Genomic DNA, 114,110 nt, shown 5'->3' with positions numbered 1-114,110 from the left:
TGCAACAGCGCCAACGAAAACTCCGGATCCTCCGTCGCAAACAACCGACCGGCGAAACCCGGAAACGACGGAAAACAGATCGACCCGAGGATGCCGCCGGCATTCATGTCCTTGACCCGCTCATCGACCTGCCAGCAGCCCGGCCGGATCTCATCCAGACCCTGCGGCTCCAAGCCGTACTCCTCCTTCGGCCGCCCGGCGACCGCATTGAGTGCGACGTTGGGGATCACCACATCGCGGAACTGCCAGGTGTCCGAGCCGTCAGGGTTGTGCACCAACCGCGGCGCCTCATCCAGATACTTCTTCGGCAGATGGTTCTTGAACATGTCCGGCGGCTCGACCACATGGTCATCCACGCTGATCAGGATCATGTCGTCTTTATTCATAAACTCGACTCCTCGTCCCCTGCCTGCGGGCGCGGGCCCACCGGACGTCGTTGGACCAGTGCTGTTCTCTAACTCAGGAAACTACCTTCTCGTACAGCGAGAATCAATGTCCGTAACCGGGCACATGCGCCGCAGGCAGCGCCGTTGCTCCCGGACGGGCACCTCGATGACCGGCGGTTCTGGTCGCTCGCATTGACCAATTGCCGAAAAGGTGGAAACCTATTGGCAAATAATGAGAACCTGATTCTCGCGAGTGAGAGGAGACGGCCCGTGCGGGTACCCCCGCTGCCGGCGGAGGAGTGGGACGACGCTGTCCATCACGCCCTGTCCGGCCTGCTGCCCCCTGAGCGCCGCAATCCCGAAGCCGCGGGCAACCTGCTGGCCACGCTCGTCCGGCACCCGAAGCTGACCCGGGCCTTCCTGCGTTTCAACAGCCACCTGCTGTACTCGTCGACGCTGCCGGCGCGCCTGCGTGAACTCGCGGTGCTGCGTGTCGCGCACGTGCACGGGTCCGAGTACGAGTGGAACCACCACGTCCGGATGGGCAAGGAATCCGGACTCACCGACGAGGTGATCGACGGTATCCAGCGCGGCGAGGCGTCCGACGGACTCGACCAAGCCGTGTTGCGCGCCGTCGACGAACTCCAAGACAAATCGGTGATCTCGGACTCGACGTGGGCGTCGCTCTCGGAGCATCTCGATGAGCGCCAGCGGATGGATCTCGTTTTCACGATCGGCTGCTATGGCGCACTTGCCATGGCCATCAACACCTTTGGCGTAGAACCCGACCAGGAGAGGTAGTTCAACAGTGGCATTCTTCCCGAAGCCGGCCGCCGGTAGCTGGACAGAGAACTGGCCGGAGCTCGGCACCGCGCCTGTCGACTACACCGATTCGATCGACCCGGAGCAGTGGAAGCTCGAGCAGCAGGCGATCTTCAGAAGGTGCTGGCTCAACGTCGGCCGCATCGAACGGCTCCCGAAGAAGGGCAGCTACTTCACCCGCGAGATGCCGTCGGCAGGGGTAGGAACGTCGGTGATCATCGTCAAGGACGGCGACAACGAGGTACGCGCCTTCTACAACATGTGCCGCCACCGCGGAAACAAGCTGGTGTGGAACGACTACCCGGGCGAGGAAGTGTCCGGTACGTGCCGCCAGTTCACCTGCAAGTATCACGCCTGGCGCTACTCCTTGAAGGGCGACCTGACCTTCGTCCAGCAGGAGGGCGAGTTCTTCGACTTGAACAAGGCCGACTACGGCCTGGTTCCGGTGCGCTGCGAAGTATGGGAAGGCTTCATCTTCATCAACTTCGACAACGATGCCGAACCGCTCGTCGACTATCTCGGCGACTTCGCGAAAGGCCTGGAGGGCTATCCCTTCCACGAAATGACCGAAACATATTCGTACCGAGCCGAAGTCAACTCGAACTGGAAGCTGTTCATCGACGCGTTCGTCGAGTTCTACCACGCACCGGTCCTGCACATGAAGCAGGCGGTCAAAGAGGAAGCCGACAAGCTGGCCAGCTATGGCTTCGAGGCCCTGCACTACGACATTAAGGGCCGGCATTCGATGATCTCGTCATGGGGCGGAATGAGCCCGCCAAAAGACGAGAACATGGTGAAGCCCATCGAACGGGTGCTGCACAGCGGGTTGTTCGGACCGTGGGACCGGCCGAAGATCAAAGGGATTCTGCCTGACGAGTTGCCGCCCGCGGTCAATCCGTCGCGCCATCACGCCTGGGGTCAGGACTCGTTCGAGTTCTTCCCGAACTTCACGCTGCTGCTGTGGGCGCCGGGCTGGTACCTGACTTACCACTATTGGCCCACCGACGTGGACAAGCACATCTTCGAGTGCACGCTGTACTTCGTCCCGGCGACGAACACCCGCGAGCGACTCGCACACGAACTGGCGGCGGTCACCTTCAAGGAGTACGCGTTCCAGGACGCGAACACTCTGGAGGCCACCCAGACGATGATCAATACCCGGGTGGTCAAGGAATTCCCGTTGTGCGATCAGGAGATCCTGCTGCGTCACCTGCACAAGACAGCGTGGGACTACGTGAACGCCTACAAGAAGGAGAAGGGTCTGACCAACGGCCAGAGCACCAATAAGGCGAGCGAGAAGGACGCGGTCAATGCCTAAGTTGCCCGAGGAGTTCGCCGACCTCGAACGGTTCACCGACTGGTGCCTGCCCACCGAGGAAGAGCGCTACCAGAAGCGGTTGTCCTCGACCATGGCCGAGATGCAGGAGTTCTACGACGCCGCGTTCCCGCGACTCGAGGCCGTGATGGAGTACTGCGACGCCAGGTTTCCGTTGGACGGCATGCCCGACGACGCCAAGGCGCTCATCCACATGATGCAGTCACTGGTGAATGTGTCGTTCCCGATCGAGGTGTGGAAACAGCCCCGCGTACTCGACAGTGGCGCAACATACATCACATGCATCAAGGAGCCGGTGGTCTGAGCGTGCACAACACCCCGCCGAAACTACGGTTTATGATGGAATTCGGCGGAAATTCGTCCACAACCGTAGTCTCGGCACGATCATGCTGACGCTGAAGGCGGCCGGTCTGTTCGACGTCGACGCCGGCGAGATCGTCCGGCCGGGGGTGGTTCGGGTCGACGGCGACCGGATAGTCGGCGTCGGAGGTGCCGCAGACGGTGACGTCGTCGATCTCGGCGATGCGATCCTGCTTCCCGGCCTGATGGACATGGAGGTCAACCTCCTGATGGGCGGGCGGGGCGAGAACCCCGGCCTGTCCCAGGTGCAGGACGATCCGCCGACCCGCATGCTGCGCGCGGTGGGCAATTCCAGGCGCACGCTGCGTGCGGGCTTCACCACCGTGCGCAACCTCGGATTGTTCGTCAAGACAGGCGGTTACCTGCTCGACGTCGCACTGAGTAAGGCAATCGACGCCGGCTGGATCGACGGGCCGCGGGTAATCCCTGCCGGTCATGCGATCACGCCGACCGGCGGGCATCTCGACCCGACGATGTTCGCGGCGTTCATGCCGGGCGCGCTCGAGTTGACGGTCGAAGAGGGCATCGCCAACGGCGTCGACGAGATCCGCAAGGCCGTGCGCTATCAGATCAAGCACGGCGCGCAGCTGATCAAGGTGTGCGTCTCGGGTGGGGTGATGTCGCTGACCGGTGAGGCTGGCGCACAACATTATTCGGACGAAGAACTGCGCGCCATCGTCGACGAGGCACACCGCCGTGGGCTCAAGGTTGCGGCGCACACACACGGTGCCGAGGCGGTCAAACATGCCATCGAGTGCGGCATCGACTGCATCGAGCACGGCTTCCTGATGGACGACGAAGCCATCAAGATGATGGTGGACAACGACCGGTTCCTGGTCACCACCCGACGGCTGGCCGAGGCCATGGACGTATCCAAGGCGCCAAAAGAGTTGCAGGACAAAGCCGCCGAGATGTTTCCCAAGGCGCGCACGTCGATCAAGACGGCCTATGAGGCGGGCGTGAAGATCGCCGTCGGCACCGACGCCCCCGCGATCCCGCACGGTCGCAACGCCGACGAACTGGTCACGCTGGTGGAGTGGGGCATGCCCGCCGACGCGGTGCTGCGCGCCGCCACGGCCGTCGCCGCGGATTTGATCGACAAGCCGGATCTGGGCCGTATCGCCGAGGGCTGCCTCGCCGACATCATCGCCGTGCCCGGCGATCCACTGGCGGATATCAGCGTTACACGGGATGTCAACTTTGTAATGAAGGGCGGTAAGGTCTTCAAACATGAGCAGTCGAATTGAGGATCTGGTCGAGATCCAGCAGACCCTCGCCAAGTACGCAGTGACGATCACGCAGGGGGATATCGACGGGCTGATTTCGGTGTTCACCCCAGACGGCACCTACAGTGCGTTCGGCTCCACCTACACGCTGGCCCGCTTCCCCGAACTGGTCGACGCTGCGCCCAAGGGGTTGTTCATGACAGGCACCGCGCTGATCAACCTCGATCCCGACAACCCGGACGCCGCCACCGGAACCCAACCGCTGTGCTTCATCGAACACTCCAAGCACGACATGCGCATCGGGTATTACAACGACACCTACGTCCGCACCGGAAACGGCTGGCGTCTGAAAACCCGTGCCATGACCTTCATTCGGCGCAGCGGCGACCACGACTCCGGCCGCCCGCACGCAATCGGCAGGCCGGAGCCTGATGTCGCCGCCGGTGCGGCTCCGGAGGCGGGATGACCGACCTCCCCGACCCCGCCGCATTCCGCACCGCGCTGCGAATGTGGCTCGACGAGAACGACCTCACTCCCCCGCCAGGTGATGACTCCCTCGATGCGCACCAGGCACAGCACCTCCGCGTGCTGAAAGCGTTGTACGACGCCGACTGGATGCGGTACGGCTGGCCGGAATCGGCAGGTGGTCTGGGCGGCCCCGACATCCTGCGCGCCATCGTCGGCGAGGAGATCGTCGGACGCGGAATCGACCATCCCGGGCCGTATTCGATGCTCGACGTGCTGACCCCGACGATGATCGACTACGCGCGAGAAGAACTGGCCGCCGAGATGGTGCCGCGGCTACTGTCCGGCGAGGAAACGTGGTGTCAAGGCTTCTCTGAACCAGGCGCCGGCAGCGATCTGGCGTCGCTGAGCACCCGCGCCGTCCACGACGGCGATCAGTGGATTGTCAACGGACAGAAGGTATGGACCAGCTTCGCCCAGTACGCGACCCGGTGCATCCTGCTGACCCGCACCGGTGACGCGGGCACCCCCAACCACGAGGCGCTCACCGCGTTCTTCGTCGATCTGGACAGTCCCGGCGTCACGGTGCGCCCATTGCGCACCATGCACGACGTCGACGAGTTCTGCGAGGTGTACTTCGACGATGTGGCGGTTCCCGCGAATCGGATGCTCGGCAACCCCGGCGACGGTTGGCGACTGGCCATGGATCTGCTGCCTTACGAACGCTCGACGTGCTTCTGGCAGCGCATCGCATACCTATACTCCCGGTTCGATGCGCTGATCGAGGAGGTGAAACGCCAAGGCCAGAGCGTGGATTCGGATCTGGGCGAGACGTATCTGGCGCTGCACACATTGCGCTGCCGGTCCAGGGCCACCCAGCACCGACTGGGCGACGGCCACAAGCTCGGTCCCGACACCTCGATCGACAAGGTGTTGCTGGCCAGCGCAGAGCAGCGACTCTTCGACACCGTGCGCGATCTGTTGCCCGGTGCCGTGGAACTCGACGAAACCCCATGGCGCACCGAATATCTGTACTCACGAGCGGCCACCATCTACGGCGGCACCGCCGAAGTGCAGCGCAACATCATCGCCCGCCGACTGCTGGATCTCGGGAAGGAGTAGGCGTGGCCTCCGGAATAGATCGCGAATCGCTCGACATGCTCGAGGACGGACTGCGCAAGACCATGCTCTCAGCGTCCGGCACCGACCTGGATGCCGCCCTGGCCGACATGGGCTGGGCTCAGATGCTGTCCGATATGCCGGACACCGCGATTCCGCTGGTGTTCCGGCTGCTCGGCGAAACCGGCTCGCACGCCTCGGTTGTCAACGACGTGCTGCTCGAGACCATCGGCGGTCTGCCCGGCGGGACACCGCCCATGCCGTACGCCGGCGGCGGTTGGGTGGTGTGGGAGCGGTCGAACAACGTCGACTCGACACTTGGCGGGCTGCCGCTACGACGTGTGCCTGACGGCGAATTGATGCGGATGGGCGAAGCTCGGCGGGCGCTGGGCTGGTGGCTGGTCGGCACGGCGAGGGCGATGCTGAGCCTGGCCCGCCAGCATGCGCTCGACCGGGTTCAGTTCGGCCGGCCGATCGCCTCGTTTCAGGCGGTCCGGCACAGGCTGGCCGAGACGTTGGTGGCCATCGAGGGCGCAGAAGCGACGCTGATCCTGCCGGGCACAGAAAGTCCCGACCTGAGCGCAATGCTGGCCAAGGCGGCCGCGGGTAAGGCCGCATTGACCGCTGCCCGACACTGCCAGCAGGTGCTCGGCGGCATCGGCTTCACTGCTGAGCATGACCTGCACCGGCACGTGAAGCGGGCGCTAGTGATCGACGGATTGCTCGGCAGCGCAAAGGAACTCACCCGTCGAGCCGGGGCCGGGCTGCGGGCGCGCGGTTCGGCACCAAGGCTGGCCGAGCTGTAACTCCTGAGCGCGGGTGACCGTGTCTGTGCGGCGACACGCCGGTAAGCGCGTACATTCTTGGGTCGCTCGGCGGGAGAGGCGGCCTATTTGATGTTGGCCTTCATCTCGTCGAGGTTCACCAACACCGGCCAACCGCCGACACTCAGCGCGTTGCCGTGGCCGGTCTGGTGAATGTCGAAAACCGATTGGATGGCCGCGTAGAACCCCTGCACATCGAGGGTCTGATTGACCGCGCGCTTGGCCTGGCGCAGCGCGAACGGCGGCATCTTGGCGATCTGCTCGGCCAACGCGCGGGTCTCCGAATCGAGCTCGGCCCGCGGCACCACCCGGTTGACCATCCCGGTGCTCAGCACCTCTTCGGCTGTCATTGCGCGGCCGGTGAACAAGATCTCCTTCGCCTTGCGCGGCCCCAATTCCCAAGTGTGCCCGTGATATTCGACGCCGCCGATGCCCATCAGCACCACCGGGTCGGAGAACTGCGCGTCGTCGGCAGCGATGATCAGGTCACACGGCCAACACAACAGCAGACCACCTGAGATGCACCGGCCCTGGACCGCGGCGATCGACGGTTTGGGGACGTTACGCCAACGCAGGGTGTACTCGAGATACCGCTTGGCTTCGTGCTGGATGATGAAGTCGAGCGTGATCTTGTCCGGCACCGGCCCGCCACCCCGCAGATCATGTCCTGCGGAGAAGTGCTTTCCGTTGGCGCGCAGGATGATCACCGCGACGTCGGGATCTTCTGCGGCGCGGGTCCAGGCGGCGTCCAGTTCGTCGAGCAGTTCCGGATTCTGCGCGTTGGCAGCCTCAGGCCGGTTCAGTGTGATGGTGCCGATGCGATCGGCGACCTCATAGTCGATGTACACGGTCGTTCCTCAATTTCGGGGCAAGCCCAGCCCTCGCTGGGCGATGATGTTTCGCTGGATTTCCGAAGTTCCTCCGGCGATGGTGCCGCCGAATGACCGGACGTAGCGCTCGAACCAGCCGCTGCGGTACAGGTCGAGATGGTGCGCGCTATACGGGCCCGACATGGCGGGATGCACCAGAGCGTCAGCGCCCGAGGCGCTCAACGCGTGTTCGGATGCTGTCTGTGAGGCTTCCGACCCGAACAGCTTGAGCACCGACAGTGCGGCGGGATCTTCGTCACCGCGCGCCGCGCGAGCCAATGCGATCGACCCCATCAATCGCAATGCCTGGTTGTCCATCACCAGGGTGGCGTAGTGGTCACGGTCGAGGGCAGTGCACGGCCGGCAGTCCTCAACCAACTCCTGCAGTCGGTCGGCGTAGCTCAGCCACAACATGTTTCGTTCGTGCCCCAGCGAGCCGCTGGCCACCCGCCAGCCCTCGTTCAGCGGTCCGACCAGATTCTCGGCGGGCACCCGCACGTCTTTGAAGAAGACCTCGTTGAAGTCCAGATCGTCGCGGTCGCACGCGGACGCGAACGGTCGACGGACCACACCGGGCAGGTCCGTCGGAATCATCAGTGCGCTGATCCCCTTGTGCTTGGCGGCATTCGGATCGGTGCGAATAAAAGTCAGCAGTACATCCGCGTCGTGCGCACCCGACGTCCACACCTTCTGTCCGTTGATGACGAAGTGGTCGCCGTCTCGCTCGGCCCGCGTCCGCAGCGACGCCAGATCGGAGCCCGCCCCGGGTTCGCTCATCCCCAGCGAGGCCGTCATCTCGGCGCGCAGGATGGGCACCGCCCACCGCTGTTGTTGTGCGGGCGTACCGAAGGAGATCAGCGACGCGGAGATGATGCCGACGCCCTGCGGGTTGAACGTCAGATACATGCGGCGACGTGCCAGTTCCTGTTGGTGCACGTACTGCTGCAACAACGAGGCGTTTCGGCCACCGAACTCGGGTGGGTAGCCGGGCAACAGCCAGCCGTGGTCGAACATCAACCGTTGCCAGCGCCGCGCCCATTGCGGCACGTGACTGCTCGATCGCGACCGCTCCAGCGCCTCGGCCTCTGCAGGAAGGTGCTCGTCCAGGAAGGCCACGAACTCCGCGCGGAAGGCCTCGACGTCAGCGTCGAAGGTCAATTGCACACGGCGCTCCTGGGAAGAAAAAAGCAAAGGCTACTGTTATCTCCAAAATGAGAATACTATTCTCATGATGAGAAAGTTACAATCTCTGGCACGTAAACCGCGAGGGGGTCGAGGACCGCGATGGCAAGGCGTTCTCCGGTACAGTCAGTGCATGTTCTCCCCAATCGGCCTGGATCCGAGTCGCCGGTGACCAGTCCCAGCGAAGAACCCGCCTGGAAGCAACGCGCGGTCGAGCGATCGATCAAGACGGCGAAGCTCAGGGCCGCACAGCGCGTTCAGCGGTTCCTCGACGCCGCCCAGGCGATCATCATCGAAAAGGGCAGCACCGACTTCACCGTCCAAGAGGTCGTCGACCGTTCGCGCCAGTCCCTGCGCAGCTTCTACCTGCAGTTTGACGGTAAGCACGAGCTGCTGCTCGCGCTGTTCGAGGACGCTCTGAGCCGCTCCGCCGATCAGATTCGGGCTGCCACATCGAGCCAGAAAGACCCCCTCGAACGCCTCAAAGTCGCCGTCCAGCTGCTGTTCGAGTCATCGCGACCCGACCCAACGGCAAAGCGGCCACTGTTCACCGACTTCGCGCCCCGGCTACTGGTCTCCCATCCGTCCGAGGTCAACATCGCGCACGCACCGCTGTTGGCGCTGCTCACCGAGCTGATGGAAGCGGCGGCCGAGGCCGGCCAATTGCGCCCGGGCATCAACCCCAAGCGGATGGCCGCGATGACGATGCAGACAGTGATGTTCGTCTCGCAGCACAGCGGCGAGCCCGAGGACGGCGCCGGCCACCCGATCACAGCGGACGAAGTCTGGGACTTCTGCTCCCACGGATTCGCCGCCAGCTAGCGCGAGAATTACATTCTCACAGTTGTAGAATCGGGCTTACACTGGCGTGCGTGTCCGATCTCTGGTCCGATCTGCTCGCGTGCCTTGATCTTGAGCCGATCACCGGTGACGACGGCGTCACCGAGTTCGAGGGCCGCAATCAGCGGCTGGAATACCATCGGATTTTCGGCGGGCAACTGCTCGCACAATTCATCCGGATCGCGTCGACGGTATGTCCGGACAAGGTCGTCAAGTCTCAGCACGCGGTGTTCGCTCGGGAAGGCGCCGCCGACGAACCCGTCCGCTATCAGGCCACCCGCCACCACGAGGGCCGCTCCTTCGCCACCATGACCATCACCTCCCGGCAGAGCCGCGGAGTCGTCGCGACATCGTCGGTCTGCATGCACGTCGTGGAGGACGGCCCGTCGCGCCAATCCGTCTCCGACGCACCCGAAGTCCTCGGCTCGGAGCATCAAATCGCGCTCGACCTCATCCCGTGGGAAAGCCGGACGACCGTCGATCTCGACGCCACAACGACCGGTCCGCCGGAGTTCGAGGTGTGGATGCGCACGCCCGCCGTTGACGCGGAACTTGCGCAGGCGCTTGCCGCCTACAGCACCGACCTCACGCTCATCGGCACTGCGCTGCGCCCGATGGCCGGGGTCGGCCAGCGCGGCAACGGAACGTCGTTCACCTCCGCGGTCACGTCCCACACCATCTGGTTTCATCGCCCCTTCCGCACGAATTCCTGGTTCCTGCTGCGGCAGCACAGCCCGGTGTTGGCGCACGGGCGCAGCTTCGGCCGAGGCGACATTCTGACCGCGGACGGCATACTGGTCGCCTCCTATGGCCAGGAAGCCCTACTGCGTTTCCCCGGCGAATAGGCGAAATCGTTGCGGCGCAGCACAATTCCTGCTCACCCTGCGGAGAAGCAGATTCTTCTAAGCGGAGAGCTTAAGTTGCGGAAAAGGAGTCTGTTATTGACACCCGCGGGGACGCGGTGCCAGAGTTGTGAGACAAATACAGTACATATGTCTTACGCCCCCGGAACGCAGCGAAAGGCAACACCGTGACGATCAGTGCGGAGAATTCCGACGTGCAGCACGCCGCCACAGCGGACGAGCTGTACTACGACCCGTACAGCGTCGACCTCAACATGAATCCGTATCCGGTGTTCGCCCGCATCCGCGAGCAAGCGCCGCTGTACTACAACGCCAAGCACGACTTCTATGCGTTGAGCCGATACGACGATGTCAACAAGGCCGTGATCGACCACGAAACGTTCATCTCCGGCCGCGGCGCGCTGCTCGAGATCATCAAGTCCGGAATGGAGATCCCGCCCGGCACACTGATTTTCGAGGATCCGCCGATCCACAACATCCATCGCAATCTGCTGTCGCGGATGTTCACGCCGCGCAAGGTGCTCGCCCTGGAACCGCAGATCCGCGAGTTCACCGCCCGCTGCCTTGACCCGTTGGTGGGCACCGGGCGCTTCGACTTCGTCAACGACCTCGGCGAGCAGATGCCGATGCGGGTGATCGGGATGTTGTTGGGCATTCCGGAAGAAGATCAGCGTCGAGTGACAGACCATGGCGAAGCGACGCTGCAGAGCAAGGAAGTCAATCTGCTGGCCACCGGCGAGGTGTTCGCCGAGTTCATCGACTACCGCACTGAGCACCCGTCCGACGACATCATGACCGACCTGCTCAACGTCGAATTCACCGACGAGACCGGCACCGTGCGACGGCTGCGCCGTGACGAACTGCTGATGTACCTGACGGTGATCGCGACTGCGGGGTCGGAAACCACGACTCGGCTGATCGGCTGGGCGGGCAAGACGTTGGCCGAGCACCCCGACCAACGTCGTGCCCTGGCGGAGAATCCCGATCTGATTCCCCAAGCGGTCGAAGAGATCCTGCGCTGGGAGCCGCCTGCTTTGCAGATTGCCCGCTACGTCACCCGGGACGTCGAGTACTACGGACAGACCGTGCCAGCAGGCTCCGCGATGCTGATGCTTGTCGGCGCCGCCAACCGCGACCACCGCCGCTTCCCGCCGAACGGCGACGTGTTCGACATCCATCGAGAGCAGCACGCGCACATGACATTCGGTGCGGGGACACACTTCTGCATGGGCAACGCACTGGCACGTCTCGAGGGCCGAATCGCACTCGAGGAAATCCTCAAGAGGTTCCCGAGCTGGGAGGTCGACTGGGCCAACGCTCGTCCGTCGCAGACGACTGCTGTCCGCGGCTGGGAATCCATGCCCACGTTCGTTTCCTGAAACCGTCAACAACAACCACCAAAAGGACGACAGACACATGGCAGGACGTGTAGAAGGCAAGGTCGCTTTCATCACCGGTGCGGCGCGCGGGCAGGGCCGCGCGCACGCGGTACGACTCGCGCAGGAGGGCGCCGACATCATCGCCGTCGACATCTGCAAGAAAATCGACACGGTCGACCTGATCGCGGCCTCCACTCCAGAAGACTTGGCTGAGACCGCCGACCTGGTCAAGGGTCACAACCGGCGCATCTACACCGCCGAAGTCGATGTGCGCGATTACGACGCGCTGAAGGCCGCCGTCGACACCGGCGTCGAACAACTGGGCCGCCTCGACATCATCGTGGCCAACGCCGGCATCGGCAACGGCGGCCAAACACTGGACAAGACCAGCGAAACCGACTGGACCGCCATGATCGACATCAATCTCGGCGGTGTATGGAAGACCGTCAAAGCCGGTGTCCCCCACATATTGGAGGGCGGCCGCGGCGGCTCGATCGTCCTGACCAGTTCGGTCGGCGGCCTGAAGGCGTACCCCCACACCGGCCACTATGTCGCCGCCAAACACGGTGTGGTCGGCCTGATGCGCACCTTCGCCGTCGAACTGGGCGCACAGAACATCCGCGTCAACTCCGTGCACCCGACCAATGTGAACACGCCGCTGTTCATGAATGAACCCACCATGAAGCTGTTCCGTCCGGACCTGGAGAACCCAGGCCCCGACGACATGAAGGTCGTCGGCCAGCTGATGCACACGCTTCCGATCGGCTGGGTCGAACCCGAAGACATCGCCAACGCCGTACTGTTCCTGGCCTCCGACGAAGCCCGCTACATCACCGGTGTCACCCTGCCCGTCGACGGCGGCAGCTGCCTGAAGTGACGACGGCCGAGTTGTCCATTACGCAGGGATGGGACGAGATCACTGCGGAATGGATGACGGCGGCGCTGGCGCAGCACTTTCCTGGCGGGGCCGGCGACGGTGTTCGCGAAGGCCGTGGACCCCGAGCACGCCGATCTGGTTGCGCTGACGAGCGGCCTGTATCACGAGCCGCGACTGTTCACGTCGAGAGTCGCTCTGCCGCTTGACCATCCGCAGGTGTACACGGCGATCATCGATGAGGACCACCGCGACTTCCTGATGATCATGGAAGATGTCGTCACTCGCGGGGCAGATCCGCGCGATTCGACGAGGCCGATGACCGTCGACCAGGTGGCCAGCGGCGTGCGCGGGCTCGCAAGGATGCACAGCGAGTTCTGGGGTGACCGCGTCACGCGGAATCCGGCCTTGGAATGGGTAGAGCCGTTTGTGGCGTTCGACGGTCTGCAGTACGCCCCGTTGCACATCGCTCACGAGCGACTGGGCGACACCGTGCCTACCGAAATCACCGCGCTCAACGGGACAGAACTCTTCGTCGACATCTGGGCGCGCTACATCAGCACGCTGACGACATCTCCTCAAACGCTTCTCCACGGCGATCCGCACATCGGCAGATCGCGTCACTGGATCTGGGCTACTTCCTGCAGGGCGCCTTGACCATCGAGGATCGTCGCGCCGGCGAGCGACAACTCCTCGAGGAGTACCGCGGCGCGCTCGAACTGCCCGCCGAGCAGATGCCAAGCGCCGACGAGGTGTGGTTGCGGTACCGCGCCTCAGTCGCACACGGCTTGGCGATCTGGATCGCGACGCTGTCGGGCGGCGACGCATGGCAACGACCGGACATCTGCCTGGCATTCGCGCAGCGATACTCGGCGGCGTTCGCCGACCTGGACACCCGCGCGGCCCTGGCTGCCATCGCTGGGTAACGCCCATTCGCCCGAAACCGCCCGAACGATCGTGGCTCCAGTGCTTCGATAGAGCATGGGGGTGGAACATGAAGCGACTCAACGGCATGGACGCCATGCTGCTGTACAGCGAGACGCCGAACCTGCACACGCACACGCTCAAGGTTGCGATCGTGCACGCCGCCGAGTTCGACGGTGAATTCACCTTCGACGTGTTCCGGCGCACCATCGCGCGGCGGCTGCACCTGCTCGACCCGCTGCGCTACCGGCTCGTCGACATCCCGTTGAAGCTGCACCATCCGATGTGGCTGGAGGACTGTCCCGTCGACCTCGACTACCACCTGCGGCGCGTTCAGGTCCCTGCGCCCGGCCGCCGACGCGAACTCGACCAAGTGATCGGCACCATCGCCAGTACCCCGCTGGACCGCCGTCGACCGCTCTGGGAATTCCACTTTGCCGAAGGCATGACCGACGACCGGTTCGCGCTCATCGGAAAGGTGCACCACACGCTTGCCGACGGCGTCGCATCAGCGAACCTGCTGGCGCGGCTGATGGATCTCGCTGGTTCGACTCAGGACGAGAACGACGACTTCCCCGTCTGCGATGCGCCCAATAACCGGCAGCTGCTCGCAGCAGCGCAACTCGATCACTTCCGCAACATCGCGGCGTTACCCGCGCTGCTGCGCGATACGGTGCAAGGGGCAGCGCGGGTCCGCCGAAGAGCACGCGAGCGCGATGACGATGGCGAGATGGCCAAGATGTTCAAGGCCCCGCCTACGTTCCTCAACCACATCGTCTCCCCCGCACGGACATTCGCAACGGCATCGCTGTCGTTGGCCGACGTCAAGGAGACCGCCAAACACCTCGGCGTCACCTTCAACGACGTCGTGTTGGCGATGGCAGCAGGCGGCCTGCGCGAGTTGCTGCTCCGCTATGACGGGCGGGCGGATCAGCCCATCCTCGCCTCCGTACCTGTCAGCACCGACCGCTCCCCTGACCGGATCACCGGCAATGAGATCAGCGGCCTGGCCGTGTCGCTGCCGGTGCACATCGACGATCCGCTGCAGCGGGTAAAGATGACCGCCCTCGCGGCGAGCAGGGCGAAGGAAGACAACGAGTTGTTGGGACCCCGTCTGCACGGTCGGTTGATGGAGTACCTGCCGCCGCCGCTGACTCCAGCCCTGTTCCGATGGCAGTCGAAACGCGCGTCGCGCAACAAGATCATGAACGTCGCGGTGTCCAACGTGCCGGGGCCGCGTCAGCGCGGGCACATCGGCGGCGCACCGGTGAGCGAAATCTATTCCGTCGGCGTGCTTTCCGCAGCCAGTGCATTCAACATGACGGTCTGGAGCTACGTCGACCAACTCGACATCGCGGTGTTGTCCGACGACCGCACCTTCAACGACACACACGAGGCGACGGACGCGATGATCCACGCGTTCGGCGAGATCCGCCGCGCGTGCGGACTGGCCGACGCGAGAACCGTCGACACCGCCATGGCCCCGGCGAAGGCCGGCGGCTAACCCAGTACCGGGAACCGGCGCTCGCGGGCGAGTTCGTCGAGCGCCTGCTGCATCACCGCGCGGACGTGCAAATCCACCTCGTCGAGGTCCGGTTCGTCACCGAACTCTGCGGTGATGTCGATGGGATCGAGTACCCGCGTGACGATCTTCGAGGGCAGCGGGAGGTTCGGCGGGAAGATCGCCGACAATCCGAACGGAAAGCCGAAGCTGATCGGCAAGATCTCCATGCGCGCCTTCGTCAGACCCAACCGGCGGGCAATGGAATCACCTCTGGCGAGGAACAATTGGGTCTCCTGCGCGCCGATCGAGACCATCGGCACGATCGGCACACCGGTTTGGATGGCGGTTCTGACATAGCCGGTGCGGCCGGCGAAGTCGATCACGTTCTCAGTGAATGTGGGCCGGTACGAGTCGTAATCCCCGCCGGGGAACACCAATACCAAGGCGCCGTCGCGCAAAGCCTTGGCCGCGTTTTCCCGACTGGCTTCGATGACTCCGGCACGGCGCAACCAGTCTCCGACGTTGGCGATGAACACGCCGTAATGCGCCAGCGTGTACACCGGCCGATCGAATCCGAACGCGTCGTAGAACGCCGGCGCGAAGATCAGCACGTCGGGCGTGAACATGCCGCCGGAGTGGTTCGAGACCAGCAGCGCGCCACCGGCCTTCGGGATCGATTCCAGACCGCGCACCTCGGCGCGGAAGTACCGCTTGACCAAAGGCCCCACTCGACTGGCGATCTGCCGAGTGAACGTCGGGTCCCACTTGGCGGTCTCTGGCTCGTCCACCCCGCTGCTGCTCATGCCTGACCTGTTCCCCAAGTCGTTCCCCCGGAATCTGAGTATGCTACTCTCGCGAAAAGAGAATACCATATCCGCAGCTAGGAGCACATTTGCCTGACACAGTGCTGGTCACGGGGGGGTTCGGACTCGTGGGCTCGGAAACCGTCAAGCGCCTGTCCGCCGACGGCCGCCGCGTGGTCGCCGCCGACCTCGATACGCCCGCGAATCGCAAAGCGGCCGCCAAGCTGCCCACCGGCGCCGAGGCCCGTTGGGCCGACCTGACGAACCCGCAGCAGGCGCAGCGCCTCGTCGCAGACGTCGCTCCGGCGGCGATCATCCATCTGGCGGCGATCATTCCGCCTGCGATCTACCGCAACCCGAAACTCGCGCGACGCGTCAACGTCGATGCGACCGCCACTCTTGTCCGCATCGCCGAAGCACAGCCGTCGCCGCCGCGATGGGTGCAGGCGTCGAGCAATGCGGTGTTCGGCGCGCGCAACCCCCATCGGTTCACCGCGCCACTGCGCGCGGATGAACCGATGACGGCGTCAGATCTCTACAGCGCGCACAAGATCGAGGCCGAGCGGATCGTCCGGTCATCGCGCCTCGACTGGGTCGTGCTCCGACTCGGTGGCGTGATGTCGGTCGACCCGTCTGCCATGCCGCTCGACGCCGACGCCGCCTACATCGAGAGCGCCCTGCCCGCCGACAACCACGTGCACATGGTCGACGTCCGCGATGTCGCGTTCGCGTTCGCCGCGGCGACCACCGCCGATGTCGTCGGCGAGATCCTCTTGATCGCCGGTGACGACTCGCACAAGATGCAGTACAGCGACGTCGGGTCGGCGCTGTCCGAAGCGCGCGGGATCAAAGGCGGTCTGCCCAAGGGTCGGCCGGGCAACCCCGACAACGACGACGACTGGTTCGTCACCGAGTGGATGGACACCACGCGCGCGCAGGAAGCGCTGGAGTTCCAGCATCATTCGTGGCCAGACATGCTCGCGGAGATGCGGGCAAACGCCGGATGGACGCGGTACGTGCTGCCGTTCTTCGCCCCCCTCATCCGGGCGGTCCTGCAGCGGCGCGGCGCCTACTGGAAGCAACCCGGGCAGTACGCCGACCCGTGGGGCGCGATCCGCCGCAAGTTGGGAGAGCCGGGCCCGGACAAGCCGTAGTGTTCGCGGCGTGGACAGTTTCGAAGGACGCGCAACAGTAATCACCGGCGGAGCGAACGGCATCGGCCTCGCCACGGCGCGAGAGTTCGCCCGTCGCGGCGCGCGGGTGATGATCGCCGACATCGACCGGGGCGCGCTGGACGGTGCGGTGTCGACGCTGCGCGCGGACGGTGTCGACGCCCACGGCGTCGTCTGCGACGTGCGCAAGCTCGACGACGTGACCAACCTCGCCGACGAGGCATTCCGCGTCTTCGGCGAAGTGCACGTGGTGTTCAACAACGCCGGCATCGCCTACGCGGGCCCGATCGCCGAAACCAGCCACGACGACTGGCGGTTCGTCATCGACGTCGACCTGTGGGGCCCGATCCATGGAGTCGAGGCGTTCCTGCCGCGACTGATCGCCCAAGGCGGCGACAGTCACATCGTGTTCACGTCATCGTTCGCGGGATTGATTCCCAATGTGGGGCTGGGACCGTACTGCGTGGCGAAGTACGGCGTCGTCGCGCTCGCCGAAACCCTGGCCCGCGAGGTCCGGCCGAACGGCATCGGGGTAACGGTGCTGTGCCCGATGATCGTGGAGACCAACCTGCTGGCCAACACCGAACGCGTTCGCAGTTCGGATTACGGTCCGGCCACGCCGTCGGCCGCGGAGTCGGTTCAGCAACTCGCCTCCGATCCCACCGACGACTCGGTGCTCGCCGTCGACGACGTGGCGCGGCTGACGGCCGACGCGGTCCTGGCCAACCGCCTCTACGTGCTACCGCACCGCGCGGCGCGGGACTCGATCCGGCGGCGTTTCGAGCGCATCGACCGCACGTTCGACGATCAGAACGCAGCAGGCTGGTCGCACTGACCTGATCCCAAGCGCTGCAACGTTTTAGGGCATGCAGCGCGTGGCTCCCGCGCGCGCGGCTGGACCGTCGCTTTACGTCGTTGAAACGATTTTCGTCGATTTCTGCGTTGTGAATGCTTGTATTCGACTTATAGCGGTGTTTAGATGCCATAAATCGACCTACGAAGGGACATCGCCCATGGCATCCGCCGCCGACCTGGCCACGACACTCGCGGCACAAGGAGTGCGATACGTGTTCGGCTTCTACGTCGATATCCATGGCGTCCCGAAGAGCAAATGTGTCCCCGTGACGTCGCTCGAGTCGATGGCTAACGGTTCGGAGCTCTACACAGTGGGTGCGCTGGAGGGCATGGGCGAGCTCGGGCCGCATGAAGACGAATGCCAGGGCTTCCCCGACCTCGACCGCCTGGTCGTGTTGCCGTGGGATCCGCAGATCGCGCTCGCCCCGGCCACGCTCAAGCTGGACAACGAGCTCTATTCGCAGGACTCCCGCAATGTGCTGCTCCAGCAGGTCGAGCGGGCAGCGGACATGGGCTTCGTCGCCAACGTCGGCATCGAACCGGAGTTCTACGTCATCCGGGAGACGGAAACCGGTTGGGAGCCACTGGTTCCCAGCGACCGGCTCAACGAGCCGACGCGCGGCTACGACCTCGAGGCGACCATCCTGGCGCGGGACTTTCTCGACCCGATGGCCCAGTACATGGCCGATCTGGAGTGGGGCCTGTACTCATTCGACCACGAGGGCGGCGACGGTCAGTACGAGTTTAACTTCAACTACGCCGACGCGCTGACGATGGCCGACAGGATGGTGATATTCCGCCTGATGGCCAAGCACTGCGCGCGCAAACTGGGCTGCATCGCCACCTTCATGCCGAAGCCCTTCCAAGACGATTTCGGATCGGCCGCGCACATCAACATCAGCCTTGCCGACGCCGCGTCGGGCCGCAACGTGTTCGCGGCGGGCGACGGCGGGGGCTATAGCGACCTAGCGCGGCAGTTCACCGCAGGCGTCCTCGCTCACGGCGAGGCCATCACCGCGGTCACCTGCCCGACCGTGAACTCCTACAAGAGGTTCACCAGCAAGGGCTTCATGGACGAAATCTCCTGGGCGCCAATCTATCGGGCGTGGGGGAACAACAACAGGACGCTGATGTGCCGGCTGCCGGTGAACCGGCACTGCCTCGAGGTCCGCACCGCTGATGCCGCGGTGAATTACTACCTGGGGATCGCGATGGCGCTCTCGGCGGGCCTCGACGGCATCGAGAACAAGCTCGATCCCGGTGAACCGCTGAACGTCGACACGTACAAGCTGGACCCGGCCGAGCTGCGGGATATGGCTCTGCCGAACACATTCGAGCGCGCGCTGGCGGCATTCGAATCGGACGACCTGGCGCAACGCACGTTCGGCAAGGACTTTCACCGAACGTTCTTCGACTACATGAGTCGCGAGTGTCACGAGTACCAGTCGGTGGTCACCGATTGGGAAACCCGCACCTACCTGCAGCGGATCTGACGGCGATGACGACAGAAACGATGCCGCTACCGTTGACCGAGAACGCCGAACTGCGGCGTAGGCAAGCGAATGCCACTGCGCTGGAACGCCTGTTGTCTGCCGAACCGGTGCTCGTCGACGTCGCCGCGGCCCGCGCCGTCGTTCCCGGGATGACCGATGCGACGATCCTGACGTCGGGAGCGCCGTTGGAGTGGCCGCAGTACACCGGCGGGCAGCGCCGGTCGATTCTGTTCGCCGCTGTGTACGAAGGACTCGCCGATTCGCTCGAGGCGGCCGAGAAAGGACTCGACAGCGGCCGCATCGTCGTGCGCAGCACCCAGCAGCATCACTGCATCGGATCCGTCGCGGGAATCTACACCGCCTCCATGCCCGTGCTGGTGGTCCGGGAAGACACCTACGGCGGCACTGCGTTCTGCAACCTCTACGAGGGCAAGAGCAGGCACCGCCTGAACTACGGTTCGTACAACGACGAGGTCCGGGACGGCCTGCGGTGGTTGGAGCACACCATGGCCCCGGTGCTGGCCGAAGCGCTGAAACTGCACGGGCCGCTTCCGTTGAAGCCGATCATGACGCGGGCGCTGCGCCTCGGTGACGAGCTGCACAGCCGTAACACCGCAGGCACAATGATTTTCGAGCGTGAACTGACATCGTCCTTCATCAAGATGGGCAACACGCGCAGTGCGACCGCGGTATCCGATGTACTCGACTTCTTCCGGGAGAACGACTACACGTTCCTGCGTATGGGGATGGCGGCGGCCAAGGCCATCGCGGACGCCGCGCACGGCGTGCCTGCCAGCACACTGCTCAGCGGAATGAACATCAACTGCCGCTCGTTCGCGATCCGCGTCAGCGGGTTGGGCGATCAATGGTTCACCGGTGCGCATCCGCGCCTCGACGGCAAGTTCTTCGACGGGTTCGGCCAGGACGACGTCGAATGGATCGGCGGCGAAAGCTGCTTCACTGAAGTGGCGGGACTTGGCGCGTTCGCGCAGGCCGCCGCGCCCGCGCTGCAGGCTTACCAGGGCGGCAGCTTCGAGAAGATGATGGCGAACAACCTTGCGCTCTACGACATCACGCTCGCCGAGCACCCGGACTTCGCGATACCTGCGCTGGGATTCCGCGGCACCCCGGTGGGCATCGACTTGATGGAGGTCCGGCGGCTAGGACGAACACCGATGATCGACGGTGGACTCGCGGGCCGCTCCGGCGGGCAGATCGGCGCGGGCCTGCTGATCCCGGACCTCGACTGCTTCGAGTCGGCGTTCACCGCCTACCGTGCTCAGTACGACACGGACGGTGTCCGATGACAGAGACCTCACCGAAGCCCAAGCTGGACTCGCCAACCCGCCAGAGCGCGCCCCGGCCGAAAGGCATGGGGCCGCTCGAACTGGCGTTCTTCGTGATCGCCGCCGCCGGCCCCCTGCTGGTCGTCGCCGGATACACACCTCTGTCGTTCAGCATCGGCGGAATCGGCGCGCCAGGTGCGCAACTCGTGGCCAGCTTGGTGCTGCTCTTCTTCGCCGTCGGGCTCACCAAGATGGCGCTGCGCATACCGAATGCCGGCGCGTTCTACGCCTACATCGGTCAAGCTTTCGGGAAGATGGCCGGTGGTGGGGCCGCGATCCTGGCGATGGTCTCCTACTCGACCATCGCCATCGGCGAGATCGCCGTCGTGGGCGCGTTCGCCGCAACACCGTTGGACAGGGTCACCGGCGCCGACATCCCTTGGTGGGCTTGGTCGTTGGCGTCACTGGCGATCGTGGCGTTCCTCGGCCACCGCCAGATCTCGATCAGCGCCAAGGTCCTCGGGGTGGCACTGATGACCGAGGCGGGTGTGCTGCTGATCCTCGGCATCTGCGTGTTGTTCAGGGGCGGCCCAGAAGGCATCGACTTCAGTTCGTTCGCGCCGTCGGCCATCTTCGCGGGCGGCGGCACGGGCGCCATGTTCGCCATCGTGTTCGGCGCGTTCATCGGATTCGAGTCGACGGCGATCTACGCCGAGGAGTCGCGGCAGCCCGAGAAGACGGTGCCCCGCGCTATCTACCTGGCGGTCGGATTCCTCGGCATCTTCTACACATTCATGGCGTGGATCATCTTCACGGCGTACGGCAAGACGCAGATCGTGGCCGCATCAACCGCCGATCCCGTCCGACTCGTCTTCACCGCCATGGAGAGCTACGTCGGACACCCAGCCGTCGTGGTCACCGAGATCTTGTTGGTTACCAGCGCATTCGCGTCAGCATTGGCATTTCACAACACCGCAATCCGCTATCTGCACACGCTGGGTCGTGAACGCCTGCTGCCCGAGTCCACCGCGCGCGTGCATCCGATCCACCGCTCGCCGCACCGTGCGAACGTCGTGCAGACGGTTTTCGCCTTGTTGGTGATCGGCGCATTCATCATCGCGGGCGCCAAGGACGCGTATCTCAACGTCTTCCTGCCCGTGGTCTCCGGCGGCGTACTCGCGGTGATCGTGTTGCAAACAATGTGTTCGGCCTCGATCCTGGTGTACTTCAACATCCGGCACACCGACCATGGGCTGTCGCGGTGGAGCACGTTGGTCGCTCCGCTGCTGAGCCTTGTGGGTCTTCTGATCGCCTCGTATCTGGTGGCCAAGAACTTCGCGCTGCTGTCCGGGCAGACCGGCTGGATCAACACCGTGCTGCTACTGAGCCTTCCCGCACTGATTCTCGTCGGCGTGCTGCGTACCTACTGGCTGCGCATCCACAATCCGGCGCAGTACGAGCAGCTGACGAAGACCAACGTCTACCAGATCGAGCAGCCCGCGACCGAATAGCGGACTACCACTCGAACGAGAACTTCTCGATCTTGAGGATCAGCGAGGTCTCCACCGCGGTGATGCCCTCCATCGCGCCGAGCACATCGGTGGTGAAGCTCAGCACGTGCGCCTGATCGGCGAAGAAGGCCTCGATGATGAGATCGAAACGGCCGGTTGAGTATCCGCAGTAGCGGACCTCGGGCAGCGCCGCGAGGTTTCGGCAGACGGTACGCAGACTGTGCAGTTCGGTGGAGATCCCGATGATCGCAGACAGGTTCAGTCCGGCCAGGCTCGGACTCGGTATCGCGACGACTTCGATGGCACCGGTGGACAACAGCCTTGCGATGCGTTTGCGGACGGTGGTCTCGGTGACGCCAATGGTTTTGGCGATGTCGACATTGCTGGCCCGTCCGTTTGCACACAGTAAGCGGATGATCTCACGGTCGGTTTCGTCGACAGTGGAAACCGAGACCTCGTCCGTGTCGGCGACCGCCGGATCCAGTGGGGACGTTCGACGGCGGGCCGGACGCTTTCCGCTTGCAGCCATGAGTCCATGATAGTTTGCCGCTTTTGCGTTCAGACGTTCGCGCCGCCCATTGCCGGCGCAGTGCCGATCACGCCCGCGGCGTCGAGATCGTCGATCTCCTGATCGCTTAGTCCCAGCTCCGACAGCACCTCTCGATTGTGCTGCCCGAGAAGTGGCGCGGGCCGCACATGGATCCGCTCCAACCCGCGCGTCGACCGGAACGGCAGCGTGCTGTGCGGTGTCGCCGCGTTCACCGGGTGCGCGACGTCCTCGAAGAAGCCGCGCGCGGCCAACTGCGGCAGCTCCGATTGCCGGTGCGGTTGCATGACCTTTGCGACCGGCACCCCGCGGCCCCACAGCGCCTCGACGATCTCGTCGCCGGTGCGAATGTCACACCATGCGTTCAGCTGCTCGTCGATCCGGTCGTGGTGTCGGCGCCTGCCGTCTGCCGTCGCCAGCGCGGGATCCGTCGCCCACTCCGGATCACCAAGCGCCGCAGACAATCCCGACCATTGGGCGGCGGTGGTGACCGCGACGGCGACCCAACAGTCCCGCCTGCCGAACTCGTCGATCTCGCTGGTGCGATAGAGATTCTGCGGCGCGGCCGTCGGCCCGCGGTTTCCGTCGCGCTGCAGTAGCGCGCCGTAGGCCGAGTGCTCGATCACCTGCTCGGCGGCGGCGTTGAGCGCGGCGTCCACCATCGCCGCCTCGATGTGCACGCCCTGACCGGTTCGGCGACGATGCTCGAGCGCGATCAGCATCGCGTTGAGCGCATGCACGCCCGCGTTGGGGTCGCCGACGGAATACGGTTCGTACGGGTTGTGGTCCGGATACCCGGTCAGCCAACTGATCCCGGACGCCGCCTCGATGACGTAGGCGAACGCCGAGTTGTCCCGCCACGGTCCGTCGAGGCCGAAGCCGGGCATCCGCAGCATGATCGCATCGGGCCGAACCGCCTGCACGGCAGCGAAATCCAGGCCCATCTGGTCGAGCACACGCGGGGTGAAGTTCTCGACGATGACGTCGCAGGTTTCGATCAGCCGCATCAGCAGTTCGCGGCCCGCGGCGCTCTGCAGGTCGAGCGTCAGCCCCTTCTTGTTGGTGTTGAGCCCGGAGAAGATCGGCGACTTCTCCCACCACTGGTCCTCGGTGACCGGGATGCCCGCGATCAACCGGGTGCCGTCCGGGCGCCGCGTCGACTCGACATGGATCACCTCGGCGCCCAGCATGGCGAGCATGTGGGTGCACGACGGCCCGGCCCAGAACGTCGTCATGTCGACAACGCGCAACCCCTCGAACGGCAACGCCGTAACGGACATTTGGGCGCGATTTCGGGCCTTTTTTCGACTCGTTTGTCCGTTTCGGCGGTACTGGTCGGTGTGCTCGCCGAGTCGCGGCGCCGGTTGTGGCGCTCGCAGCACGTCCGGCGTGGTGCGATACGGCGGCGCCGGTTGGGTGAATCCATCGCGCGGATTGCGCACGAAGGACTTGCGCTCGACGAAGTGGTCGAGGGATTCGACATTGGCGCCGTTGGCGACCGGCGCGTTGGGGATCCTGAACGCGGTCGCGAGATCGCGGATCTCGTCGACGGTCTTGCTCTCGACCCAGGCGTACAGTTCGTCGGCCTTCTCGTTGGCCTGTTCGGTGATCGACAGCGGCGACTCCTCGTCGATCCAGTCCTGATGGCCGGTCATCGCGCACAGATCGAACCACTGCTGCGCGGTCCCGCAGCCGATGTCGATCAGACCGTCCTTGGCCCGCGCAATACCGGGCACGGTGAGCCGGCGCGCGTCACGCCACGGCCTGCCGAGCATCTCGAAGTAGCTCACCGGATAATAGGTGAGGCCGAGGATCTGGGTCTCGAGCATCGACAGGTCGATCAATTCAGCGGCGCCACGCATCCTCGATGCTAACGTCGCGGCGCTGGCATACGCGCCCGCGAGGTACTCGCCGACCTGACCGCCGACGAAAACCGGTGCGCGGTCAGCCGATCCGCGCCCGAGCCCGACGATGCCGCCCGACCACGCCTGCAGGGTGAACTCGGTGGCGGGCCGGTCCGCCCACGGCCCGTCCAGACCGAACGGCGTGATGGACGTGACGGTCAGGTGCGGATGCGCGCGGCGGATTTCAGCGGGTGGCAACGCGTCAGCGACCGCCGAACCCCGCGACCACACCACCGCGTCAGCGTCGGCGAGCAACTCATTGACGAAGTCCAGGTCGGTGTCGACGTCCGCGACGACGCTGCGCTTCGAACAGGCCAGGAAGCTGAACAGTGCGCCACCGTCACCCGATCGAATGTCGGCGCCCGAGGCCGACCAACGGCGCAGCGGATCACCTTGGGGCGTCTCCACTTTGATGATCTCGGCGCCACCGTCGGCCAGCAGCTTGGTGCAGTACGCGCCAGCGATGCCGCTGGAGAGGTCGACGACGATGAAACCGTCGAGCGCCGTCACTAGCTCTTCTTCTTGCGGTTCGACTTACTCAACCGGAACTCGGGCGGGAACTTGCTGTCGTTGTCGTTGACGGCGTCGGCCAGTCCGCTGTCGATGGCGTCCATCATGTCGAGGTCTTCGGTGTCGTCGTTCGCGACACCGCTGCCCATCGACTCGAAGAACGCGGACAACAGACTGCCCATGTACTCGCCCTGGTGCTGCTTGTAGATCTCGAAGAACATCTTCTGCTGAAAGACGGTGTCAACGGGCCGGTTTCGCGCGCAGGCCCGCGCGTACTTGTCGACCTCCGCCTCGAGCTGATCCCGCGGTACCACCTTGTTGAGGAAATTGCAGTCATACATCTCGGCGGCCGTAAAGGGCCGTCCGGTGAACACCATCTCCTGGAACTTCCGCAGGCCCATCATCTGCACCCACGTCCACATCCGCGGGCCCCAGCCGTAATAGCGGAACGACGGATGACCGAAAAGAGCGTCCTCGGACGAGATCACCAGATCCGCGTCGGCGCACTGGTAGAAGTGCCAGCCGTAGCAGTAGCCCTTGGCTTCGACGATGCTGATCTTCTTGAGTTCCTGCAGCGGCCGGTTACCTGCCTGCACGTTCGCATACCAGGCGCTGATGGTTGCCCCGCTGCGGAACGTCCCCGCAGGCGGATAGCTGACCTCGCCGACGCCCTCGTCCTCCAGCCGTAGTTCGGCCAGCCGGAGATCCGTGTCGTCGTAGCCCTCCATGAATTCCGGCAGATCGGCGCCGCTGCCGAGGTTGTCTCCGACGCCTCGAATCACCACGACTTTGACGTCGTTGTCGACGGTCGCGGCGCGAAGCAGATCCGCGTACCGCAACCTAGCCATCGAGGTGGGCGCATTGAGGTACTCGGGACGGTTGAAGGTGATCGTGGCGATCTTGGTCTTCGGATCCTTCTCGTAGAGAATGATCTCTTCGGGCTTGGGACGACTTTTACTGTCTGCCATCAGAACTCCTTCAGCTGACTGCCGCGCTGGCGCGATCGCCCCACGACGGACTCGACGTCAACAGCTCCGGGCCGTCCGGCGCGATGAGCACTGCCTCGCGCCCGAACACCGCACCCAACCCGTCCTGCCACACGTAACCGGTGACCGACAGCACCATTCCTGGGTCCAGGATTTCCTGCGTCGCGGTGGCGCGCAGTGGCGGCACCACGACGGGTGGGTCGAATCCCAGCCCCAGGCCATGGGCGACCGGCATGGGCGGCAGCGGCTCACCGGCGTCCTCATACGCCTTGAGCAGGTCCACCGCGGGCCGACCGGGTTGGCATGCCGCCGCGAGCCTGTCCCACAAGGCATTCCACCGGTCGTACAGAGCCGACGGATCGACCTCGCCGACCGGCCACGTCCGACCCACCTCGCCGACATAGCCGTCGCGCAGGACGCCTGCCGAGAAGGCCACCAGATCGCCGCTTTGAATCCGCCCACCGGCGCGCCGCGACGTGATCCACACACCTTCCTGCGTGGCGGGCGTACTCACCCCGCCCGCGGCCTGTGCCTCCAGCAGAATTGCCGTCAAGTCCTTTGCGGTGGCGCCCACCGCAACCGCGCCGACCGCAGCGGCCAGGGATTCCTCGGCGATTTGCAACGCCCCGCGCAGCGCGATCACCTCTTCCGGCGTCTTGATCCGCCGTGCGGTGCGCATGGCCAGTTCACCGTCGACGAACTCGGCGTTCGGGAACGCCAGCGGAAGCAGCTTGGCGAATGACGGTGTGAGCGCGTCGGTTCCGACCCGACGCGCGGTCGAGGCGCCGGGGATTGCCTTGAGCACCTCGATCAAGGTCATCGGGTTCCACGCCAATCCGTAGAGGTTCTCGTGTGGGATGTCGTCAGGCATCCCCTCGTCCCATGTGCTGTTCAAGTGGATGTCTCTGCTCGAGCGCACGACCGTGCAGATCGGCCCGAATGGCCTGGTACCTGCGACCCACAACTGCGGCGCGCCGGAGAAGTACCGGACGTTGGCCTGCCTGCCGAGCACCAGCACATCGAGGTCGTGCGCTTCCATCTGGGCGAAGGCGCGTTCGCGCCGACCGATTCGCAATGCCCGTTCGTCGGGCACGATTTCAGTCGCCATAGGGGGCATACGGGTAGTTGGTCAACGGCACGTAGCCGTCCTCGGTGATCACCACAATCTCCTCGCTTCGATAGCCGCCGGTGCCGTCCTCCCAGACCACCGGCTCGAGCACCAGCACCATGCCGGCCGGGAAGACGAAGTTGTCGTCGAATTCCTCGCCGAGATCCGTTCCGATCATCGGCATTTCGGCCGCATTGGTGCCGATGCCGTGGCCCAGGTAGAAGTGCGGCAGCCACGGCTTCTGACCGCCGTTGGCGGCGATCGCGGCACGCGCCAGGTCGCCAGACGTCGCACCCGCCTTGGTCACCTTCAGCACCGCGTCGAGGATGCTGCGCCACTTCCGGAACTGGTCCTGCTGGCGTTCGGACGGTGTTTCGCCCACCAACCAGGTCCGGCCGAAGTCCGAGCAGAACCCCGTATAGGTGATGCTGACGTCCGTCCACAACACGTCACCCTTGACCAATTCGCGCTCCGTGGTCAGCAGCGGAAGCGCGAGGTCGCCGTGTGTGGTCCAGGTGCCCTCGGCCTTGGTGGCAGGCATGACCTGCCAGATCGGCTCCAGCATGCTCGCGGTGGCGCCGAGTTCGAACGCGCGCCGGACGAATTCCGCCGACAGGTCGATCTGGCGGACACCGGGGGCCAGGGCCTTCTGCACGTCGACGGCCGCCTCGTCGGTGATGCGGCACGCCCGGCGGATACACGAGATCTGATCGGCCGTCTTCACCAGTTTGGCCGCACCCACGACAGGTGCGGCGTCTACCGGTGGGCCGCCGGGGAACAACCGGTCCGCCGCTCGGCGCATCGCGCCGGTCAGTTCATCGACGCCGACCGTCGCCGCTGCCGGGATGAGCTCGGCCAGTACCCGGGCGAAATGCTCCACCCCCTCGTCGAATTCGAGGTACAGCGGCGGATACAGGTGATCGGACGGCACCTCAGTCTCCGATGCGTCACCACCCCGCTGCGGCATGAACAGGTGTGGATGCTCGTCGTCGGCCAGCACGATCGCGACGGGGCGTTCGACGTGGGACAGCCCCGCATCCAGCAGCGGCCAGCTTGCGCCGGTGGCATACACCACGCTGCCGTTGCCGAGCAGGATCAGCGCGTCGACCCCGTTGTCCGCCATTGCTGCCCGTAGCCGGGCGCCGCTTTCGCGGTACATCCGGTTGCGGTCGGGCGATTTCGGAATATCGAGCGCGGAGGTGACCGCGGTCAGGGATGCGGTCATCCGTCGAGTCCCAGGAACTTCTTGATGTTCGTGCTGACGATTTTGGCCGCATTCTGAGGGCCCACGGCGTCGACGACGGCCGCCAGCGACTTCTCCGAGTAGCCGAAGGTGCTTTCGTTGTGCGGATAGTCCGACGACCAGAACACGTTGTCGACACCGATCCGGTCGATCAACCGCAGACCGAGCGGGTCCACCATGAAAGACGCCGCCATGTGGTTGTCCCAGTAGTACTCGACACCGTGGGCGAGTTCGTGGTTGAACATGTGCCGGTACGAGGCCAGCATGTGCTCGGCGTCCTGCAACGCCGTTGGCACCCAGGCGATGCCGCCTTCGAACCAGCCGATCTTCAGGCTCGGATGGCGATCCAGGATGCCGGAGAACACGTACTTGGCGAACTGCTCGCGGAACGAGTCGACGTTGATCATCATGCCGACGACGACGCTGTTGTTCTCGCAGGGGGTCTTCGGCGGGGTCTCGCCGATGTGGTGGGTCACCGGCAGTCCCGCCGCCTCGATCTCATCCCAGACCGCATCCATCGACGTACCGCCGTAGTCGTAGACGTTGCCTTCGTCGTCCTTGCCGGGATTCAGCGGCAGCAGGAACGTCTTGAGCCCCAACGCCTTCAGCTCTTCGAGCGTGCTTCTGGTGCCCTTCGGGTCCCACCAGTTGATCAGCCCGACACCGTAGAAGTGGCCGTTCGACCGCTCCTGCAGGTCGGCCATGTACTCGTTGTAGATGCGGAACACGCGTTCGCGCAGCGCCTTGTCCGGGTAGTGGAACAGCGCCAGCACGGCGTTCGGGAACGCCAACTCCTTGTCGATGCCGTCCTCGGCGAGTTCCTGGATGCGCGCCTCGATGTTGTTGGATGCGGCGCCCGCGAGGTCGTCGTACTGCATCAGCACGCGGCCGAAGTCGCCACCGACCCACGACTTGCCCTTCATGCCGACCATGTACGCGCCGTCCTCGTACCAGATACGTGGCGCTTGACCCTTCAGGTCGTCGGGGAATCGTTCGAAGAAGATGTCGTCGGCCACCGAGATGTGGTTGTCGGCCGAGAAGATCTCGGTGCCTTCGGGGAGTCCGACGGACACCCCGGCCGCGTGTCCTCTGCGGTTCTTGGGTGCGCCCCAGCCCTCGGCGGGATAGAGGGTGGCTGTTTGAGTTGACATGGTCGACGCTCCAATCACCAGGTAACGGGAAGTTCGTAAACGCCGTACGCGAGGCGGTCGTGCTTGAACGGCACCTCGTCGGACGGGATGGCAAGACGCAGCGTCGGAATGCGCCGCAGCAGCGTGTGAAAGACGATCTGAAGCTCAGCGCGGGCGAGTTGCTGGCCGACACACTGATGGCGGCCGTAGCCGAAGCCCAACTGCTGGCCCGCGTCGCGGGTCAGGTCGAGCTTGTCCGGTTCGGGATAGGCGCTGGCATCCCAATTCGCCGGAGCGAGGTCCAAGATGATGCCCTCGCCGGCGCGAATGGTCTCACCACCGATCACGATGTCCTCGATGGCCACCCGGCGCTGCCCGTTCTGGATGATCGACAGGTAGCGCATCAGCTCTTCGACGGCGTTGGCGATGAACTTCGGATCGTTGGAATCACGAAGCAGCGCAGCCTGTTGCGGAATCTCCAGCAGCGCCAGCACCCCGATACCGATCATGTTGGCGGTGGTCTCGTGCCCGGCAATCAGCAGGCCGGTGCCCAGTTGCGCGGCTTCCTTGACGTCGATCTCGCCCGCGTTGACGCGGTCGGCCAGATCCGACACGGCGTCCTCCGACGGGTTTTCCATCTTCTTCTTGACCAGATCGATCAGGTAGCCGGCCAGGCTCATCGCGCCCTTCTGGCCGTCTTCCGCGGTGGCGTAGCGGGCCAGTCCGACGTTGGCGTGATGCTGGAAGAACTCGTGGTCTTCGTATGGCACGCCGAGCATTTCGCTGATCACCCGGGTAGGCACGGGCAGCGCCAGCTTGGCGACGATATCGGCGGGTTGCGGTCCGGCCAGGATGGCGTCGATGCACTCGTCGGTGACCTCCTGGATGGCGGGGCGCAGACCCTCGACGCGTTTGAAGGTGAACGGCTTGGACAGCATCCGCCGGAACCGGGTGTGCTCCTCGGCGTCGGAGGTGAACACCGAACGCGGCCGCTTGTACACCGTCGAGAGCATGTGCTCGTTCCAGTGCGGGAAACCCTCGCGGCGATCGTCGACACTGACCCGCGAGTCGGCGAACAACGCCCGCGCCACCTCGTGTCCGGTGACCAGCCACGGCGTGCTGCCGTCCCAGATGCGTACCCGCGACAGTGGCTTTTCCGCACCCATCTCGAGTACCTGCGGCGGCGGTGCGAACGGGCAGCGCGCGTCGCGGTCCATCGGGTATTCGGGGATGTCCAACTGGGTCAAGGTTTCCGACATGTCATTCCTCGATGTCGATGGCCATGGCGGGGCAGGCCGCCGCTGCCTTTCGGGCGTTCTCGGCCTGATCGCCAGGCGGGTTGGCGGACAAGAGGATCACGACGCCGTCGTCGTCACGCTGGTCGAACACTTCGCTCGCGTTCAGCACGCATTGGCCCGATGAGACGCACTTGTCCTGGTCGACAGTCACTTTCACGTCAGTCATGCTCCGTGACGGGTGCGCACCACAGTCCGACGATCGCGTCGATCAGGCCGGATCCGACGGCGTTCCAACTCATCCGGGGAACGTCGGCGCCTTCGGCGAAAGCGCGCTCGAAGTCGGCGCAGGTGTGCATCATCAGGTTGCGCGCCATGATGTTGCGCTCGGCGACCACGGCCATCGGCAGGTTCGGCAGACACCGGGTGATGCCATCGACGACCCGCGCCAGCGACGGCGAGGCAAGCGCGTCCTTGGTCACGATCTTGTGATACGCGGGGTCGGCCATCACCTGAGCGGCGAACCGTGCGTACCACGTCGGGTTGCCGAGTCGCGCCAGGTGTTCGGTGAACGACTGCACCAGACACGCGATCCAGTCGCGCAACTCCGTCGAGTCACCGGTCTCGGCGACCATCGAGTCGAGCAGTCCCTCGATCGACGCGCGGTGCTTCTGCTCGATGGCCCGCACCAGGTCGGTCTTCGTCCCGAAGTGGTAGCCGACCGCGGCGTTGTTTCCTTGTCCCGCCGCCTCGCTGACCTGCCGGTTCGATACTGCGTAGACGCCGTGCTCGGCGTACAGGCGCTCGGCGGCCTTCAGTATCGCTTCTTGGGTGGAGCTGGCCCGATCGGCGCGCACGGTCCTGGCAATGGTCACCTGCCTAGTCAATCCCGTAGCCCGCCTTAAGTCAAGCGACTGATTTAAACACGTCACTTGCGCCGGATCACCTTGCCCGCGACGGTGCCGCCGTCGATCGGCAATACCGTGCCGGTGACGTACCGCGACCGGTCCGTGGCGAAGTAGAGCGCGGCTTCGGCGACGTCTTCGGCGGTGCCCTCGCGTTTGAGTGGGCGGTCGGCGCGCATCTGGGCGCGGATTTTCTCTTCGAACTCCGCCAGCTTTTCGCGATCCTCCCCCGCCGCCGACTTGCGCACGATCGCGGTGCGGATGTTGCCTGGTGCGATGGCGTTGACCCGAATCTCGTAGTGCGCCAATTCGATTGCGGCCGACTTGGTGAACTGGATGACCGCCGCTTTCGATGCCCGGTAGGACATCACGCCGCCGCCTGCTTGGATGCCCCCGATCGAGGTGATGTTGATGATCGACCCGCCGCCGTGTTCCGACATGTGTCGTGCGGCGTCGCGGGTGCCCGCCATCACGGCGCCCACGTTGATCGCCATCACCTTGTGGAAGTCGGCGAGGTCGTCGTCTATGAAGCTTCGGTGCATGGTGCCCGAGATGCCGGCGTTGTTGACCATCACGTGCAGGCCGCCGTAACTCTCGACCGCCGTCGACACCAGCCTCCCGACCTGGTCGAAGTCGGCGACGTCGGCCTCGACGAACAAGGCGTTGTCGCCCAACTCAGCCGCCAGCGCTCTACCGCTGTCGACGTCGACGTCGCCGATGACGACCTTGGCGCCCTCCGCGGCGAACCGTCGCACCAGCCCTTCCCCGAGGCCCGACGCACCGCCGGTCACGACAGCGACCTCGCCCGCCAGTTCGTCGCCCATACCGCCGACTCCTTACGCCGAAATGCACGTTTTGTACGGAAAGGTCGAGTAGAAGGGTGCAAAAGGTGCATTTCGACACGACATGTTCAGCCCCATGACGCAGGCACCTTTCGTTGCACCTCGTTCAGGAAGTCCACCAGCACGTGGTTTACCACCGATGGTTGCTCAATCTGCGGGCAGTGACCGGCTTTTGGCACCACACAGGATCGGCCGCCGGGGATCTTGGCTGCGATCTCCGCCGCCCACCCCGGCGCAAGGAGTTTGTCGCACCCTCCTTCCACCGCCAGCGTGGGTACCGCGATGCGGTGGTACGGCCGGTCACTCGACGGCAGTGCAGGCGGCTCCAATCCTGGTCGCCGGAATCGCGCGGCCGCGAGCGCTTCCCATGCGCCCGGTGCGATGCTCGACTCGTAGCGCCGCCGGACGTAGGCGTCGTCGGCGGGGTAGGCGGGGTCGTAGAACAGCGCCTCGACGATGCGCCGCATCCCGGAAAGCGTTGCGTCGTAGTCGTAGAGCGCGGCGGAGTGCTCGTTGCGTTGGATCTCGCCGCCACCGCAGATCATCACCAGGGTGCGTGCGGGCAGCAGCGGGGTGTCCGAGGTGGCGTCGACGAACAGGTTCACCGCGCCCATCGAGTTGCCGACGAAATGTGCCGACTCGATGCCGACCGCATCGCAGAACCGCGCGATGTGCCTGATCCGCATGCCGCGGCCGTCATTGAAGTCGATCACCTTCGCCGAACCGCCGAAACCGAGCATGTCCAACGCGAACACACGGTGGTGTGCGGCGACTGCGGCGATGTTGCGTTCCCACCCGATCTCCGCGCTGACGCCGAACTCACCGCCGTGTAGCAGTACGACCGGATCGCCCTGTCCCGCTTCGAGATACGCGGTGACCAGTCCGTCGACAAGGATGGTCTTGCGGGAGTAGTCGGTCACGCCGTTTCCCAGGCGGCGCGAGCGAACGCCAGCAGTTGAGTGGCAAGCATGTCCAGTTGGCCCTGCACACCTGTGTCGGCGAGCCGACCGACGTCATCCCATATCTGGTCGGCCGAATTGATCGCGACGCCGAGCGGGGTGGGCCATGCGCGCAGGGCGTGGCCGATGCTGCGCAATTGACCGAGCGTTCCGACCGCCGCCTGCCATCCGTAAGCGCAACTGATACAACCCCACGGCGTGTTGTCCAGGTAGACCCGTGGGTCGTCGCGCAGATCCTCGATGTAGTCCAGCGCGTTCTTCACCAATCCGGACACCGCGCCGTGGTAGCCGGGTGAGCCGACGACGACCGCGTCGGCATCGCGCAATGCGCTGACCAATTCGAGCGCCTTCGGCGTGCGCTTCAGTTCATGCGGCGCGTACATCGGCAGGTCGAGGTCGGGTCCGGCGAAGAACGTCGTCCGCCCGCCCTGTCGTTCGACGGCCTCCAGGCAGTACCGCAGCGCGCGCTCGGTGGACGAGTTGGCCCGCAGCGTCCCGCCGAGACCGACGACCAGTGGCGCGCCGCCTGTGGTTGTGCTCGTAGTCATGTCCTACCTACTTGATTGCGATGGGGTTTACCGGGGAGCCGACGGCGCCGACGACGCGCAACGGGGGTGCGATCAGCTGGAATTCGTACACGCCGTCATTGGCGCAGTCGGCCACCAACTCGGTGAGGTTCCAGTACTCGCCGAGCATCAGGCCCATGTCGCGCAGACACAGCATGTGCATTGGCAGGAAGGTGCCCTCGACGCCGTTGCCCGGGTCGGGGTCCTCCACCATCAGGTTGTCGGCGGCGACCGCGGCCACCTGGTTGTCGTGCAGCCAGGACGCGCAGGTCCAGTGCAGACCCGACCCCGGTTCAGCGCCGTCGCCGGTGGCGCAGAACCGGGTCCACCAACCAGTGTGCACCACCACGATGTCGCCTTGGCCGACAGTCACCCCCTGCGCCTTGGCGATGTCGTCGAGTTCTGCTGGGGTGACCGGGTTTCCGGGTTCGAGGAACACGTCAGCGCCGCGGTGACGGACCGCGTCGAGCAGTACGCCACGCGAGATGATGCCTTTGCCGTCGACCTTGTCGATGCCGCAGTGGTAGGCCCCGAAGCTGGTCACCGAGTCCGCGGGGAAACCGTTGTAGAGCTTGTCCTCGTAGTAGACGTGAGACAGCGCATCCCACTGCGTGGCGGCCTGTAACGGCATCACGATCATGTCGTCGTTGAACCGGAACGGGTTGTCCACGAAGAACTCGCTGACTTGATGCGCCACCGAATTGCGCAGCCATTGTGGCCCGAATTCGGCCAGCGTGTTCGCGTCACCGCCGTCGACGGTCATCACGTGCGTGGGGTTTTGCCGGAACTGGAAGGCGCCCTGAGGGCCGCCCGAACCGAAGTCGCCGCCGAGCGAGACGACCTTGCCGCTCTTGACCAGCGCGGCCGCCTGCTGAACCTTCTCGGCGGTGATGAAGTTCAGCGTGCCGAGTTCGTCGGCGTCACCCCAACGGCCCCAGTTGCGGACGTCGTCTGCGACGCGGCGAAAGTCACTCAGGCTGGCCATGTTCTGCTCTTCGCTCGTCGGTCACGTCACCGAACACCCTTTCCGCCACCGAACCACCGTCCACCCAGATCACTTGACCACTGATGTAGCGCGCCGCATCGCTGTTGAGGAACACCAGCACACTGGCTTGTTCGTCCGGGCCTGCGACGCGACCGAGCGGCGTCTGGAAGGAGTCGAGAAACTCCTGCCCATACGCCGAGCGCAGTTGATCGAGGATCGGGGTATCGGTGACACCCGGGCCGGTGCAGTTGATCCGAATTCCTTTGGCGCCCAACGCAGCGACGTTGGCCATGCCGTAGAGGATCAGCGCCTCCTTCGACAGCCGATAGCCGCCGCCGTAGGCGACCGGCCCGGGATTGCACCGACACCACTCGATCCCGTCAGCCATGGACGCGGTGTCGAGCAAGCCGACCGTGTCGACGGCATTCTCGCGAAACGTGGAGGCCGCCAACGACGACACATTCGCGATCGCCGACCCCGGCGGCATTCTGGGCACCATCGCCTCGATGAAGTGCCGGGTGCCGAGGAAGTTGATGGTCACCACCCGCAGCGGGTCCTTGATCCCGGACGACACGCCCGCGATGTTGAACAGCGCGTTGACCGGTCCGTCGATGGCTTCCGCTGCCCTGTCGATGGCCGCCGCATCGCCGAGATCGACCTCGTGGAACTCCTTGAGCTGCAATGCGGGGCGTTTCACGTCCAGCCCGACGACCTCGGCGCCGAGTTCGGTGAGCTGACGCGCGACGTGCGCACCGATGCCCGACGCGCAGCCAGTGACGACGGCGCGCTTACCGTCGTAGCGCCAGAGTTCGTCGATGCTCACTTCTTGTCGGCCCTAGTCTTCACTGCTCCTCGCGTCCGCAGAAGGATTCCGACTCGTCCATCCTTCCCCCGACTTCAGCTTCGCCGCAGCGGCTTCGATGCCAGCATTCATCTCGTCCATCGCCAACGACACTTCGTTGGCGGTGTAGTTCTCACGGCCGGTGGGCAGTCCGCCGAATGCGTACGTCTCGTCGAACGCGGGCGCATTGGATGCCGGCCTGCGGGCCTCGGCCTTCTCCAGGATCGGCTCCATGCGCTTGGCCTTCTCGGCGGCCGACTTCTCGTGGCGCTCGATGAACTCGGGCAGCACCTCTTTGCCCATCAACTCGATCGACTCCATCGTCTCCTCGTGACGACGTGGGGTCAGCAGCAGAATCAGTTCGTCGACGCCGCTGTCCTCGTACCCGCGCAGGAATTCGCGTACGGTCGCCGGGCTGCCGATCGGGCCACGGTCCGGGCCGTAGACGATGCTCGGATCCTTTTCGATCTCTTCGAGGTGCCGCTGCCACACTCCGGTCCGGCCCGGGGTGTGCATGCCGGTCATGTAGTAGTGCATGATGCCGAACGCGAAGAAGCCGCCGCCCTTGCCGAGACGCTCGATGGCCTGCTCGTCGGTGGGGGCCACCATCATCGACAGGTCGCCGCCGATCGCGAGGATGTTCGGGTTCATCTGGGGCGTGACGGGCACCGCGCTCTCTTCGAACTCCTTGTAGTAGCCGTTCACCCGCTCGGCCAGCGGGCCGGGGCCGGTGTAGGCGAAACTCAGTGCGCCAAGGCCTTTCTGCGCGGCCATCGAGACCGACGCCGGTCGGGTGCACGCAACCCACACGGGCGGGTGCGGCTTCTGCAGCGGCTTGGGAACCACGTTGCGCGGCGGCATTTCGACGTGCTCGCCCTTGAAGCCGGTGAACGGTTCCTCGATCATGCAGCGGATCGAGACTTCCAGCGCCTCTTCCCACATCTTGCGCTTGTCGGCGGGGTCGATGCCGAAGCCGCCCAACTCGCCAACCGAGGAGGACTCACCGGTGCCGAACTCCACCCGGCCGTTGGAGAGCAGGTCGAGTGTCGACACGCGCTCGGCTACGCGGGCGGGATGGTTTACGGCGGGCGGGAGATGCATGATGCCGAAGCCGAGCCGAATGTCCTTGGTGCGCTGGCTCGCTGCAGCGAGGAAGATCTCGGGCGCGGTCGAGTGACAGTACTCTTCGAGGAAGTGGTGCTCGGTCAGCCACACTGTCGAGAAGCCCGCCTTGTCTGCGGCTTCCACCTCGTCGAGTCCGTCCTGGAAGAGCGTGTGCTCGTCGTCGGGCGCCCACGGCCGAGGCAGCGGAAACTCGTAGAACAAAGAAATCTTCACTTGCTTCCTCCTTGGAAGATCGAGCGGTCTTGATGATTGCTCTCGGTTGTGCTTGCGATGTGGTTGGCGGCCACGTAGCCGAATGTCATAGCAGGCCCGATGGTTGCGCCCGCCCCCGCGTAACTGCGTCCCATCACGGCCGCCGACGCGTTGCCCACCGCGTACAGGCCTTTGACGATGCTGTCGTCCTCGCGGAGCACCCGCGCGTATTCGTCGGTGCGCAGCCCGCCCGATGTGCCCAGGTCGCCGAGGATGATCTGAAACGCGTAATACGGCGGCTTGCCGAGCGGAAACAAGTTCGGATTCGGCAGCGTCGGGTCGCCGTAGTAGTTGTCGTAGGCGCTGTGGCCGCGGTTGAAGTCGTCGTCGTGGCCCTTGTGCGCCAACTGGTTGAACCGCTCGGCGGTGGCTCGCAGGTTGTCCGCGGGCACCCCGATCTTCGCCGCGAGTTCCTCGAAGCTGTTGGCTTCCTTGACCACACCGGATTCCAGCCACGCCTTCGGCACCTTCCACCCGGTGGGCACCGGTGCGAACGGAATCTTCGGGATCGGCAGGTGGCCTGCGACGACGTAGCGGTGGAACGACCGAATGTCGGTGATCAGCCAGCACGGGATGTGGGTGACCCCGGAGCGCTGACCGTCGATCATCGCGTGGGCGAAATCCATATAGGGCGCCGCCTCGTTGATGAACCGCTTCCCGTCGCCGTTGACGACGAACTGTGACGGCATCATGCGTTCGTTGAGCATGAACTGCAGACGGCCGTCCGGCCAGCAGATGGCGGGGAACCACCACGCCTCGTCGAGCAGATCGGTCGCGCCGCCCACCTTCTCCCCCGCCCGGATACCGTCGCCCGTTGCCGCGGGGTTTCCGAAGCTCCAGTCCTTTTCGAGCACCGGCAGGTGCTGGCGACGCCAGGTCATGTCGTGGTCGAATCCGCCGCTGGCCAGGATCACGCCGCGGCGCGCGCAGATGCGAAGCTGTCCGCCGTCCCGTTCGACCACCGCACCGATCACGCTGCCGTCGACATCGGTGATCAGTTCGGTCATCGGCGCGTTCAGCCACAGCGGAATGTCCTGCTGTTTGAGCGCCAGGCGCAGGCGGGCGGCCAACGACTGGCCGATGGCCGCCATCCGGTCACCGAACACCCGGGCCCGGAACATCCGCCAGATCAGTTTGACCAGTACCGCTTTGCCACGCCAGTTCTGCCGAACCTGATAGAACAGCCGAAGATCCTTGGGGGCGAACCAGATTCCCTTCGGCGCAAGAGCCAGCGGCCGCAGCAGATGCTGCTCCTGGTCGCCGAGCTTACGCAGGTCGATTGCGGGAACGTTGATGGTGCTGCCAAGTTCCGAGCCGCCAGGCAACTCGGGGTAATAGTCGGCGTAGCCCGGCTTCCAGACGAACTCGAACCACGGGCTGAGCTTCTCGAGGAACTCCATCATCGCCGGCGCGCTGTCGACGTACTGCCGCAACCGCGCGTCGCTGACCAAACCGCCGGTGATCCGCTTGAGATACTCGAAGACGCCGTCGGGGTCGGGGACGTAGCCCGCCTTGCGCTGGCTCGGGGCACCCGGCACCCAGATACCGCCACCGGACAGCGCCGTGGACCCGCCGAACTGCGGCGACTTCTCCACGACGAGGGTGTCCAGACCCGAGGCGTCGGCGGCGAGCGCGGCCGTCATGCCGCCCCCGCCGGACCCGACCACCAGGACGTCGACGGTGTGGTCAAACGCCTCAGACATCCAGCACCGCCGTTCGGATCGCGAACCCCGCGATCAATTCGGGTGCGGCCCGGTAGAAGCGGTCCTTCGTCGCGTACCGGCCGTGCGCGGTCAGCGCGCCGAATGCCGCCACCCAGGTGCGGATTTCGTGGGCCGAGTGGCCGGCCTCCTTCTCGATCCAGCTGTTCGACCACGCGTCGACGTCGGCGAGTCGGTTGGCGTCGAGCAACTCGAGGAATGCGTGATCCCAGTCCGGGTTGAGCGGCTGAAGTGGACCCTGCCCGTCGGCGAACTCGCGCGCGGCCTCCATCACCGCGACCTGACGGGCCTGCCGCTGCTCCGGTGTCATCGGCTGGCCGTACACGATCCGGTCAAGTGCCGCGGGCGGCGCGGTCGCCAGCGTAGGCACCGGCGGATCATGGGACAGCCCACCGGATCCGACGAGCAACACGCGCTTGCCGAGGGTGGCCACATACGTGCCGACGGCGGCACCCAGCGCACGCACCCTTCGCAGCGGCCCCAGCGGCGTCGCGACCGAGTTGATGAAGATCGGGATCACCGGCCGCGCGGCCGCGTCGCCGAACAGCTTCTGCAACGGCTGCACCGTGCCGTGGTCGACGTCCATGCTGGCCGAGATCGCCACGTCGACGCCGGATTCCAGTACAGCTTTGGCGCATTCGGTCGCGATGTCCTCCGGCACGTCGAGTGGGCCAGCGTATGTCCCGTAGTCGCCGACGCCTCGGGCCGCGGTGCCGATGCAGAACGGTGGCATCGTCCGGTAGAAGAACCCGTTGTAGTGGTCCGGGGAGAAGGTGACGACGAGTTCGGGGTCGTAGGCGGCGACGAAGTCACGCGCCCTGGCGAGCGCGGACTCGATGTCGTCAAGGAGATCCTGCGACGGTCCCGGAAGATTCAGCAGTGGGCTGTGCGACATACAGCAGAGGGCGAGTGGCACCGTTACCTCCTCCCGGGGTCAGACAGAGAACTTCGAACAGCGATTCGGACACGTCGGCAGCGCGTTGGGCGATGCACGCTGCCGCGATGCAGCGGTCGGGCCGAAGGAACAGCACGGAATCGGTGTAGGTGTCGAACCACGACTTCAGCGCACCGGTGCGGTCGCCGACGATCACCACGTCGGGGTCGTCGTGTCCTGTCCAGTGCAGCTGCGTCATCGGCCGTGCGGAAACAAATGTGGCTCCCAACGCTTTCCACCGGCCGAACACCTCGTCGCCGAGGAACGCGCGGGGATTGTTGCTCCAACACAGCACGGCGAACCCCGGGCCGAGCACGTCGTCGAGCAGGACGTTCTGCGCGTCGCGGGTGTCGACCCGCGGCTGGATGAACAACGTGCCCGTCGGCGACGTCTCCCCTCCCGTGTGGAACACCGCGCCCTCCTGGTAGCGCGGCATCGGCTTGAACCGCATCTCGAGGATGTACCGCTTGAGCGTGGGCACCACCGAAGCGGCGTGGATGACACGGTCACGCAGCGCGGCCACCCGCCGGTTCGTCGGCGAAATGACACGCCCCACAAGGGTGGACAGATCGATCATGGCGCGGGCGTGCTTGCGGCGTTCGACGTCATAGGTGTCGAGCAGCCCATCCCCGGCGTGCCCGTTGACCACCGCCGCCAGCTTCCAGCCCAAGTTGGCCGCATCGCGGATACCGCTGTTGTAGCCCTGACCCTGCCACACCGGCATCAGATGCGCGGCGTCGCCGGCCAGCATCAGCCTGCCCTTGCGGAACGCCCCAGCGATGCGGGAATGGTGGGTGTAGACCCGGTGCCGGATGATGTCGACACGCTCCGGATGGGGTACCAGTTGCGAGAGCATGCGCCTGACGAACGCTGGATCCTCGGCCATCTCGTCGGACTCGTCGGCGTGAATCATGAACTCGAAGCGCCGAATTCCGTGCGCGATCGAGATCGAGACGTACGGCCGCGCCGGGTCGGCACCCACTTCACTGTTGGGATGACCGAGCGGGTCATTGGCGCAGTCGATGACCAGCCAGCGCGTCGACGATGTGGTGCCGTCGAACGACACCCCCATCAGATGGCGTGTGACGCTTCGGCCGCCGTCGCACCCGACGACGTACCTTGCCCGCACGGGCTCACTGCCATCCGCGAATCCGACGGTCACGCCGCCGTCGTCTTCGGAGTTTTCCCTGCAGGACTCCAACCGCCTGTTCCACAACACCTCGACGTGGTCGAATCGGTCCAAGCCGGAGAGCAGTTCGGCGTCGACCATCGGCTGCACGAACCCGTTGCGCTTCGGCCATCCGAACCGCGCATCGGGTGGCGCCATCTCCGCGAGCAGTCGGCGGTTGGCGTCGAAGAACCGCAGGATCTGGTTGGGCACGGTGTGCGGCAGGATGCGGTCGACCAGACCGATCGACTGGAAGGTGCGAATGGCTTCGTCGTCGAGTCCGACGCCGCGGGGGTAGTCGATCAACGACGGCCGTTCGTCGATCACCAGGGTCTGAACACCCTGCAGCCCAAGGATGTTGGCCAGCGTCAGGCCGACCGGCCCGGCCCCGACGATGACGACGTCCGCCTGGTTACTCATCCTCAGCGCCCCAACAGGAAGTCGAGATGCAGTGCGTTGAATGTCTTGGGGTCCTCGTACTGGGGCCAGTGCCCACAGCCCGGCATGACCTCGAACCGGGCGCCCGGGATCATCGACGCGATGCGACGGCCTTCCTCGACGTCGGCCGTGGGGTCGTCACTGGTCCACACCACCAGGGTCGGTGCGGTAATCGAGCCGTACTCGGCGGGGCCCAGCAGATTTCGCGCCCGGATCTCCGGATCCTGCAGCGCCATGATGTCTTTCATCGCTGCGGCGAACCCCGGCTGCCGGTAGACGCGTTGCCTGCTCGCGACGATGTCGTCGTAACCCTTGGACTTGTCGGCCATCAGCCACTTGATCCGGGCCTGCACGGTCTCCCACGTCGGGTCCTCCGCGGCGGCCATCGACAACGTGATGATCCGCTTCATCACCTCGGGGTCCGCTTGTGAACCGCCCGCGGTATTGAGCACCAGTCGGTCGATCCGGTCCGGGTGGTCGACGGCGGCGCGCGCGGCGACCCAGCCGCCGAGTGACTCGCCGCTGATGTGCGCACGCTCGGCGCCGATCGCGTAGAGGAACGCCATCAAGTGGTCGACGTAGTGGTGCACCTCCAGCGGGTGGCCGGGCTTGTCGGTGTAGCCGTGGCCGAGCATGTCGATCGACCAGGTGGAGAAGTGCTCGGCGTGGGCCTCCAGATTGCGCACATACGCCTCGGCGTGCCCGCCCGACCCGTGCAAGAACACCAGTGCAGGGTTCGCCGGTTCACCGGCATGCAGGTAGCGGGTGCGGACTCCGCCCGCGTCGAGGAACCCCTGCGAGAACGGGACGCCCTGCAGGTCACTCCACACGCTCTCGTGCTCCGCCACTCGTCAGCCTCTCTTGACTTTGAGAATGTGATTCTCGTAATTTGTAAGCACTCTGCTCATTTATCGCACAATCATGTGCACTATAGTCAGAGCATCACTCTCGCGGACTGAATCTGTCAAGGAAGGGGCCGCCATGGTCTCCGAGGGCCAATCGCCCAACGGTGCGCCAGGCTCGCAGACCCTGGCCAGAGGGTTGGCCGCGCTGCAACTGGTCGCCACCGCGCGAACTGGTTTGACGGTTCAGCAGGTCGCCGACGACATCGGCGTGCACCGCACGATCGCGTACCGGTTGCTCAACACACTCGCGCAGTTCCGCATGGTGGCCAAGGGCGAAGACGGCCGGTACCGGTCCGGCACCGGACTGGCCGTGTTGGGGGCGTCGTTCGACAACAATGTGCGGCAGTTGAGCGTGCCGACACTGCGCAAACTGGCCGACGAACTCGGCACGACGGTGTCGCTACTGGTCGCCGAGGGTGATCAGCAGGTGGCTATCGCGGTGATCGTGCCGAGCAAGGTCTTTTATCAACTGTCGTTTCACGAGGGCAGTAGATATCCGCTGGAACGCGGCGCTGCGGGGATCGCGCTGCTCGCCAGCATGCCGCCGCGGCCGGGCGAACGGGATTTGGTTCCTCTTGCCCGTCAACAAGGTTGGGTGATCACCCACGGTGAGGTCGAGCCCAACACGTACGGGCTCGCGGTGCCGGTGCGGCGTAAGCCGCCTTCACCGCCGACGTGCATCAACCTGATCTCGCATCGTGAGGACGTCGTCATCGACGGTCGAGATGCGGTGCTCACGGCCGCCGACGAACTATCCGCAATTCTCAGTTGAAGGGGGCGTCGAACGTGAGCTCATGTACGAAATCTCGGAGATTTTTCAAGAACCAGCTCACGTTCGGCATGCGTAACGAAGGGAGTCCAATGTGAACGACTGGGACGCCGACTTCGACGTGGTCGTGCTGGGCAGCGGCGGCGCGGGATTGACGGCTGCGCTGACCGCGGCGAGCAGCGGGGTTTCGGTCGAGGTATTCGAGAAAGCGGCGACCGTTGGTGGTACGACGGCGGTTTCCGGTGGCATCGTGTGGATTCCGGCGCATTCGCGTTCGGCCGACGGTGAGTTGCCGGTCGAGGACGCGGTGGCGTATTTGCGTGCGCAGTCGCTCGGCTACATGGACGACGAGCTGATGCAGACGTTTGTCAGAACCGGCGCCGAGATGCTGGATTACGTTGAGACACACAGCGAGTTGCAGTTCGAGATCGCTGAAGGCTTCCCCGATTACAAGCCTGAGCTACCCGGCGGTCGGCCTGGCGGCGGTCGGTCGCTGAACGCCAAGCCGTTCAATCTGGCACGGTTGGGCGACTGGCGCGACCGGATCACGTCGTTCCCAGCCGACTTCAGCAACGTCGGTATCGACGCGGAGACCAGGGCCCGTATCCACGCGGCGGTCGACAGCGAGTCCGGTGACTATTGCGTGGCCGGCACGGCGCTGGTCGCCGGGCTGCTCAAGGGCCTGCTCGACGTCGGCGTGGCGCCGAAGACCAATGCCCGCGCCGTCGAGTTGTTCGCCGACGACGACGGCGGCGTCATGGGCGTGCGAATCCAGCGGGACGGCAAAGATATTCGCGTGCGGGCCCGCCGCGGCGTGGTGCTCGCCACCGGAGGGTTCGAGTGGGACAAGCAGCTGGTCGAGGCCTATCTGCGCGGTCCGATGCGTGGCGCGGTGTCACCGCCGAATAACACCGGCGACGGGTTGCGCATGGCGATGGCACACGGCGCCGACCTGGCGAACATGGGGGAAGCGTGGTGGGTGCCCATCGTGCAGTTGCCGGACGACACATTCCAGGGACATCCCCGCAGTCGCAGCGTGCGCCTGGAGCGGACCCGGCCGCGGAGCATCATCGTCAACCGGGCGGGCAAGCGGTTCCTCAACGAGGCGGGTGAATACAATTCGATGGCGGGCCCGTTCCAGTACCTCGACCCTCGCCACGGGTATGCCAACGACCCGGCGTGGATCGTCTTCGACTCACTGCATCTGAAGCGGTACGGCTTCCTCGGCGTGCTGCCCGGCGAGGAAGCTCCGGACTGGTTCTCACCGAGTGCCGATCTCGCCGAACTCGGCGCCAAGACCGGTATCGACCCCGACGGCCTCGCGCGCACGCTGGCGGCGTGGAACGACAACGCCGCGCACGAAACCGATCCCGACTTCGGCCGCGGCTCGAGTGCTTACGACGGCTATTGGGGCGACGACAAGGCCGCCACCCCGGCAGGCAAGACGCTGGGCCCCATCGACACGGCGCCCTACTATGCGGTGCCGGTGTCGATCGGCGCAATGGGCACCAAGGGTGGTCCGCGCACCGACCGCGACGGCAGGGTCCTACACGTGAACGGCTCGGCCATCCCGGGTCTGTTCGCCGCGGGCAATGCGATGGCAGGCGCTACCGGGAAGGCCTACGGCGGTGCCGGTGGAACGCTGGGCCCGGCAATGGTATTCGGCTACCGCGCGGGCCTGGCGGCGGCCACCAGGGTCTAGCCCACCACTGCCGAGCCGATGAAGTAGCTGCCCAACAGGCACACCGCCATCAGCACCACCCAGCCGTCGGTGAGGCGGCGCAACAACCCCGGGGCATGCCGCACTTCCATGAACTCCTGGAAGATGATGCGCACCTTCACCAAAGCGATGACTATCGCGCTGACCGTGACGACGGTGCTGGCCTTCAGCATCCCGTCGTCGTCGCTCGAGCGGTCCAACCACACGTAGGCCAGCGTCATCACGGTGAGCACCAGCCAGACGACGGCCAGCCTCTTGTTGAATGTTCCACTCACCGGTCACCTCACCACGTAGATCAACGCGAAGATCAACACCCACAGGAAATCGACCGTGTGCCAATAGGTTGCGCACGTCTCCACCAGCTGCTGCGAGCGCCGCGCAGGGCTCCACAACTGGTACACGGCGACACCCATCACGATGAAGCCGATCAGCAGATGGATGAGGTGGATCGACGTCAGGAAGAAGAAGTGCTCGAAGAACTCGTTCTCGGTGAACGTGTGTCCGAGCCGGATCTCCTGGGACCACTCGATCACCTTGGACACCAGGAATGCCACACCTAGACCGATAGTCAGAAACGCATCCCGCAAAGCACCGCGATACGCGCCCTCGCGAGACGCTTGGACACACCTTGCGATCGCCCAGGAACTCAGCAGCATCACAATGGTGTTGAAGATCCCGAAACGCAGGTCGAGCGCGGCTTGCGACTGCAGGTACAGGTCGCGATTCTGGATGCGACCGATGAGGTAAACCGAGAAGTATCCGGTGAACAGCAGCGATTCGAACAGGACGAACACCCACATGTCCGGCTGACCCGGCACGAACCGCCCCTGCTCGCGGTCGACCTGGTCCGTCGAAGAGTCTTCCCGGAGATTCGTCATTGCAGTGCTCCCACCGAATCCGCCTGACTGCGTTCCGCTTTGGCGGGTGGATCAGGCAACGGACCGGCGCCGAAGTCCTCACGTTCGATCATCTTGCGCAGCAGCACGATGAAGCACGCCGTGTAGGTGACGAACACCACCATGTTGATCCACCACGCGATCGCTCCGTTCCAGGCGAAGACACCGCGTTGGAAAATCCACGCCGGCGCGACGACGACCTCGGTCAGCGCGTTGCACAGCCCCAGGTAGCCGAACCATTTCGGAAACACCCCGTTCTTGTCGATCAGGATGGCGACCAGCCAGACCACCGAGCCGATCATGAACACGCCCATGGTGCCGCTGAACGACAGGAACGCGAAGTCGAACAGCCAGTGGATGAGTTCGGGGTCGCGATCAGGCCGCAGGGCGCCGACCGTCATCGCGATAGCCATCACCAGCATGCCGGGAATCGCGCTGAGCGAGTACATGATCAGGTACGAGTACCCGAACACCCTGCTGACCGACATGCGCCGCATCGAGTACGCCAGAAGCGCGTTCATCGGCGCACACATACCCGAGATGAGAAACACCACACCGAATCCGGCAAGAATTCCGTGGTGACGCGCATCAAACCACTGCACGACCATCGGGGTGCTCCAGGCTGGGCTCGGAGGTGGTTGAACGCGGGTGACAAGAAAGAACAGCACCCCGTAGAGCTGATAGAAGACCACCATCACCCACCACGCGAACCACAACTCCCGCTTGGGATGATGGCGGAAGTTCCACCACAAGCGGCTCAGCGGTGCATTCATGCGGCGACCGGTTCCTCGAGGTGTCGACGCAGAATCTGCTGTCCGAGAACGACTCCCATCACCACGATCCACGCGGCGATCGCGATGTTCTTCACCCAGAAGGACAGCAGGCCGTCCCACGCCAACGGCCCGGTGACGGCCAGTGCGGTGAATGCGGCAGGCGCCAGCGCGACCGCGATCAACACATTGAAGTGCGCCACCCACACCCTGAAAACAGGTTGCTCCTGGCGGTCCCAGTAAATGGCCAGCGCAAGCAGCAGGCACTGCGCGATCAAGTACGGAACCAATACGGTGAACGTCACCCATGCGAGGTCGTTGAGCAACTGAGTCAACTCCGGGGACCGCTCCGGCCGGAACGCGCCGAGGAGCCAGAACATGTTGGCGATCAAGAACAGACACGGCGGGCCGCCTGCGCAGGCGATCAAGCTGTAGGACAGGATCGGCGTGCGGTGCGCCATCCGCCGCACCTGCATCGCCAACAGGATGACTGTGGGGATCAGGCCGACGCCGAACCAATTGAACAAGATCATGCTGTACCGGATCCGCGCAGTTTCGTCGCGGTAGAACTCGGCCACCGCGTCCGCCGACAGCGTCGGGGACATCGGGTGCAGGAAGCCGGGAAACAGGAAGAACGCGGCTATCCAGATGATCGCGATCGCGGGCAACGTCCAGAACAGAAGCAACTCGCCGTCAGGGCGTCTCATCGTCGAACCTCTTCAGCTAGCTCGGTTGCCGATCGGCAACTTCGACGGTAGCCGATCGGCAACCGAGCGGTCAATTCTCGGCTACCCTCGTCGCTGTGACGTCGACACAGGAGAGCAGGTTCAGTGCCATCACGCGCACGGCAGCTCAAACCCGCGTGCTCGACGCGGCGCTGAAACTGATCTCCGAGTACGGCGTCAGCGGAACATCGCTGCAGATGATCGCCGACGAGATGGGCGTGACCAAGGCCGCCGTCTACCGGCAGTTCAAGACGAAGGAAGAGATCGTCATCGCGATCACCGAACGGGAGATGAGCAAGCTCGAAGACGCGGTCGAGGCCGCAGAAGCGCAGGGGCACCCCTTACGAGCGCGGGAAGTGTTGCTGGACAGGATGATCGAGCAGGCGATCGAACGTCGCGGCGAGTTCAGCGTTCCGCTGTTCGATCCGGTCATCATCCGACTGCAAGCCGAATACGAACCGTTCCAACGGTTCATCGAACGCCTCTACGCCGCGCTGCTGGGCACCGAGGCCGGAGTGGAGGCACGGCTGCATGCGGCGATGCTGTCCAGTGCGATCAGCGTGGCGGTGATGCACCCACTGCTCGCCGACGTCGACGGCGAGACGCTGCGTGCGCATTTGAAGGAGATGACGCGCCGGATGCTCAATCTGCCTGCTTCGGATTGATCAATTGTTCCGCGACGGTATACGGATCGTCGCTGCCCTCGGCCACGAGTTTCGCGAGCCGGTCCAGATCTGGATGAGTTCGCAACTGGGTCTGCGCCAACGACAAGATTTGCGCCCGCGCCCGCGCGATCCGCCGCTGGAGGCTGTCGGCCCGGTGATGTTCCTCGATGGCATCGACCAGTTCGGGCACGCCGTCACCTTGTGCGGCAATGAGTTTGAGGATCGGCGCCGTGGTCTCGGCGCGCAGGTCGCGGACCGTCTGGTCGGCGCCGTCCCTGTCGGCCTTGTTCACCACCACGATGTCGGCCACCTCGAGCAGCCCCGCCTTCGCGGCCTGAACCGCGTCGCCCGCGCCGGGATTCAAGATGACGACGGTCGGATCGGCAACGGCTGCGATCTCGATCTCCGACTGCCCGACCCCGACGGTCTCCAGCACGATCAAGTCGTAGGACAGTGCGGACAGTAGTCGTATCGCGGCGGGCACCGCCGCGGCAAGCCCGCCGAGGTGGCCGCGTGTGGCGACGGACCGGATGAGGACTCCGGAGTCGTTGATATGAGCGGCCATTCGGATGCGATCGCCCAGCAGCGCTCCCCCGCTGTACGGGGACGACGGGTCGACCGCGAGCACCGCCACCCGCATGTCGCGGCCGCGGTAGGCGCCAACCAACGCCCCAACTGTCGTTGACTTACCTGCGCCCGGGGGACCCGTCACGCCGACGATACGCGGCCGCGGCGTCGGCCCGAGCGCGTCGAGCACGTCGGCGCGGCGTTCGCCTTCGACCAGAGTGAGCAGCCGACCGGCCGCCCTAGCCGATCCGCCGCGCGCCGCCTCGATGAGCTCGTCGATGGTCATCGGTGTCAGTTTAAGGAGCCGGCACCTCGATGACTGTGGCCGAACCCATGCCGCCCCATGCCGTGCGCCGGTCGCGGCAACCGGACGGCCGAGCGAACAGCCGCTGCCGCCGGCGGTGATGGCCGCGTGGCGGGCCACGACACCTCCGCCATAGCTGCCCTCGCCGAGGGTCACATCGTCGATCGGCGCGCTGCCGACCTGGGACACCGCTGCACCGACGACGTGTTCTGTCAACCGATAGGCGTCGGTGACGGCGTCAAACATGGGTATCTCCGATCTGATGAGAATGCTATTCTCAGTTGCGAGAGTGCCAGTTGCAAGAAGGGGAACCACATGCAAATCGCAGGTAGCTCGGCGATCGTCGTCGGTGGGGCGGGTGGCCTGGGTGAGGCAACCGTGCGGCGCCTGCACGGCGCGGGGGCCAAGGTGGTGGTCGCCGACCTGGCCGACGACAAGGGCAGGGAGCTCGAGAGTGAGCTGGGCGTGCGTTATGTACGCACCGACGCCACCTCGGAGGAGTCGGTCAACGCGGCCATCGCGGAAGCGGCGGCGCTCGCGCCGCTGCGCATCTCCGTCGACACCCATGGCGGCCCGGCGGGCGGCGGGCGTCTGGTCGGCAAGGACGGTTCACCACTGAGCATGGAGGCCTTCGAGAAGACGATCACCTTCTACCTGACGGCGGTGTTCAACGTGATGCGGTTGACGGCCGCCGAGATCGCGAAGTCGGAGCCGCTGGAAGAAGGTGGCCGCGGGGTCATCGTCAACACCGCGTCGATCGCCGGTTATGAAGGTCAGATCGGTCAGCTCCCCTACTCCGCCGCAAAGGGCGGCGTTCTGGGTATGACGCTCGTCGCGGCACGTGACTTGTCCCCGTTGGGAATTCGCGTCGTCACCATCGCACCGGGAACCATCAATACGCCGGCCTACGGGAAGGCCGCCGACCAACTCGAGCAGTACTGGGCCCCGCAAATTCCGTTCCCCAAGCGCATGGGCCGGTCGACGGAGTACGCGCAATTGGCGCAGAGCATCATCGAAAACGACTATCTCAACGGCGAAATCATTCGTCTCGACGGGGCGCTGCGGTTCCCGCCGAAGTGAGCCTGGCGGGGAAGGTCGCGTTCATCGGCGGTGCCAGCCGCGGCATCGGCGCGACGATCGCCGAGGCACTGGCACGCGAGGGCGCCGCGGTGGCCGTCGCGGCCCGCTCCGAACGCGAAGGCAAGGTGCCCGGCACCATTCACACCGTGGCCGAGCGGATCACCTCTCGCGGCGGGAAAGCGTTGCCCGTGCAGTGCGACGTCACCAACGAGGCATCCGTCGAAGCCGCTGTCGCGCACACAGTTTTGGAGTTCGGCGGCATCGACGTGCTGGTCGCCAACGCGGGCGTGCTGTGGCTCGGCCCGATCGAGTCCACACCGCTGAAGCGTTGGCAGCTGTGTATGAACGTGAACCTGACCGGGGTGTTCCTGGTGACGCGGGCCGTGATCCCGCATGTAAAGGCGCGCGGCGGCGGGTCGCTGATTGCGATCACGACAACCGGAGTCGGCATGATCGAGCACGGCGCCAACGCCTACTGGGTGTCCAAGGCCGGCGTCGAGCGGTTGTATCTCGGTCTGGCCGCAGACCTTCGGCCCGACAACATCGCGGTGAACTGCCTGAGCCCGTCGCGCGTCGTGCTGACGGAGGGCTGGCAGGTAGGCAGCGGTGGCATGCAGATTCCGCCAGAGATGGTCGAGCCACCTGAGGCAATGGCGAATGCCGCTCTGCTGCTGGCGCAACAGGATTCCGGCGGCATAACCGGTACCGTTGCGCGGTCGGAGGAAGTCGTCGCATGAGAAGGGCGCACGAATGAATCAGGTGTCGGTGATCACCGGTGGCGCAGGCGGAATGGGCCTGGCCACGGCCAAGATAGTCGGCCGAACCCGCACGGTGATCCTTTGCGACGTCCGGCAGAACAAGCTCGACGATGCGGCCGCCACGCTTACCGGCCTTGGGATTTCGCCGATCATCGTCAACTGCGACGTCACCGACCGGCAGGCAGTGGGCCATCTGTTCGAGACCGCGTCCGGCATCGGCACGATCGCCTCGGTGATCCACACCGCGGGCGTGAGCCCCAGCATGGGCGACGCCGACTACATGATGCGGACCAACGCGGTCGGCACGGTGAATGTCAACGAGGCGTTCTTCGCGTCTGCCGGCGCGGGTGCTGCGATCGTCAACGTGGCGTCGATGGCGGCCCACATGCTGCCGGAGGAAATGATTCCGACAGGCAATTTTTCGCTGGCCCTGCGGGACGAGGCCGCCTTCATGGGCCAGATGATTTCGGCCTGCGGCGTCGTGCCCGAGGAGATGCGTTCGGGGATCGCCTACGCCGTGAGCAAGAGCTTCGTCCGGTGGTACAGCGCATCGCAGGCCGAACGGTTCAACGGCCGCAGCCTGCGCATCGTCTCGGTGTCGCCGGGGTCCATCGACACCGAGATGGGCAGGCTCGAGGAGCAGGCCGGCGCGGGTGCGATGATCGCCGACGCCGCGGTCCCACGGTGGGGCACCGCGGAGGAGATGGCCGAACTGCTGGCCTTCTGCGCCGGCGACAAAGCCGGCTATCTCACCGGCACCGACATCCTCAACGACGGCGGAGTCATCGCCTCGATGAAGGAGCGCGCCACGCGGAGCGCCGCCACCTAGGCGCGAGGAGAGGGCGCCTACTTGCCCTTCGCGATCAGGCCGTCGACGATCTTGTTGAAATCAGCCGTGCCGAACGACACATATTCCGAGAGGTTGGCGTAGTCCAGCGACGCCATCACCGACTTCTCCAACTGCAGATTCATCAGCCGCTTGGTGGCTTCCACCGCCTGCTGCGGCAACTCGAGCAACTTCTTGGCGCACGCGATCGCCTCGGCCAACGGATCCTCGACCACATGGTTGGCCAGCCCCAGCTCGACGGCCCGTTGTGCCTTGATCCGCACGCCGGTCAACGCGAATTCCTTGGCCTGCAGCAGGCTGATCTGCGAGCCCCACACCAGCGGGCCACCGTCAGCGGCCACCAGACCGATCTGCACATGCGGGTCGGCGAAGTGCGCGGTCTCGGCGATGTAGACGACGTCGGACAGCGCCGCCAGGCTGCAGCCGAGTCCGACGGCTGGGCCGTTCACCGCGGCGATCACCGGGATGCGGCACCGCACCATGCCGATGACGATGTCTCTGCCGTGTTTGATCGTCTTCTGACGCAACGCTTCGTCGTTGCGAAGCTCGTTGAGATAGTTGAAGTCGCCACCCGCTGAGAACGCCCGGCCCGCGCCGGTGATGACCGCCGCCCGCGCGTCGGCGTCCTCGTTGAGGGCGTCCCAGAGCTTAGCCAAACCGACGTGCAGAGCGTCGTTGACGGCGTTGAGCGCATCGGGTCGGTTCAGTGTGATGATGCGCAGTGCGCCGTCGGCAGTGACGTCGATTTCCTCTGGCATGTCATACATTCGGGGCTCTCCCTTCTTCGCGCGAGCGCTCATCACACTCCCAATCCGAGAATGCGCGATGCGATGATGTTCTTCTGGATCTGACTGGTGCCGCCCATCACGCTCTGTGCGCGGCTGTACATGTACGCGCCGAACAACTCCGGGTCGCTGGTGCCGACCGTCTTCAGTGCGGCGTGGCCGACGGACTGCTCAACCCACGTCATCAAGAGCTTGTCAAGTGAGCCCTGCGGGCCGTGCGTGATGCCGTCGAGTTGCTCGGACAGCCTCCTGCGCACATGCAACCGCAGCATCTCCGTCTGCACCCACGCCCAGGCCAATTCCTCCGGCGGGTTGCCGTCGACACGGGAGGCCAACTGCCGCACGAGTTTTCCGTAACGCGCCGAGAAGCCCAGCGTCGACGGCTCACGCTCGTGGCTGACCACGGTCATGGCCAGCTTCCAGCCCTCACCGGGTGCGCCCACCATGTTCTCGGCGGGCACCCGCGCACCGTCGAAGAGCACCTGCCCGAATTCGTTGGTCACACCGCTGATCATCTTCAGCGGCCGCTGCTCGACGCCCGGTTGGTGCATCGAGATGATGAACGCCGAGATGCCCCGGTGTTTGGGCGCGTCCTTGTCAGTGCGGGCCAGCAGCAGACACCAATGGGCCACATCCGAGTAACTGGTCCAGATCTTGTGCCCGTGGATGACGTACTCGTCACCCTCGCGGGTCGCAGCGGTGGTCAACGACGCCAGGTCCGACCCCGCCCCCGGCTCGCTGAAGCCCTGGCACCACCGCTCCGAACCGTTGATCATGCCGGGCAGGAACCTGTCCTGCAGTTCCTTGCTGCCGTGATGACCGAGGCCGACGACAAGGTAGCCCAGGCTCGGGCGGGCGGGTGCGCCGGCTTTCGCGATCTCTTCGTCGACGATCACGTCGTAGACCGGCGGCAAGTCCTGGCCGCCATATTCTTTCGGCCACGACGTGCCGAAGAACCCGGCCTCGTACAGCGAGCGATGCCAGTCGCCCTGCTTGGCCCAGTACTCGTCACCCGAGGTCGGAAACTTGCCCTTCTGGTCCGCCAGCCAGCCACGCAGCCTGTCGCGGAACGCTGCTTCGTCCGGCGAGTCACGAAAATCCAATGCTCAGCTCCTCCAGCTTCACCGGCCAGATTTCGGTGGCGGCCAGTACGCGGCGCAAATACACGTGCGCGAGGCATTCCCACGTGTTGCCGATGCCGCCGTGTACCTGGATCGACGTCTCGCATACGGTCAATGCCGCACGGGCGCAGTAGATCTTGGCCACCTTCGCGGCCTCGATCGACTCCGCAGCCGGCAGTTCGTCGACCGCCCACGCGGCGTGGCGCGACACGCTGACCGACCCCTCGATCAGCGCCAGGCTCTCGGCAAGCAAGTGGCCGACGGCCTGATACGACCCGATCGTTGCGCCGTACTGTTCGCGGACCTTGGCATAGTCGACTGCCAACGCGTGCACCCCGCGCGAGGCGCCCACCAACTCGGCGCAAGTGACCGCGAGCGCCAGCGCACGCCAACGCCCCACGTCGTCCTTGGACAACTCGCTCAGCCCGACAGGCGACTCCACCGCTCCGGCAAGGCTTCCCGTCAGATCGACGGTCGGCGGTGTCGCGGCCGGGACCGACGGCTGCACACCGAGCCGCTGCAGTTCGTCAGCGAGTACCGGTCCCACGAACGGCACGTCGACCAGGCCCCGCGCGAACTCCTCGGCGACGATGGCGACTTCCACCCCCGACGCGCCGTCAGACCGGAGCGTGCGAAACCCCGTCCCCGCGACGGCCTTCTCGAGTCTGGCGATCCGGTTCGAATCATCGAGGTCGGCAACTGATCCCGGGCCCAGATCGTCAGCCAGTTTGGCCGCCGCCTCCCGCAGCTGCTGCTGTTCAGCAGTCAGACGGACGTCCACAGCCGCTCCTTCAACACTCGACGCAACACCTTTCCCGATGGCAGGCGCGGAACCTCATCGACGAACACCACGCGGCTGGGCCGCTTGTAGGAGGCCAGCCGGTCGGCGACGAGGCCGATCAGCTGCTCCGCCTCGACCGGCCTGTGCGCCTTGACGGCGGCGACGATGGCCTCGCCGTTGACCGCATCGGGTATGCCGAACACCGCGCAGTCGTCGACCGCCTCGTGCCCGTGCAGCACCGCCTCGATCTCGGCGGGCGCCACCTGGAATCCCCGCACCTTGATCATCTCCTTGGCGCGATCGGTGATCCGCAGCCAGCCATCGGCGTCCAGGTAGCCGACGTCGCCGGTGCGGTACCAACCGTCCGAAAATGCCTGTGCCGTTGCCTCACTGGGCAGATAGCCGGCCATCACGGAATCCGAGCGCGCCTGTATCTCGCCGACCGCCCCTGGCGACAGTGGTGAACCGTCGTCGAGAGAAACGATCCGCACGCGCACCCCCGGAACCGGCCTGCCGACCGTGTCCAGGCGCGCGCCCTCGATCTGATTGCACGCGATGACCGGCAACTCGGTGGTGCCGTAGGCGGTCACCCAGTTGACCGCTGCCCTACTGGTTATCGCCTCTGCGATGCTCTGCGTCACGGGCGTCGCGCACCACATGATGTAGCGCAGCGACGACAGATCGTGACGTTCCAGCTCGGGATGCGCAGCGAGGGCCAAAGCGATTGGCGCTACTGCCATCTCGATGGTGATCCGGTCCTCTTCGATATGGCGCAGCATCAGATCGATGTCGAAGCGCCGGTGCAGTCGCAGCCACGTGCCGGTATCCAACGCCATCATGATGTTCAGCAGCCCGAGGATGTGGGACGGCGGCGTCATGATCTGGATGCGGTCGGCCGCGGTCAAGTGCAGCGCGTCGCGCCAGTGGCGCACCGCGACGGCGAAGGATCCGTGAGTGTGACGCACCGCCTTCGGCAGTCCGGTCGTCCCCGAGCTGAACACGAACAGCGCATCGCTCGAGGGGTTCGGCGCTTCGAAGGGGCGCTGCCCCGGTCCGATCGCCTCGTCGAGTGACAGCATCGGCATCGCCTCGGCCAGCACCGGATGGTCGCCCACCGCGTGCGAGGGCCCCGTCAACGTCAGCGCGTTGTCGACCTCGGTTCGCTTCCACGCCGGACTCAACAACACCGCCGCCGCCCCCAGCCGCCAGATCGCCCACATCGCGATCACGAACTCCGGTCGATTCGACGACATCAGCGCCACCCGGTCGCCCGCCCGCACACCGCGGTGTTCCAGCACGGTGGCCAGTCCGTTGGCGAGAGCGTTGAGTTCGCGCAGCGTGTACTGACGTTCCTCGAATGCGAGCGCGGTCGCCTCACTCACACGCTGTCCTTACCCGGGCCCAGTGGTACACGCTGAGAATAGCGTATCACTTATCGAGAATGGTATTCTCGGAATATCAGAACCCATATGCCAGGAGAGGCTGATGACGGCAGAACCGATGCCGCCCGCACCGCCCGATGCAGGCGGCCAGGTGACGATCGTCCTCGATCGCAAGAAGGTGTCGGTGCCCCGGGTGGCGAACGAGACACTTCTGGAAAGTGCCAGGCGCGCTGGACTGTCCCCGCCGTTCTCCTGTGAAGCCGGCAACTGTGGCACCTGCATGGGCAAGCTCACCGAGGGCAGCGCCACGATGCGCGTCAACGACGCCCTCGAGCAGGACGAGGTCGACGACGGGTACGTGCTGACCTGCCAGGCGGTTCCGGATACCGATTCGATAAGCGTCACCTACGACGATTGAGCCGACGCAGCGCCGTGCTCGTCGAGACGTGGCGCAGGGCGGTATTCGGGCTCGTATCCCGCGATGTGGATCGGGCTGCCGACCAGCTTGAACTCCCCCGCGGTGACAAGTGCCCCCGGCGTCGCCTCCAACGCCTCGGGCAGGCTGCGCACGGCCGCTACCGGAATTCCCAAGGCTTGCAGCCGAGATTGCCAACTTGCCGCGGTATCGGTGGCCAGCGCGGCCGTGACGACGGCGAGCACCTCGTCACGACGGGCAGCGCGTTCGGCCATCGTCGGGAAGCCGTCGATCTTCGCCTCTTGAGCGAACGCGTTCCAGAAGGCGTCGTGGGTGATGAATAAGGCGAGATAGCCGTCTGCCGTCGGAAAAAGTTGTGCGGGAACGTAATACGAATGCGCGCCGAACGGGTAACGCTGCGGTGCCGCGCCGTCGTTGAGATATGCCGACGCGCGATAGTTCAACTGGGACAGCATGACGTCGCGCAGCGACACGTCCACCTGCCCCCCGCGGCCAGATACGATCTGCGCGAGCAGGCCGAGCGCCGCGGCCAAACCCGTCGAGTTGTCGGCCGACGAGTACCCGGGCAGCGTCGGAGGGCCGTCGGGATCGCCGGTCATCGCCGCCACACCGGTGGCCGCCTGGATCACGTAGTCGAACGCCGGGTCGTCACCGCCGTCGAGGCCGAAACCGGTCATCGCGACGCAGACGATCCGCTCGTTGTACTGCCGCAGCGCGTCGTACGTCAGGCCGAGCCGCTTGATGGCCGACGGCTTCATATTGACCAGCAGCGCATGCGAATCCGCGACGAGTTCACCCAGCCGCTGCCGGCCGGCATCGGACCGAAGATCCAGGCACACGCTCTGCTTGTTGCGGTTCAGGCTGGCGAAGTAGCTGTCGCTGACCTGCCGGGAGATCTCGCCGCCCGGCGGTTCGATCTTGATGACTTCGGCGCCGAGATCGGCGAGCAGCATCGTCGCGTAGGGGCCTGCCAGCATCACGCCGACCTCGAGGATGCGAATACCGGAAAGCGGGCCTTGGTTCATCTGTTCTCTCGGCTCTTCGCGCAAGCGCTCATCGCACTTCGTTGGCCAGCTGTGAGATCACCTCGCGTGTGCGGTATTTCGAGGCGATCAGTTCATCGCGATTCTCGCCGATAGGCAACAGCCGGACTGAGAGGTCGGTGACACCGGCGTCGGCGAAGCTCCGGAATCGCGCGAGGATTGCCTCTTCGTCGCCGGCGGCGGTCAGGTCGCCGACGTCGCGGGCGTCGCCCCGATCGAGCAGCTTCTGATAGTTCGGTGACGTCTCCGCCTCGGCGAGAATGCGATTGGCGCGTTCCTTGGCCGCGTCGATCTCGGAGTTGGCGCACAGGCACACCGGGATGCCTGCGATGATCCGCGGCCCCGGGCGACCCGCGTTGTCGGCGGCCTTGGTGATCCGCGGGGCGATGTGATCGCCGATCGCCCGCTCGTCGGCCATCCACAACACCGTGCCATCGGCGAGTTCGCCTGCGATCTGCAGCATCACCGGGCCCAGCGCGGCAACGAGCACCGGCATCGGCGTCTCCGCGCCGAGCACAGTCGGGTTGTGCACGGTGAACGTGTCGTTCTCCACGTCGACGTCACCCGGACCCGCCAGCGCCTTGTTGAGCACCTCGAGATAGTCGCGGGTGTATGCCGCCGGCTTCTCATACGGAATGCCGAGCATGTCACGGACGATCCAGTGGTGCGACGGCCCGACACCGAGCGCAAGTCTCCCGCCGGTACCCGCATGCACGGACAGCGCCTGGCGTGCCAGCGCGATCGGATGCTGCGCCTGCAACGGCACCACTGCGGTGCCCAGTTCGATCCGGGACGTGCGCGCACCCATCAACGAAACCATGGTCAGACAGTCGAAATCGTTGGGCACCTGCGGCATCCATGCGGTGTCCAACCCCGCGGCTTCTGCCCAGTCGATGTCATCGAGCAACTTGGAGACCTTGCGGGCCATGTCCCCGCGCTCGGCCCCGATCATCACGCCAAGCCGCATCTCAGTCGACCCTCTCGGAAGTCAGCTTGCGAACCTCGTCGACCAGCGTGTCCAGCGGTGTCCCGGTCGGGAACACCGCCGCCGCACCGGCATTCAACAGTTTTTCGACGTCACCCTGCGGGATCGTGCCGCCCACCACGACGGCGATGTCGCCCGCGTCAGCCGTCCGCAATGCCTCGACGGTGCGCGTCGTCAGCGCCACGTGCGCGCCGGACAGGATCGAAAGGCCAACTAGCGCAACGTCTTCCTGCAGGGCGATCGACACGATGTCCTCGATGCGTTGCCGGATGCCGGTGTAGATCACCTCGAACCCCGCGTCGCGCAACGTGCGGGCGACGATCTTCGCGCCGCGGTCGTGACCGTCGAGGCCCGGCTTGGCGACAAGCACGCGCGCCGGGCGGGCCTGGGCGGGAGCAGATTCTGCCATCAGAACACCACCGGTTGCTGGAACTCGCCCCACACGGCCTTGAGCGCGGAAACCATCTCGCCGACGGTGCAATACGCTTTTGCACAGTCGATCAGCTTGTGCATCAGGTTGTCGTCGCCTTCCGCCGCACGCGACAGCGCGGCAAGGCTCGCCGCCACCGCATCGGAATCCCGCTCGGCCTTGACCTTGGTCAGCCGCTTGAGCTGAAGGTCACGACCCTCAGCATCCAGTTCATACGTGGCGATTTCGGGTGGCGGCTCGTCGGAGACGAACTTGTTCACACCGACGACCGGACGCTTGCCCGACTCGACCTCCTGGTGGATCTTGAACGCCTCGTCTGCGATCAGACCCTGTAGATAGCCGTCCTCGATGGCGCGCACCATGCCGCCGTGTGCGTCGAGATCACCCATGATCTCGACGATCTTCTGCTCGGTGGCGTCGGTGAGCGCCTCGACGAAGTACGAACCGCCCAATGGGTCGGCCACCTTCGTCACCCCGGTCTCGTAGGCCAGGATCTGCTGCGTGCGCAACGCGAGTGTCGCCGACTCCTCACTGGGCAACGCGAACGGTTCGTCCCACGCCGCGGTGAACATCGATTGCACGCCGCCGAGCACCGCCGCCATCGCCTCGTATGCCACCCGCACCAGGTTGTTCTGGGCCTGCGGCGCGTACAGCGACGCACCGCCTGCCACACAGCCGAACCGGAACATCGACGCCTTGTCCGTCGTCGCACCGTAGCGCTCGCGGACGATGGTCGCCCACCGCCGACGGCCGGCCCGGTATTTGGCGATCTCCTCGAAGAAGTCGCCATGCGTGTAGAAGAAGAACGAGATTTGCGGAGCGAACTGGTCGATGGTCATCCGGCCGCGCTCCACCACGGTGTCGCAGTACGTGACACCGTCGGCGAGCGTGAACGCCATCTCCTGGATCGCGTTGGCACCGGCGTCGCGAAAGTGCGCGCCCGCGACCGAGATCGCATTGAACTTCGGCACTTCGGCCGCACAGAACTCGATGGTGTCGGCGATCAGCCGCAGCGACGGCTCCGGCGGCCAGATCCAGGTGCCGCGCGAGGCGTACTCCTTGAGGATGTCGTTCTGGATGGTGCCGGTGAGCTTCTCCCTCGGCACCCCCTTTTTCTCCGCCGCGGCCACATAGAACGCCAGCAGGATCGCGGCCGTGCCGTTGATCGTGAAGCTGGTGCTGATCTCGTCCAGCGGGATGCCGTCGAACAGGATCTCGGCGTCGGCCAACGTGTCGACCGCAACACCGACCCGGCCGACTTCCTCCCCGTACTCAGGGTCGTCGGAGTCGTACCCGCACTGGGTCGGCAGATCGAGAGCCACCGAGAGGCCGGTGCCGCCCTGGTCCAGCAGATAGCGGTAGCGGCGGTTGGATTCCTCGGCGGTGCCGAAGCCCGAGTACTGCCGAAACGTCCACGTCTTACCGCGGTACCCGGTCGCGAAGTTCCCCCGAGTGAACGGATAGGTGCCGGGCGCAGGCGGATCGGCGGCCCGGTCGGCCGGACCGTAGACCGGCTCGAGCGGAAGGCCGGAGGGCGTCTGTACAGGCTCGGTCATCACTGGATAACGTACTTGCAGAAAATGAGAATGCCAATACCGCTCGGCGGAAACGCGCACGGAGCCACGTACGTGGTGGAAGCGTTTCCACCGCCAAAGGGCCGGTACACAGCGATTATGAGACTTGCCTAGAATGAGAATGCCAATTCCAATCGGGTAGCATCCGGGTAACGCACCGCGAGGAGGCCCATGTCCAAGTTCACTGACCGCACGCTCGTCGTCTCGGGCGGCAGTCGCGGCATCGGGTCGGCGATCGCGCTGGCCGCCGCAAAACGGGGCGCCAACGTGGTGCTGCTGGCCAAGACGGCCGAGCCGCATCCCAAACTGCCCGGCACCGTCCACACCGCGGTCGCCGAGGTCGAGGCGGCGGGCGGCAAGGGCGTCGCGGTGGTCGGTGACGTGCGCAAGGAAGAAGACGTGCAGCGCGCGGTCGACACCGCGGTCGCGCACTTCGGCGGCGTCGACGTCGTGATCAACAATGCCAGCGCGATCGCGACCGAACCGACCGAGGGACTGTCCGCCAAGAAGTTCGACCTGATGATGGACATCAACGTGCGGGGGACGTTTCTGCTGACGAAGGCGGCGCTGCCGCACCTTCGTAAGTCCGCCAACCCGCATGTGGTGACGCTGGCGCCGCCGCTGAACATGAACCCGCACTGGCTGGGCGCCCACCCCGCGTACACGCTCTCGAAGTACGGCATGACCCTGTTGTCGCTGGGCTGGGCCGCCGAACACGCCGAATCGGGCATCGGGTTCGCCTGCCTGTGGCCGCAGACCTACATCGCGACGTCGGCGGTGGCCAATCTGGCCGACGGCACGCTGATGCCCTCGTCGCGCAGCCCGGAGATCATGGGCGACGCGGCGGTCGAAATACTGTCCCGCCCGCCCGGGAAGGTGAACGGCAGATGCTTCATCGACTCGGCGGTGCTGACCGAGGCCGGTGTCACGGACCTTTCCCGCTACGGCGGTGGCGACAACCCGATCCTTGATATCTTCGTCGACAAGTCATGAGTATCTCGTTGCTGCTGGAGATGGCAGCGTCGTCGAACCCGGACCGCACCGCGGTGGTGGCCGGCGAGATCCGGCTGACCACAGCGGAACTGAGCGAGCTCGCTGACGGGGGCGCCGGCGTGATCGCCGCGTCCGGTGCGCAGCATGTGGCTTACGTCGGAACCGGTGGCGCGATGTTGCCGCTGCTGCTGTTCGCGTCCGCGCGCGCGGGGGTGGCGGTCACGCCGCTGAACTACCGGCTCAGCGAGGACGGCTTGCGGCAGTTGATCGACCGCCTGCCCACCCCGCTGGTGATCGCCGACGCCCAGTACCGCGACGTGGTCGCCGGTTCGGGTAAGCAGGTGATCACTTCCGACGAATTCACCGCGGCCGCAAGGACGGCCGAGCCCGCTGCCGAGTTCGCCGACCCCGACGACGTGGGCGTGGTGTTGTTCACTTCAGGTACCACGTCGCGCCCCAAAGCCGTTGAGCTGACCCACAACAACCTCACCAGCTACATCACCGGAACTGTGGAGTTCGACTCGGCCGAACCCGGCGACGCCGCATTGATCTGCGTGCCGCCGTATCACATCGCCGGTGTCAGCGCGGCGCTGTCGAATCTGTACGCCGGCCGAAAGATGGTGTACCTGCCGCAGTTCGACGCCACAGAGTGGGTCCGGTTGGTCCACGACGAGGGTGTCACATCGGCGACCGTGGTGCCGACGATGCTGGACCGCATCGTGTCTGCACTGCAGGCGCAGCCCGTCGACCTGCCCACCCTGCGCACCTTGGCCTACGGCGGTTCCAAGGTCGCTCTTCCATTGGTACGCAAGGCACTTGGCTTGTTGCCGAACGTCGGTTTCGTCAACGCGTACGGCCTCACGGAAACCAGTTCGACGATCGCGGTGCTCACCCCCGACGACCACCGGGAAGCGTTGGCCGCCGAGGATGAGGCGGTGGCCCGGCGACTGGGTTCGGTGGGTCAACCGGTGCCGAGCATCGAGGTGCAGATCCGTGGCGGCGACGGTGCCGTCCTCGGGCCCGGCGAGACGGGCGAGTTGTTCGTGCGCGGCGAGCAGGTCTCGGGTCGGTACACCGACATCGGTTCGGTGCTCGATGCCGACGGTTGGTTCCCCACCAAAGACGTTGCGATGCTTGACGAAGGCGGCTACCTCTTTATCGGCGGACGGTCCGACGACACCATCATCCGCGGTGGCGAGAACATCGCTCCCGCCGAAATCGAGGACGTGCTGGTCGAGCATCCCACGGTGCGCGACTGTGTGGTCGTGGGCCCCGAGGACCCGGAATGGGGTCAGATCATCGTCGCGGTCGTCGTGCCGGCCGACGGCGCGCAACCCGATCCCGACGAACTGCGCGCACACGTGCGTGCACATCTGCGCGGATCACGCACCCCAGATCGCGTGGTGTTCCGTGATGAGTTGCCGACGAATGCGACCGGCAAGGTGCTGCGGCGGGAACTGATGGACCAAATCCGAAGGAGTTCAGCATGATCAAGAACGGCACCCGGCTGCAGAGCCAGGTCTGTGACACCCAGGTGATCATCGTGCGCAGCGACGACAGCCTCGACGACTTGCGGGCAGGTGGCGTTCCGATGGTGCCACTGGACGGCGAGAAGGCGGCGGACGCCACAATCGATCCGGCGTTCTCGGGCGGCAATGTGATGGGCAAGCGCTACGTCGACGAGAACGGTGCCGAGGTGCTGGTGACCAAGGCGGGCGCGGGGACGCTGAGCATTGGCACCACCGCACTGAATCTAAAGGAAGCCAAGCCGCTGCCTGCCAGCGACTGACACTATGGGCCGATGAGGCCGCGCAGCCTGGTCGTTCGATATTCGGCAGGCCTTGCGTTCGCCTATCTGCTTTCGGCCGCAGAGGTCGTCGCGGTCGTCGTGTCGGTCAGCCGGGAAACGGTCATGGCGGCCCAATCGGTGCTCAACACCGGGAATCTGATCGCGACCGTCGCACTCGTCGTTGTAGGGACGATCTCGGTCGCAACGAGCAGCGTCGCGCTCGTCGTGCGCGCGCTCAACCGCGTTGGCGCCACGCACAACACTCCCAACATCACCAGGCGCCAAACCGCGATTCTGCTGACGCCGTGGGTGATTTCCGCCGCTGTCATGATTCCGTTGAACGTCGACGACGGCCCACGCGCGCTGACCTTGATCGTTTCGGCCATCATGTTCGGTGCGACCGCCACTGTGTGCACGGGTTTCCTGTTCACCCAACGTGCACTGCGCGCCCTGATGATCGCGACCACAGTCGACCTCGAGCACGCCGAGCGAGCACCGGGTGTGCGGGCGCGAATGATCCTGATGTGGACCATGTGTAGCGCTCTGCCCGGCGCGGGCATCGTGGTGCTGGTGATGCTGCGGGCCAAGGGCTGGATCATCCAGCCGGATGCGCCCATCGAGGTTCCGGTGTTGGTGCTGGCGCTCGTCGCAGTGGTGTTGGGTATGCGCGCGATGATCCTGGTGGCGTCGTCGATCTCGGATCCGATACACGAAGTCGTCAACGCGATGGCGGAAGTCGAACGCGGTCACCTGGATCAGCGGATCGACGTCTATGAGCGGTCCGAAATCGGGCAATTGCAAAGCGGTTTCAACCGCATGGTCGCCGGCTTACGCGAGCGCGACCGGTTGCGGGACCTGTTCGGCAGGCATGTCGGTGAGGAAGTGGTCCGGCGCGCCGTCGAAGAACACGAATCGGTCGCCGGCGACGAACGCGATACGGCAATCCTGTTCATCGATCTGGTGGGTTCGACGCAGTTGGCGGCGACACATGAACCGCACGAGGTGGCCGCGGTGCTCAACGACTTCTTTCGAATCGTCGTCGCAGAAGTCGACAAACACGACGGGCTGATCAACAAATTTCAGGGCGATGCGGCGCTGGCCGTGTTCGGCGCACCACTGCGGATCGACGACCCCGCGACAGCCGGGTTGGCCACCGCCCGCGCCCTCGGTGCCGAGTTGCGCCGGCTTGGGGTCGACTTCGGGATCGGAGTGTCCGCCGGGCCCGTCTTCGCGGGCAATATCGGCGCGGAGAACCGTTACGAATACACCGTCGTCGGCGACGCCGTCAACGAGGCGGCACGGTTGGCCGACCGCGCCAAGGACTTCGACAGCCGGGTGCTGTGTTCGAGCGCGGCGATCGACCGAGCCGGCGCGGCGGAGCGGCGGTGCTGGCTGATGCAAGGCTCAGAAATGCTCAGAGGCCGGTCACAACTCACGCACATCTCGGCACCGCTGGCATCAAGCTAACGCCCACCATCGGGCCCGCGTGCGATGATTCACCGACATGCGAGTCGACGGGCGGGATATCACCGTTTCCGGCAGCTTGCTGCAACCACTGACCCGGCGAACCAACGACATCCTGCGCCTGGTCCTCGCGGCCGCCTTCCTGGCCGCCGTGATCACGAGTTCGCTGATCACCCGCAACGAATGGGACGCCCTGGAGCGGTCGATCTCCGAGATCGTCGGGGTGTTGACGCCCACCCAGTCCAACCTGGTGTATCTGATCTACGGGATGGCGATCCTGGCGCTGCCGTTCGCGATCCTGATCGGGTTGATCATCGCGCGGCAGTGGAAACTGCTCGGCGCATACGCCGCCGCGGCTTTCCTGGCCTTCTTCTCACTGTCGATCACCGGCAACGGCATCTCCGCGCCGCGATGGCATTTCGACCTTTCCGACCGGCTCGACACGCTGCTTTCGCAGTTCCTCGACGATCCACGCTGGATCGCCATGCTGGCCGCAGTGCTGACCGTCTCAGGTCCGTGGCTGCCCGCTCGGTGGCGGCGGTGGTGGTGGGCGCTACTGCTGGCCTTCGTGCCGATCCATCTCGTCGTCAGCGCGGTGGTGCCCGCACGGTCACTGCTCGGGCTGGCCGTCGGCTGGTTCGTCGGCGCGCTGGTGGTGCTGGCGGTCGGCACGCCCGCGCTCGAGGTCCCGCTCGACGGCGCCGTGCGCGCCCTTGCTCGACGTGGCTTCCTCATCTCGACGTTGACGGTGGTGCGGCCGGCAGGGGCGGGGCCGTTGGTGCTGTCGGCCAAATCCTCCGAACCCGAAACGGTCGCGGTCGTCGAGATGTACGGCCCGAATCAACGCAGCGGCGGCTTCATGCGCCAGTTCTGGCGCTGGCTGCGGCTACGCAACAGTGAGACGTCACCATTGCAGGCCTCCATGCAGCGCGCCGTCGAGCATCGAGCGTTGATGGCGATCGCGATCGGCGATCTGGGAGTCGCCAACTCCTCCACCATGGCGATGACCCCGCTCGACCGCGGGTGGACCCTTTATGCGCACACGCCGCCGGCAGGCACGCCGATCACGGACTGCACCGAGGAGGGCTGTGTCGACCGGGTGTGGGAGGCGCTGGGCACGCTACATGACTGCCAGATCTCGCACGGCGACCTGCGCGCCGGGGAGATCACGATCGTCGACGGCACTGCGCGATTCGGCGGCTTCGGCAGCGCCGAATACGGCGCCACCGACGAGCAACTGCAGGCTGACGTCGCCCAACTCCTGCTGACAACGACGCACCTGTACGGCGCCGAGGCGGCGGTCGGCGCAGCGGTCGATGTCCTCGGTAAGGACGTGGTGCTGAGAGCATCACGCCGACTGACCAAGTCCGCCATGCCGTCACGCATCCGCAAGTCGGTGGCCGACGTCGGCGCGGTGATGTCCTCAGCGCGCGATGAAGTGAAGCGGCGCACCGGCGCCGATCAGATCAAGACGGAGACCATCACGCGGTTCACCCGCAAGCAGGTGATCCAACTGGTGCTCCTCGTCGCGCTGGTCTACGTCGCCTACCCATTCATCAGCACTGTGCCCGCATTCTTTTCAGAGTTGCGGACAGCGAACTGGTGGTGGGCGCTGATGGGGCTCGCGGTGTCGGCGCTGACGTATATCGGTGCGGCAGCGGCGTTGTGGGCCTGCGCGGACGGACTGGTCAGCTTCAAGAACCTGACGATCATGCAGGTGGCCAACACGTTTGCGGCGACCACCACGCCCGCCGGTGTCGGCGGCCTGGCACTGTCGACGCGGTTCCTGCAGAAGGGCGGTCTCGGTGCACTGCGCGCGACGGCGGCCGTTGCGCTGCAGCAAACCGTGCAGGTCATCACGCATGTGGCATTGCTGATCTTTTTCAGCGCCGCCGCGGGAGCGTCCGCGGACCTGACGCACTTCGTTCCGTCAGCCACGCTGCTGTATCTGATCGGCGGGGTACTGCTCGGACTGGTCGGCGCGTTCCTGTTCGTCCCGACGCTTCGCCGGTGGCTTGCGACAGCGGTTCGTCCGCGCCTGAAGGAAGTGCTGGGCGACCTTGCAGAGTTGGCCCGCGAACCCAAGCGTCTGGTGATCATCGTCCTTGGTTGTGCTGCAACGACTCTCGGTATGGCGCTGGCGCTATGGGCAAGTATCGAGGCGTTCGGCGGCGACACGTCGTTCGTCACGGTGACGGTCGTGACGATGGTCGGCGGAACGCTCGCGTCGGCGGCCCCAACGCCGGGCGGCGTCGGCGCGGTGGAGGCGGCGTTGATCGGTGGCCTCGCCGCGTTCGGTGTACCGACCGCGATCGCGGTGCCGTCGGTGCTGCTCTACCGAGTGCTCACGTGCTGGCTACCGGTGTTCGTCGGATGGCCGATCATGCGCTGGCTCACCGAGCAGGACATGATCTAGGGCTTCGCGAAACCCGCTGCGTTGAGCACCTTTTGACCCGCCTCGCCTGTCACGAGGTCGACGAACTTGCGGGCCAACTTCTGGTTCTTGGACTCCTCGAGCACCGAGATCGGGTAGGTGTTGACCGCGCTTGCCGACTCGGGAAACGGCACGGAGCCCAGCTTGTCGCCCGCGCCGATCGCGTCGGTGACATAAACCAGTCCCGCGTCGGCCTGGCCGGTCGCCACTTTGTTGAGCACATCGGTGACGGCGGATTCCTCGCTGACCGGGTTCAGCTTGACGCCGGTTGCCTGTTCGACCTTCTGGGTGGCCGATCCGCACGGCACCTGCGGGGCGCAGGTGACCACGTCGAGCCCTTGCCGTGTCAGGTCTTTGAACGACGTGATCTTCTTCGGGTTGCCGGGCGCGACAGCGATGGTGAGCGTATTGGACGCGAAGTTGACTGGGGCACCCGCGAGCAGACCGGCCTGTGCCGCCTTGTCCATGTTCTTGGTGTCGGCCGACGCGAATACGTCGGCTGGTGCACCCTGGGTCAACTGGGTAACCAGGTCCGAGGAGCCGGCGAATGAGAATTCCACTGAAGCGCCGGGGTTTTCGGTCTTGAACTGGTTACCGATGTCGGTGAAGGTCTGCCTCAGCGAGGCGGCGGCGAACACGATGATCTTCGTGTTGGCCGACGCCGGCTGTTCGTTCGAACTGCATCCGCTGAGCGCCGCCAGAGCCAGCGCGGCTATCACAAGCCGTCTCACGACTGTCCTCCCGGCGTTTCGACGATCACCGTGGTGGCCTTGACAACGGCGACGGCGACGCTGCCGGGCTCCAGCCCGAGGTCACGTACCGCATCCGCGCTCATCAAAGAGACGACGGTGAAAGGCCCACACTGCATTTCGACCTGCGCCATCACCTTGTCGGTCACCACCTTGGTGACCAGCCCAGCGAAGCGGTTACGCGCCGAACTTGCGATGCTCAGCGGATCCTTCGGCGCCGCAGCGGCGTTCGCGCTCGCGAAGCGGGCCAGCACCTCACCGGCGATGACCTTGCGGCCCGCGTCGTCCTGGCCGGCGGCCAGGCTGCCGTCGTCGATCCAGCGCCGGACGGTGTCGTCGCTGACGCCGAGAAGTTCGGCAGCCTCACGGACTCGAATCGAAGCCACGGCGGTATCGTATCCGCATATGCGGTTCTTCTGTGCGATTTAGTCCGCAGATACGGATTCTCAGGCCTCGTCGAGCTGCTTTTCGGCGTACAGCCGTGCCCACTCCTTGCGGGGTCTGATCGACACGTCGACGTCGGCTCCCTTAACGCGCAGCGCTCCCACGGTCGCCTGCTCCCGCGGTGTGCGGGCGAATGGATCCCAGCTGAAGAACTGGCACGCGTTCTGCCAGGTGATCTTGTCGATGTCGGCATCGTCGGCGCCCGCGGCGTTCAGTTCGGCCAGCACCTGCTCCGGGGCGTCGGGCCAGAAGCAGTCGGAGTGCGGATAGTCGCACTCCCAGGCGATGTTGTCGATGCCGATCTCGTGGCGCAGTCGCAGCGAGGTCTTATCAGTGACGTAGCAGGCCAGCGAGTGCTCGCGGAACACGTCGCTCGGCAGTTTGTCGCCGAAGTCACGGCGCAGCCACTTCTGGTTGGTGTAGTGGCGGTCGCTGCGATCGAGATAGAACGGGATCCAACCGATGCCGCCTTCGGAGAACGCGAACTTCAGATCGGGATAGCTGCGCATTGCCGGGCCCCACAACAGATCTTGGGCACACATCGCCGACACCTGGGTCGCCAGGATGATCATGTTGTCGATCGGCGCGTTGGGCGCCATGCTGATCGCCCCGAAGCCGGTGCCGATGTGCAGGCACATCACCACGTTCTCTTCCGACAGCGCCCGGAACACCGGACCCCAGTACTCGTCGTCGTGATAACTCGGAAGGCCTTCCAGGTGAGGCAGTTCCGGCATCGTGACGGCGCGGCAGCCCTTGGCGGCGACGCGGCGGATCTCGGCGACCATCGCCTCGGGGTTCCACGTCGGCAGCACCGCGATCGGGATGAAGCGGTCCGGATACGAGCCTGCCCATTCGTCGATGTGCCAGTCGTTGTAGGCCGACACCATCACCAGCGTGACGTGTTCGCGGTGCATGTTGAGATGCCGGGCGGAGAATCCGGTAAAGGTCGGGAAGCACATCGAAGCGAGAATGCCGTTGCGGTTCATGTCGCGGACGCGTTCGTGGACGTCGTACACGCCGGGGCGCATCTCGGCGAAGCCCGCGGGGTCACGGCCCCACTCCTCGGCAGGCCAGGACACCACCGCGTTGAGCCCGCTGACACCCTGCGGTCGGCCCTGATACATCCACTGGTCGACGCCCTTGTCGTCGGTCACCACGACCGGCGCCTCGGCCTTGTACTTGGTGGGCACGTGGTTGAGGAACATGTCCGGGGGCTCGACCACGTGGTCGTCGATGCTGACCAGGATCAGGTCGTCAGTCTGCATACCCAACTAGTACCGTCTAGCGATGTGACCGTCTCTGCGCTTTCGGACAGACTTTTGGCCGGAACGGCCAACAAAGGGCTGGGCGCCGGAACGGCCAACAAAGGGCTGGGCGCCGGAACGGCCAACAAAGGGCTGGATGCCGAATCGGCCAGACGCGTCATCGAGCTGCGCCGAGGCGGCCGCGCACTGGGCGGCAGTTACCTCTACGAGGGCGACGCATTGATCACCGGCTGGCACTCGCACGAGGTGCATCAGATCGAGTACGCGATCGGCGGGGTCGTCGAGGTCGAGACGGCGTCGGCGCACTACCTGCTGCCGCCGCAGCAGGCGGCGTGGATTCCCGCCGGACTCGAGCACCAGGCCACGATGAATCCGGACGTCAGAACCGTGGCGGTGATGTTCGACCGCGAGCTAGTCACCGGCGGCGGCGACCGCGCCCGCATCCTTGCCGTGTCGCCATTGATCCGCGAAATGATGATCTATGCGCTGCGCTGGCCGATCGACCGTCCCGAGGGCGACGCGATCTCCGACGCGTTTTTCCGCACACTGGCCAATCTGGTCACCGAGGCGCTGGATCATGAAGCGCCGCTCAGCCTGCCGACGTCGGACCACCCGATCGTGTCAGCGGCGATGGCGTACACGAAGGAACACCTGGCGTCGGTGACGGCCGCCGAGGTAGGCCGGGCGGTGTCGGTGTCGGAGCGCACTTTGCGACGGTTGTTCCAGGACACAATCGGATTATCTTGGCGGACATACCTTTTGCATGCGCGGATGCTGCGCGCCATGGCCTTGCTGGCGGGGCGAGGGCAATCGGTTCAGGAGACGTCGTCGGCGGTTGGCTTCGACAGTCTGAGTTCGTTCACCCGGGCGTTCACCCAGTTCTGCGGGGAGACTCCGAGCACATACCGGAAAAGGCTCGGGTTTCAACAAAGGTCGTCGGGGGCAATCCCTTCGCCATGAGCAACGACGGGATGGGCGAGGCGATCGCGACCACGGGACTGTTCCTGAACTTCATCGCGGTGATCGCCGTCGCGGTGTGCCTGGCCAGCTGGGCCGGACACGGTGCGCTCACCGCGTTGTCGGGTGCCGTCGCGCTCATAAGTTTCGCCGCCAGCATCGCGTGCTTCCGCGCCCAGGCCGACGACGGGGAGCAGCAGGAAGTTGCCGTCGGCTGATCAGTGGGACTCGCGTGGCACGTGGATGTCGTACTGCGCGATTTTCCGGTAGAGCGTCGCCCGGCTCATGCCGAGTTCGGTGGCCGCCTCGGCCATCGTCAAGCTGTCGTCGTTGAGCACACGGACGATCTCGCCTCGCTCGAACGCCTCGATACGGGACAGGTGGCGCGTCCTGCCCGCCAAGATCTGCGGCGGCAGGTGTTTGACGTCGATGGCGTCGGCGTGGGCTGCGGCGTGTGAGACCACCCGCGTCAGCTCGTCGGCGTTTCCCGGCCAGTCGTAGTTCATCAGCGCCCGCGCCGCCGCCGCACTGATGTCGATCTCGCGGCCCCGAACACGCATCGCGATGTGTCGCGTCAACGGCACCACATCATCGGGCCGGTCGCGCAGCGGCGGCACCGGGGCAACGCTGTCCACCAGGCTGGCCAGTGCCGCCGGGATGTCGTCGAATCTCTCCGCTGTGAGGGCGAACGGGACCGATGACGACCCGTGGGCTCGCAGCACCAGGCTTCGCAGGCGCTCCGCAACCCAGGTCGGCAGCATGTCGACGTCGCGCACGATCACCGCCGTGTGGGCCTTGCCGAGCTCCGGTGCCCACAACCCCAGCCAAGTCTGGATATCCGACGGGCCGGGCGCGCTCGCGGACAAGATGCGATCGCGCGGATAGGTGTGCCGGGCCGCCTGCGCGAGCAGTGTCGCCCGCCCTGAGCCGGGTTCACCCACCGCGGCGACAATCGAGCCGGCCAGCATCGCCTGTTCGGCCCGGGCCACCGCGCTGTTCCAGGCGTTCGAAAGTCGTTGCAAGCTACCGGATCCCGGCCCGGGCCGCGGCACCTCGACCCGGAAGACCTGACCGCGGGGTGTCCGTCGTGCGTGTCGCCCCTCGCCTCGGGCGAGCATCAGCGCGGTGGTGTTGCTGGCCGCAGAGCGGGCCAGCGCGAGCAACAGGTCGCTGGACGACTGTGACCACGTCGTGAGATTGACGCTGCCTTCGAGCCGACCCGACGTGGGATCGAACACCGGAACCGCGGCGCACGTGAACGTGCACAGGCTCAACGCATAGTGTTGGTCGGCGCGCACGAGAGTGGGCACGCGGTCGGCAAGCGCCAAGCCGAGGCCGTTGGTGCCGACGTCGCGTTCGGCGTAGCCGAACCCCGGAGCCAGATGAACGTCGTCGAGCGCCTTGAGCAATCGGTGATCACCGGACAGTCGCGACAACACCACCCCGTCGCTGTCGGTCAGCATCATGCTGACCGGCTCATTGGCCAGGGTGCTGTGCAGGTCGGCCAGCACCTCGTTGCCGCACTGGAAGAACAGTGAACCGAGGTTCTCGGTGCCGGTGAAGACGGGTTCGATCTCTTCGAGCGGTACGCCGTAATCCTCGCTCCGCTGCCACGACGCCAGCAGTCGTTGCGACAGACCGCTCGCCTCGCGGTGCGCCACTTCATGCAGTCGAACGCGGTCTAAGAAGTCCTCCGACACGTACCTACCTCACTGTGCTCCACGTTACAAAGCCTGCCAAGTTCGCGGGGATCGAATCAGCGGGCGGCGTCTCAGATTGAGACGCGCGGGGCCTCGGCCAGCCCGCTGGATGGCCATACAGTCGGCGCAAGGATGTGACAGCCGTCACACCCAGCCGTTTACCTGCCTCTCGGAGGGGGACCCGCTCATGTACCGCAAAGACGACACACGCTATTTCATCGTCGACGCCCACATCGCCCTGTGGGATGCGCGTCCGGAGAACCAGCGCAACGTCCACGGCAAGCAGTTCATCGACTGCTTCTACGACTACCACCGCAACCTGTCGCCGGAGTCCGAGGTGTGGAGCTACGAGGACTACCTCTATCAGGGCGGCGAGCGGCTGATGAAAGACCTGTTCACCGACGGCTACGTCGACCACGCGATCTTCCAGCCCGCCCACCTCGGCGAGTTCTACTACAAGGGATTCGGGCAGACCGAGGAGGCGTCGGAACTGGCCGCCAAGCACCCCGACAAACTGACCTACAACCACAACTTCGACCCGCGCAACGGTGAAGCAGGGCTCGACCGCTTTCGCGAAGATGCGGCGAAGTTCGGCCTGAAGGGTGTCAAGCTCTACACCGCCGAGTGGCACGGCGACTCGCGCGGCTGGCGACTCGACGATCCGTGGGCGTACCGCTATTTCGAAGCCTGCCGCGAGCTCGGCATCCGCAACATTCACGTCCACAAGGGACCCACCATCCGGCCGCTGGATCGGGACGCGTTCGACGTCGCCGACGTCGACCATGTGGCTTCCGACTTCACCGACCTGAATTTCGTCGTCGAACACTGCGGACTGCCCCGACTGGAGGACTTCTGCTGGATCGCGACACAGGAGCCGAATGTGCACGCCGGGCTCGCGGTGGCGATGCCGTTCATCCACACCAGGCCGAGGTACTTCGCGCAGATCCTCGGGGAGCTGCTGTACTGGGTCGGCGAAGACCGCATCCAGTTCTCGTCGGACTACGCACTGTGGACGCCGCGCTGGTTGATCGAGGCGTTCGTCGACTTCCAGATTCCCGAAGACCTCGGCGAGTACGCACCCATCACCACTGACCAGAAGAAGAAGATCCTCGGGCTCAACGCCGCGAAGATGTACGACATTGAAGTGCCCGCCGAGCTGCAATTGGCGTCGGCCGATGAGCCCGCCGTCGGCCCGCGCGGGGCCGACAACCTCGTGGGAGCCTGATATGGGCAGGCACGAAATCGCCTACACCGCTTTGGCGGCGGTGATGGATCCCGAGCTCGACGAACCGATCACGACGCTGGGCTTCGTTCGCTCGCTGACGGTGTCGCCGGGCGGGAATGTGGAGGTGCATCTGCGGCTGCCGACGTCGTTCTGCTCACCCAACTTCGCCTACCTGATGGCCTCGGACGCGAAAGATGTTCTGGCCAAGTTGGATTGGACCCGTCGGGGGGTGGTCGAGCTGGACGACCACCACGATTCGGACGTCATCAATGCGGGCTTGGTCGCAGACGCCGGCTACCGCGGCACCTTCGGTCACGAGGCAGAGAACAGCCTCGACGAATTGCGGGCGACCTTCCGGCGCAAGGCCCACACGGCGGCGATGGAGCGATGCGTCACGGCGCTGCTGCGGGCCGAGCCGAAATGGCGCGAACTGCCGTTGGGCGACGTTCGGCTGCGTGATCTACCGGACGACGCCAACACCGCGGCGTTACTGCGTCGCCGTCGCGCACTCGGGTTACCCACAGCTTTAGATGCTTTCGTGGTGGTGGACCACGACGGCCGCGCCTACTCCGAGGACGATGTCCCGATGGCGTTGCGGCGCGCACGCGCAACGCGCATCTCCATCGAGGGCAACGCGCACTTCTGCCGCGCACTGTTGCGCACCCGGTACCCAGACGAACTCCCACTCGTCCCGAAAGAAGGAGCATTGCGATGAGCGAGACCATGCGGGCCGTGCAGGTTGTCGGCTATCACCAGAACCTGCAAATGACCGAAGTTCCCGTGCCGGCACCCACCGGACCGTTCGATGTCGTCGTCAAGATCGGCGGCGCCGGGGTGTGCCGCACCGACCTGCACATCCTCGAAGGCCAGTGGGCGGAGAAATCACAGGTGCAGCTGCCGTACACGATCGGCCACGAGAACGCCGGATGGGTGCATGCGGTCGGCTCGGCGGTGACCAACGTGCGCGAAGGCGACAAGGTCATCGTGCACCCGCTGATCACCTGCGGGCTGTGCCGCGCGTGCCGCTCGGGTGACGACGTGCATTGCGAATCCAACGCATTTCCGGGGATCGACACCAACGGCGGCTACGCCGACTACCTGAAGACCTCGGCGCGCAGCGTCGTGAAGATCGACGACTCGCTAGAGCCGTCGGACGTCGCGGCGCTGGCCGATGCGGGTTTGACGGCGTATCACGCGGCGGCGAAGGCATCGAGGCGGCTGACCCCGCGCGACAAGTGCGTCATCATCGGCGCAGGCGGATTGGGCCACATCGGCATTCAGGTGCTCAAGGCGCTTTCGCCAGCCGAATTGATTGTGGTGGACCGCAATGCGGAGGCCCTCAAGCTCGCCCAAGCGATCGGGGCGGACCACGGCGTGGTTGCCGACGGAAGTCAGGTGGAGCAGGTGCTGTCGCTCACCGGCGGCCATGGCGCGGAGGCTGTCATCGACTTCGTCGGTGAAGGCGGGGCGACGGCCGAAGGCGTGGCCATGCTGCGGCGGGCCGGCGACTATCACGTCGTCGGCTACGGCGAGAACATCAACGTACCGACGATCGACATCATCTCCACCGAGATCAACTTCATCGGCAACCTGGTCGGGTCCTACAACGACTTGTGCGATTTGATGGCGCTGGCGGCGAGTGGCGCCGTCAACCTGCACACGCAGAAGTACGCTCTCGACGACTTCCAGTCCGCGATAACCGATCTCGACAACGGCAACGTGCGCGGTCGAGCCATCCTCACCCCTTAAGGAGCAGTCAGCATGATTTTCATCGTGGTCAAGTGGCGACCGAAGGCGCAGTACGTCGACAGCTTCATGGACGAGGTTGCCGAATTCACCGAGGCCACCCGCAACGAACCCGGCAACCTGTTCTTCGACTGGTCGCGCAGCGTGACGGATCCGTCGGAATACGTTCTGGTGGAGGGGTTTCGCGACGGGGATGCGGGCAAGGAGCACGTCACCAGCGAGCACTTCAAGAAGTTCGTCGCCGAGGCGCCCGCCCTGCTGTCATCGACGCCGATGATCATCAGCTCCGAGATCGGCGCGACGGGTTGGGGCGAGATGGGCGAAATCAAGGTCGATAGCTAGTTGTCAGCCGGCGGGCCGAAAAAGCCCGTCGCGCAACAACATGTTGACCGACCGCTCCCACCGCTTCAGTTGGCTCGGGGCGGTCAGCGGTTCGGGAAGTTGACGCTCGACGTGCTTGCGCAGGATGAGGCTGCCGAGCGCGAGCACGAGCGAGTTCAGCGCGCCCCACGTCAGATCTATTTCGGGGCGCGTTTCACCGCGCTCGGCGCGTTGATTCCACCGGGCGATGCCGAACGCGGTCAAGATGTCGAAGACCGCGGTTCCCAACGGGTTACCGTCCAACAGGGCCCGGCCCACGTAGTCGGCTATGTCGGGATACTCCGACAGGATTTTGGTGACGCGCGTGCTCATCTCGGCGACTGAGTCGGCGGGCGGCGGTGGGATCGGTTGCGAGATCGTCGCGACGACAACCGCCATCACGTGGTCGTCGACGGCCTGGATGAGTCCGGCATTGTTCGTGAAGTGGTGCTGGACCAGCCCGACGGAAACACCGGCGGCTTCAGCGACGGTCCGCAGGGATGTCGCCGAGGTGCCGTAGGCGGCGAAGCTCTTCAACGCCGCGTTTCGGATCCGCTCGATGGATGAGGTTTCGTCGGCGGTGACGCCCGCGGCGGTGGCGGTGTGCTCAGGAAGCGTGTGAGACGCCGCGAGCGCAGGGCGTGTGGGCAGGCGTGCGGATACCGCATGCGGGGCGGGGCGTCGGTTCGCGCTGAAGCAGTTGCGGTCGCTGGCGGAGCACAATGGGTTTCCGGTCCGGAGGACGAGTTCTTCTCTTCGGCCCCGCATGTGTTCCGCTATCAGAAGCGGTTCGCCGCGACGCCCGGGGAGGTCTGGGAGCAGCTGACGTCGGACGTGTCGCTGGCCGCGTGGGGACCGTCGATCAAGAAGGTGACCTGGACGACGCCACGGCCGTTCGGCGTCGGTACCACCCGCGAGGTCGAGGCTCCTGGCGGATCGACGATGCGCGAGTGCTACTTCCGGTGGGACGAGGGCAACAGCCACGCGTTTCATGTGTACGAGTCGACGCTGCCGATTCTGCGGCGCTTCGCCGAGAATTACATCGTCGAACCCGACCGGGACCAGACCCTATTCACCTGGGTGGTCGCAATCGAACCCAAGGACAGATTCCGGCTCCCCGTGAAGGTGCGTGCGCCGCTGCTGAAGGCCGGTCTTGGCCAGGTGCCTGCCGGCGGCCAGCGGTACTTCGCCAAACGCGGCTGAGGGTCGGACCACCATCTGGTGCGCGAGGGGGGACTCGAACCCCCACGTCCATAGGACAATGGCACCTAAAGCCATCGCGTCTGCCATTTCGCCACTCGCGCGTGAGTGCCGATCGTACCGCCCGGACGCGTCGCAAATTGTCACCAGCGCTGCATAGCGTGAGGCCATGCGGTCGGCATGTACTCGGCGATGGCTCATCTCCGGTAATCGCCGAGTCTGGCGCCATACGCATCACCCTCGACAAGAAGTGCCCGGCGATCATCACGCGCTGTCGGCAGGCGATCGAAATCTTGATGCCAGGACAGCGAACGGGGGCCGTTCACCGCCGTCGAGATTCCCTGGACCGGTCGAGCAAGCAGATCGTCTCCGTCCGAAATGCACGTTTTGTAGGGAAAGTGCGAGTGACGCCGAACAAAACGTGCATTTCGGCGAACCGCAAAGCCGCAACCGCCCGCCTGGACGAATTCGTCGGGCCCAAGGACCGCGCGGTACCGTTGAACGGTGTCCACTACACGGCGTAGGAGACCAGCGCTTATCGCGTTGGTGGTCGTCGCCGCCGCCAGTTGTCTGGCCCTGGCCTGGTGGCAGTGGACCCGCTTCGAATCGACGTCGGGCACATTCCAGAACCTCGGTTACGCCCTGCAGTGGCCGCTGTTCGCCGGGTTCTGCTTCTACGCTTACTACAAGTTCGTTCGCTACGAGGACGCCCCGCCCGAGCCTCGACAGCACGACGCCGTGACCGAGATCCCCAACGGCCTTCTGCCCGAACGACCCAAAGCCGCAACGGCTTCCGACGACGACCCCACACTCCGCGAATACAACGCCTACCTTGCCGCGCTGGCCGACAAAGACAAGGAACACAAGACGCCATGACCGAAGCCCCGACCACGCCCGTCGAAACGATCCGCAAGTCGCTGCTGGCCTACCGCGTGATGGCCTGGACGACCGGCGTCTGGCTGATCGCGCTGTGCTACGAGATCGTCGTCCGCTACGTGGTCAAGGTCGACAACCCACCGACCTGGATCGGCGTCGTGCACGGCTGGGTGTACTTCATCTACCTGATCGCCACGGCGAACCTCGCGGTCAAGGTGCGCTGGCCGATCGCCAAGACCGTCGGCGTGCTGCTGGCAGGCACCGTCCCGCTCGTCGGCATCATCGTCGAAAACATCCAGACGCGAAACATCAAGACCCAGTTCGGTTTCTGAGCTCGGTACACTCGATGCAGTGTCAGCCAGCCCTGGGGTGTGCTGTAGCCGCACCCCGGCGAGCGGTGTGACAACGGCCACTTCCCCATCACGTGTTTCCGCCCTGACGGGCCTACGTGCCGTCGCGGCCCTGCTCGTCGTCAGCACCCACGCCGCCTTCGCCACCGGCAAGCTCAGTCACGGCTACATCGGCCACATCTACGCCCGCTTGGAGATCGGTGTCGCGATCTTCTTCGTCCTCACCGGCTTCCTGCTGTTCCGCCCATGGGTGCGCGCCGCCGCAATCGGCTCAGCGCCACCCGACTTGCGCCGGTACACGTGGCACCGGGTCCGTCGCATCCTGCCCGCGTACGTCGTGACGGTGTTGGCGGTCTTCGCTCTCTACACCGTCTTCACCCCGGGCCCCAACCCCGGGCAGACCTGGTACGGGCTGCTGCGTTACCTCACCTTCACGCAGATCTATACGAACGACTACCTGATCACGCTGCTGCACACCGGCTTGTCCCAGACGTGGAGCCTCGCCGTCGAGGTGTCCTTCTACGCCGCGCTGCCCGTCCTCGCCTATCTGGTGCTGCGGGGCGCATTCCGACCGCGACGGACACTGCTCGGCCTCACCGCACTGGCCGCGATCTCGCCGCTGTGGCTCGTCGTCGTCTCCACCACCGACCTACTGCCGAACTCGGCGGGCATGTGGCTACCCGCCCATATCGCGTGGTTCGCCGGTGGCATGGCGCTGGCCGTTCTCGAGGCCACCGGCGCCAGATGCTCTGCGGCCATCCCGGTCGGCATCGCGATCGTTCTCTACCTCGCCGTCGCGACCACGTCCGGCGCGGTTACCAAGTCGCTGATGTATGCGGCCATCGCAACGCTCACGGTGGCGCCTATCGCACTGGGCACCAAGGGCGCCTACGACCGGCTGCTCAGCAGTCGGCCACTGATCTGGCTCGGCGAGATCTCCTATGAGATCTTCCTGCTACACGTGCCGATCATGGCGTTGACGATGGGCGTCGTGCTGCGTTGGCCGCTGTTCACCGGATCCCTCCCCGGGCTGATCGCGGTGACGCTGGCCATGACGATTCCGGCGGCCTGGGCGCTGCACCGGCGCACGGTCAGCCGGACGCCAACTCTCGCAGCGCAGGCAGCAGCGCCGACAACGCACGGCCCCGGTGCGAGACCGAGTCCTTCTGTTCGGGGCTGAGTTCTGCGGCGGTACGATACCAGCCCTGCGGCAGGAACACCGGGTCGTATCCGAAGCCGCCGCTGCCGCGCGGTTCGTGGACGATGCTTCCCGGCCACCGCCCGCGCACGACGACCTCACGCGTCTTGGACACCAGCGCGCACGCCGACACGAACGCCGCGCCGCGTCGCTCCTCGGGCACGTCGCGCAGTTGTGCCAACAACAGTTCGGTGTTCGCGGCGTCGTCGCCGTGCCCGCCCGACCATCGTGCGGACAGCACGCCGGGCATCCCGTTCAGCGCATCGACCTCCAAGCCTGAATCGTCGGCCACCGACGGCAGACCGGACGCACGGAACGCGTCGCGAGCCTTGGCCAACGCGTTCTCCTCGAACGTCGCCCCCGTCTCCGGTGCCTCGTCGAACGGCGCGACATCGTCGAGCGACAACAGGGTCAACGCCACCCCGGCGCTGTCGAGCACGCGCCGCAACTCGGCCAGCTTCTTGGCGTTGCGGCTGGCCACCAACAACTCGGTCACGGCTCCCACATTAGAGACGCCGTTTTCCGCGAAGCCGCCAGCGCGCGAGGTCAGGGATGCGTAAGCCCCGGCAAGCAGTTGATGAACAGGATGCAGGGCGGGGGCGGCGGCGCGGGCGGACCCGGAGGGTTGCCCGAAATCTTGATCGGTTGCGTCAATGGCGCGTTGGGGTCGAAGTGGAAGGTATGGCAGACGTTCGTGTCCCACTCGGGCAGTGCGGTCATCCCCGAGCCGGGGCACCACAGCTGGCCGCACTCACCGAAGGCGTTACAGGCCGGCAGGCCCTCCGGGGGCGCGCACGGTGATTCCTTCGCGTTGGACGGCGAACAGAAGGGGGCGGCCTGCGCGGTACCCGCGGCCAATCCCACGGCCGCGGCGCCCAGACCGCCGGCCACCAGGGCCGCGGAAGCCATCGCGGCGACGAAGGTGCGAGACATGGCGTGTCCTTTCCAATGAGACCACCTCAGTGGCGTTGCTTTTGGTTGAGCAACACCCTCTGTGAGACACCTTGGAAAATCCTTGGAGCCGGTGCGTCAGCTTCCGAATGCCTTCTTGGCCGGCTCCGTCGACTCGGGCAGCGTGCCGGGATACGGCAGCTCCAGCGCCTCGCGCTGGACTGCGAACAACTGCTCACACGCGCCCATCGCCGCATCGAGCATCTTGTCCAGCGTCGAGCGCGGGAACGTCGCCCCCTCGCCGGTGCCCTGGATCTCGACGAGCGTGCCGGTGTCGGTCGCGACGACGTTCATGTCTACCTCGGCGCGCGAGTCCTCCGAGTACGGCAGGTCGACGCGGACGCGGCCGTCGACGACCCCGACGCTGACCGCCGCGATCGCACACGACAACGGCCGCGGATCCGACAACTTGCCCGCCGCGCCCAGGTACGTGACCGCGTCGGCGAGCGCCACGTACGCGCCGGTGATCGCCGCCGTGCGGGTGCCGCCGTCGGCCTGCAGCACATCGCAGTCGAGCGCGATGGTGTTCTCCCCCAGTGCCGCCAGATCGATGCACGCGCGCAATGACCGGCCGACCAGCCGACTGATTTCCTGCGTGCGCCCGCCGACGCGGCCCTTGACCGACTCGCGGTCGGAGCGCTCGTGGGTGGCGGCCGGCAGCATCGCGTATTCGGCAGTCAGCCAGCCGAGCCCGGAGCCCTTACGCCAGCGCGGCACGCCTTCGGTCACGCTCGCCGCGCACATCACCCTGGTCTCGCCGAACTCCACCAGCACCGAACCGGCCGGGTGGGAGGTGAAACCACGGGTGATGCGGACCGGGCGAAGCTCGTCGTCGAGGCGGCCGTCTTCTCGTCTGGACACCATCCAACCCTAACCGCTGGGTCTGACCGCGCTCAGGCCCGCGCTGAGTCTGACCGCGCTGAGTCTGACCGCGCTCAGCCCGCGCTGGGTCTGACCGCGCTCAAGCCCGCGCGATGTCAAACGTCTCGTTGCAGACGACCGCATGCACCGGGCCGTCGAACTCCGCCTTCGCCTCGCTGATGACGTCCTCGCGCGACGTCCACGGCGGAATGTGCGTCAACAGCAGCTCCCGCACACCCGCCTGCGCGGCTGCCCGGCCGGCCTCGGTGCCCGACAGATGCAGCTTCGGCGGCCGCTCGTGCGAATGGGTCCACGACGCCTCGCACAAGAACACGTCGGCGTCGTGCGCCAGATCGATCAGTTGATCGCAATAGCCGGTGTCACCGCTGTACACCAGCGTCGCGCCGGTCGGATCGGTGATCCGCAGCCCGTAGGACTCGGTCGGATGGCACACCAACTTCGGCACGACCGAAAGCGCGCCTATCTCCACCGCCTGGTTGTCCACCCAGTGCCGGATATCGAAGATGTCGGAGAAATCGTCGATCTCCCCGCCCTCGGGCGACGACGCCGCACCCAGTCGCGCCCACGTGTTGGCCGGGCCGTACATCAGCCCGCGCTGGGCGGCAGGTGTGGGGTGGTAACGACGCCACACGAACAGGCCGGGCAAGTCCAGACAGTGGTCGGCATGCAGATGCGAAAGCAGCACGTGCACGGAGTTGGGGTCGGCGTGGCGTTGCAGAGCACCAAGCACGCCGCCACCGAAATCGATGACCATGGGCGGGGTATCGGGCGCGGTCAGAAGATACCCCGATGCCGGCGAATCAGGCCCGACAACACTGCCGGAGCAACCGAGTACGGTGATTCGCACATTCACTAGCTTGCCATGCCCGTAGTCCGGTTGACGAAAACATCGCCCGTTTGCACGACAGAAATCACCTTTGGGCCGCAACGTGACGTTGAACAGGCCGAACACCGTCCAGACTGGGGCCGAGGAATCGAGCCGCGAGCGTGGTGAAGGCCCCCGGATCGCCCGTCGATTCGAAGAGTCGACGGGCCTGCGGAGCGTCGTGTGGCCGCAGCAAATCCAGTTCGGTGAGCACTCTCAGCAAGTCCTTAGCTGTCTCCTCGGCACTGGACACCAACGTGACCTGATCGCCCATCGCCAACTGGATCAGCCCCGACAGCATCGGGTAGTGCGTGCAGCCCAGCACCAGGGTGTCGACCTCCGCGCGCTGCAGCGGCTCCAGATAACCCTCCGCGAGGCCGAGCACCTGGCGGCCGCTGGTCACGCCGCGCTCGACGAAGTCGACGAACCGCGGGCATGCCACGCCGATCACCTCGGTGTCGCGGGCCGCGGCGAACGCGTCCTGATAGGCGCCCGATGCGATGGTGGCCGCGGTGCCGATCACGCCGATGCGGCCGTTTCTGGTCGCGGCCACCGCGCGCCGGACCGCGGGCAGGATCACCTCGACGACGGGCACCGGCGCGTAGCGCTCGCGGGCGTCGCGCAGCATCGCCGACGACGCGGTGTTGCATGCGATCACCACCGCTTTGACTCCGCGTGAGACGAGGTCGTCGCCGATCGCCAGCGCGTGGGCGCGGATCTCGGGAATGGTCAGCGGGCCGTACGGGCCGTTGCCGGTATCGCCGACGTAGATGATGTCCTCGTCGGGCAGTTGGTCGATGATCGCCCGGGCCACCGTCAGTCCGCCGACGCCGGAGTCGAAGATCCCGACGGGCGCCATTGCGGAGCTCACGTCGTCAGGTATGGGTTCGCCGCTTTGCGTTTACGTTGCTCGCGCGCCTTACGTTCCGGACCGGACAGCAGATACGCCGCGAAGACCCCCGCGACCGCACCGCACAGGTGGCCCTGCCACGACACTCCCGGGGTGCCCGGCAGCACGCCGAGCAGCACGCTGCCGTAGACGAACAGCACGATGACGCCGACGACGATCTCCCAGATCTTGCGGGTGAAGAAGCCGAACACGATCAGAAACGCCAGCCAGCCGAAGATCAGGCCGGAGGCCCCGATGTGGTTGGCCTCGCAGCGGACGCCGACATACGGGCAATGCGCGCCGATGTTGCCGATCAACCAGGTGCCGATGCCGCCGAGCAGCCAGATGATCACGGTGGCGAAGATGAACCGCGACATCCCGGCCAGGGTCATCAGGAAACCGAGAATCAGCGCCGGAATGGTGTTGGCGATCAGGTGATCCCAGTTCGCATGCAGCAGCGGCGCGAACAGAATGCCCATCAGACCGTCGGTCTCCAGCGGCCGGATGCCGTTGTCGTCGAGGCGGTGGTTCGACAGCGAATCGATCAGCTCGACGATCCACAGAATTGCGACGAACGTGACGATGGTGACCCCGCCGACCACCCACGCGGGCCGCTTCTTCGGCTCTTGGGTCGTGGGATACCCGGGGCCCGTCATGCCCATAGCTGCCCTTCCAACGCATCTTCGGCATCGTCCAGGCTACCGGCGTATGCGCCGGTCGACAGGTACTTCCACCCGGCGTCCGCGACCACGAACGCGATATCGGCCCGCTCCCCCGCCTTGACCGCCTTGGCCGCCATGCCCAGCGCGGCGTGCAGCACGGCGCCGGTGGAGATGCCGGCGAAGATGCCTTCCACCTGCACCAGCTCGCGGGTGCGCTTGATCGCGTCGTAGGAGCCGACGGAGTAGCGAGTGGTGAGCACGTCCGGGTCGTACAGCTCGGGAATGAAGCCCTCGTCGATGTTGCGCAACGCGTAAACGCCTTCCCCGTAGCGGGGTTCGGCGGCGACGATCTGCACATCGGGCACCTGCTCACGCAGATACCGTCCGGTTCCCATCAACGTGCCGGTGGTGCCGAGGCCCGCGACGAAGTGGGTGATCGCGGGCAGGTCGGCGAGCAACTCGGGTCCGGTGCCCTCGTAATGCGCCAACGTGTTGGACTCGTTGCCGTACTGGTACAGCATCACCCACGAAGGATTCTGCGCCGCAAGCTCTTTGGCGTGCGCGACGGCGGTGTTCGAGCCGCCCTCGGCAGGCGAGTAGATGATCTTCGCGCCGTACAACTCGAGCAGTTGTCTACGCTCGATCGAGGTGTTCTCGGGCATCACACAGATCATCCGGTAGCCCTTGAGCAGCGCGGCCATCGCCAGCGAGATGCCGGTGTTGCCGCTCGTCGGCTCCAGGATCGTCGCGCCCGGCTGCAGCAGGCCCTTGCGTTCGGCGTCCTCGATCATCCGCAGCGCGGGCCGATCCTTGATCGACCCGGTCGGATTGCGGTCCTCGAGCTTGGCCCACAGCCGGACATGAGGCTCGTCATCCCACTTCGGCGAAAGCCGGTGCAGCGCAACCAAAGGCGTGTGGCCGAGCGCGTGCAGCAGCGAGTCGTAGCGCGTCAATCTAGCCGCCTGCGACGGCGGGCAGGATCGTCACCGAATCGCCGTCGCTGATCGCGGTGTCCAGTCCGCCGGAGAACCGCACATCCTCGTCGTTGACGTAGACGTTGACGAAGCGGTGCAGCTTGCCAGGGTTGGCGGGGTCGATGAGGCGCTCGGAGATGCCTGAGTAATTGGCCTCCAGGTCGCTGATCACGTCCTGCAGCGTGGCTCCTGATGCGGAGACCCGCTTCTCGCCACCGGTGTGGGTGCGCAGGATGGTCGGGATGGAAACCTCAACAGCCATGACTAAGCCTTTCTAGTACTGCTCAACGATTTTGACGGGTTCCTCGGTGACGACACCGTCGAGGATGCGGTAACTGCGCAACTCGTGTTGATCGGGATCGCGCGTCGAAACGAGTACGTAGTGCGCATCGGGCTCGGACGCATACGAGATGTCGGTGCGGCTCGGATAGGCCTCGGTCGCGGTGTGCGAGTGGTAGATCACGACGGGCGCCTCGTCGGCTTGGTCCATGGCCCGCCACACCTTGAGTTGCTCACCGGAGTCGAACCGGTAGAACGTCGGCGACCGCTCGGCGTTGACCATCGGGATGAACCGCTCGGGCCGGTCCGACCCCTCCGCGCCCGCGATCACCCCGCACGCCTCGTCCGGATGGTCGGCGCGGGCATGCGCGACCATGGCGTCGACCAGGTCGGCGCGGATCACCAACACGTCAGTTCCTTTCTGCGCCGGGCCTCATCCGAACGCTCCGGGCAACATGTCCCGGTACGACGGTATTCCGGCGACCGACTCGGCGGCCAACACACCCACCAGCACCGCATGCGCCAGACAGTCCGCCGCCGCGGCCCCGACCGCGGTGATCAGCGGCGTCTCAGGCGACATCGATGCAGGTGTCAAGGGGTCCGGCGGCACCTCGATTGCGCCGGTGGCCAGCACGAACACCGTGTCGCCGTCCAGTGGGGTGTGACACGGGCGGATGGTGCGGGACAGGCCGCTGTGGGCAGCCACCGCGACTCGGCGGCAGCCTGCGGGGCTCAGCGCCGCGTCGGTGGCCACCGCTGCGATCGTGGTGTTGAGTGGGCTGAACTCGGCGCGCCGGGCGGCGTAGGCAGCGATCTGGTCGGCGGGCGGCGACACCAGACCGAACTCCTCGATTTGATACGCCAGCCACGGCAACCCGGTTTCGGTGTCGACCACGTCGCCCGCCGCGTTGACCACCACGATCGCGCCGACGGTGACGCCGGAGTCCAGCGTGACCGACGCGGTGCCCACCCCGCCCTTGAGCGCCCCGACGCGCGCGCCGGTGCCCGCCCCCACGGACCCGACGGCCACTTCAGTACCCGCGCTCTGCGCGGCGGCGTAGCCGAACTCGGCGGTGGGCCGGTTCTTCCACCCGCCGACGGGAAGATCGAAGACCACCGCGGCGGGCACGATCGGCACCACGCCGCCTTCCATCGCCACACCGCGGCCCTGCTCCTCGAGGAAGGTCATCACGCCGTCGGCGGCCGCGAGCCCGAAGGCGCTGCCACCGCTGAGCACAATCGCATCCGCATGGCAGACCGAGTTCATCGGGTCGAGCAGGTCAGTTTCCCGAGTGCCTGGCGCTCCGCCGCGACCGTCGACCGCGCCGACCGTGCCCGGCGGCGCGAGTACGACGGTGGTGCCGCTGGCCCAGCCGGCGCCGAGCGTGACGTCGTCGTCCAGGCGCTCATACTGGCCGACGAGGATGCCGCCGACGTCGGTGATCGAACTCATCTCTTGCCCATCAGGCCAAGGACGAGGTACTCCTGCAACACGGTCAGCCACTGGTACACGTCGAGGTGTCCGGACATCGGATGATCCGTCGGCAGCGCGTCGGGACCGTTCGGGCCGATGTCGAGCATGGTGCCGAGGGCCAGCCGCACATCGTTGACCGCGGCCGCCCATGCGTTGGCGTCGTCCTCGGTCAGTTCGAACTTGCCGCCACCCTTCGGGCAGGTGTCCAACAACCGTTGCGCCGCTTCGCGTTTCGCGTTGATGATCTCGGGTTCATGCAGGCTTCGCAGCGCGCTGTTCAGGCTCTCCATGGTGCCCGAGCCCGCGGGATGGTCATTCTGCGGACGGTAAAAATCCGGAAGCAGGCGCTTCATCGTTTCGTCCTGCGGCGGCGTGGAGTTGCCGGTCTTCATCCCGGTGATCTCGTGGAGTTCGTCTGCGGGAGCGGATGATTCGCGTTCCTCCAGCATGCCCAGCATCGACGTCACCAGGCTGCTGAGCAGGCCTGCCTCGTGCGCGGCAAATGCGGACCGAAACCGCGGGCCCTCGGGGGTTTCGACCCGCTTCCACTTACGCACAGCCGGATCAGCGGTCCTGCTGCATGGTCGCCCACAAGCCTGCGGCATGGAGCTTGGACACGTCGACCTCCATCGACTCGCGGCTGCCTGCTGACACCACGGCCTTGCCTTCGTTGTGCACCTGCAGCATGAGCTTGGTCGCATGCGGCTCGCTGTAACCGAACAACTTCTGGAAGACATACGTCACGTATGTCATCAGATTCACGGGGTCGTCCCAGACGATGGTCACCCAGGGGGCGTCCGTCGCCTCGGTGCTCTTGACATCCCGTTCCTCGCGGGTTCCCGGGCGGGTCTTCGCCGGAGTAACCATGTGGATCAGGATACCGAGGTCGCTCAACCGTTACCGTTGCGGTGTGTCTTCTGCTTCTCCGGCGTTGCTGACCGACAAATACGAGCTGACGATGCTCGCGGCGGCGCTCCGGGACGGCAGCGCGCACCGCCGCGCCAGCTTCGAGATCTTCGCCCGCCGGCTGCCGGAGGGCAGGCGTTACGGGATCGTCGCGGGCACCGCGCGGTTCGTGGAAGCATTGGCGGAGTTCAGGTTCGACGACGCCGCCCTGGCGTCGCTGGAACCTTCGATGGATCGTGAAACGCTCGCGTACCTCGCCGACTACCGGTTCTCCGGCGACGTCGACGGTTACACCGAAGGTGAGCTGTACTTCCCCGGCTCGCCGGTGCTGTCGGTGCACGGAACCTTCGGCGAATGCGTTCTGCTCGAGACGCTTGCGCTGTCGATCTTCAACCATGACACGGCGATCGCCTCGGCCGCCGCGCGGATGGTCAGCGCGGCCATCGAACGCCCGCTGATCGAAATGGGCTCACGGCGCACTCATGAGCAGGCTGCGGTCGCCGCGGCGCGCGCGGCCTACATCGCCGGATTCACCGGGTCGTCGAATCTCGAGGCGCAACGCCGCCACGGCGTGCCCGCCCTTGGCACCAGCGCGCACGCGTTCACGCTGCTGCACACCACCGGCGGGGGGCCCGACGAGAAGGCCGCGTTCAAAGCTCAGGTCGACGCGCTCGGCGTCGGCACCACGCTGCTCGTCGACACCTACGACATCACGCAGGGGGTGGCCAACGCCGTCGACGTGGCGGGCACTGAACTGGGCGCGGTGCGGATCGACTCCGGCGACCTCGGCGTGATGGCGCGCCAGGTCCGCGATCAACTGGACCGTCTCGGCGCCACCAAGACCCGGATCGTGGTGTCCGGCGACCTCGACGAGTTCGCGATCGCGGCGTTGCGCGCCGAACCCGTCGACATCTACGGCGTCGGCACTTCGGTGGTGACCGGTTCCGGCGCGCCGACCGCCAGCATGGTCTACAAGTTGGTGGAGGTCGACGGCATGCCCGTCGAGAAACGCAGCAGCCTTAAGGAGTCCCACGGCGGACGCAAACAGGCGCTGCGGACGTGTAAGACCACCGGCACCATCGTCGAGGAGATCGTGTACCCCTACGCCCAGCCACCGCGCGACGAGTCAGGGCGCCTGCTGACCGTCGATCTGGTGCGCGACGGCGAACCGGTCGGCGACCTGAGCATCGACACGGCCCGCAAGCGCGTCAAGGAAGGACTGCACAGCCTGCCATGGGACGGCCTGAAACTGTCGAAGGGCGAGCCCGCCGTCCCGACCCGGATGATCCCGCCGTCCCGCTAGGAGAAGTCACGGACGTCACCGAACTGCTGGCCAAGGCGGTCGCCGCGCTGGGCGGTAGCGAGCGCAGTGGCCAGATCGAGATGGCCGAGGCCGTTGCGCGCGCATTCGACACCGGCGAGCACCTCGCCGTGCAGGCGGGCACCGGCACCGGCAAGTCGCTGGCCTACCTGGTGCCAGCGATCGCCAAGGCCGTCGAAGCCGAAGAGCCGGTGGTGGTGTCGACCGCCACCATCGCCCTGCAGCGCCAACTCGTCGATCGCGACCTGCCCCGGCTTGCCGATTCGCTCGCCGACGTACTGCCTCGTCGGCCCGACTTCGCGCTGCTGAAGGGGCGCGGAAACTACCTGTGCCTGAACAAGATCCACAATGGAGCCGCGACTGAGCCGGAAGACGGGCCGCAGGAGGAGCTGTTCAAGCCGATGGCCGCCAGCGCGTTGGGCCGCGACGTGCAGCGGCTGATCGCGTGGTCGTCGCACACCGACACCGGCGACCGCGACGAGTTGATCCCGGGCGTGCCGGACCGGTCGTGGTCGCAGGTGTCGGTATCGGCGCGGGAGTGCATCGGGATGGCCCGGTGCCCGTTCGGCACCGACTGTTTCGCCGAGCGTGCCCGCGACAAGGCGGGCCACGCCGATGTCGTCGTCACCAACCACGCGCTGCTGGCGATCGATGCGATGACCGACGCCGCCGTCCTTCCCGAACACCACCTGCTGGTCGTCGACGAGGCGCACGAACTGGTCGACCGGGTGACCGGGGTGGCCACCGGCGAGTTGTCGGCCACCTCGCTCGGCGTCGCTCAGCGCCGCGTCAGCAGGCTCATCGATCCCGAACTCGTGCAGCGCCTGGACGCCGCGGCGGCGACGTTGTCGTCGGCGATCCACGACGCGACTGCCGGCCGCATCGACGTGCTGGACGACGAGATGACCACCTATCTGACCGCGCTACGCGACGCCGCGAGCAGGGCGCGTTCGGCGATCGATACGGCGCCCAGCGATCCGGCGGCGGCGTCGGCGCGCGCCGAGGCGGTGACCGCGCTGACCGACATCAGCGACACCGCGACCCGAATCCTGACGTCGTTCGTGCCCGCCATCCCTGACCGAGACGACGTGGTGTGGCTGGAGCGTGACGACAACCGTGCGGTGCTGCGGGTGGCGCCGCTGTCGGTCGCAGGTCTGTTGCGCGGCAGGCTTTTTGAGCACACCACCGCGGTGCTGACGTCGGCGACACTGACCATCGGCGGCACCTTCGACTCGATGGCGTCGGCGTGGGGGCTGGCAGGCGACGAGGTGAAGTGGCGCGGCCTCGACGTCGGGTCGCCGTTCGAGCACGCCAAGTCGGGCATCCTCTACGTGGCCGCGCATCTGCCGCCGCCTGGGCGCGACGGCACCGGGTCGGCCGAGCAACTCGACGAGATCGAGGCGCTGATCACCGCCGCGGGTGGCCGGACGCTGGGGCTGTTCTCGTCGATGCGGGCGGCCAAGGCCGCGGCGGAGATCATGCGCGACCGACTCGACACCCCGGTGTTGTGCCAGGGCGACGACGCCACGTCGGCGTTGGTGCAGCAGTTCGCGGACGATCCCGAGACGTCGCTGTTCGGCACGCTGTCGCTGTGGCAGGGCGTGGACGTGCCCGGTCCTTCGCTGTCGCTGGTGCTCATCGACCGCATTCCGTTTCCCCGGCCCGACGACCCGCTGCTGACCGCGCGGCAGCGTGCGGTGGCGGCGCGCGGCGGCAACGGGTTCATGGCCGTCGCCGCCAGCCATGCGGCCCTGCTCCTGGCGCAGGGAGCAGGGCGTCTGCTGCGACGCGTCGACGACCGCGGTGTGGTCGCGGTGCTGGATTCGCGGATGGCGACTGCCCGCTACGGCGGTTACCTGCGCGCATCGCTGCCGCCGTATTGGGCCACGACCGACTCGAATCGGGTGCGCGAAGCACTCGAACGTCTGCGCGCAGGCTGACAGCTTTCATTAAGCTGCCTGCATGGCAAGGGGCCGGGTCATAGGTGCCGCGATCGCGGCCTGCACCGTGCTGGCATTTCCCGCGTGCACCACAACCCTTCAGGGCAAGGCGGTCTCGGTGTTCGACGACCCGTTCCACGTCGCAGGCATGCCCGCCAGCGACGGCCCTACCGGGCTGCGACCCGATGCGAAGGGCGATGTGCGCGACGTCGAAGGCACCGACAACGGTCAGATCGACAAGCTGGCCGCCAACGCTGTCAGCGACATCGAAGACTACTGGAGCCAGGTGTACGGTGACACGTTCGACGGGCAGTTCACCCCTGTCGAAGCGTTGATCTCTTGGGACGCAAACGGTTTCGACGGCACGTCGTTCTGCGGCGAGGACACCTACGGAATCGTCAACGCCGCGTTCTGCTACGACGACGACACGATCGGCTGGGACCGCGGCGAGTTGCTGCCCGCGTTGCGAAAGGCCTACGGAGACATGGGTGTCACGATGGTGCTCGCCCACGAGTACGGTCACGCGGTCCAGCATCAGGCGGGCGTCAACAAGAAGGGCACTCCAACCCTGGTCAAGGAGCAGCAGGCCGACTGCTTCGCCGGTGCCTACATGCGCTGGGTGGCCGAGGACAAATCACCACGGTTCACGCTGTCCACGGGTGAGGGGCTGAACACCGTACTGGCGGCCGTGATCGCGTTCCGCGACCCGCTGTTCGCCGCGGGTGATCCGGAAGCCGGTGTGGACGAACACGGTTCGGCGTTCGAGCGCCTTTCGGCATTCCAGTTCGGCTTCACCGACGGGCCGTCGGCGTGCGCCGCGATCGACATGCGCGAAATCGGCCAGCGGCGCGGCGATCTCCCGGTGCTGCTGCCCGAGGACCAGACCGGGGAACTGCCGATCACGAAGGAATCGGTGCAGTCGATCATCGACGCGATGGGCATCGTGTTCGCGCCCGCGAACCCGCCGAAGCTGAGCTTCAACGCCGCCGACGCCAAAGGTTGCCCTGACGCGCGGCCCAGTCCGCCCGCGTCGTACTGTCCGGCCACCAACACGATCGTCGTCGACCTCGAGGAACTCGAAGTGATGGGCGCGCAGTCGGACAGCGACAACGGCGTCGGCCTGGCCAGCGGGGACAACACCGCCTACTCGGTTCTGGTGTCCCGATACATGCAGGCGCTGCAGCACGCACGCGGCGGCGTCGTCCTCGACAACGCCGAGGCCGCGCTGCGCACGGCGTGCCTCACCGGAGTGGCGACCGTCAAGATGTCGAAGAGCATCACGACACCCGACGGCAACACCATCGCGCTGACAGCCGGCGACGTCGACGAGGCGGTGTCGGGCATCTTGACCAACGGCCTGGCCGCCAGCGACGTCAACGGCGAGTCGGTGCCGTCCGGGTTCTCGCGGATCGACGCGTTCCGGGTCGGCGTGCTCGGTGACGAGGACCGCTGCTTCAAGCGCTTCCGCTGAACGCCGAAACTTACACGTCGATCTCGCCGACGAACTAGACCTTCTTCGTCACGCCGTACCACGCGGTGACGACGTCCGACACATCTGTCGACCGGGTCAAAAACGAGTACGAGCGGATGAAGGATTCGCCGACGCAGCCGTCGATCTTGATGCGGAACCCGTCGATCAGTATCCAGGGGTCGAAGCCGCGGAACTGTTTCTTGGACACCGGAATCGTGTTGATGAGCCCAGGCTTGAGACCGACCGTCACACCGCCTCCGAGGTTGGAGCCGACCCCGGGAATGATGCCCTCGGGTAGCGGCGAGATGACGTCGGTGCCAACCACTCCGACCGACGGGTTCAACCCCACAGTGCCGGTCAGCGAGACGCCGTTGGACGTGCTCATGTCTATGCCACAGCCGATCTGGTAGCCCACCTCGAGCGTGCCGGACGGAGGTTCGGCGTCCTCGGGCCCGGAGAGCGCACCGCTGTACGTGCCACCCACTTGGTATTCGCGCGACGAGACCGCCGTCGTCAGCGGTGAAATCACCCGCTGCAGTTCGTTTTTTGCCGATACCGTTTGGGTCCAGCCGTCGGGTGCGATGGTGGTCGCGGGCGGCGACGACTCCACCCAGCCTTCGTCGGCAGGCGCGGCGGCTTCGGCCGCGACCGCTTCGGTATCGGGGTCGGCGGACGCGCTCGGCGGGGCCGAAGCGCAGAGCAACGCGCAGACGGTCAGCACGGCCATCGGATGAACCAGCACAGCGCAGCCCTCCTCGGCCGGAACACATTCCGCCTTGGATCATTACCCGACCGCCCGATCACACCCGGCAAAGGCGGGCCGGAAGTCAGCGAGTCTTTATCCGAGCGTGACCGGACCGAGTTCAGGTGGGCATTCGCAGCACGAAGCCGGATTCCAGCGCCACCCACGGTGCACCGTCGGCGCCGATCGCCAACCCGTGCGGCTCACTGCCAGGGGGAACGTCGATGGTGACGACGTCGGAGCCGTCCCCGCTGACCCGCGCGATCTGGTCTGCGCCCCACAGGCTGACCCACACCCCGTCGTCCGGATCGGCGACCACCGCATGCGGCTTTCCGGGCAGCTCCATCTCCTGAATCGCGTCATCCATCGGAATGCGGCCGAGCTTGGAGGCCAGGATCTCGGTGAACCACACCGCATCGTCGTGTGTCGCGGCGATCCCGACGGGACCCGCTGCCGCCGTTGGCAATTCGCGCACGGTCAAGCCGTCTGCGACAGCGAACCGGCCGATCGCGTTGCCCTGATTCAGGGTGAACCACAACGCGTTGTCGGGGCCGGTGACGATCATCGACGGTGCGCCACCGACCGCCGTCTCCCCGGACAGTTCGCCGTCCACGGAGATCCTGCCGATCTCACCCGACGTCATCGCGGTGAACCACATCGCCCCGTCGGGGCCTGCGGTGATGCCGTACGGACCGGTGTCCTCGCCCAGTTGGAACATCGTCAATTCGCCTGCCATCGTGATCCGGCCGATGCGGTCGTCACCGGTACAGGTGAACCACATCGCGCCGTCGGGCCCGGCTGCGATGATCGACGGCCGCGATCGCGCGTCGACCGGATATACCGTGACGTCGCCGCCGTCGGTCACCCGGGCGATCGCCCCCGCGTGCACCAACGTCACCCACATCGCCTCGTCCTGGCCGAGCGCGAGCGCGTACGGCCCACCGTCCACACCGACCTTGAGCGCGGGACTCACGCCAGCGTGACGAGGCCGAGTTCGTTGTCGCCTGCCAACAAGGGGTGATGCGGCAGCACCCGCACCGTGTATCCGACCGGACCTGCCACCGGCAGCGGCGTGGTCGTCGAAAACACCTCGTTGCCGCCGTCGGCCGTGCCGGTGTGGGCCATCGGCACCGTGACCGGGTCCACCAGCGCGTCGCCAGCGTCCACCCGGCCGAGCACCGCCTGAACCACTACCTCGTCAGGCCGCAGGCCGGCCAGCTGCACCGTCGCCGTCAGCGTCAACTCCGAGCCCAGCAGCGGCGTGTCGGGAAGGCCGTAACTGTCGACGTCGGTGATCTGGATCTTCGGCCACGCCTCCTGCGCCCGCTGCCGGTAGGCGGCCAACTCGCGCGCAGCGCCGAACGGCTCGCCGTCGGCGCCCGGTTCGACGGTCCTGCGCAACGACTGCGCCGCCGGTGCGTAGTACTTCTCCGTGTAGTCGCGCACCATCCGCGACGCGAGCACCTTCGGCCCCAGCGCCATCAGCGTGTGGCGCACCATCTCCACCCAGCGCGTCGGGATACCGTGCTCGTCGCGGTCGTAGAACTTCGGCGCCACCGACTGCTCGATCAAGTCGTACAACGCCGCGGCCTCGATGTCGTCGCGACGGCCTTCGTCGAGCAACCCGTCCGCGGTCGGTATGGCCCAGCCGTTCTCGCCGTCGTACCACTCGTCCCACCAGCCGTCGCGGATGGACAGGTTGAGGCCACCGTTGAGAGCGCTTTTCATGCCCGACGTTCCCGAGGCCTCCAGCGGACGCAGCGGATTGTTCAGCCAGACGTCGCAGCCGTAATACAGCTGACGGGCCATCGACATGTCGTAGTCGGGCAGGAACGCGATGCGGTGGCGCACCTCCGGACGATCGGCGAACTTCACGACCTGCTGGATCAGCGCCTTGCCGCCGTCATCGGCGGGGTGCGACTTGCCGGCCACGATCAGCTGAATCGGATGTTTTTCGTCGACGAGCAGCCGCTCGAGCCGGACCGGGTCCTGAAGCATCAGGGTCAGCCGTTTGTACGTCGGCACCCGTCGGGCGAACCCTATGGTCAGCACGTCAGGATCGAAAGCCGTTGCGATCCAACCGAGTTCGGCCTCCGACGCTCCGCGCTCCAGCCATGACCGACGGAGCCGGGCGCGTACGTCCCTGACAAGGGCTTCCCGCAACTGTGAGCGGATCCACCACATGTGACCGGTGTCGACCTGCTGCAGCCGCTGCCAGGTGTCCGGCTCGGTCAACGAGCCCAGATCCTCGCTGCCGAGCAACTCGCGGCCGAGTTCGAGCCACTGCGGCGCCGCCCACGTCGGACCGTGCACCCCGTTGGTGATCGAGCCGATCGGCACCTCGCCAGGGTCGAAGCCCGGCCACAACTCGTTGAACATGGACCGGCTGACGCGTCCATGTAACCTCGACACCCCGTTGGCGCGCTGCGCCAGCCGCAGGCCCATGTGCGCCATGTTGAACATCGCCGGGTCGTCCTCGGCGCCGAACGCGATGATCCGGTCCAGCGGAACCCCGGGCAACAACCGCGACATCTCCCCCGCCGGACCATCCGCCGAGCCGCCGAAGTAGCGCTTGACCATTTCCACCGGGAAACGGTCGATGCCCGCCGGCACCGGGGTGTGCGTGGTGAATACGGTCGACGACCGCACCACCGTCAGCGCGGTGTCGAAGTCAAGACCGGCGTCGATCAGTTCACGGATGCGCTCCGCGCCGAGGAAACCGGCGTGACCCTCGTTCATGTGGAACACCTCGGGGGCGGGCAGGCCCTCCAGCGCGGCGTAGGCCCGGATCGCGCGCACGCCGCCGATGCCGGCCAGGATCTCCTGCTTGATGCGGTGTTCCTGGTCTCCGCCGTAGAGCCGATCGGTGACCCCACGCAGCTCGTGGTCGTTCTCCGGAATGTCGGAGTCCAACAGCAGCAATGGAATTCGGCCCACCTGCGCGACCCAGACGCGGGCCCGCAGCTGATTGGAATCCGGCATCGCCAGCTCGACCAACACCGGGTCGCCCGCGCGGTCGGTCAGCAGCCGTAGCGGCAACCCCTGCGGGTCCAGTGACGGGTAGCTCTCATGCTGCCAGCCGTCGGCGGTCAGCGACTGCCGGAAGTACCCGGAGCGGTACAGCAACCCGACCGCGATCAAAGGCAGCCCGAGATCGGACGCGGATTTGAGGTGGTCGCCGGCCAAAATGCCCAACCCACCCGAGTAGTTGGGCAGCACTTCGGCAACCCCGAACTCCATGGAGAAGTACGCGATGCCGTGGGGCAGCTGCGTCCCCTGGTTCTGCTCTTGCTGGTACCAAAGCGGTTTGGTCAGGTAATTGTCCAGGTCTGCGGCCAGCGCGTCGAGACGGTGCACGAAGGATTCATCGACGGCGAGCTCGTCCAGGCGCTTCGGGGCGACCTGCCCCAGCAGCGCGACCGGATCGGAGCCGACCTGCTTCCACAGCTCCGGGTCAATGGCGGCGAACAGGTCCTGGGCCGGCTTGTCCCAGGACCAACGCAGGTTGATCGAAAGACGTTCGAGCGCAGTCAGACGATCGGGAAGATGTGCGCGGACCGTGAACCGGCGGAGTGCTTTCACGTGACTCAACCTTACTGACTAATCGGCTCGGCGCAGTGCGGTGGGCAATCGCTTCACCTCCATTGGGTTCGGCTGGCCACTACGGTGGGTATAGGGCGCTGAGGATGTCCACGAGGCACCGATTCGAGACCAGACGACAAGCACAGCGGCCGCATGGCTCCGGGGCCGCGTCAGTGTAAGGAGTGATGGGGTGGCCGGTCGCATCGGCATCGACGACGTCGAACCTGTCGTATCTGGCGGACGCTATCCGGCCAAGGCGGTGGTGGGCGAGATCGTTCCCGTCCGGGCGACGGTGTGGCGCGAAGGCCACGACGCCGTGTCGGCGACGCTGGTGGTGCGCTACCACGGCAGCGCGTATCCCAAGCTGACCGCGGACCCGCCTGGCTTGGCCAAACCGGCCGAGGCTGTGCCGATCGAAAAGGTGGTCAGCCCCGCGCCGCGGATAAGGCCGCAGCTGCTGCCGATGGCGATGGGCCGGACACCGGACGTATTCCACGGCCAGTTCAGTCCCGACAGTGTCGGGTTGTGGACGTTCCGCGTCGACGGCTGGGGCGATCCGATCGCGACCTGGCGTAAGAACGTCACGGCGAAGCTGGACGCGGGTCAAAGCGAAAGCGAGCTGAACAACGACCTGCTGGTCGGCGCGAGGTTGCTCGAGCGCGCAGCCACCGGCGCCCCGCGTCAGCACCGCTACCCGCTGATCGATGCGGCCGCCCGACTACGCGCACCCGGCGATCCGTTCGCCCGCGCAGGCGCCGCGCTTTCCGAGGAAGTCGCCGAGGTGCTCGAACAGTATCCGCTGCGCGAATTGATCACGCGCGGACAGCAATACGGCGTCTGGGTAGACCGGCCGCTGGCACGGCTCAGCGCATGGTACGAATTCTTTCCCCGGTCGAGCGGCGGCTGGGATGCCCAGGGCAATCCGGTGCACGGCACCTTCGCCACGGCGACCAAGGAGTTGTCGCGCATCGCGAAGATGGGTTTCGACGTCGTGTATCTGCCACCGATCCACCCGATCGGCAAGGTGCACCGCAAGGGCCGCAACAACAGCGTGACCGCCGCACCCAACGACGTCGGTTCGCCGTGGGCGATCGGCAGCGACGAGGGTGGCCACGACGCGGTCCACCCGAAACTGGGCACCATCGAGGATTTCGACGACTTCGTCGCGGCCGCACGCGATCACGGGATGGAGGTGTCGCTGGACCTGGCTCTGCAGTGCGCACCTGACCATCCGTGGGCACGCGAGCACCCCGAGTGGTTCACCGTGCTGCCGGACGGGACCATCGCGTATGCGGAGAATCCCCCGAAGAAGTACCAGGACATCTATCCGCTGAACTTCGACAACGATCCGGCGGGCCTCTACCAGGAGGTGCTCCGGGTCGTGCGGTTCTGGATTTCGCACGGTGTCAAGGTGTTTCGCGTCGACAATCCGCACACCAAGCCGCCGAACTTCTGGGCCTGGTTGATCGGCGAGGTGAAGAACCTCGATCCCGACGTGCTGTTCCTGTCGGAGGCGTTCACCAGGCCTGCGCGGCTGTACGGGCTGGCCAAACTCGGATTCACGCAGTCCTACACGTATTTCACGTGGCGCACCTCGAAATGGGAGCTGACGGAATTCGGTCAGCAGATCGCCGAGCACGCCGACGAGGCGCGGCCGAACCTGTTCGTGAACACCCCCGACATCCTGCACGAGAGCCTGCAGCACGGCGGGCCGGGGATGTTCGCGATCCGCGCCGTGCTGGCCTCCACGATGAGCTCGGCGTGGGGCGTGTATTCGGGCTACGAGCTGTTCGAGCACCGCCCGGTGCGCGAAGGCAGCGAGGAATACCTGGACTCGGAGAAGTACGAACTGCGGCCACGCGACTTCGAGGCGGCGCTGGCCGACGGCGAGTCGCTCGAGCCGTTTTTGACCCGGCTCAACGAGATTCGGCGTGTGCACCCGGCGTTACACGAACTGCGGACGATCAAGTTCCACCACCCCGACAACGATGCGCTGTTGGCCTACAGCAAGTTCGACCCGCTCACCGGCGATCAGGTGCTGGTGGTGGTGACGCTGAACCCGTTCGGACCTGAGGAGGCCACACTGTGGCTCGACATGGGCGCGCTCGGCATGGAGCCCTACGACAGATTCTGGGTACGTGACGAGATAACCGGTGACGAATACCAATGGGGCCAATCGAATTACGTCCGCATCGACCCGGCGCGGGCGGTCGCCCATGTGCTGAACATGCCCCAGGTGCCCGCCGACCAACGACTGAACCTGCTGCGTAGGGAGTGACAAATGACTCAGACGAACCAACGCACGAGCCCGCACCTTCGGCCACACACCGCGGATCTCAACCGCCTGCTGGCCGGGGAGCACCACGACCCACATTCGATTCTCGGCGCTCACGAATACGGCGATCACACCGTGATTCGCGCGTACCGCCCACACGCGGCAGAGGTCGTCGCGCTCATCGGCGGCGAGCGTTACGTGTTCGGCCACATCGAATCCGGCCTGTTCGCAGTCGCGGTGCCGTTTACCGACCTCGTCGACTACCGTCTCGAGGTCAGCTATCCGGCCCCCGGTGGCGCCACCCATACCCAGACCGTTGCCGACGCGTACCGCTTCCTGCCCACGCTCGGCGAGATGGACCTGCACCTATTCGCCGAGGGCCGCCACGAACGACTCTGGGAGATCCTGGGCGCACATCCGCGCAGCTTCACCACGCCCGACGGTGTGGTGGAAGGCGTCTCGTTCGCGGTGTGGGCGCCGAATGCCAAGGGCGTCAGCCTGATCGGCGAGTTCAATCACTGGGACGGTAACGAAGCCCAGTTGCGGGTGCTCGGCTCGACGGGTGTGTGGGAGCTGTTCTGGCCCGGCTTCGAAGTCGGCGGACTGTACAAATTCCGGGTACACGGCGCCGACGGCGCGGTGACCGAACGTGCCGACCCGATGGCGTTCGCCACCGAGGTACCGCCGCAGACCGCGTCGAAGGTGACGAAGAGTTCCTACGCCTGGGGCGACTCCGACTGGATGACCCAACGCGCCGGTCAGAACCCGGTGTTCGAGCCGATGAGCACCTACGAGGTGCACCTGATGTCGTGGCGGCCAGGATTGAGTTATCGACAACTGGCCGACGAATTGACCGATTACGTGGTTTCGCAGGGCTTTACGCATGTCGAGTTGATGCCGGTGGCCGAACATCCATTCGGCGGATCGTGGGGCTACCAGGTCACGTCGTACTACGCGCCGACGTCACGCCTCGGGAACCCCGACGACTTCCGTCACCTGGTGGACCGACTGCATCAGGCCGGTATCGGCGTGATCATGGACTGGGTTCCGGCGCACTTCCCGAAGGACGCGTGGGCGCTGGGCCGGTTCGACGGAACCGCGCTCTACGAGCACTCCGATCCCCGCCGCGGCGAGCAATTGGACTGGGGCACTTACGTGTTCGACTTCGGCAGGGCCGAGGTGCGCAACTTCCTCGTCGCCAATGCGCTGTACTGGCTGCAGGAATTCCACATCGACGGGCTGCGTGTCGATGCCGTCGCGTCGATGCTCTACCTCGACTACTCACGCCCGGAGGGCGGCTGGACGCCGAACGTCTACGGCGGTCGCGAGAACCTGGAAGCCGTGCAGTTCCTGCAGGAGATGAACGCCACCGTGCACAAGTTGGCGCCGGGCATCGTGACGGTCGCCGAGGAGTCGACGTCGTGGCCCGGTGTCACACGGGCGACCAACCTCGGCGGCCTTGGCTTTTCGATGAAGTGGAACATGGGCTGGATGAACGACACGCTGGAGTTCATCAAACGCGACCCGATCCACCGCAGCTACCACCACCACGAGATCACCTTCTCGATGCTCTACGCCTACAGCGAGAACTTCGTATTGCCCATCAGCCATGACGAGGTGGTGCACGGCAAGGGCACATTGTGGGGCCGGATGCCGGGCGACGACCACGTCAAGGCGGCGGGCCTGCGCGGCCTGCTGGCCTACCAGTGGGCGCATCCCGGCAAGCAACTGCTGTTCATGGGTCAGGAATTCGGGCAACGTGCGGAGTGGTCCGAGGAGCGCGGCGTCGACTGGTACCAGCTAGACGAGAACAGTTTCTCCACCGGCATCCAGCGGCTGATGCAGGACATGAACGGCATCTACCGCAGCCGTCGCGCACTGTGGTCGCAGGACACCCGGCCGGAGGGCTATTCGTGGATCGACGCCAACGACTCGGCCAATAACGTGTTGAGCTTCCTGCGGTTCGGCGACGACGGCTCGATGCTGGCGTGCGTGTTCAACTTCTCCGGTTCCGAGCACACCCGGTACCGGCTTGGATTGCCGCACGCAGGGACGTGGCGTGAGGTGCTCAACACCGACGCCGACATCTACAACGGCACCGGAATCGGCAATTACGGCGCAGTGGAGGCCACTGATGAGCCGTGGCACGGTCGCCCGGCTTCGGCGGTGATGGTGCTGCCGCCACTTGCCGCGCTGTGGTTCGAGCCGGCCTGATCTGCTCGCGACTAGTAGAGCGCGTTAGCCAACTTGCGTCGGCCCGCGATGACCTCCGGGTCAGCCGGGTCGAACAGGTCGAACAACTCGATCAGCCGGGTGCGCACCTTGGTTCGGTCGTCGCCCGCGGTTCGCTTGACCAGGCCGATCAGCCGGTCGAACGCCGCCGCGACGTTCTGCTGCAGTATGTCGACATCAGCGGCGGCGAAAGCCAATTCGATGTCGTCGGGCTTGGCGTCGGCGGCGACGATCGCGCCGGGCGCGCGTGACGTGGCGCGCTGCAGGAAGCCGATCTGACGCACCGCGCCCTTGGCCTCTGCATGGTTCGGGTTCGCGTCGAGCAGGGCTTGATACGCCGCCAACGCCGCATCGAAGTCCCCGTTGTCGAGATGTTCGCGCGCCTTGGCCAGTGCGGGATCGACCTGCTCGGGTTCATCGCCTCCGCCGCTGAGCTTGCCCGCCGTCGCGTTCAGAAGCGAGTCGACCCACCGGCGCAGCTGTTCGGGCGGCTGCACCCCCTGGAAGCTCGAGATGGGCTGTCCGGCGGCCAGGGCCACCACCGTGGGCACCGCCTGCACGCCGAACATCTGCGCCACCCGCGGCACCGTGTCGACGTTCACCGTCGTCAGCGACCATTTGCCGCTGTCGGCGGCCGCGAGCTGGCCGAGGATGTCACCGAGCTGGACGCTGGCCTCACTGCGGGGTGACCACAGCAACACCACGACAGGCACCTCATTGGACCGGACGAGCACCTCGGCTTCGAGGTTGGCTTCGGTGATCTCGACGCCCGCAGGCTGTGCACCGCCTGCAGCGCCCTCACCGGATGGCGCCGGTCGTTGCTTGAGACCTGACAAATCGACTGCACCGGCCATGGAGGCCGCGATAGGGGGTCGTGGACGGCTCACGTCCCCAAGTCTGTCACGTCGTTTCCGGTGCGCGACGTCCCGGTTGCACGACCGCGGGAGCGGGCCCTGCAACCCCGATCCGGCCGGTCCGATCGGCCCATATGAGGAAGATCACACTGGCCAATGGCACGACGCTCGCCAGCGACGCCAGCAACCATGTTCGCGCGGCCCATCTGCGGGAGATCCCGACCAGCAGACCGGCAATCACGAAGCCGATGAAGATCAGCCCGTGGGCCATGCCGAACACCTTGACGCCGATCTCGGTGCGCGGTGTGCCCAGGTATTTGAAGTACATGCCGATCAGCAGACCGACCCAGCTCACGGCTTCCGCCAGGGCGATCAGTCGAAACCAACCTGCGGCGGACCGAAGGTCGAATGCGGGTGTCATGGGCGCCATTGTGCCCGAAAAACACCCCGGGCTACTACATCGCGTCGTAGAAGGCTAGCTCCGGCGCAGGACCAGCGCGTCGCCTTGCCCGCCCGCGCCGCACAGCGCGGCCACGGCGTAGCCCGAACCGCGACGGGCCAACTCGAGTGCGGCGTGCAGGGTGATCCGCGCGCCCGACATGCCGATCGGGTGGCCGATCGCGATGGCCCCGCCGTTGACGTTGACCTTCTCCGGATCGACGCCGAGTTCCTTCGTCGACGCCAGCGCCACCGCCGCGAACGCCTCGTTGATCTCGATCACGTCGAGCTGATCGACCGAAATGCCTTCGCGGGCAATTGCTTTCTTGATCGCGTTCGCGGGCTGCGACTGCAGGGTGGAGTCGGGGCCCGCGACGACGCCGTGCGCGCCGATCTCGCACAGCCAGGTCAATCCGAGTTTCTGCGCCTTGTCCTTGTTCATCACCACGACGGCAGCGGCGCCGTCGGAGATCTGCGACGCCGAACCCGCAGTGATGGTGCCGTCCTTGCGAAATGCCGGCTTGAGCCCAGCCAACGATTCCGCCGTGGTGTTGGCGCGGATGCCTTCGTCCTCGGTGAACTCCAGCGGATCGCCCTTGCGCTGCGGGATCTTCACCGGCACCACCTCGTCGGCGAAGACACCGTCTTTCCATGCCGCAGCGGCCTTTTGGTGTGAGCGCGCGGCGACCTCGTCCTGCTCGGCACGGCTGAACTGGTCGACGTCGTTGCGCTGCTCGGTCAGCGCGCCCATCGGTTGGTCGGTGAACACGTCATGCAAACCGTCGTAAGCCATGTGGTCGAGCACGGTGACGTCGCCGTACTTGTAGCCGGCGCGGCTGTCCATCAGCAGGTGCGGCGCCTTGGTCATCGACTCCTGGCCGCCGGCCACGACGACGTCGAATTCGCCTGCGCGGATGAGTTGATCAGCCAGCGCGATGGCGTCGATCCCGGACAGACACATCTTGTTGATGGTCAGCGAGGGCACATCCCAGCCGATTCCTGCGGCGACGGCCGCCTGCCGCGCTGGCATCTGGCCCGCCCCCGCGGTGAGCACCTGACCCATGATCACGTATTCAACGAGCGACGCCGGAACCTTGGCTTTCTCCAATGCACCGGCTATGGCGATGGCGCCCAGATCGCTGCCCGAGAAGTCCCGCAGCGAACCCATCAACTTGCCGACCGGCGTGCGGGCTCCAGCAACAATCACCGACGTCGTCATATATGCCTCCAACCAGGTTTCGAGCCGCTCCTGAAAGGCTATCCGTCAGGACCCCAGTATCGAAACCGAGGTCGTTAGGTTACCTTTACGTTATGACTGCCGAGCAGGTCGATGCGCGACCGATCATCGCGACAGCCTTAATCACAGCAATCGACCACGTGGGCATCGCGGTCGCCGACCTTGACGACGCGATCAAGTGGTACCACGACCACCTCGGCATGATTGTCCTGCACGAAGAGGTCAACGAAGACCAAGGTGTGCGCGAGGCGATGCTATCAGTGCGTGGCGCCCCGGTCGGCAGCGCGCAGATTCAGCTAATGTCGCCGCTGAACGAGCAGTCGCCCATCGCGAAGTTCCTCGACAAGCGCGGACCCGGCATCCAGCAACTGGCCTATCGCGTCAGCGACATCGACGCTCTCAGCGAGCGGCTACGCGAACAGGGCATCCGGTTGCTCTACGACGCGCCCCGTCGCGGCACCGCCGATTCGCGGATCAACTTCATCCATCCCAAGGACGCCGGCGGGGTGCTGGTCGAGCTCGTCGAGCCGGCCGAAGACCACTAGCTCCACTTTCGCGTCGGGCTGCGGGTAGCCCGGTTCGTCCAGCACGCGGTGTGCCAATGCCGCCGGTCGTCGGCCGCAAATTCCCCACCGTCAGCTGGCCACACCACTAAATGTGCTGTGCCCGTACGGATTTCGTGGTCGCAGCCGGGACAACGATACGTCTTCACGGCCCGCGCCGCCGGGATCGGCCTGACTTCGTAGTCGTAACCATCCGGCCCGACCTCGACTCTGCGCCGGTCCGGCAACGGCGGTAGCGGGCGTTGCCGACGAGGTGGTGGGCGGCGCCTGGACATGCCACCAGTCTGTCAGAACAGCCTGAACTCGTCGCTGTCCATGCCGCGCATTGCGTCGTAGTCCAAAGTGAGACAACGGATTCCGCGGTCGGTAGCGAGGGTTCTGGCCTGTGGCTTGATCTGCTGGGCGGCGAAGACTCCACTCACCGGGGCCAGCACCGTGTCCCGGTTGAGAAGCTCGAGGTAGCGGGTGAGCTGCTCGACACCATCGATCTCGCCGCGCCGCTTGATCTCCACGGCCACCGACCGGCCCTGCTCGTCGCGGCACAACAGGTCGACGGGTCCGATCGCGGTCATGTACTCCCGGCGGACCAGCGTGTAGCCGGTGCCGAGCAACTCGACATGCTCGGCCAGCAGCGCCTGCAGATGCGCCTCGACACCGTCCTTCACCAGGCCCGGGTCGACGCCGAGCTCGTGGCTCGAGTCGTGCTCGATGTCCTCGACAGTGATCCGCAACTGCTCCCCGGCCTTGTTCTCCACGACCCATACCGGCACCGGTCCGTCGAGCTGCTCGGACAGCCAGCAAGGCGGGCTCATCCAGTTCAGCGGCTTGTAGGCCCGGTCGTCGGCGTGGACGCTGACCGAGCCGTCCGCCTTGAACAGCAGCAATCGGCGGGCCGACGGGAGGTGGGCGGTCAGCCGCCCGACGTAGTCAACGGTGCATTGGGCGATCACGAGACGCACCCGAACACCTTAAGCAAAGATGGCGCCAATCTAGGCTGAGGCACGATGAGCGTTGCGCGCAGACTGGGCCGGGTTCTGGAGAGAGTGACGCGGCAGAGCGGCAGGCTGCCCGATACGCCCGACTACGGCTCCTGGCTGCTGGGCAAATCGACCGAAAGTCAGGCGCGCCGACGGGTCCGCATCCAGGCGATCCTGACGGTGTTCATTCTGATCGCCAACCTGATCGGCATCGGCGCGGCGCTTCTGCTGGTCACCGTGGCGTTTCCGGTGCCGAGCGTCTTCGGCGACGCACCGTTCTGGATCACCTGGGTGGTGTGCCCGGCCTACGTCCTGCTGGCGCTGTTAGTCGGCACGTTCTGGATCACCCATCGGACCGTCAACGCGCTGCGGTGGGCGATCGAGGATGTCGCACCGACACACGAAGATCAGCTGAACACCTTCCTGGCGGCATGGCGGGTCGCCAGGGCACACCTGTTCCTGTGGGGCGTCGGGACGGCGTTGTTCACCACGCTGTACGGCTTGCAGAACACCGCTTTCATCCCGCGATTTCTCTTCACCGTCAGCTTCGCCGGCGTCGTGGTCGCGACCGCAAGTTATTTGTTGACCGAGTTCGCGCTGCGACCGGTCGCGGCACAGGCACTCGAAGCGGGGCCGCCGCCACGCCGACTCACGGCAGGCATCATGGGGCGGCTGATGCTCGTGTGGTTTCTCGCCTCACTGCCCGTCGTCGGCATCGCGTTGCTCGCGGTATTCGCGGTCGCGCTGCAGAACCTGACCGAGGCGCAATTCGCCGCCGCCGTGTGGATTTTGGCGATCGTCGCGCTGCTCGTCGGCTTCACCTTGATGTGGATTGTGTCCTGGCTCACCGCGACTCCGGTGCGTGTCGTGCGCTCTGCGCTCAAGCACGTCGAGCGGGGCGACCTCAACTGCAACGTCGTGGTGTTCGACGGCACCGAACTCGGTGAATTACAGCGTGGCTTCAACACGATGGTGCACGGACTCAGGGAACGCGAGCGAGTCCGCGACCTGTTCGGGCGCCACGTCGGCCGTGAGGTGGCGGCCGCCGCCGAACAGCAGCGTCTCGAACTCGGCGGCGAAGAACGCCACGTGGCAGTGATTTTCGTCGACATCATCGGTTCGACCCAATTGGTCGCGGGTCGACCCGCCACCGAGGTGGTCGACCTGTTGAACCGCTTCTTCGCTGTGATCGTCGAGGAGGTCGACCGCCATCACGGCTTCGTGAACAAGTTCGAGGGTGACGGCGCGTTGGCGGTTTTCGGCGCCCCCAACCGGCTGCAGAGCCCGGAAGACCAAGCCCTTGCCGCCAGTCGTGCGATCGTCAGGCGGATTCGAGCGGAGGTGCCGGAGTGCGAAGCGGGCCTCGGGGTCGCCTCCGGCGAGGCGGTGGCCGGAAATGTCGGCGCCAAGGAGCGTTTCGAGTACACGGTCATCGGTGAACCCGTGAACGAAGCGGCACGGCTTTGCGAGCTGTCCAAGACCACACCGGGCCATCTACTCGCCTCCTTCGACGCCGTGGACAATGCCGGCGAAGGTGAGCGTGGTCATTGGACGCTCGGCGACACCGTGACCCTGCGAGGTCTCGGCGAACCGACGCGCCTGGCGCTACCGGTCTAGCATTCAGCTACCGGCCGATTTCGAGGCGGCGGCCGCGGCCGCAGCCCTGCCCTCAGGGCTGGCCAGCGAGTTCCCAGACGACGTTGCCGAGGCCACCGGCGCCCCGCAGTTGAGCGACAGCAGAACCTGGTTGGTCGGCGCAGCGCTGGTGTTCTCTGGCGCAGGTTCGGTTCGGCTTTGCTGCCGCGTGACGATGCAGTCTGACCGGTCGACACTATCGCCGACGGTCGTCGACACCACGACCGCCAAACCCGCTGATGACAGTGCAGATGAAGCGTCGCTGTACTTTTGCCCCACGACGCTGGGATGAGAGTCTGCTTCAGCCACACCGCATCCGAGGAACATCGCGCAAACGGCCACCATGCCGATAACGAATTTCATAGAACCATGCTGCCTGCCAACGTGTTACGCAAGGTTACTTTCGCCTGTGACTACGGATGAGGTTCGCTGGTCGTCGGTTGGGAAAGCCTGTATTCGATTGATGTTCACCGAAACTCGACGTACAAACGGTTTTGGGCACGTTCTGGAGGTAATCAATGAAAACGCAACGACTTTCCCGTTTCTCGGCTGGGTTCGGCATGGCTGCCGTTATCGCAGCAACCATCCTGGTCTCGACCCACCCTGACAATGCCAATCCGAGCAATGTCGCTGGGGGATCAGGAGATTCGCCCACCGGAGGAACCTACGTGTCTCCAGTGGTGCCGGCCATGAAGATCGACCCGACAGCGATGAGCATGGGTTCGACGGCAACGGCGGCCGCTCCGGCCACGACCGAGGCAACGGCATTCGCGTCGCCTACCTTGAAAGCGACTGCGGCGGCCGGCTGCGTGAACAACGGTCAGTGCCCGTAATCACACAGCTTTTCAAGGTGTTGGTCACAACCTGAACACGCCATCATCGAACGCTTATGGCCAGCCGACACCCGCGCGACCTGCAAGGCGCGGTCGATGACGTGCGTGCCACTTATGACGAGACACCCTACGAATCTTACGCCCATCCCTGGTCCGCCCCAGGGCAATTGGCAGCTGTCGCATGGTCGTTCGGATTGCATCCGCCGTCGGTGGAAAACGCACGCGTACTTGAAATCGGTTGCGCGGCAGCTGGGAACTTGCTTCCATTCGCGGCCTTGCACCCCCGAGCCAAAGTGGTGGGTGTCGACCTGTCGCTGGTGCACATCGAGCAGGCGCGCCACCGCGTCGATGCCTTGGCACTCAACAACGTCGAACTCCTGCACGCAGACATCGCGCGTCTCGAGCTAGACGCGCTTGGTGAGTTCGACTTCATCGTCTGCCATGGTGTGTACAGCTGGGTGCCACCTCATGTGCAGGATGCCATCCTGGCCGCCTGCGGACGGTTGCTAGCGCACAACGGGGTGGCGTATGTCGGCTACAACACATATCCCGGCTGGAAGGCCAGGGAAATCGTGCGCGATGCGATGTTGCTGAACGTCGGCGACAGCGCGACTGCCGAGGACAAGGTCAGGCGGGCACGCGCAATGGTCGACTTCCTGCAGAAGGTGGCCCAGCCGGGCACCGTGCTCAGCAGAGCGATAGACGACTATCAGCGGACGGCCCCGGGCGTCGGCGACTATTACGTCCTCCACGAGGAACTCGAGCTGTATAACCTGCCCTGCTATTTCACCGACTTCGTTGCGCGTGTACGCAGCCACGGCTTGGAGTATCTGTCCGAGGCCCAACCCGAATACACGTTCGCCACGAATTACGGGTCGGTCGTCGCCGAGCATCTGCTCGAACGTGCGGACGATCACGTACTGCTCCAGCAGCACCTCGACTTCGCCGTCAACCGGCACTATCGCCAGTCGCTCTTGGTTCGCGCCGGATCCGCGGCACAAATCACACGCACTTTGGACAGAAGTCGATTGCGCCGTATGCACTTTGCGATGTCGTCAGTGATGCTCCCCGATCGGGCGCAACTCGAAGAGGGGCAGAAGGCGGCGGTCGATGCGCTGACCGACCAATGGCCATGGACGCTGTCATGGCCGCATATCGTCGAGGCTGCCCACAGTCGCCTCGCCGGCGCCGGCGATTCGGCGCCGTCCGATCTCGAGAGCCAGATCGACGCCCTCGTCGCGGGAATCGTCGTTCAGGGGCTGGGCCGCTATCGACTCGACGCGGTGTCACCTGAGCCGTCGTGCACACCAATCCGCCTTGCGGAGCCGATACGTCGGATGGCTCGACTGACCCGCGACGACACCGATGCTTTCGTGTTCAACCACTGGCACGAACAATTGCCCTTGTCGCCAGTGGACCGCCATCTCTTACCGCTGCTCGATGGATCCCGTGACCGTGATGGTCTGCTCGCGGTGCTGCTGGACGTAGCCGGGCAGGGTTTGATCCGCATCGAACGCGACGACGGCCAGGAACTCGACGCCGATGCCATCCGTGATGTGTTGGCTCAATGGATTGACGCGCTTCCGCAGCGACTGCAACAGATGAAGCTGATCAGCGTGCGCTCAATCCCGTTGAGAGCAAACGGTTGTGCATCTGTTACCGCTTGCACAGCTCCAGCACACGGTTAACACAGAGCACCGCAACATCCGGTCCTTACCGTAATTGTCGCGTGGCAAGTGCTGCCGCATTGATGAGAAACGGAGTGGATCAATGACTTTCAAGCGAGTGTTGTTTACGTCGGCCGTGGCGGCCGGAATCGGCGCGGCCGGTCTGTTCGGCATCGGCACAGCGAACGCAGATCCGTGGGGATGCGACCACCCCGGCCAGCCCGCGTGCGGTGACCACCACGATGACCGGGGTGGACCAGGTCCTGTCGACTGGCATAACCGCGGCATCGATCAAGGCCGCTTTGACCACCAGCCGTTCAACTGGAACGGTCAGCAGGTGTACCCAGTGCCTGCCGGCGACGGACACGGATGGGGCTTCTGGTTCCTCGGCCAGTGGATTCCGCTGTAAACCCTCAAGAGCACTCGAGGCGGGCACCAATCACGGTGACCCGCCTCGGGGCAGTTGGTCAGCTATCCCTCGAACTTTTCGTTGGGTTCGGTGAATCCCGCATCCGCGAGGACCTTTCGGCCGGCCGGACCTGTGACGTCCTGGATGAACTTGTTGGCAAGAGCGGCCTGATCGGAATCCTTGACCGGTGCGATCCAAGACGTGACCTGGGCACCGGCCGACTCTGGAAATGCGAACCATGAGACTTTGTCGCCGGCGTTCATCGCATCGGTCTGGAACACCAGACCGGCATCGGCCTTCCCCGTCGTCACATCGCGGAGTACGTCGATATCGGTCATGTCGTTGTATTGAGGATGAAGCTGAACCCTGGCGCGGTCCTCGATCTGACGGGTGGCGGCCGCGCAGGCACTTCGCACACCGCACACCGCGACGCGCACTCCTGGCCGGCCGAGGTCCGCGAAAGAGGCGATGTGCCCGCGGTTTCCCGGCGCGGTAGCGATCACCAGGCTGTCGGCCGCGATGGGAACTGGAGGAGCAGCTATCAGGCCGGCGTTTGCCACCGTGGTCATGTTGTCGTGATCACCGGAGACAAACACATCCGCGCCATTGCCATTCGACAGTTCCGCGGAAAGATCCGACGAACCAGAGAAGATGAACTCGACTGCTATTCCCGGGTTTTCAGCCTCGAACTGTTTGCCGATCGTCGTCAAACTCTTGATCATCGCCGACGACGCGAACACCGTGATGGACGTCGTCGGGCGCGCCTGCGAGCTACAACCGCTCGCGACGACCGGTAAGAGAATTCCGGCCGCCACGGTTTGCCTAAGTCGGGCGCGCATCGATGTTGACCATACCGAGTGCCCTGCGTGCTGGTGAAATCACGTCGCGCATGTCTTGTTGTGGACTTGCACCGGATCCGCTGCGAATCCGCTTGCGCCCGTCCCATAATCCTTCGCGTGGGGGCACCCTTGGACGCGTGGGCGAAGTTGGAGGCGTGGTTCGGCAAACCGCGGTTGTTGATCGGCACGACCGAGCAGTCCGCAGGCACGTGCCACCATTGTCGAGCGCCTCAGTGCCAGTAGGCAGCCGCTCAACCGTAGGCCGAGGGTTGCTGACCGTCGAGGGCTTGGCCATCGGGGTGCTCGGTGGCGTGGCGCTGGCCTCGTCGATGGGGTACGCCCGATTCGGTGCCGACGGCATGCCGATGCTGGGACTCAAGGTGACGCCGCCGCATGCCGCGCTCCTCCTGGTGATGGGAGCGCTGGCCCTGCTGGCATGTCTAGGCCCGCGGGCGGCGCTGATCTTCAGCGCCGTCACCGCATTCGGGTGGGCCGTCCTGACCGTGGTGTGCGCGTTCAAGGTCGCACACCACGCCCCAGGCGTACTTGGTTTCGATCCACGCGACAGTTTCCTCTACGGCGCGCTGAGCGCCTACAACCTCGTGACGTCGGTCCTTCTCGCGTTCGCGCTGTTGGGGATTCGACGAAAGGTCTAGCTGACCCCGTTGATCCCGGGGTGCTGACCGGCCGGAACGGTCGGAGGGCCGGGGGCTACCACGGGCGGTGTGAACAGATTGCCGCCAGTCGGGTTGATGCTCTTTTCGGTGGGAGCTGCCGGCGCGCTCGTCGCTGGGGGCGCCGCCGTGGTGGTGGTCGTAGTCGTCGGTGTCGTGGTGGTCGTGGATGAGGGCGCTTGATTACCACTCGAACCACAGGCCGCGGTGAACGCGGCCACCGCGATCAGCATGGCGCCGCCAGCGATCGTGATCCGCCGAGAAGTCATGTGTACTCCTAATTTCGGGCGCGGACGCCATTACTTGTTGCGGTGAACACCCGGAGGTTCCGTCGGCGCCGGAGGTGCCAATACCGACGGGGTGAACAGGTTGCCGCCCGTCGGATTGATGCTCTTTTCGGTAGGAGCGGGCGGTACGCTCGTCGGCGGCGGCGGAGGCGGAGTGGTGGTCGTCGTCGTAGTCGTCGGTGTCGTTGTCGACGACGGCGCTTGGTTACCGCTACTGCCGCAGGCCGCGGTGAACGCGGCCACAGCAATCAACACGGCGCCGCCTGCCACAGTGACCCGTCGACGATCAACCATCTGAACTCCTAATAACTGGAAACGCCTGACAAATAATTGTGATATCGCTTAGACCGCCATGTGCTGGGGGCCAGCTGGGAATGTGCTGTTAACTAAACAGTGCAGTGGTGCGGTAGCTTTGGCGCGGATGGCTACGACTCGGTACCAGACGGTCGACATCGATGGTCTGAAACTGTTCTACCGTGAGGCCGGCTCCCCCGATGCGCCGGTTGTTCTTCTGTTGCATGGGTTTCCCACGTCATCGCGAATGTGGCAGCCGCTGATCGACCGATTGTCTGACCGCTACCGGATGCTCGCTCCTGACTACCCTGGGTTCGGTCACAGTGACGCGCCGTCTGCAGACAGCTTCAGTTACACATTTGACCGGATCGCAGCGTATGTCGAAAAATTCACCGACGCAGTCGGTCTCGACCGTTATTCGCTCGTGGTCCAGGACTACGGCGGGCCCGTCGGGATGCGGCTTGCGGTGCGTCGGCCGGAGCGAGTGACCGCGCTCGTCGTGCAGAATGCGGTGTGCCACGAGGAGGGCCTCGGCCCGCTCTGGGAAACACGCCGGGCGTTCTGGTCCGATCGCGCGAGCCACGAAGACGCGCTTCGCGAGAACTTCTTCTCGCCCGCGGCGACCCGGCAGCGGCACGTCGGCAACAGCCCCCATCCCGATCGCTACGACCCCGATCTGTGGACCGACGAACTGGCCTTCCTGCGTCGCCCCGGTCAGCAGGACATCCAGACCGATCTGTTCTACGACTACCGCACCAACGTCGCGAGCTATCCGGACTGGCAGCGGTGGCTACGCAAGACGCAACCGCCGCTGTTGGTCCTCTGGGGGCGCTACGACCCGTCGTTTCAACAGGCCGAGGCCGAGGCCTACCGGCGCGATGTGCCCGGCGCTGAGGTGCACGTGATCGATGCCGGCCACTTTGCCCTCGACGAAGCTCCCGACGTCGTCGCCTCGCTCACTGACGGCTTCCTCGCCCGAGTCATCAACTGAAACCACGATGTCGTTTTTCCGCCAGTGATGTCGGTGGGCTCGTGTAATTGTCGATGCATGCACGAGGATTTCGAGCGCTGTTATCGGGCAGTCCAGTCGAAGGACGCCCGGTTCGACGGTTGGTTCGTCACCGCCGTGCTGAGCACGAAGATCTACTGCAGGCCCAGTTGCCCCGTCCGACCGCCATTCGCCCGCAACATGCGGTTTTACCCGACCGCGGCCGCCGCGCAGCGTGCCGGCTTCCGCGCCTGCAAGCGGTGTCGCCCCGATGCCTCGCCGGGGTCACCGGAGTGGAACGTTCGCGGCGACGTCGTGGCCAGGGCGATGCGGCTGATCGCCGACGGCACCGTCGACCGTGAGGGCGTCACCGGCCTGGCGGCGCGGGTCGGCTACACCACCCGTCAACTCGAACGGCTGCTACAGGCCGAGGTCGGTGCCAATCCGCTCGCACTCGCGCGAGCGCAGCGCAGCCAGACGGCTCGGGTGCTGATCGAGACCACAGAGCTGCCGTTCAGCGATGTCGCGTTCGCGGCGGGCTTCTCGAGCATCCGGCAGTTCAACGACACGGTCCGAATGGTGTTGGACCTGACCCCCACCGCGCTGCGTCAACGCGCCAGGGAGCGCTTCGAACGGGACGACGGGGACGACGGCGGCGCGCGGGGTGTGCTGTCGCTGCGACTGCCGGTGCGCACACCGTTCGCGTACGAGGGTTTGTTCGGCCATCTCGCCGCCAGTGCGGTGCCTGGCGTCGAAGAGGTGCGCGACGGCGCCTTCCGGCGGACGATGCGACTGCCTAACGGCAATGGAATCGCCAGTCTCACACCGTATCCCGATCACGTGCAGTGTCAGTTGGTGTTGGACGACTTCCGCGATCTGTCGACGGCGATAGCGCGATGCCGCCGCCTGCTCGACCTCGACGCCGACCCGGAAGCCGTCGTCGACGCATTGAGCGCCGATGCCGACCTCACCGCCCTGGTGGCCAAGGCACCTGGACAGCGAATTCCGCGAACCATCGACGAGCAGGAACTGGCCATCCGCGTGGTGCTCGGACAGCAGGTGTCGCTGAAGGCCGCGCGTACGCACGCCGGACGCATCGCGATGGCTTACGGGCAACCGGTCGCCGACCCGAACGGTGGTTTGTCACTTGTCTTTCCGGCTGTCGAACACCTCGCCGAGATCGACCCGGCGCACCTCGCCTTCCCGAAGTCGAGGCAACGGTCTCTGGTGACCCTGATCGGCGCGATGGCCAACGGCGATGTGGTACTCGACGCTGGCTGCGACTGGAACCGAGCGCGCGAACAACTGCTCGGGTTGCCGGGCATCGGCCCGTGGACTGCCGAGGTGATCGCGATGCGCGGCCTCGGAGACCCCGACGCCTTCCCTGTCAGCGATCTCGGTGTCCGGCTGGCCGCCAAGCAGCTCGGACTGCCCGACGACGTCCGCCCGCTCACCGAACGCAGTGCACAGTGGCGGCCGTGGCGGTCATATGCCACCCAGCATCTGTGGACGGCCCTGGATCACGCGGTCAACGAGTGGCCGCCGAAGGAGAAGTGATGGAACAAGTGCTGTTTCGGTCGGTCGACAGCCCGGTCGGGAAGCTGACGCTTGCAGGAAGGGATGGCCGGCTGATGCATCTGCGGATGGTCGACCAGACCTACGAGCCGAGCCACGTCGGCTGGGAGCCCGACGGGGACGCGTTCCCGGAGGCCGTCGAGCAACTCGAGGCGTATTTCGCCGGCGACCGCACCGAATTCGAACTCGAGCTGAATCTGGTGGGCACGGCTTTTCAACGAAAGGTGTGGCAGGCGCTGCTGACCATTCCGTACGGGGAGACGCGGTCGTACGGCGAAATCGCCCGTCAAATTGGGTCGCCTGGCGCATTCCGCGCTGTCGGGCTGGCGAATGGGCACAATCCGATTGGGATCATCGTGCCGTGCCATCGGGTAATCGGCTCGAATGGCAGTCTCACGGGATATGGCGGTGGACTCGATCGAAAAAGGGCGTTGCTGGCATTAGAGAAAAGCCGAACCGCGCCTTCATTATTCGACCTGGAAATGCAATAAAAATGCCTCTGCCCTCCAATCGAAATTGGAGGGCAGAGGACTTAAATTGTGTTCGGCGGTGTCCTACTTTTCCACCCGGGTTGGGTAGTATCATCGGCGCTGGCAGGCTTAGCTTCCGG

General features: G+C 65.5%; 116 protein-coding genes, 1 tRNA gene and 3 pseudogenes. 56 read left to right on the top strand and 64 right to left on the bottom strand.

The genetic code is table 11. From position 1 onward, the window contains the following. Positions 1-386: pseudogene (locus A5724_RS28580) on the bottom strand (amidohydrolase); the annotation flags it as partial. Between the two features lie 270 nt (positions 387-656). On the opposite strand from A5724_RS28580, the gene A5724_RS28575 reads away from it, so the two are divergent. The 7 genes from A5724_RS28575 (at position 657) to A5724_RS28545 (ending at position 6,520) form a co-directional block, all read left to right on the top strand. Continuing rightward, entirely contained in the window at positions 657-1,187 is a 531-nt protein-coding gene (locus A5724_RS28575; RefSeq protein ID WP_067810259.1) for a carboxymuconolactone decarboxylase family protein, read from the top strand. Positions 1,188-1,194: 7 nt separating this feature from the next. Next, entirely contained in the window at positions 1,195-2,526 is a 1,332-nt protein-coding gene (locus tag A5724_RS28570; RefSeq protein WP_067810257.1) for an aromatic ring-hydroxylating dioxygenase subunit alpha, read from the top strand. Then, on the top strand, positions 2,519-2,848 hold the full coding sequence (locus A5724_RS28565) for a hypothetical protein (RefSeq protein ID WP_067810255.1): 330 nt from the start codon (positions 2,519-2,521) through the stop codon (positions 2,846-2,848). The genes A5724_RS28570 and A5724_RS28565 overlap by 8 nt, the downstream gene beginning before the upstream one ends. An 82-nt stretch (positions 2,849-2,930) precedes the next feature. Then, complete coding sequence (locus A5724_RS28560; RefSeq protein ID WP_067810253.1) at positions 2,931-4,151, top strand: amidohydrolase family protein; 1,221 nt, start codon at positions 2,931-2,933, stop codon at positions 4,149-4,151. After that, complete coding sequence (locus A5724_RS28555; protein ID WP_067810251.1) at positions 4,135-4,596, top strand: nuclear transport factor 2 family protein; 462 nt, start codon at positions 4,135-4,137, stop codon at positions 4,594-4,596. Before A5724_RS28560 ends, A5724_RS28555 begins: the two co-directional genes overlap by 17 nt. After that, a complete protein-coding gene (locus tag A5724_RS28550) occupies positions 4,593-5,717 on the top strand; it encodes an acyl-CoA dehydrogenase family protein (protein WP_067810249.1) in 1,125 nt (374 codons plus the stop codon). Before A5724_RS28555 ends, A5724_RS28550 begins: the two co-directional genes overlap by 4 nt. A 35-nt stretch (positions 5,718-5,752) precedes the next feature. After that, entirely contained in the window at positions 5,753-6,520 is a 768-nt protein-coding gene (locus tag A5724_RS28545) for an acyl-CoA dehydrogenase family protein (RefSeq protein WP_067810292.1), read from the top strand. A gap of 83 nt (positions 6,521-6,603) precedes the next feature. On the opposite strand, the gene A5724_RS28540 is transcribed toward A5724_RS28545, so the two are convergent. Together A5724_RS28540 and A5724_RS28535 are read right to left on the bottom strand one after the other, a co-directional pair. After that, entirely contained in the window at positions 6,604-7,386 is a 783-nt protein-coding gene (locus A5724_RS28540; RefSeq protein ID WP_067810246.1) for an enoyl-CoA hydratase, read from the bottom strand. A gap of 9 nt (positions 7,387-7,395) precedes the next feature. Then, positions 7,396-8,571 (bottom strand): acyl-CoA dehydrogenase family protein, encoded by a 1,176-nt coding sequence (locus A5724_RS28535; RefSeq protein WP_067810243.1) that lies wholly within the window; start codon positions 8,569-8,571, stop codon positions 7,396-7,398. Positions 8,572-8,757: 186 nt separating this feature from the next. On the opposite strand from A5724_RS28535, the gene A5724_RS28530 reads away from it, so the two are divergent. The 6 genes and pseudogenes from A5724_RS28530 to A5724_RS28505 all read left to right on the top strand — a co-directional run bounded on the left by A5724_RS28530 (position 8,758) and on the right by A5724_RS28505 (position 14,973). Continuing rightward, complete coding sequence (locus tag A5724_RS28530) at positions 8,758-9,411, top strand: TetR/AcrR family transcriptional regulator (protein ID WP_197518807.1); 654 nt, start codon at positions 8,758-8,760, stop codon at positions 9,409-9,411. A gap of 50 nt (positions 9,412-9,461) precedes the next feature. Beyond that, positions 9,462-10,274: an acyl-CoA thioesterase II gene (locus A5724_RS28525; protein WP_067810239.1), complete on the top strand. Its 813-nt coding sequence runs from the start codon at positions 9,462-9,464 to the stop codon at positions 10,272-10,274. 272 nt (positions 10,275-10,546) lie between these two features. After that, complete coding sequence (locus A5724_RS28520; protein ID WP_232005013.1) at positions 10,547-11,671, top strand: cytochrome P450; 1,125 nt, start codon at positions 10,547-10,549, stop codon at positions 11,669-11,671. 37 nt (positions 11,672-11,708) lie between these two features. Further along, positions 11,709-12,548, top strand: coding sequence for a mycofactocin-coupled SDR family oxidoreductase (locus A5724_RS28515; protein ID WP_067810235.1), 840 nt, complete (start codon positions 11,709-11,711; stop codon positions 12,546-12,548). Beyond that, positions 12,545-13,471: pseudogene (locus A5724_RS28510) on the top strand (aminoglycoside phosphotransferase). The gene A5724_RS28515 and the pseudogene A5724_RS28510 overlap by 4 nt, the downstream one beginning before the upstream one ends. A gap of 68 nt (positions 13,472-13,539) precedes the next feature. Then, positions 13,540-14,973: a wax ester/triacylglycerol synthase family O-acyltransferase gene (locus A5724_RS28505; RefSeq protein WP_067810232.1), complete on the top strand. Its 1,434-nt coding sequence runs from the start codon at positions 13,540-13,542 to the stop codon at positions 14,971-14,973. Here the strand turns inward: A5724_RS28505 and A5724_RS28500 are convergent. Next, positions 14,970-15,776, bottom strand: a complete 807-nt coding sequence (locus tag A5724_RS28500; protein WP_067810230.1) for a lysophospholipid acyltransferase family protein — start codon at positions 15,774-15,776, stop codon at positions 14,970-14,972. The genes A5724_RS28505 and A5724_RS28500 overlap by 4 nt on opposite strands. Positions 15,777-15,865: 89 nt before the next feature. Between A5724_RS28500 and A5724_RS28495 the strand changes: the two genes are divergently transcribed. From A5724_RS28495 to A5724_RS28475, 5 genes are read left to right on the top strand one after another with little or no spacing between them, the layout of a single operon-like run. Next, positions 15,866-16,930: an NAD(P)-dependent oxidoreductase gene (locus A5724_RS28495; RefSeq protein WP_067810228.1), complete on the top strand. Its 1,065-nt coding sequence runs from the start codon at positions 15,866-15,868 to the stop codon at positions 16,928-16,930. Positions 16,931-16,940: 10 nt separating this feature from the next. Beyond that, entirely contained in the window at positions 16,941-17,783 is an 843-nt protein-coding gene (locus A5724_RS28490; RefSeq protein WP_067810226.1) for an SDR family NAD(P)-dependent oxidoreductase, read from the top strand. 31 nt (positions 17,784-17,814) lie between these two features. Next, positions 17,815-19,296, top strand: coding sequence for a hypothetical protein (locus tag A5724_RS28485; protein ID WP_082965330.1), 1,482 nt, complete (start codon positions 17,815-17,817; stop codon positions 19,294-19,296). 5 nt (positions 19,297-19,301) lie between these two features. Further along, on the top strand, positions 19,302-20,603 hold the full coding sequence (locus A5724_RS28480; protein WP_067810222.1) for a DUF1116 domain-containing protein: 1,302 nt from the start codon (positions 19,302-19,304) through the stop codon (positions 20,601-20,603). Continuing rightward, positions 20,600-22,093 (top strand): APC family permease, encoded by a 1,494-nt coding sequence (locus tag A5724_RS28475; RefSeq protein ID WP_082965329.1) that lies wholly within the window; start codon positions 20,600-20,602, stop codon positions 22,091-22,093. Before A5724_RS28480 ends, A5724_RS28475 begins: the two co-directional genes overlap by 4 nt. A 4-nt stretch (positions 22,094-22,097) precedes the next feature. Here A5724_RS28475 and A5724_RS28470 read toward each other — a convergent pair whose 3' ends face one another. From A5724_RS28470 to A5724_RS28380, 19 genes are all read right to left on the bottom strand, one after another. Beyond that, positions 22,098-22,622: an Lrp/AsnC family transcriptional regulator gene (locus A5724_RS28470; RefSeq protein WP_067810218.1), complete on the bottom strand. Its 525-nt coding sequence runs from the start codon at positions 22,620-22,622 to the stop codon at positions 22,098-22,100. Between the two features lie 29 nt (positions 22,623-22,651). Next, positions 22,652-25,054, bottom strand: coding sequence for a CoA transferase (locus tag A5724_RS28465; RefSeq protein WP_067810216.1), 2,403 nt, complete (start codon positions 25,052-25,054; stop codon positions 22,652-22,654). Beyond that, a complete protein-coding gene (locus tag A5724_RS28460) occupies positions 25,054-26,022 on the bottom strand; it encodes an enoyl-CoA hydratase/isomerase family protein (protein WP_067810214.1) in 969 nt (322 codons plus the stop codon). The genes A5724_RS28465 and A5724_RS28460 overlap by 1 nt, the downstream gene beginning before the upstream one ends. A gap of 10 nt (positions 26,023-26,032) precedes the next feature. After that, positions 26,033-27,148 carry a Xaa-Pro peptidase family protein gene (locus A5724_RS28455; RefSeq protein WP_067810211.1) on the bottom strand — a complete coding sequence of 372 codons (1,116 nt, stop codon included), beginning with the start codon at positions 27,146-27,148 and terminating at the stop codon, positions 26,033-26,035. After that, entirely contained in the window at positions 27,138-28,373 is a 1,236-nt protein-coding gene (locus A5724_RS28450) for a Xaa-Pro peptidase family protein (RefSeq protein ID WP_067810209.1), read from the bottom strand. Before A5724_RS28450 ends, A5724_RS28455 begins: the two co-directional genes overlap by 11 nt. Next, the gene (locus A5724_RS28445; protein WP_067810207.1) at positions 28,370-29,542 is read right to left on the bottom strand and encodes an amidohydrolase family protein; all 1,173 of its coding nucleotides are present in this window, start codon (positions 29,540-29,542) and stop codon (positions 28,370-28,372) included. Before A5724_RS28445 ends, A5724_RS28450 begins: the two co-directional genes overlap by 4 nt. A 14-nt stretch (positions 29,543-29,556) precedes the next feature. Next, a complete protein-coding gene (locus tag A5724_RS28440; RefSeq protein ID WP_067810205.1) occupies positions 29,557-30,780 on the bottom strand; it encodes a cytochrome P450 in 1,224 nt (407 codons plus the stop codon). A gap of 1 nt (position 30,781) precedes the next feature. Beyond that, positions 30,782-30,976: a ferredoxin gene (locus A5724_RS28435; protein ID WP_067810290.1), complete on the bottom strand. Its 195-nt coding sequence runs from the start codon at positions 30,974-30,976 to the stop codon at positions 30,782-30,784. A 1-nt stretch (position 30,977) separates the two neighbouring features. Next, positions 30,978-31,688, bottom strand: a complete 711-nt coding sequence (locus A5724_RS28430) for a TetR family transcriptional regulator (RefSeq protein WP_082965328.1) — start codon at positions 31,686-31,688, stop codon at positions 30,978-30,980. Beyond that, positions 31,685-32,485, bottom strand: a complete 801-nt coding sequence (locus A5724_RS28425; RefSeq protein ID WP_067810196.1) for an SDR family NAD(P)-dependent oxidoreductase — start codon at positions 32,483-32,485, stop codon at positions 31,685-31,687. Before A5724_RS28425 ends, A5724_RS28430 begins: the two co-directional genes overlap by 4 nt. 86 nt (positions 32,486-32,571) lie before the next feature. Next, positions 32,572-33,423 carry an alpha/beta fold hydrolase gene (locus tag A5724_RS28420; RefSeq protein ID WP_067810194.1) on the bottom strand — a complete coding sequence of 284 codons (852 nt, stop codon included), beginning with the start codon at positions 33,421-33,423 and terminating at the stop codon, positions 32,572-32,574. Next, positions 33,420-34,010 carry an NADPH-dependent FMN reductase gene (locus tag A5724_RS28415; protein ID WP_067810192.1) on the bottom strand — a complete coding sequence of 197 codons (591 nt, stop codon included), beginning with the start codon at positions 34,008-34,010 and terminating at the stop codon, positions 33,420-33,422. The genes A5724_RS28420 and A5724_RS28415 overlap by 4 nt, the downstream gene beginning before the upstream one ends. A 7-nt stretch (positions 34,011-34,017) precedes the next feature. After that, complete coding sequence (locus tag A5724_RS28410) at positions 34,018-35,013, bottom strand: cyclase family protein (RefSeq protein WP_067810190.1); 996 nt, start codon at positions 35,011-35,013, stop codon at positions 34,018-34,020. Continuing rightward, positions 34,997-35,836 carry a coniferyl-alcohol dehydrogenase gene (locus tag A5724_RS28405; protein WP_067810188.1) on the bottom strand — a complete coding sequence of 280 codons (840 nt, stop codon included), beginning with the start codon at positions 35,834-35,836 and terminating at the stop codon, positions 34,997-34,999. The genes A5724_RS28410 and A5724_RS28405 overlap by 17 nt, the downstream gene beginning before the upstream one ends. 12 nt (positions 35,837-35,848) lie before the next feature. Further along, positions 35,849-37,192, bottom strand: a complete 1,344-nt coding sequence (locus tag A5724_RS28400; protein WP_067810186.1) for an LLM class flavin-dependent oxidoreductase — start codon at positions 37,190-37,192, stop codon at positions 35,849-35,851. Continuing rightward, positions 37,189-38,934, bottom strand: a complete 1,746-nt coding sequence (locus A5724_RS28395; RefSeq protein WP_067810184.1) for an FAD-binding protein — start codon at positions 38,932-38,934, stop codon at positions 37,189-37,191. The genes A5724_RS28400 and A5724_RS28395 overlap by 4 nt, the downstream gene beginning before the upstream one ends. Next, positions 38,927-39,847, bottom strand: a complete 921-nt coding sequence (locus tag A5724_RS28390; RefSeq protein WP_067810182.1) for a 3-carboxyethylcatechol 2,3-dioxygenase — start codon at positions 39,845-39,847, stop codon at positions 38,927-38,929. The genes A5724_RS28395 and A5724_RS28390 overlap by 8 nt, the downstream gene beginning before the upstream one ends. Beyond that, entirely contained in the window at positions 39,795-41,474 is a 1,680-nt protein-coding gene (locus A5724_RS28385) for a bifunctional 3-(3-hydroxy-phenyl)propionate/3-hydroxycinnamic acid hydroxylase (protein WP_067810180.1), read from the bottom strand. Before A5724_RS28385 ends, A5724_RS28390 begins: the two co-directional genes overlap by 53 nt. A 2-nt stretch (positions 41,475-41,476) precedes the next feature. After that, the gene (locus A5724_RS28380; RefSeq protein WP_067810178.1) at positions 41,477-42,340 is read right to left on the bottom strand and encodes an alpha/beta fold hydrolase; all 864 of its coding nucleotides are present in this window, start codon (positions 42,338-42,340) and stop codon (positions 41,477-41,479) included. 133 nt (positions 42,341-42,473) lie between these two features. Between A5724_RS28380 and A5724_RS28375 the strand changes: the two genes are divergently transcribed. Together A5724_RS28375 and A5724_RS28370 are read left to right on the top strand one after the other, a co-directional pair. After that, complete coding sequence (locus tag A5724_RS28375) at positions 42,474-43,169, top strand: IclR family transcriptional regulator (RefSeq protein WP_067810176.1); 696 nt, start codon at positions 42,474-42,476, stop codon at positions 43,167-43,169. A gap of 91 nt (positions 43,170-43,260) precedes the next feature. Next, entirely contained in the window at positions 43,261-44,868 is a 1,608-nt protein-coding gene (locus tag A5724_RS28370) for an FAD-dependent oxidoreductase (protein ID WP_067810172.1), read from the top strand. On the opposite strand, the gene A5724_RS28365 is transcribed toward A5724_RS28370, so the two are convergent. Genes A5724_RS28365 through A5724_RS28350 form a run of 4 tightly spaced genes read right to left on the bottom strand, consistent with a single transcriptional unit; the run spans position 44,865 to position 47,259 of the window. Beyond that, a complete protein-coding gene (locus tag A5724_RS28365) occupies positions 44,865-45,161 on the bottom strand; it encodes a cytochrome C oxidase subunit IV family protein (protein WP_067810170.1) in 297 nt (98 codons plus the stop codon). The two genes, A5724_RS28370 and A5724_RS28365, sit on opposite strands and share 4 nt — an antisense overlap. Positions 45,162-45,164: 3 nt before the next feature. Further along, positions 45,165-45,764 (bottom strand): cytochrome c oxidase subunit 3, encoded by a 600-nt coding sequence (locus A5724_RS28360; RefSeq protein ID WP_067810169.1) that lies wholly within the window; start codon positions 45,762-45,764, stop codon positions 45,165-45,167. Then, positions 45,761-46,555: a hypothetical protein gene (locus A5724_RS28355; protein WP_067810167.1), complete on the bottom strand. Its 795-nt coding sequence runs from the start codon at positions 46,553-46,555 to the stop codon at positions 45,761-45,763. Before A5724_RS28355 ends, A5724_RS28360 begins: the two co-directional genes overlap by 4 nt. Then, positions 46,552-47,259 (bottom strand): hypothetical protein, encoded by a 708-nt coding sequence (locus A5724_RS28350; protein WP_067810164.1) that lies wholly within the window; start codon positions 47,257-47,259, stop codon positions 46,552-46,554. Before A5724_RS28350 ends, A5724_RS28355 begins: the two co-directional genes overlap by 4 nt. Positions 47,260-47,354: 95 nt before the next feature. Here A5724_RS28350 and A5724_RS28345 point away from each other — a divergent pair, with 95 nt between their 5' ends. Next, on the top strand, positions 47,355-47,942 hold the full coding sequence (locus A5724_RS28345; RefSeq protein ID WP_067810162.1) for a TetR/AcrR family transcriptional regulator: 588 nt from the start codon (positions 47,355-47,357) through the stop codon (positions 47,940-47,942). Here the strand turns inward: A5724_RS28345 and meaB are convergent. Then, positions 47,920-48,795, bottom strand: coding sequence for a methylmalonyl Co-A mutase-associated GTPase MeaB (gene meaB, locus A5724_RS28340; protein ID WP_067810287.1), 876 nt, complete (start codon positions 48,793-48,795; stop codon positions 47,920-47,922). The genes A5724_RS28345 and meaB overlap by 23 nt on opposite strands. Before the next feature lie 333 nt (positions 48,796-49,128). Between meaB and A5724_RS28335 the strand changes: the two genes are divergently transcribed. From A5724_RS28335 to A5724_RS28325, 3 genes are read left to right on the top strand one after another with little or no spacing between them, the layout of a single operon-like run. Beyond that, positions 49,129-49,893, top strand: a complete 765-nt coding sequence (locus A5724_RS28335; protein WP_067810161.1) for an SDR family NAD(P)-dependent oxidoreductase — start codon at positions 49,129-49,131, stop codon at positions 49,891-49,893. After that, complete coding sequence (locus A5724_RS28330; RefSeq protein ID WP_067810160.1) at positions 49,890-50,630, top strand: SDR family oxidoreductase; 741 nt, start codon at positions 49,890-49,892, stop codon at positions 50,628-50,630. The genes A5724_RS28335 and A5724_RS28330 overlap by 4 nt, the downstream gene beginning before the upstream one ends. 13 nt (positions 50,631-50,643) lie before the next feature. After that, positions 50,644-51,480: an SDR family oxidoreductase gene (locus A5724_RS28325; RefSeq protein WP_067810159.1), complete on the top strand. Its 837-nt coding sequence runs from the start codon at positions 50,644-50,646 to the stop codon at positions 51,478-51,480. A 17-nt stretch (positions 51,481-51,497) separates the two neighbouring features. Here the strand turns inward: A5724_RS28325 and A5724_RS28320 are convergent, their stop codons facing one another. Genes A5724_RS28320 through A5724_RS28305 form a run of 4 tightly spaced genes read right to left on the bottom strand, consistent with a single transcriptional unit; the run spans position 51,498 to position 55,567 of the window. Further along, complete coding sequence (locus A5724_RS28320) at positions 51,498-52,265, bottom strand: enoyl-CoA hydratase/isomerase family protein (protein WP_067810158.1); 768 nt, start codon at positions 52,263-52,265, stop codon at positions 51,498-51,500. A gap of 32 nt (positions 52,266-52,297) precedes the next feature. Further along, the gene (locus A5724_RS28315; RefSeq protein WP_067810157.1) at positions 52,298-53,386 is read right to left on the bottom strand and encodes an acyl-CoA dehydrogenase family protein; all 1,089 of its coding nucleotides are present in this window, start codon (positions 53,384-53,386) and stop codon (positions 52,298-52,300) included. Continuing rightward, positions 53,373-54,185, bottom strand: a complete 813-nt coding sequence (locus A5724_RS28310) for an acyl-CoA dehydrogenase family protein (protein WP_067810156.1) — start codon at positions 54,183-54,185, stop codon at positions 53,373-53,375. Before A5724_RS28310 ends, A5724_RS28315 begins: the two co-directional genes overlap by 14 nt. Beyond that, positions 54,170-55,567 carry a class I adenylate-forming enzyme family protein gene (locus A5724_RS28305; protein WP_067810155.1) on the bottom strand — a complete coding sequence of 466 codons (1,398 nt, stop codon included), beginning with the start codon at positions 55,565-55,567 and terminating at the stop codon, positions 54,170-54,172. Before A5724_RS28305 ends, A5724_RS28310 begins: the two co-directional genes overlap by 16 nt. 103 nt (positions 55,568-55,670) lie before the next feature. Here A5724_RS28305 and A5724_RS28300 point away from each other — a divergent pair, with 103 nt between their 5' ends. Further along, positions 55,671-55,985 carry a 2Fe-2S iron-sulfur cluster-binding protein gene (locus A5724_RS28300; RefSeq protein ID WP_067810154.1) on the top strand — a complete coding sequence of 105 codons (315 nt, stop codon included), beginning with the start codon at positions 55,671-55,673 and terminating at the stop codon, positions 55,983-55,985. On the opposite strand, the gene A5724_RS28295 is transcribed toward A5724_RS28300, so the two are convergent. From A5724_RS28295 to A5724_RS28280, 4 genes are read right to left on the bottom strand one after another with little or no spacing between them, the layout of a single operon-like run. Next, positions 55,973-57,028 carry a CaiB/BaiF CoA-transferase family protein gene (locus A5724_RS28295; RefSeq protein WP_067810153.1) on the bottom strand — a complete coding sequence of 352 codons (1,056 nt, stop codon included), beginning with the start codon at positions 57,026-57,028 and terminating at the stop codon, positions 55,973-55,975. The two genes, A5724_RS28300 and A5724_RS28295, sit on opposite strands and share 13 nt — an antisense overlap. A gap of 28 nt (positions 57,029-57,056) precedes the next feature. Beyond that, entirely contained in the window at positions 57,057-58,013 is a 957-nt protein-coding gene (locus tag A5724_RS28290) for an LLM class F420-dependent oxidoreductase (protein WP_067810151.1), read from the bottom strand. A 1-nt stretch (position 58,014) separates the two neighbouring features. Then, positions 58,015-58,440, bottom strand: coding sequence for a cobalamin B12-binding domain-containing protein (locus A5724_RS28285; protein WP_067810149.1), 426 nt, complete (start codon positions 58,438-58,440; stop codon positions 58,015-58,017). Further along, entirely contained in the window at positions 58,440-60,017 is a 1,578-nt protein-coding gene (locus A5724_RS28280) for a methylmalonyl-CoA mutase family protein (RefSeq protein WP_067810147.1), read from the bottom strand. Before A5724_RS28280 ends, A5724_RS28285 begins: the two co-directional genes overlap by 1 nt. A 189-nt stretch (positions 60,018-60,206) precedes the next feature. On the opposite strand from A5724_RS28280, the gene A5724_RS28275 reads away from it, so the two are divergent. From A5724_RS28275 to A5724_RS28255, 5 genes are read left to right on the top strand one after another with little or no spacing between them, the layout of a single operon-like run. After that, positions 60,207-61,028, top strand: a complete 822-nt coding sequence (locus A5724_RS28275; RefSeq protein ID WP_067810145.1) for an NAD(P)-dependent oxidoreductase — start codon at positions 60,207-60,209, stop codon at positions 61,026-61,028. Further along, positions 61,025-62,518: a class I adenylate-forming enzyme family protein gene (locus A5724_RS28270; RefSeq protein ID WP_067810143.1), complete on the top strand. Its 1,494-nt coding sequence runs from the start codon at positions 61,025-61,027 to the stop codon at positions 62,516-62,518. Before A5724_RS28275 ends, A5724_RS28270 begins: the two co-directional genes overlap by 4 nt. Then, a complete protein-coding gene (locus A5724_RS28265; RefSeq protein ID WP_067810142.1) occupies positions 62,515-62,817 on the top strand; it encodes a hypothetical protein in 303 nt (100 codons plus the stop codon). The genes A5724_RS28270 and A5724_RS28265 overlap by 4 nt, the downstream gene beginning before the upstream one ends. A gap of 12 nt (positions 62,818-62,829) precedes the next feature. After that, positions 62,830-64,284, top strand: a complete 1,455-nt coding sequence (locus A5724_RS28260) for an adenylate/guanylate cyclase domain-containing protein (RefSeq protein WP_067810139.1) — start codon at positions 62,830-62,832, stop codon at positions 64,282-64,284. 37 nt (positions 64,285-64,321) lie between these two features. Next, entirely contained in the window at positions 64,322-66,697 is a 2,376-nt protein-coding gene (locus A5724_RS28255; RefSeq protein ID WP_067810136.1) for a lysylphosphatidylglycerol synthase transmembrane domain-containing protein, read from the top strand. Here A5724_RS28255 and modA (A5724_RS28250) read toward each other — a convergent pair. From modA (A5724_RS28250) to A5724_RS28240, 3 genes are read right to left on the bottom strand one after another with little or no spacing between them, the layout of a single operon-like run. After that, a complete protein-coding gene (modA, locus tag A5724_RS28250; protein WP_067810134.1) occupies positions 66,694-67,446 on the bottom strand; it encodes a molybdate ABC transporter substrate-binding protein in 753 nt (250 codons plus the stop codon). The genes A5724_RS28255 and modA (A5724_RS28250) overlap by 4 nt on opposite strands. Further along, positions 67,443-67,850, bottom strand: coding sequence for a molybdopterin-binding protein (locus A5724_RS28245; RefSeq protein ID WP_067810132.1), 408 nt, complete (start codon positions 67,848-67,850; stop codon positions 67,443-67,445). Before A5724_RS28245 ends, modA (A5724_RS28250) begins: the two co-directional genes overlap by 4 nt. A gap of 60 nt (positions 67,851-67,910) precedes the next feature. After that, the gene (locus A5724_RS28240) at positions 67,911-69,173 is read right to left on the bottom strand and encodes an amidohydrolase family protein (RefSeq protein WP_067810130.1); all 1,263 of its coding nucleotides are present in this window, start codon (positions 69,171-69,173) and stop codon (positions 67,911-67,913) included. A gap of 24 nt (positions 69,174-69,197) precedes the next feature. On the opposite strand from A5724_RS28240, the gene A5724_RS28235 reads away from it, so the two are divergent. Both A5724_RS28235 and A5724_RS28230 read left to right on the top strand, forming a co-directional pair. Then, the gene (locus A5724_RS28235; protein ID WP_082965327.1) at positions 69,198-70,133 is read left to right on the top strand and encodes a helix-turn-helix domain-containing protein; all 936 of its coding nucleotides are present in this window, start codon (positions 69,198-69,200) and stop codon (positions 70,131-70,133) included. Continuing rightward, the gene (locus A5724_RS28230; protein ID WP_067810123.1) at positions 70,130-70,348 is read left to right on the top strand and encodes a hypothetical protein; all 219 of its coding nucleotides are present in this window, start codon (positions 70,130-70,132) and stop codon (positions 70,346-70,348) included. The genes A5724_RS28235 and A5724_RS28230 overlap by 4 nt, the downstream gene beginning before the upstream one ends. Here the strand turns inward: A5724_RS28230 and A5724_RS28225 are convergent, their stop codons facing one another. After that, positions 70,349-71,791, bottom strand: a complete 1,443-nt coding sequence (locus A5724_RS28225) for a helix-turn-helix domain-containing protein (RefSeq protein WP_232005009.1) — start codon at positions 71,789-71,791, stop codon at positions 70,349-70,351. A 226-nt stretch (positions 71,792-72,017) separates the two neighbouring features. Between A5724_RS28225 and A5724_RS28220 the strand changes: the two genes are divergently transcribed. Genes A5724_RS28220 through A5724_RS28205 form a run of 4 tightly spaced genes read left to right on the top strand, consistent with a single transcriptional unit; the run spans position 72,018 to position 75,143 of the window. After that, a complete protein-coding gene (locus A5724_RS28220; protein ID WP_067810121.1) occupies positions 72,018-73,055 on the top strand; it encodes an amidohydrolase family protein in 1,038 nt (345 codons plus the stop codon). A 1-nt stretch (position 73,056) separates the two neighbouring features. Then, positions 73,057-73,770 carry an iron-sulfur cluster assembly protein gene (locus tag A5724_RS28215; protein WP_082965325.1) on the top strand — a complete coding sequence of 238 codons (714 nt, stop codon included), beginning with the start codon at positions 73,057-73,059 and terminating at the stop codon, positions 73,768-73,770. An 8-nt stretch (positions 73,771-73,778) separates the two neighbouring features. Beyond that, on the top strand, positions 73,779-74,804 hold the full coding sequence (locus A5724_RS28210) for an NAD(P)-dependent alcohol dehydrogenase (protein WP_067810280.1): 1,026 nt from the start codon (positions 73,779-73,781) through the stop codon (positions 74,802-74,804). 12 nt (positions 74,805-74,816) lie between these two features. Then, entirely contained in the window at positions 74,817-75,143 is a 327-nt protein-coding gene (locus A5724_RS28205; RefSeq protein ID WP_067810117.1) for a putative quinol monooxygenase, read from the top strand. A gap of 3 nt (positions 75,144-75,146) precedes the next feature. On the opposite strand, the gene A5724_RS28200 is transcribed toward A5724_RS28205, so the two are convergent. After that, positions 75,147-75,713 carry a TetR/AcrR family transcriptional regulator gene (locus A5724_RS28200; protein ID WP_369830677.1) on the bottom strand — a complete coding sequence of 189 codons (567 nt, stop codon included), beginning with the start codon at positions 75,711-75,713 and terminating at the stop codon, positions 75,147-75,149. Between the two features lie 35 nt (positions 75,714-75,748). Between A5724_RS28200 and A5724_RS35245 the strand changes: the two are divergent. Both A5724_RS35245 and A5724_RS28195 read left to right on the top strand, forming a co-directional pair. Continuing rightward, positions 75,749-75,987 (top strand): annotated as a pseudogene (locus A5724_RS35245) (hypothetical protein); the annotation flags it as partial. Beyond that, positions 75,930-76,364 carry an SRPBCC family protein gene (locus A5724_RS28195; protein ID WP_232005008.1) on the top strand — a complete coding sequence of 145 codons (435 nt, stop codon included), beginning with the start codon at positions 75,930-75,932 and terminating at the stop codon, positions 76,362-76,364. The pseudogene A5724_RS35245 and the gene A5724_RS28195, both read left to right, overlap by 58 nt. Positions 76,365-76,380: 16 nt before the next feature. Here A5724_RS28195 and A5724_RS28190 read toward each other — a convergent pair. Continuing rightward, positions 76,381-76,465 (bottom strand) — tRNA-Leu (locus tag A5724_RS28190). 400 nt (positions 76,466-76,865) lie between these two features. Here A5724_RS28190 and A5724_RS28185 point away from each other — a divergent pair. From A5724_RS28185 to A5724_RS28175, 3 genes are read left to right on the top strand one after another with little or no spacing between them, the layout of a single operon-like run. Beyond that, positions 76,866-77,237, top strand: coding sequence for a hypothetical protein (locus tag A5724_RS28185; protein ID WP_067810114.1), 372 nt, complete (start codon positions 76,866-76,868; stop codon positions 77,235-77,237). After that, complete coding sequence (locus A5724_RS28180) at positions 77,234-77,569, top strand: DUF3817 domain-containing protein (RefSeq protein WP_067810112.1); 336 nt, start codon at positions 77,234-77,236, stop codon at positions 77,567-77,569. Before A5724_RS28185 ends, A5724_RS28180 begins: the two co-directional genes overlap by 4 nt. Positions 77,570-77,588: 19 nt before the next feature. Then, complete coding sequence (locus A5724_RS28175; protein ID WP_369830676.1) at positions 77,589-78,767, top strand: acyltransferase family protein; 1,179 nt, start codon at positions 77,589-77,591, stop codon at positions 78,765-78,767. Here the strand turns inward: A5724_RS28175 and rdgB are convergent. Continuing rightward, complete coding sequence (rdgB, locus tag A5724_RS28170; protein ID WP_197518806.1) at positions 78,679-79,290, bottom strand: RdgB/HAM1 family non-canonical purine NTP pyrophosphatase; 612 nt, start codon at positions 79,288-79,290, stop codon at positions 78,679-78,681. The two genes, A5724_RS28175 and rdgB, sit on opposite strands and share 89 nt — an antisense overlap. Positions 79,291-79,362: 72 nt before the next feature. On the opposite strand from rdgB, the gene A5724_RS34005 reads away from it, so the two are divergent. Beyond that, entirely contained in the window at positions 79,363-79,737 is a 375-nt protein-coding gene (locus A5724_RS34005) for a hypothetical protein (RefSeq protein WP_156752493.1), read from the top strand. Between the two features lie 77 nt (positions 79,738-79,814). Here A5724_RS34005 and rph read toward each other — a convergent pair whose 3' ends face one another. The 10 genes from rph to clpS form a co-directional block, all read right to left on the bottom strand. Then, entirely contained in the window at positions 79,815-80,597 is a 783-nt protein-coding gene (rph, locus tag A5724_RS28160; RefSeq protein WP_067810274.1) for a ribonuclease PH, read from the bottom strand. A gap of 100 nt (positions 80,598-80,697) precedes the next feature. Then, entirely contained in the window at positions 80,698-81,471 is a 774-nt protein-coding gene (locus A5724_RS28155; protein ID WP_067810104.1) for a cyclic nucleotide-degrading phosphodiesterase, read from the bottom strand. A 58-nt stretch (positions 81,472-81,529) separates the two neighbouring features. Then, positions 81,530-82,354, bottom strand: coding sequence for a glutamate racemase (gene murI, locus A5724_RS28150; protein WP_156752492.1), 825 nt, complete (start codon positions 82,352-82,354; stop codon positions 81,530-81,532). Beyond that, on the bottom strand, positions 82,351-83,034 hold the full coding sequence (locus A5724_RS28145; protein ID WP_067810099.1) for a rhomboid family intramembrane serine protease: 684 nt from the start codon (positions 83,032-83,034) through the stop codon (positions 82,351-82,353). Before A5724_RS28145 ends, murI begins: the two co-directional genes overlap by 4 nt. Further along, entirely contained in the window at positions 83,025-83,987 is a 963-nt protein-coding gene (locus tag A5724_RS28140; protein ID WP_067810093.1) for a cysteine synthase, read from the bottom strand. The genes A5724_RS28145 and A5724_RS28140 overlap by 10 nt, the downstream gene beginning before the upstream one ends. Before the next feature lies 1 nt (position 83,988). Beyond that, complete coding sequence (locus A5724_RS28135; protein ID WP_067810091.1) at positions 83,989-84,270, bottom strand: MoaD/ThiS family protein; 282 nt, start codon at positions 84,268-84,270, stop codon at positions 83,989-83,991. A gap of 12 nt (positions 84,271-84,282) precedes the next feature. Then, the gene (locus A5724_RS28130) at positions 84,283-84,696 is read right to left on the bottom strand and encodes a Mov34/MPN/PAD-1 family protein (RefSeq protein ID WP_067810089.1); all 414 of its coding nucleotides are present in this window, start codon (positions 84,694-84,696) and stop codon (positions 84,283-84,285) included. A 24-nt stretch (positions 84,697-84,720) separates the two neighbouring features. Next, on the bottom strand, positions 84,721-85,740 hold the full coding sequence (locus tag A5724_RS28125; protein ID WP_067810087.1) for a P1 family peptidase: 1,020 nt from the start codon (positions 85,738-85,740) through the stop codon (positions 84,721-84,723). After that, entirely contained in the window at positions 85,737-86,318 is a 582-nt protein-coding gene (locus A5724_RS28120) for a DUF2017 domain-containing protein (protein WP_067810085.1), read from the bottom strand. Before A5724_RS28120 ends, A5724_RS28125 begins: the two co-directional genes overlap by 4 nt. Before the next feature lie 7 nt (positions 86,319-86,325). Further along, positions 86,326-86,628 (bottom strand): ATP-dependent Clp protease adapter ClpS, encoded by a 303-nt coding sequence (gene clpS, locus A5724_RS28115; RefSeq protein ID WP_067810082.1) that lies wholly within the window; start codon positions 86,626-86,628, stop codon positions 86,326-86,328. Here clpS and A5724_RS28110 point away from each other — a divergent pair. The 3 genes from A5724_RS28110 to A5724_RS28100 are packed head-to-tail and all read left to right on the top strand — an operon-like array spanning position 86,627 to position 91,399. Beyond that, positions 86,627-87,970: a nicotinate phosphoribosyltransferase gene (locus A5724_RS28110; protein ID WP_232005007.1), complete on the top strand. Its 1,344-nt coding sequence runs from the start codon at positions 86,627-86,629 to the stop codon at positions 87,968-87,970. The genes clpS and A5724_RS28110 overlap by 2 nt on opposite strands. Beyond that, positions 87,901-89,928, top strand: a complete 2,028-nt coding sequence (locus A5724_RS28105; protein WP_067810080.1) for an ATP-dependent DNA helicase — start codon at positions 87,901-87,903, stop codon at positions 89,926-89,928. The genes A5724_RS28110 and A5724_RS28105 overlap by 70 nt, the downstream gene beginning before the upstream one ends. Before the next feature lie 22 nt (positions 89,929-89,950). Next, on the top strand, positions 89,951-91,399 hold the full coding sequence (locus A5724_RS28100) for a neutral zinc metallopeptidase (RefSeq protein ID WP_067810074.1): 1,449 nt from the start codon (positions 89,951-89,953) through the stop codon (positions 91,397-91,399). 34 nt (positions 91,400-91,433) lie between these two features. Here the strand turns inward: A5724_RS28100 and A5724_RS28095 are convergent, their stop codons facing one another. The 3 genes from A5724_RS28095 to A5724_RS28085 form a co-directional block, all read right to left on the bottom strand. Continuing rightward, the gene (locus A5724_RS28095; protein ID WP_067810268.1) at positions 91,434-92,126 is read right to left on the bottom strand and encodes an MspA family porin; all 693 of its coding nucleotides are present in this window, start codon (positions 92,124-92,126) and stop codon (positions 91,434-91,436) included. Positions 92,127-92,262: 136 nt separating this feature from the next. Then, complete coding sequence (locus A5724_RS28090; RefSeq protein ID WP_232005011.1) at positions 92,263-93,045, bottom strand: virginiamycin B lyase; 783 nt, start codon at positions 93,043-93,045, stop codon at positions 92,263-92,265. A 65-nt stretch (positions 93,046-93,110) separates the two neighbouring features. After that, the gene (locus A5724_RS28085; protein ID WP_067810069.1) at positions 93,111-95,723 is read right to left on the bottom strand and encodes a glycosyltransferase family 1 protein; all 2,613 of its coding nucleotides are present in this window, start codon (positions 95,721-95,723) and stop codon (positions 93,111-93,113) included. 190 nt (positions 95,724-95,913) lie between these two features. On the opposite strand from A5724_RS28085, the gene A5724_RS28080 reads away from it, so the two are divergent. Both A5724_RS28080 and glgB read left to right on the top strand, forming a co-directional pair. Further along, complete coding sequence (locus tag A5724_RS28080) at positions 95,914-98,001, top strand: alpha-1,4-glucan--maltose-1-phosphate maltosyltransferase (protein WP_067810066.1); 2,088 nt, start codon at positions 95,914-95,916, stop codon at positions 97,999-98,001. Positions 98,002-98,004: 3 nt separating this feature from the next. Continuing rightward, complete coding sequence (gene glgB / locus A5724_RS28075) at positions 98,005-100,212, top strand: 1,4-alpha-glucan branching protein GlgB (RefSeq protein WP_067810064.1); 2,208 nt, start codon at positions 98,005-98,007, stop codon at positions 100,210-100,212. 11 nt (positions 100,213-100,223) lie between these two features. On the opposite strand, the gene A5724_RS28070 is transcribed toward glgB, so the two are convergent. Genes A5724_RS28070 through A5724_RS28060 form a run of 3 tightly spaced genes read right to left on the bottom strand, consistent with a single transcriptional unit; the run spans position 100,224 to position 102,741 of the window. Then, a complete protein-coding gene (locus A5724_RS28070) occupies positions 100,224-101,117 on the bottom strand; it encodes a tetratricopeptide repeat protein (protein WP_156752491.1) in 894 nt (297 codons plus the stop codon). Between the two features lie 13 nt (positions 101,118-101,130). Then, positions 101,131-101,514, bottom strand: coding sequence for a DUF3817 domain-containing protein (locus A5724_RS28065; RefSeq protein ID WP_156752490.1), 384 nt, complete (start codon positions 101,512-101,514; stop codon positions 101,131-101,133). A 45-nt stretch (positions 101,515-101,559) separates the two neighbouring features. Continuing rightward, positions 101,560-102,741, bottom strand: coding sequence for an acetyl-CoA C-acetyltransferase (locus tag A5724_RS28060; protein WP_067810057.1), 1,182 nt, complete (start codon positions 102,739-102,741; stop codon positions 101,560-101,562). A 92-nt stretch (positions 102,742-102,833) separates the two neighbouring features. On the opposite strand from A5724_RS28060, the gene mce reads away from it, so the two are divergent. Then, on the top strand, positions 102,834-103,304 hold the full coding sequence (mce, locus tag A5724_RS28055; RefSeq protein WP_067810055.1) for a methylmalonyl-CoA epimerase: 471 nt from the start codon (positions 102,834-102,836) through the stop codon (positions 103,302-103,304). Here the strand turns inward: mce and A5724_RS34815 are convergent. Together A5724_RS34815 and nucS are read right to left on the bottom strand one after the other, a co-directional pair. Then, positions 103,301-103,597 carry a hypothetical protein gene (locus tag A5724_RS34815; RefSeq protein ID WP_082965323.1) on the bottom strand — a complete coding sequence of 99 codons (297 nt, stop codon included), beginning with the start codon at positions 103,595-103,597 and terminating at the stop codon, positions 103,301-103,303. The genes mce and A5724_RS34815 overlap by 4 nt on opposite strands. A gap of 12 nt (positions 103,598-103,609) precedes the next feature. After that, positions 103,610-104,281 carry an endonuclease NucS gene (gene nucS / locus A5724_RS28050; RefSeq protein ID WP_067810053.1) on the bottom strand — a complete coding sequence of 224 codons (672 nt, stop codon included), beginning with the start codon at positions 104,279-104,281 and terminating at the stop codon, positions 103,610-103,612. Between the two features lie 45 nt (positions 104,282-104,326). Here nucS and A5724_RS28045 point away from each other — a divergent pair, with 45 nt between their 5' ends. The 4 genes from A5724_RS28045 to A5724_RS28030 all read left to right on the top strand — a co-directional run bounded on the left by A5724_RS28045 (position 104,327) and on the right by A5724_RS28030 (position 108,843). Further along, on the top strand, positions 104,327-105,916 hold the full coding sequence (locus A5724_RS28045) for an adenylate/guanylate cyclase domain-containing protein (protein ID WP_067810051.1): 1,590 nt from the start codon (positions 104,327-104,329) through the stop codon (positions 105,914-105,916). A gap of 536 nt (positions 105,917-106,452) precedes the next feature. Next, positions 106,453-106,767, top strand: coding sequence for a hypothetical protein (locus A5724_RS34000; RefSeq protein WP_156752489.1), 315 nt, complete (start codon positions 106,453-106,455; stop codon positions 106,765-106,767). Positions 106,768-106,823: 56 nt separating this feature from the next. Next, positions 106,824-108,455, top strand: coding sequence for a methyltransferase regulatory domain-containing protein (locus tag A5724_RS28035; RefSeq protein WP_067810047.1), 1,632 nt, complete (start codon positions 106,824-106,826; stop codon positions 108,453-108,455). An 82-nt stretch (positions 108,456-108,537) separates the two neighbouring features. Continuing rightward, complete coding sequence (locus tag A5724_RS28030; protein ID WP_067810045.1) at positions 108,538-108,843, top strand: hypothetical protein; 306 nt, start codon at positions 108,538-108,540, stop codon at positions 108,841-108,843. A 62-nt stretch (positions 108,844-108,905) separates the two neighbouring features. Here A5724_RS28030 and modA (A5724_RS28025) read toward each other — a convergent pair whose 3' ends face one another. Further along, a complete protein-coding gene (modA, locus tag A5724_RS28025) occupies positions 108,906-109,682 on the bottom strand; it encodes a molybdate ABC transporter substrate-binding protein (RefSeq protein ID WP_067810042.1) in 777 nt (258 codons plus the stop codon). Positions 109,683-109,951: 269 nt separating this feature from the next. On the opposite strand from modA (A5724_RS28025), the gene A5724_RS28020 reads away from it, so the two are divergent. Continuing rightward, complete coding sequence (locus A5724_RS28020; protein ID WP_067810039.1) at positions 109,952-110,338, top strand: hypothetical protein; 387 nt, start codon at positions 109,952-109,954, stop codon at positions 110,336-110,338. Here A5724_RS28020 and A5724_RS33410 read toward each other — a convergent pair. Together A5724_RS33410 and A5724_RS33405 are read right to left on the bottom strand one after the other, a co-directional pair. Beyond that, on the bottom strand, positions 110,335-110,625 hold the full coding sequence (locus A5724_RS33410; protein ID WP_082965322.1) for a hypothetical protein: 291 nt from the start codon (positions 110,623-110,625) through the stop codon (positions 110,335-110,337). The two genes, A5724_RS28020 and A5724_RS33410, sit on opposite strands and share 4 nt — an antisense overlap. 30 nt (positions 110,626-110,655) lie before the next feature. Continuing rightward, positions 110,656-110,937, bottom strand: coding sequence for a hypothetical protein (locus A5724_RS33405; protein ID WP_082965321.1), 282 nt, complete (start codon positions 110,935-110,937; stop codon positions 110,656-110,658). Between the two features lie 127 nt (positions 110,938-111,064). Here A5724_RS33405 and A5724_RS28010 point away from each other — a divergent pair, with 127 nt between their 5' ends. The 3 genes from A5724_RS28010 to A5724_RS28000 are packed head-to-tail and all read left to right on the top strand — an operon-like array spanning position 111,065 to position 113,991. Further along, positions 111,065-111,928 carry an alpha/beta fold hydrolase gene (locus tag A5724_RS28010; protein ID WP_067810034.1) on the top strand — a complete coding sequence of 288 codons (864 nt, stop codon included), beginning with the start codon at positions 111,065-111,067 and terminating at the stop codon, positions 111,926-111,928. Positions 111,929-111,985: 57 nt separating this feature from the next. Then, positions 111,986-113,482 (top strand): DNA-3-methyladenine glycosylase 2 family protein, encoded by a 1,497-nt coding sequence (locus A5724_RS28005; RefSeq protein WP_067810033.1) that lies wholly within the window; start codon positions 111,986-111,988, stop codon positions 113,480-113,482. Continuing rightward, a complete protein-coding gene (locus A5724_RS28000; RefSeq protein WP_067810266.1) occupies positions 113,482-113,991 on the top strand; it encodes a methylated-DNA--[protein]-cysteine S-methyltransferase in 510 nt (169 codons plus the stop codon). The genes A5724_RS28005 and A5724_RS28000 overlap by 1 nt, the downstream gene beginning before the upstream one ends. Positions 113,992-114,110: the final 119 nt, after the last annotated feature.

Source organism: Mycobacterium sp. ACS1612, from assembly GCF_001667505.1.
Taxonomy (GTDB): domain Bacteria; phylum Actinomycetota; class Actinomycetes; order Mycobacteriales; family Mycobacteriaceae; genus Mycobacterium.
This window is presented reverse-complemented; position numbering and strand designations above follow the sequence as displayed.

Bases quoted from the DNA above. Each gene is read 5' to 3' on its own strand.
- A5724_RS28030 (WP_067810045.1), top strand. From the start codon at position 108,538: ATGACTTTCAAGCGAGTGTTGTTTACGTCGGCCGTGGCGGCCGGAATC.
- A5724_RS28460 (WP_067810214.1), bottom strand. From the start codon at position 26,022: ATGGCAGACAGTAAAAGTCGTCCCAAGCCCGAAGAGATCATTCTCTAC.
- A5724_RS28260 (WP_067810139.1), top strand. From the start codon at position 62,830: ATGAGGCCGCGCAGCCTGGTCGTTCGATATTCGGCAGGCCTTGCGTTC.
- A5724_RS28280 (WP_067810147.1), bottom strand. From the start codon at position 60,017: ATGACCGAGCCTGTACAGACGCCCTCCGGCCTTCCGCTCGAGCCGGTC.
- A5724_RS28135 (WP_067810091.1), bottom strand. From the start codon at position 84,270: ATGGCTGTTGAGGTTTCCATCCCGACCATCCTGCGCACCCACACCGGT.
- A5724_RS28375 (WP_067810176.1), top strand. From the start codon at position 42,474: ATGGTCTCCGAGGGCCAATCGCCCAACGGTGCGCCAGGCTCGCAGACC.
- A5724_RS28215 (WP_082965325.1), top strand. From the start codon at position 73,057: ATGGGCAGGCACGAAATCGCCTACACCGCTTTGGCGGCGGTGATGGAT.
- A5724_RS28475 (WP_082965329.1), top strand. From the start codon at position 20,600: ATGACAGAGACCTCACCGAAGCCCAAGCTGGACTCGCCAACCCGCCAG.
- A5724_RS28560 (WP_067810253.1), top strand. From the start codon at position 2,931: ATGCTGACGCTGAAGGCGGCCGGTCTGTTCGACGTCGACGCCGGCGAG.
- A5724_RS28100 (WP_067810074.1), top strand. From the start codon at position 89,951: ATGGCAAGGGGCCGGGTCATAGGTGCCGCGATCGCGGCCTGCACCGTG.
- A5724_RS34815 (WP_082965323.1), bottom strand. From the start codon at position 103,597: ATGTCCAGGCGCCGCCCACCACCTCGTCGGCAACGCCCGCTACCGCCG.
- A5724_RS28350 (WP_067810164.1), bottom strand. From the start codon at position 47,259: ATGAGACGCCCTGACGGCGAGTTGCTTCTGTTCTGGACGTTGCCCGCG.
- A5724_RS28550 (WP_067810249.1), top strand. From the start codon at position 4,593: ATGACCGACCTCCCCGACCCCGCCGCATTCCGCACCGCGCTGCGAATG.
- A5724_RS28335 (WP_067810161.1), top strand. From the start codon at position 49,129: ATGCAAATCGCAGGTAGCTCGGCGATCGTCGTCGGTGGGGCGGGTGGC.
- A5724_RS28440 (WP_067810205.1), bottom strand. From the start codon at position 30,780: ATGTCGGAAACCTTGACCCAGTTGGACATCCCCGAATACCCGATGGAC.
- A5724_RS28090 (WP_232005011.1), bottom strand. From the start codon at position 93,045: ATGTGGGTGACGTTGGTGCACGCGGGGGCGATCGCCCGGGTGACCGAC.
- A5724_RS28515 (WP_067810235.1), top strand. From the start codon at position 11,709: ATGGCAGGACGTGTAGAAGGCAAGGTCGCTTTCATCACCGGTGCGGCG.
- clpS (WP_067810082.1), bottom strand. From the start codon at position 86,628: ATGGTTACTCCGGCGAAGACCCGCCCGGGAACCCGCGAGGAACGGGAT.
- A5724_RS28255 (WP_067810136.1), top strand. From the start codon at position 64,322: ATGCGAGTCGACGGGCGGGATATCACCGTTTCCGGCAGCTTGCTGCAA.
- A5724_RS28325 (WP_067810159.1), top strand. From the start codon at position 50,644: ATGAATCAGGTGTCGGTGATCACCGGTGGCGCAGGCGGAATGGGCCTG.
- A5724_RS28565 (WP_067810255.1), top strand. From the start codon at position 2,519: ATGCCTAAGTTGCCCGAGGAGTTCGCCGACCTCGAACGGTTCACCGAC.
- A5724_RS28300 (WP_067810154.1), top strand. From the start codon at position 55,671: ATGACGGCAGAACCGATGCCGCCCGCACCGCCCGATGCAGGCGGCCAG.
- A5724_RS28395 (WP_067810184.1), bottom strand. From the start codon at position 38,934: ATGTCTGAGGCGTTTGACCACACCGTCGACGTCCTGGTGGTCGGGTCC.
- A5724_RS28415 (WP_067810192.1), bottom strand. From the start codon at position 34,010: ATGACTACGAGCACAACCACAGGCGGCGCGCCACTGGTCGTCGGTCTC.
- A5724_RS28060 (WP_067810057.1), bottom strand. From the start codon at position 102,741: ATGACGACGTCGGTGATTGTTGCTGGAGCCCGCACGCCGGTCGGCAAG.
- A5724_RS28230 (WP_067810123.1), top strand. From the start codon at position 70,130: ATGAGCAACGACGGGATGGGCGAGGCGATCGCGACCACGGGACTGTTC.
- A5724_RS34005 (WP_156752493.1), top strand. From the start codon at position 79,363: ATGAACAGGATGCAGGGCGGGGGCGGCGGCGCGGGCGGACCCGGAGGG.
- A5724_RS28270 (WP_067810143.1), top strand. From the start codon at position 61,025: ATGAGTATCTCGTTGCTGCTGGAGATGGCAGCGTCGTCGAACCCGGAC.
- A5724_RS28520 (WP_232005013.1), top strand. From the start codon at position 10,547: ATGAATCCGTATCCGGTGTTCGCCCGCATCCGCGAGCAAGCGCCGCTG.
- A5724_RS28180 (WP_067810112.1), top strand. From the start codon at position 77,234: ATGACCGAAGCCCCGACCACGCCCGTCGAAACGATCCGCAAGTCGCTG.
- modA (WP_067810042.1), bottom strand. From the start codon at position 109,682: ATGCGCGCCCGACTTAGGCAAACCGTGGCGGCCGGAATTCTCTTACCG.
- meaB (WP_067810287.1), bottom strand. From the start codon at position 48,795: ATGACCATCGACGAGCTCATCGAGGCGGCGCGCGGCGGATCGGCTAGG.
- A5724_RS28265 (WP_067810142.1), top strand. From the start codon at position 62,515: ATGATCAAGAACGGCACCCGGCTGCAGAGCCAGGTCTGTGACACCCAG.
- A5724_RS28045 (WP_067810051.1), top strand. From the start codon at position 104,327: ATGAGCGTTGCGCGCAGACTGGGCCGGGTTCTGGAGAGAGTGACGCGG.
- A5724_RS33410 (WP_082965322.1), bottom strand. From the start codon at position 110,625: ATGACTTCTCGGCGGATCACGATCGCTGGCGGCGCCATGCTGATCGCG.
- A5724_RS28095 (WP_067810268.1), bottom strand. From the start codon at position 92,126: ATGGCCGTGCTGACCGTCTGCGCGTTGCTCTGCGCTTCGGCCCCGCCG.
- A5724_RS28470 (WP_067810218.1), bottom strand. From the start codon at position 22,622: ATGGCTGCAAGCGGAAAGCGTCCGGCCCGCCGTCGAACGTCCCCACTG.
- A5724_RS28145 (WP_067810099.1), bottom strand. From the start codon at position 83,034: ATGGGCATGACGGGCCCCGGGTATCCCACGACCCAAGAGCCGAAGAAG.
- A5724_RS28320 (WP_067810158.1), bottom strand. From the start codon at position 52,265: ATGTATGACATGCCAGAGGAAATCGACGTCACTGCCGACGGCGCACTG.
- A5724_RS28545 (WP_067810292.1), top strand. From the start codon at position 5,753: ATGCTCGAGGACGGACTGCGCAAGACCATGCTCTCAGCGTCCGGCACC.
- A5724_RS28210 (WP_067810280.1), top strand. From the start codon at position 73,779: ATGCGGGCCGTGCAGGTTGTCGGCTATCACCAGAACCTGCAAATGACC.
- A5724_RS28295 (WP_067810153.1), bottom strand. From the start codon at position 57,028: ATGAACCAAGGCCCGCTTTCCGGTATTCGCATCCTCGAGGTCGGCGTG.
- A5724_RS33405 (WP_082965321.1), bottom strand. From the start codon at position 110,937: ATGGTTGATCGTCGACGGGTCACTGTGGCAGGCGGCGCCGTGTTGATT.
- A5724_RS28555 (WP_067810251.1), top strand. From the start codon at position 4,135: ATGAGCAGTCGAATTGAGGATCTGGTCGAGATCCAGCAGACCCTCGCC.
- A5724_RS28065 (WP_156752490.1), bottom strand. From the start codon at position 101,514: ATGGCGCCCATGACACCCGCATTCGACCTTCGGTCCGCCGCAGGTTGG.
- A5724_RS34000 (WP_156752489.1), top strand. From the start codon at position 106,453: ATGAAAACGCAACGACTTTCCCGTTTCTCGGCTGGGTTCGGCATGGCT.
- A5724_RS28000 (WP_067810266.1), top strand. From the start codon at position 113,482: ATGGAACAAGTGCTGTTTCGGTCGGTCGACAGCCCGGTCGGGAAGCTG.
- A5724_RS28125 (WP_067810087.1), bottom strand. From the start codon at position 85,740: ATGAGTTCGATCACCGACGTCGGCGGCATCCTCGTCGGCCAGTATGAG.
- glgB (WP_067810064.1), top strand. From the start codon at position 98,005: ATGACTCAGACGAACCAACGCACGAGCCCGCACCTTCGGCCACACACC.
- A5724_RS28390 (WP_067810182.1), bottom strand. From the start codon at position 39,847: ATGTCGCACAGCCCACTGCTGAATCTTCCGGGACCGTCGCAGGATCTC.
- A5724_RS28110 (WP_232005007.1), top strand. From the start codon at position 86,627: ATGTGGATCAGGATACCGAGGTCGCTCAACCGTTACCGTTGCGGTGTG.
- A5724_RS28355 (WP_067810167.1), bottom strand. From the start codon at position 46,555: ATGAATGCACCGCTGAGCCGCTTGTGGTGGAACTTCCGCCATCATCCC.
- A5724_RS28385 (WP_067810180.1), bottom strand. From the start codon at position 41,474: ATGAGTAACCAGGCGGACGTCGTCATCGTCGGGGCCGGGCCGGTCGGC.
- mce (WP_067810055.1), top strand. From the start codon at position 102,834: ATGACTGCCGAGCAGGTCGATGCGCGACCGATCATCGCGACAGCCTTA.
- A5724_RS28220 (WP_067810121.1), top strand. From the start codon at position 72,018: ATGTACCGCAAAGACGACACACGCTATTTCATCGTCGACGCCCACATC.
- A5724_RS28455 (WP_067810211.1), bottom strand. From the start codon at position 27,148: ATGGCGACTGAAATCGTGCCCGACGAACGGGCATTGCGAATCGGTCGG.
- A5724_RS28290 (WP_067810151.1), bottom strand. From the start codon at position 58,013: ATGCGGCTTGGCGTGATGATCGGGGCCGAGCGCGGGGACATGGCCCGC.
- A5724_RS28205 (WP_067810117.1), top strand. From the start codon at position 74,817: ATGATTTTCATCGTGGTCAAGTGGCGACCGAAGGCGCAGTACGTCGAC.
- A5724_RS28275 (WP_067810145.1), top strand. From the start codon at position 60,207: ATGTCCAAGTTCACTGACCGCACGCTCGTCGTCTCGGGCGGCAGTCGC.
- A5724_RS28240 (WP_067810130.1), bottom strand. From the start codon at position 69,173: ATGCAGACTGACGACCTGATCCTGGTCAGCATCGACGACCACGTGGTC.
- A5724_RS28485 (WP_082965330.1), top strand. From the start codon at position 17,815: ATGCAGCGCGTGGCTCCCGCGCGCGCGGCTGGACCGTCGCTTTACGTC.
- A5724_RS28410 (WP_067810190.1), bottom strand. From the start codon at position 35,013: ATGGCCAGCCTGAGTGACTTTCGCCGCGTCGCAGACGACGTCCGCAAC.
- A5724_RS28035 (WP_067810047.1), top strand. From the start codon at position 106,824: ATGGCCAGCCGACACCCGCGCGACCTGCAAGGCGCGGTCGATGACGTG.
- A5724_RS28360 (WP_067810169.1), bottom strand. From the start codon at position 45,764: ATGACGAATCTCCGGGAAGACTCTTCGACGGACCAGGTCGACCGCGAG.
- A5724_RS28480 (WP_067810222.1), top strand. From the start codon at position 19,302: ATGACGACAGAAACGATGCCGCTACCGTTGACCGAGAACGCCGAACTG.
- A5724_RS28005 (WP_067810033.1), top strand. From the start codon at position 111,986: ATGCACGAGGATTTCGAGCGCTGTTATCGGGCAGTCCAGTCGAAGGAC.
- A5724_RS28450 (WP_067810209.1), bottom strand. From the start codon at position 28,373: ATGACCGCATCCCTGACCGCGGTCACCTCCGCGCTCGATATTCCGAAA.
- A5724_RS28105 (WP_067810080.1), top strand. From the start codon at position 87,901: ATGGGACGGCCTGAAACTGTCGAAGGGCGAGCCCGCCGTCCCGACCCG.
- A5724_RS28500 (WP_067810230.1), bottom strand. From the start codon at position 15,776: ATGAGCAGCAGCGGGGTGGACGAGCCAGAGACCGCCAAGTGGGACCCG.
- A5724_RS28285 (WP_067810149.1), bottom strand. From the start codon at position 58,440: ATGGCAGAATCTGCTCCCGCCCAGGCCCGCCCGGCGCGCGTGCTTGTC.
- A5724_RS28010 (WP_067810034.1), top strand. From the start codon at position 111,065: ATGGCTACGACTCGGTACCAGACGGTCGACATCGATGGTCTGAAACTG.
- A5724_RS28505 (WP_067810232.1), top strand. From the start codon at position 13,540: ATGAAGCGACTCAACGGCATGGACGCCATGCTGCTGTACAGCGAGACG.
- A5724_RS28425 (WP_067810196.1), bottom strand. From the start codon at position 32,485: ATGGGCGACGAACTGGCGGGCGAGGTCGCTGTCGTGACCGGCGGTGCG.
- A5724_RS28445 (WP_067810207.1), bottom strand. From the start codon at position 29,542: ATGTCAACTCAAACAGCCACCCTCTATCCCGCCGAGGGCTGGGGCGCA.